Raw genomic sequence first — 115,343 nt, 5'->3', positions numbered from 1 at the left:
ATGCCGAGCATTTTTCCATAGCGTACAGCCCGGCGCAGCAAACGGCGGATCACGTAACCCCGTCCTTCATTAGAAGGCAGCACACCGTCACCAATTGCAAAAGCTACGGTGCGGACATGGTCAGCAATAACCTTAAGAGCCACGTCACTGTCCACATTTTCGTTATATTTGACTCCTGCCATCGCCGCTGTTTTTTGGATGAGTGGCTGGAAGATATCCGTATCAAAGTTGGAATCCACATTTTGCAAAATGGATGCAAAACGCTCTAATCCAGCCCCTGTATCAATATTTTTGTTTGGAAGCGGCGTATAGCTGCCGTCTTTGTTATGGTTGAATTGTGAGAATACGAGGTTCCACACTTCCAGATAACGCTCATTTTCTCCCCCTGGATACATTTCAGGGTCCGTCATGTCGCTGCCGTAGGCTTCGCCACGATCATAAAAGATTTCCGTACAAGGTCCACAAGGGCCTTCACCGATATCCCAGAAGTTATCTTCCAGTTTGATGATACGTTCGGCAGGAAGTCCAACTTTTTCGTTCCACAGCTTGTACGCTTCCTCATCCTCAGGATATACAGTTACAGCCAGACGTTCCGGATCAAAACCAATCCATTTCGGGTCCGTCAGAAACTCCCATGCCCATGTAATGACTTCTTCCTTAAAATAGTCACCAATGGAAAAGTTGCCGAGCATTTCGAAAAAAGTATGATGACGGCGCGTTTTACCGACATTCTCAATGTCGTTCGTCCGGATACATTTTTGCGAATTAGCAATACGTGGATTCTCCGGCTTCACACGTCCGTCAAAATAAGGCTTAAGCGGCGCCATACCCGCATTAATCCACAGCAGGGAAGGATCTTTATGTGGAACAAGCGGTGCGCTTGGTTCAATCACATGTCCCTTGCTTTCAAAAAACTCCAGCCATTTGGAGCGGATTTCACTAGCTTTCATATAAGTAGCCTCCTAATTATGGTGTCACTGGTTCCTGGCACTGGCCATAAAAAACAGAAAAACGCCCCTGAACGGATCAGGGACGATTGTATCGCGGTACCACCCTGGTTAACGCCGTCCCCTCTGTACGAAATGCCCATGCGCAGGCTGCACACCAACATTTGCTTAACGGACGATCGATCGCCTTGTTTTCACTGGTAACGGGAGCATCCCGGCGGGTTCAGCCCGCACTTCGAAATGAGCTTTCCCTACTGGATAAACACATTTAAACATACTCAATTCAGTATATCCGTGTCATTTAGCCGTGTCAACGCGATTTCAGACAAGATACATACGGTGTATGGACAAAATCAGATTGTTTTCCGCTTCACATAGTAAGCAAAAAAATGCTGAAGTCCTACCTTTACAACCGCCATCACGGGAACCGCTAAAATCAAGCCGGTAATTCCCGCAATTTCCCCACCCACTAGCAGAGCGAAAATAATGGCTATCGGATGCAGATGCAACGTTCGTCCCACCACTTGGGGAGAGATGACATTGCTCTCCAACACTTGAATACAGGTGTTAACGACCACGACCAAAAGCACCATTTTTAAGGAGACCGTAGAAGCCATGACTACTGCCGGAGCGGCTCCCAAAAAGGGGCCCAAATACGGAACGATGTTAAAAACCGCAACCACTCCTGCCAGCAACAGCGCATAAGGCATGCCAATGAGCATATAGCCGAGATAAGCCATCACTCCAATAATGACGCATACCAGTAATTGTCCCCTAACATAGTTGCCAAGCGCCTGATCAATTTCCTTAAGTACCGTTACAATCGCCTTGCGACGAGAACGCGGGAGGTAAGACACAATCGTCCGCTCGAACACATCAAAATCCTTCAAAATATAAAAAATGAGGAACGGTACAATGAACACATTGAACAGCATGTTGATCATCCCGCCGATGTTATCCATAAAGGTAGAAATCCCTGTTGCCATCCGATTCTCTAATTGGAAAAACCATTGATTCATACCCGTTCGCACCCCTTGGGGCAAAATGCCGCTATCCATACTCGTCATTAATCCCTGTGCATGCACGGTAAGCTCAGGCAGATGCTCATTCAGCTCATCCAGTTGTTCAATGAACATTGGAATCAGGTTCATCAGAATCACAACAAGACTGGCTAAAAACACAGCATAGATGAGCAGCACAGCTACGCTTCGAGGCACCTTGCGACCGCCCAGCATACTGACAACGGGATTAAGTACATAGGAGATGATCATCGCTACCGCAAACGGAGCAATGATTGTTTTCAGAAATTCATACAAATGCAAAAACAAAGGTCGCAGCAGCCAGATAAAATATAGAATGACAAGTCCCAGCAGCGTCCATATTCCGTACCGGAACAGCCTACTTTTCGTTAATTGCTCCATTTCGTGCCCCCTTACCGGACTAGCCTCCTTTAAGTATATGCCTGTACCTCCACTTTAATCCTTCCCGCAAGTCTGGATTGCCCTATAGATTACTATTGTAAAAAAATGATGAAAACGGATGAAAACAATTAACAAAGTCATTCCATCTGACGATATAAGTACAAAGCACTACTTTAAGCTTTCACATTTCTGAAACATCGGGGGGTCGTTACATGAACTTAAAAATCAAGCTTATTCTCCTTTTTACTTGTATTGTTATCGTTGCAGCTGGGCCATTGTCGATCATTAGCATGACAAGCGTTAAAAATCAGGCCAACCATGATATCCAAGAGCTTATGAACAGCAAAGCCTCCGAAACCGTCAATCAGCTCGACGGATGGATAGGTGGCAACGCCAAAATTATTGAAACATTGGCTGCAGGTCTGGAATCCAGCGATATTTCATCAGATGCCAAAGCCGTATCTCTGAAAGCAGCTTTTCAAAACTATAAAGATCAAAATATTTCCAATATTTACGCAGGCTTTGAAGATGGGTCCTACTGGGATGGATCTGGCTGGTTTGAAGCAGGTTATGATCCTCGCGCTCGACCGTGGTACAAGGATGCCAAAACCAAGGGAGAAATGTATTACTCGTCCCCATACATTGATGCAGGCAGCAAGGACTTCACCATTTCCATTGCTAAGCCTCTCAAGGATTCCAACGATTCTATCACCGGGGTAGTCAGCGAAGACATTATGCTCAACGATATGACAAAAATGATTCAAAGCATAAACCTGAACGGATTGGGCTACGCATTTCTGATGGACCAAAATGGAGCCGTGATCGCGCACCCAGACAACAAGCTGGCTGGCAAAAACCTCAAAGATACCCCCGAGTTGGGTTCATCAACCGCGGACCTGCTGAGCGCAGCTTCGGGAAGAACAGACTATAGCTACAATGGAAGTGACCGTCAGCTTTATTTTAAAAAGATGCCTAGCACAGGCTGGATTGTAGGGTTGTCTATTTCCAAAGAAATTGCTTTTCAGGAGTATTACTCCACTCGTAATACATTGATTATTACGGTTGCTATCATCTTGGTCGTCGCTATGCTGCTGGCAATCTGGGCGGCAAACAACTTTATTAAGCCGATTCGCAGACTCCAAGCGAATGTCAAACGTATAGCTGATGGTGATATGACCGCTCGCGTAGATGTTAAGGGTAAAGATGAAATTGCCAGCCTGGGAACAGATTTTAATATCATGTCTGATAATCTCTCTCACCTGTTGCGCAAGGTATCAGATACGGCGGGCGATGTCAGCTCAGCTTCCCATGATATGCATCAACACGCCAGAGATACTGGAACCATCGCGTCACAAATCTCCAGTGCGGTTCAGGAGCTTGCCCAAGGAGCGAGCGATCAAGCTGAGGCTGTATATTCCGGCTCTGAGAAGCTGACTCACATGACAGGCTCCATCGACCAGATTGGCGAAAGTGTCAAACGGACCCAAACTGCCGTGTTCGAAACAGATTCTGCCGTGCTTGCAGGGTATGAAACAGCAGAACGCCAAGCGAAACTGGCCGCCGAGTCCAGACAAACGACGACTGCGGCAGGAGAAGCCGTAGATTCGCTCGCGCTGAAAACTCAGGATATTGAGCGGCTAGCCGGGGCCATCCATGATATCGCCGCACAAACAAACCTGCTGGCCCTCAATGCATCTATCGAAGCAGCACGGGCCGGGGAACACGGACGAGGTTTTGCCGTCGTCGCGGGAGAAGTGAGAAAGCTGGCTGAGCAAGCGGGCAGTTCCAGTGACAGTATCATGAGTAAGCTGGAAGAAATTAAAATTGCAGGAGTACAAAGCGCGGAGGAAATGAAGAAAGCTCTTGCTGTAACTGTAGAACAGGAGCACGCTGCCATTGCAACGAGACAGGCGTTTGAATCCATTCGTGGCGCTTCTCAGCATATGCTTGCCCAAATTGAGGACGTTACCGCCGCCGCAGATCATCTCCGTGTGAATGCCGGGCATATTTCCGACGTCATTTCCAGCGTTGTCGCTGTTTCTGAACAAAGTGCAGCATCTACAGAGGAAGTGGCTTCTTCTGTACAAGAACAAGGTCATGCCATGAACAATATTGCCGACCTTTCTGCCAAACTCGATTCTCACGCTGATCTTCTATTGGAAGAGGTCAAACGCTTTAAATTGTAAAACTAACCATCTTCATAAATATGATATACAAAAGAGGGTGCCTCGAACGGCCATATGGCCGTTCGGGGCACCCTCTTCGTTGTTTTTTATCAAGCGTTATCCAACCTACTAAGCCGTATGTAGCCACACCTCTTAGTAAGCAGCCTGTCCACTTTCGGTGTCAAGCTTAGGAAGAAGCATGAATTTGCGGCAAGTCCTGTTGTGCCATCTCGTCTCCAAAGAATAGGTCGTCCAGCGAACTGAGCGTTCCATCCTCTTCCACTTGGTAGACAGACATTTTTTCACCATTCACCTGAAGTTCGATAAAGCATCCCCAGCAATAAAATTGATGGGAGCCGATTTTGCCGATATCTTTGGAATTACAATTCGGACATCTCAATAAACTCACCCTATCCATTAACAGAATATATGGCTTTTTCCAGACGCTGCTCGCTTAACGGGGGAACCATAACGGCATTTTCCCCGATGGACATATCTTCGGTGCAGGGCAGCCATTTCCGCCCTTCTATAATATCCGATACAAAACCATCGCTGATTTCCAAGCCTATTATGTTATTGCCCATTTCCTGGTCAAAATAAACATCCGAGATGTGCCCGAGCATAAGCCCTTCCTCTGTTAGCACGGATAGATCCTTCAGTTTACCGGGTCCAAGCAAGTACGTATGTTGTATATCATGGGCCTCCGTTTTACGGACAGCCTGCTGATTGCGAATCATGATCGCATCCTCACCGTAAGCAACGATGTCATCCCAAGCAACCATTTTCACGTGAGAAGAAAAAAGCCCTTTTCCTTCCAACTCGATCCCTGTGATTCGCCAATCAGCTGTCACCATAAAGTCATGTATTTTGCCAATCTGCTTCCCGTCCTCCACATCGAAAACGGCAAGTCCGATCATATCTTGAAGCTTCATATTATAGGGTACCTCCTCATTCTGCAATCCGAACGAAGGTGCGGTCATTTTCCTACATGCCTGTCAGACCTTGCTTCCGTTCATGCAATGAAATGGAAAACCGCCCCTCCCTTCTTATTAAAATGCGGAGAAATCCCTAGTACCTAGTACGTAGCCGCTTCCATATGGTTTCAATTTTCTTGGCCGTGTATTCCATTTCTTCCGTAGTATTACCCAATCCGAAGCTAAACCGAATCGCTGAATGTAAAACATCTTCAGGAAGATCCATCGCCTGCAATACATGCGATAGCTCTAGAGATCCGGAAGTACAGGCTGATCCGCTTGCTGCTGCGATTCCTTCCATGTCAAGGTTCATCAGCATGGTCTCTGTACCAATGGCCGGAAAGCTAACATTGAGGACATTAGGTAAAGAATGTTCAGGGTCACCGTTAATCACAAAATTTTGGCTACCCAGAGTGTCTTCCAACCCTTTAAGCAATGTCTGACGAAGAACTGTATCGTGCGCCTCACGCTCCTCAATGGAAGCATTAGCAAGAGTTGCGGCTTTAGCCAGACCCGCAATACCAGCGATGTTTTCTGTTCCGGCACGGCGTTTCTTCTCCTGAAGACCCCCATGCATTAGCGGCTGAATGCGTGTACCCTGACGGATATATAATGCACCCACCCCTTGTGGTCCGTTAATCTTATGACCCGACACACTCAGTAAGTCAATCGGGAGATTCCGGCAGTCGATGGATATATGACCGAAAGCCTGAACCGCGTCTACATGGAATACAATGCCATGTTCTCTCGCAATCTGCCCTACTTCTGAGATCGGCTGAATGACGCCCACCTCATTGTTGGCATACATCATGCTGATCAAAAAAGTGTCCGGTCGAATGGCAGCCTCGATATCCGCAGGGTTCACGCGTCCAAAACCGTTGACCGGGACATAAGTCACCTCATACCCCGCTTTTTCCAGCTCATCACAAGCATGAAGCACTGCGTGATGTTCAACTGCGGTTGTAATCATATGCCCGGAAGTACGGCCGTCTGCCGTAGCCGTCCCAAACAGGGCCAGATTATCGCTTTCTGTCCCTCCGCTCGTAAATATAATTTCTTCAGGCTTGCAGCCCAAAGAGGCCGCAACGGCATCCCGAGCAGCGCTGACGGTGCGCTTGGCATCGCGACCAAAGGCATGAACGCTCGAAGCGTTGCCAAATTGGCCGGTCATGATGTCCATCATAGTCTGCGCAACCTCAGGATGCATAGGAGTCGATGCGGCATGATCCAGATAAATTCTGTTCATGTTAATCCACCTCAAATATAGAACATATATAAGTCGTTATCTACACAAGCATACAGGAAGCGAGTTGAAGCCGCAAGGGTAAAGGGTTTTTGCGATTTTTGAGCTAGTTACATCTACAAGAAAAAATAACGATCTACAAACCTTTTTGCGGGTAACTTGCGGGTAATGATTAGAAGCCTTATTGGCATATGCCAGTAAGGCTTCTTTACAATTCACCTAATTACATGTCTGATTGTTTTACTAAGCATGTCTCCAAAGAAATTTCCTAAAAACCATTGTCATGCTTTTTATCATTATCATTAGTCTGCAATTTCAAACGATGATTTTTCTAGCTGATCTTGCTAAGTCTGTTCTTCCGTTGAAATTCTTACATATAAGTCTGTAACACTGTATACTTCCATATTTTTGTATAAATATATTCATAACAATCGGCTCGTAATTTATCAGTAGAATCAGATGTAATAAATTCAATATGCATCTATGCATCACCTCGTTACATTTTATTTTTTAGACAGGTTATCTTAATTATCCCCATGTAATTAGACCTAGAAAAATATTCCTACGTTTGATAGACTACTTTTTATGAAGCGACAGAGTTTCAAGAAAGGTAGGAGTACAAAGAATGCGCTGTGATAAATGTGGGAAAGAAATACCCAAAGAAAGCGTCTTCTGCAATTATTGCGGAAAGGAAATAACTATCAATATTGCTCAGCAAGAAGAAACATCCGAAATTAGGAATGATGGTTCGATTCCTAAGAAAATCAGCTATAGGAAGAAAATTATTATTTCAATTGCTCCATTTCTTATTTTATGTCTTATTATCGTAGGCTATTTAATTGCAGCTCCCTATATCAGTTATATTCAGGCCAAGTCATTAATGAATAACGGTGAATTTGACAAAGCATCTCAAGCCTTCACTAATTTGGATGGGTACAAAGATTCCGATGAGTTGATTAATGAAACCAAATATCTAAAGGCACAACACCTGTTAAAAACTAAAGAATACGAAAAGGCTATTGAAATGTTTATCAATTTAGTCAACTACAAAGATAGTGTCAAGCTAAAAACAGAATCAACATACTTACTGGCAAAGCAAAATTTCTCCCAGGATAACTACGCTTCGGCAATTGAATTACTTGAACAAATCCAAGAATATAAAGATTCATCTGATTTGTTGCAGGAAGCAAACTACCAAGAAGGCCTAAAGCAATTCAATGCATACAACTTTCAACAAGCAATAAAGTTATTCACTGCCCATAGTGACTATCAAGACTCAGAGAAGTATCTGGCTCAAGCTTTCTTATTAGACCATTTTCAAGGTATATGGAGAGATGATGATGGATATAGAAAGCTGACCTTTAAAAATGGAGTAGTAACCAAGGTGTTATTTTATGGTTTAAAAGATGAAAGCACCTACACCTGGTCAACAGCCCTCGTAGGGAAAGAAATGCACGACGACAACGGTACAGTATATTATCTCAAAAACGATAAGCTAATCGAAAAGGATAAGGACCCTTACTTTGGTTCCAAATCATATACGAAGATCGGTAACTACGATGATATTCCACCAGAAAAACTTGCTCCCCAAATCGGTATGACCGAACAGGAAGTAATGGATTCTAAATGGGGACTGCCAACACACGTAAACAAAACCACAACTGCATATGGCATAAGTGAACAATGGGTCTATGATAATTACAAATACATCTATTTCGAGAACGGAATCGTAACGACTATTCAAGACTAATTTATTATATGTTAACGACTTGACAAGCCAACGCGAGTTATAAATTTAGCTAACACACTTTCGCCCAGAGGTTTTCACGCATCCTTCATGTGATCTATATATCGGGTAACTACTCAAATATACAGAAAATAAAGGCACATACCATTTAAGTTGGTAAGTACCTTTATTTTGATTCACTAAATTGCTAAAGAAGTTTTGAATTTTTAGAAGTTTCTATATAATCTATTTTATCTACATTAATAATGACTTTCGAATTTTTTTCTTTTTCAAACACTAAGAACTTACTATTGAGAGAGCTATCTAGGTACATTTCCTCCATTAATGTGGGTATACCAGTAATCTTAATATTAAACTTATTCTTTGGCTTGCTGTATATCTGTAAAATTTTTATTGGATATGCTGTATACACGCGTGCAAGAATATATAGAGCAGCATACAAGATAATAATTGCATTAGCCGAATTATGAGATTCGTCGTAAAATTTGGCATGAATTAAAAAAATACTGTTCTCTTTTAAACCATAATATTCAGTAATAAAAATTGAAGATGTTGCGATTAATTGGGCATATAGTAATCCCACCAAAAATATCTGTACAAGCGACAATGTTATTTTGAAATTCTTCTGGCTTTTAAAGATAGGCCTAAAAAGATTAAATAATTTAATTTCGATTTTAGGTATTGAAACATCATATACACAACTAGTGTATATATAAAGAAGTATAACAGCAATGTATTCCCATAATAAGCTATATCTATTTGCATCAAATACCATAGCAATAAACAACGTACTGAAAATAAATATTAAAGCCTCACTAATAATCCATCTTGTAGTCCTTAATCTGCTGACTTCAAAATACTTCTGCAAATCTGTTGACTTAAAAAAATCTACTGCTCTAATTATTATAAAAAAAATAGCGACAATACAAAGAAGAAGTCTTGAATTAGGTACGAATTTTAACAAATCCATCATATTTCACCCTCTTTTATCTTTCGCAAGCTATACCATCACCATCACGATCCAGCTTTCTACTGTAACCTGGTTCTCCTTCATAGATTGGATCGGCGCCAGCAGCACGAACCGCAGAGCAGTTTTTATAGTACACATCGCTTGATGACTCTTTTGGTTCTGAATAATCTTGAACAACTTCTTTTTTAGGAGTAGCAACTTTCGGCTTAGACTCTTTCTCGCTAGAGTCACTTTTTGGTGATTCAGCCTTGGCTGTTACCTCTTGAGCTGCCTTCTGATTGAATCCATCTTCTTGCGCATAGTTTTCAATACTCCAGATTCCTGTTCCACTCTTTTGAGCAGTAGCTTGAATCTCCTTGAATTGATCGACATATTTAACGTTTGGAGGATTTATGTAGGCAACCCGAGCATAACCTTTCTCGATCAACATTTCATTCAACATCTTATCTCCAACCCATACATAACCAAGTAGACGACCATACTTATCTCGTTCTGAAACATCAAGCTCTAGGGAAAGATTACCCTGCTTTAATTGCTTCAGCGTAAAAGCCGAAGCTTCTTTTGCGTACGGTTGGACTGGTGTACCCTGTTTTACGCTTTCTGGCGTATCTACTAGGAGTAGTCGAATCTTTTCCTCCTTCCCTTGAACTGATGCTTTAAATGTATCTCCATCCGTTCCCGCTATTAAAGTTATAGAAATACGTTTTGGTTGTTCAGAATCCGCCTTTTCGTTAGATGCTGAGGTAGAAACAATGTTTGAAGTTTGCTCAGATTTTGGTGTAGTAGGTACCACAGAAGTTTGTTCTACTTTAGCTGGAACATCTGGTGCTTTATTCGCTAATTCCTGCTGCTTAACATTCGTTAGATTCCCTATGAACGCTAAAAAGAAAACCCCGGCAAGTGAAAATAAAACTATTGCTAGTTTACTCTTCCGATTTTCTTTCTTAGCATTCTGATATTTTTTATACCCCCAATAACCAAGTCCCCCTGCGATAATAAGCAATCCTAAATACTTAATAATCGCAACAGCTACAATTACTGCAAAGATAATTCCTATGATCTTTCCCTTTCCATTACTTTTCATGATATCCCCCTAGGTATTTAGTTCTAGGATAAATATACCATGAACATTTTCCAATATATATACTTTTATTACAAAAATCGCACGAACATTTTGTTATTCTCTAGATTTATCTGCTAGATACTTGCTAAAATGATATCCTCCAACTTGATCCAACTAAAATCATCCTCGCCACGAAACAGTTTTACTTCCCTGCGAGCAGTATTTATAGACGTGATTACACCTGTGAGTTCTTCGTCATCGAACGGACTAAAAACCACTATCGATATAGGTTGACGTGTGTTGTAAGAAACTATGAGCACCTGCTCAATTAGCTGCATTTCTTGATCATCAAGTTCAGGCTTACCACGCCGTTGGCGATCTTTCATAAGCTTTAGGTATGCTTCCTTATGTTCAGGGATGATTATCCGACTGCTTTCCCATAATCCATTGCCCTCAAGTTTCTTTCCCATGTATACAGCCTCCTGATGTGTTATGTAGAAATTATATTCCGAACATACGTTCTAGACAAGGCTTTTTGCATGGTGTATCTAAAACTTTTTTGCTAGAAAAATATTCCTAGGTCTGATAGACTAATTTTGACAAAATAATATAGAATAGGGGTTTATGAATGGTCGTAATTGCTTTAATTGCTCTATTGGCGTTTATTGTATTTTTTATTTGGTGGACTATTGCTTTAATAAAACGAAACGGGAAGGCAAAAAAGCCATTTATTCTAGGTGTGATTTCAATCCTGGTATTTATAATCGGAATATCAACGATGGACAATCAAAAACAAATTGAACCTGTTACCCAACAGGTCGTCATTTCACCTGATAAAGAAGGCCCAGCTGCGTCGGCACAAAAAGAGGCGAATGCTAAAAAAGCATTAATTGATACATCGCTTCCTTTTGATAAGTTTACGTCCACTTTCTATGCACTACCAGCATCAAAACAAGGAGAAGTATTTGATAGTGTGAGAAACGAGGTTGTTTCATGGACAGGAGTTGTTATTGAAGCTGGATCAAGTAGTCTCTATGTTTACGGTAACCCATCAGACTACAACGGTGAATCTTGGTCAGAAATCAGTGAAGGAAAGGAAAAACTCGCAGATGTAGTCGTTGTAAAGGTTTCTGATCGTTCAGAACTAAATGGCCTTACTCAAGGGGATATAGTTAACTTTAAAGGTGAACTCGGTTCCCGTGGTGTTAAGGGGCAAGCTAACTGGAAACTTTACAACGGAAAAATAGAAGGACGTACAGTAACTGACTCGCAAAACCCAGGGTTCATTACTAAAGCTAAATATAACAAAATTAAAAATGGAATGACTTATGAGCAAGTAGCAAAGATTATAGGTGGTCCTGGGGAGGCTGTTTCAGAGTCTGGTGAAAAAGGCGATGAGGACTATATTGTAATATATTCATATGAAGGTGGATTTGGAGGTAATGCCAGATTCTTATTCGTAGGTAATAAACTAGATACAAAAGCACAATCTGGTCTTGAATAAAAACATCCCCGAACAATTCGGGGTTTTAATATTTCTATAATCATTATGACTATTGTCAACAGAGGTAATTCCATTGCCTGTATAAAATGAATATGATAACATAAGAATAGAAAAAGGGAACGGCTACCACCGCTTCCCTGTACGACTTACCGCTATAAGAGCGGTCAGCAATTGAGGTTTGATCCAGAAATAGACCGTATCCTCGCCAGGGCGGTCTATTTCCGTTTATGGAAAGAAAGTATCAGAATCACCAACGTTGCGAATTGAATCATCAACATCAGCGTATCTTTAACTTCCATGGCGTCACCTCCCTTCCGGGAGATTAGCCGACCGCCCTTTATAGCCGTTTTGTCGCACAATCCAGATTATACCACAAACAAGCCCTAGATAGGTCCGGAGACTTGCTTCTATTTTTCCATTAACTTATTAAATATCTCTCTATCTTTGGAAGTAAAGTCGGTAATCCGTTTCTTTTGCTCGTACGTGTTGGTACTTGAATCTAATTTAATGAAGCCATTTTCCCCAACCACATATACGATATTTTTTTTTATCTTATATGACACAATATTATCAACAGCTTTTTCCAGTGGATCAGCAAGATGATTATAAAGTATTAAAGGGTCTTGCGGCCCCCCTCTCAAAATTTGAAAAGTCCCGTCACCAAAATATTCTACGGTATCTTTGCCTGATGGGTATTTATACTTCGTATTATCTCCAAAATTCACCAGGAAAATTAGAGTAGTAGTTGTAACTAGTATAGCAATCAAGATAATGATGTATCTACGCTTCATCTGCAATTCATACCTACTTCCAAGCTTTTCTTAAATCAGTTACTGTAACATAAGATGTATACTCATTGAGCGTTCCCCATGATTCCATTAAGTTTGTTAGATTGGCCGCAGCCCAACCAAGTTTGTTATCCCCAGTAAACATTTGTTTAAAATTATATTCGAAATTATATACATCATAATATATTGCAGTAATTTTCCATTGCCCATGAACGTAATCTCCATTTATTTTATAATACATGTTGTGAAAAGCATTATATAAATCTCTATTACTTTCTAGCCCCTCAGATCCATTATATGAAAAACTTTTAACTTTATTAGCGTTAGCTTTTTTGACTGCGGCATTAACTATGGCGATGTGCTCTTTAGATTTTTTAACTTGCTGCGCCTCGTATGACCATTCGTTAAAGTTTAAATTTCCTGGTTTGTAATCAAGTGAATGTTTAAGTAAATTGGCTGTGATGTCCCCGTACTTTTTTCGAGCTATAGGAACAGCTACTAATGTAAATGCTTTACGATCAGGATAATGTATTACAGTGTCTGTCGAATCTTTTACCTTCTCTACGCCTCGTACCCAAGTCTTTTCTAGTTCTACCATAGGATTTTCAAACGGAAAAGTAATATTTCCTGCATACACTAACATATTCTTACTATATGAACCTTCCAGTACTTTTTGCGAGACATCAGACTGATCCTTTTCTCTTGTTTCCTTAGGTTCTAACTGAGGACTGTACTGAATTTTTCCCAATTGATCTTCTTTTTGTTTTAAAACAAGTTCAAACTCAAGAATCTCTTTACTGGTATCAATCTGTTCTTGATACTTAACTACATAAGCGTGTGTAAACGTAATATCTCGGATTGTGTTTTCATTTCTAACGATTTGGATATTACATTTGCGATAGTAATCCTCACTATCAGGTTTATATTCTGTATTTGCCCATGTATACAGCATGTTGGAATTATCCGCATTGTCTATAACTGAAGGAAGTGAATGAAGCGGAATTTTGCTTCGAATATGTAGTGAATGAGCCAAGTTTGTAGACTTAGCTAAAAGGTTCATGGAACTATTATTCATATAAGTAAAGCCAGTGATTTCACCCTTTTCAAACTCGATTGGCTCACCACCGGATTTGCGTTCTATTCTTAATGAAATACTCATTGAAATAATCTCCTCTGTTAATTCAATCTAGTTTCGTAGGAAAAATTTGTGAAAAATATTTTCCAAATATTAATATATACGAAAAATATTAAATAGTAAACATATTTTCAACTTGATAAAGGACGTAAAAAAGCCCTGCTAGCAATTCGCCAACAGGGAAAGTAAATATCTTAGTAGTTGTAAGTGTTACTTAAAACCAGCTTCGAAGATTTTCCATGAACGGTTATGTCTGCTTCTGTTGTTACCCCTACTAAGGCTTTAAGAAAATCCTTCTGACCTAAAGCTACTGGTTGCCATCCATAGTTTACATTTTGATCAAATGTGTTTGGTCCAGGATTTGTTATAGCTATGGCTTTAACATTTTGATCAAATGTTGAGCCATTTCTGTTAACTCCATTTTGCCCCATTCGATATCTTTTAAATCCAATTGAAACCGGAGTAGTATAGTCATTAATTTTCCATCCTCCAGTTACGCGTGTTAGGCTGGCATAGACTCCTTCATCTATATTTTCTTTTAAAATATAGATAGTAGAATAAGTAGTCACTGAGTAACTATCATCTGATTTTGATTCATAATTTGAACTGGTATAGACTGCTGCCGCAGAAACAGCATAAATATTAGCTTCATTACTTTGCTTTGTGTTGAGGGTACTGAACGATCTGTTAACTTCATTACCAACCAACTTAGCAGTTTTGTAAGTCTTAACATTAAAATCTTGTCCATCAATAGTGTAAGTAGATTCTGTAACAGTATCTCCAATATCCAAATCGGTGATTCCTCTTTCAGCACGGGTAATGATTTCATCCACATTTGTAGCTTGGTTAACTTGATATGTAGCTGTTTTTTCTGCACTTGCATCATTTGAATCTGCAAAAGCAAAAGATGGAACTGATAATAGAGCAGTTACAATCGACATGATAATTAGCTTTTTTTTCATTAATTTTCCTCCTAATGTATGATATGATATTATTTATACAGTAAAAATATACAAATAGCAATACATTGGAGGAAAATTAATGAAAATAATGTTTAAAATTGTATGGACTCTTGGTTTTGTGATTTTTGTAAAATTAATTAAAAATTCTGAATATTATTTCCAAGAACAAATGTCCATTACTTTTAAGTACCAACCATATTTAACATATCAATGGATTCTATATTTTCTACTAGGAATATACTTTTCATTAATTTTTGTAAGAGGTCTGAAATTAGCATTTAAAAGTGATATTTTTTTCTTTGCTTTCCTTCCTTCATTTTTGGTTATAATTTATTACTTGGTAGAAAATTATTTATTTTCAGGTCTTAGCCTAATATTTATGTTATCTGGCTCCTTGTTGTTCTATAGCTTGTTTGGAGAAAAAAAATAATATAAAGAAGAACATCATCCGTTATTCTAATGAAGTCTCTCCTCATTGGTCCATAAAATAGTAAAAAGCTCTGCCAACCAATGAAGGTTAGCAGAGCTTTTAATTTATTTAGAGTATTCACTTACTTCAAACGTAAGGATACGATCAAACAGCATATAATCCTTACGGCTGCTGAATGGGCCTTTATTGTTATCGTGCTTGTTAATAGCATATGAAGCAGATCCTGAACCTGCCTGTTTGCCCTCATACCATGAAATGAAGTCATTGACCTCTTTCATGCTCAGGTCGAATTCTTTCTCCAAACCAGTTGTCATGGTGACTACCAGAATGGCACGGTTGCCTGAAGGTTGTTCAGGATCAGGTTGTTCGCCTCCACCTCCTTGTGGAGTGGCAGAAGCCTCATTTGAGTATTCAGAATCGACGCCATTCACTTTAGCACTGACCACAAAATAATATTTTGTTCCGTTGGTCAGGCCGGGGATAACGAAGTTGCCGTATACATCTTTAGTAGCTGTGGCGGTTTCAGTGTATTTGCCTGATTCTGTTCCGTACTTGACTGTATAGCTTTCTGCGTTCTCAATTTTATCCCATTTTAAAGTAACCTGACTGTCTCCAGCTGTTGCTTTGAGATTAGTGGCAGTATTAACATCCAACAATTTTCCATTTTTATCAATATCGATTGCATCCAAATCATAGACACCGGAAAACTGTGGAACAGTAATTGTTACATTATGCCTTCCTTCTGATAGTCCTGTTTTTTCAAATGTTAGATTTTGTCTTGAAAACGGTCCACTTTGAGAAAAAACTTCATTAACATTATCTATTGTAATCTGCACATTATTTGGCCTATCTGGATATCTTGTACCAATTAGTCTCAGTTTTGTTCCATAGAATGAGAACTTAATCTGCGCTCCTGATTGGCTCGTCCATTTTGAAGTGCTGTTGTATTCATCCCCAGAATAATCATCTACCCACGATCCAAGGTACTTAATACTCTTATTCCCATCATCATAACGTTCCCATCCTTCTTCTCGTTCAGCAAGCCTTTGTCCTACTGAAGCTGCGTAAGAACTTGAGTTAAAAAACGTGATCATTACAAACAAAAGAACTCCGAACAAAATACCAAATTTTTTTGTAAAACGAATACTCACAAATATTCCCCCTAAGTAATCTCTATAACAGATACTACGGTAATATATTCCTCGAATCATGTCTAAACATAAACTTGCTAATCTATAAATATGTTCTATATTCTTGCATATTTATTTTTTATTGGATATTAAAAATGACTCATGCCAGCTTCTATACTGGTTGAGTCCTTATCTTTATTTCACTATGAATCTTACCTTAGTTCCGTCTGCATATTTATCTAACTGATGACTTACCCATGATCCTGCTCCCCGGTTATCACTAGGCGTTATGTATCGGATATCAGCACCTGCACCGCCTTCTGCACACATTGCCATCGGCCATTCATCGCGGTCATATCCTTTTTTCGTCGGATAGCCCTTGAGCGACTCCTTCCTATTTTCCTCGGCTCCATCCCTGTCAATCGTGCATACTGCGGAATGTCCGGCTGCAATGGCATCTCTAATATGTCCCCCTGTTTCAGGGTAGCGTGAACTTGGAAACTCCAACGTATACCCAGCTACTGCTTGTTGACTGATTACTGCCGGTTCAGCATAAACACCTTGAGCAGAAAAAATAGCTGCCAACAAAAATACGATTAATCCTTTTGCGATTCCTTTTATCATATGACACCTCCATAGTATTTAATCTTCTCAATACTATATTGGGAGAAATGTCGAAGTATCGCGTATATTGTCACATAATAAAAAGAACTCATACCAGTTTTCGGGCAGAGCTCATTACTCCAGAAATTAAAAACCACATTTAAACTTATTTTTGAATATATAGACATTAATGTTTAGACATCCCTTTTTCAATTTTGTATGATTACTGAGCAAATAAACAAAAAGGGGACTTATACATGAAAAGAAAGCTCAATATAATTTTATGCTTCACTTTACTTATTACTATTTTTCTCCCATTGTCATCAGTGAGTGCCTATACTGGAGGGTATGCCAACGGAAAAAATGTAGTTGCAATGGTACCTAATACTTATTTTATAGGAAGACCGCATGTAAGCAAAGCAAATACAACGCTTATAACAGATAACAATGAAGAAACAAGCTACTTACTTCCTAAAGATAAGATGATTATGATTGATTTAGGTACAGATAGAACTATTGATTCATATAAGCTTAAAAGTGATTATAAAAGTTTAAGAATTAGTTTCTACGACCGAGACACAGGCTATATAGACCAATTAGAAACCAACGTTGGTAATGGAGAACTGACGAAGCTTCCAAATGAAAAATTGTTAGAACGTGTTAGATTTGTCACTTTGTATACGCTTAGTGGCGAAGACATTAATATTAGCGAATTCGACTTCTTTTATAGTAAAGATCCAGGGTCAACTCCAGATCCTACACCTACACCCGACCCCACACCTACTCCGGGCCCAGAACAGCCAACCGGTGAACGCGCAATCTTAGTTGTCACTATGGATACTGGTCTTGAAAAAGAGTTTGACCTGAGTATGAAAGAAGTTAATGATTTTATTGCATGGTATGAGGCTAAACAAGCGGGTTCAGGCACAGCTTCTTATGCAATTAATAAACATAAAAATAACATAGGCCCTTTTAGCAGTCGCAATGATTACGTAATATTCAATAAAATCCTTACATTTGAAGTAAGCGAATACTCAACTAAATAAACAGTACGAAGGACTCCATTCTGGCTACATACCAGTGGAGTCCTTTTTCACATCTACTCTAAATTCAAATTGATTCCGTATATAATACACCCCAGCAATCTTAACCGAATCAGGCGAAAACTTTTCTATAGTGCCACCATAGTCTATAACCGATATAAAATCCTCACCTAACGGCTGTACAACATATACTCTCACCTGGCTTAATGCAGCTCCAAATAGTTCGATATCCGACTTTAATACTTTATATGTATGGTTCATGCTATCACCTCAGTAATTCATTCGGCGCATGGTGGTAAATTCCTGCAAGTAAAAAATTCCCCGCCAAGCAATTAAGGTTAGCGGGGAATTTATTTGCTTACGTTTAAGCCCCTCCTTGTTGATCGAAAAGTACGATATTCTGATGGTGGCTATGAGTCTGAGCAGGTATAGTCACGATAAACAAAAAACTAGCTGCGACAATCAATAGCGCCATTTTTCTTAACATCAGCTATCCACACCCTTTCAATAAATTCTAAATATGCTGCCTTGGTTTCGGATACTGCATAAGCTCGATAACGCTCAAACAACACCATACATTTTATAAAATAAGTCTCATTATTTAGTGTATGATAACTTACCATTGAATACATCAAGTATTTGAAGCCATCGTCGTATGTACCTCGATATAAATGATAATAAGCTAATTCATAACTCAAACGTGCATACTGTTCTGGTATAACTTGTTTCGTATATATGTCATTAGATTGCGGAAATTGCAAAAGTGAATTAACATCCGTTTCAAAACGCTGAAGTATATCACTTACGTCTATCTGGTATCGGTTTGCCGTCATCATAATGTTCAACAGTTGGGCAACTTTATCTTGTTCAGATGTATCTGATGGTGCACCAATGTATTCAACATAATCATATAAGGCGTTTATATCTCCAGATAAAAGCTTATTTGCGACAGCGTTAGCTTGCGCCCAACCTTTGAATAAATTAATCCAATATAGTGTATCCTCGTCCATCTCTCTAACCCACTCTAAATCCGCATAGGCGTATGTATATTGTAGAGCTTGCTGATAATCGCCTTTGGCTTCACAGACACCTGCACACAGCAGGTCAGCATAAGAAATGTACACAAACAGAGGACGCGTTAGCTTGTTAGTAGATTCACATTCCCGACTCTTGTGTTCGTGTTTCAAATTATATTGAATTTCCGCTTTAGCTCTCATTAATTTAGCTATTTCGTCAACCTTGTCCCATTTACGCAAAGACCTGTACACGTTAGCTAAATCCTTCAACGCGTCAAGCTGATCTATTTCATCTAGGCGTTCCACGAAGGGTTCAAATAGTGTGGCAGCCTTAAGATTCCGGCTTTGATCGTCTCCAATCTGAATCGTGAATATGCGATATTGACAGACTGCCAAACGTTCAGAATGTTGATATTTTTCCGCTTCAGCTACCCCCTCATAGAGCAGCAATGCAGCCGCATGTCTTCCCTGCGCCAACAATTCTTCTGCAATTTCAAATAGTTTGGGTGAATACAGTAGATTGTCCATGATGGCTCCCACCACTCGACGGATCGCATCCAACTTGTCCAACTCCGCACAGCGAAACAAAAATGGCTCGATTCGCCTCATATTTGGAGGATGCTCGATGATGTAATTTTCCACGAACAAGCGTAAAAATGGCCTTCTGGCAAACCCATAGCCTCAGTAATTCGATCCAGTTGTTTAATAGACAAAGGCTTATTTCCTGTTACAATAGCACTTACTGCTCCCCTATTCATATCCGCAATATGACCAAATTGTGTTAAACTCAATCCTTCTTGTTGTAGGTATCTGTCTAATTCTGCTCTAATCGTAGGTGTATGCTTCATATCATATCCACCTTCCACACAGAAATTCCAAAACTTTTTATTATTGCATTCTATTGTTGTCCATAATTTAACAGTTGTCAATAAGTTTTGAAATATATGTCATGCAATACTTAAATGAAATATGTATTTTCGAATATTAATGGTTTGTTACCATTTTGTTAATAATAATGTACATTTTATTCCTTTTTCTGTGGTATGATTGGTTATTAGTACAAATTATACCATTCGAGAGGACGGTTTTTGATGAACTTTAAAAACACAGCAATTATCCTTACAAGTGCTTTGGCTCTAATGGCAGTAGCTCCTGTAGCTGCTTCTGCCGCACCAGTTACGGGGGTTACATTCTCGAAGGATCACGGAGGTATAGTTATCCAAAAAACTGGCCAAGAGGTACATGAGGTTCTTGGTGGGACAAGTCCAACGATGGAATTAACTGTTGAGAAAGGTTATGGACATGTAAGGATTAGAGTTCAGAATACAGGAACATCAAATCTCACTTGGAGCTTGCAGGGTAACGGGAAAGAATATGTCTATAAAACTGTTGGTAAACGAGACTCATTAACGTGGACTAGCGTTAATTCATTCCCTAATGGAATGCCTTCAGGGAAATATGTAATTCAATTCAGAGCGAACGGTAACAACGTTGAAGGCGAAGCTTGGGGTACTACTGGTCAGTTCACAGGAGACATTAACTAACCAACCTCAAGCAGGGGAGTATCTGGAGTTATATCCGAGACACTTTATGAATACAATGTTGCCATACTTAGTGTCTAGCAAAAGCCTAGCTAACCTCAGTGGTTTAGCTAGGCTTTTCACTATTTAACGATAAATTCAACTTTTGTTCCGTCAGCGTAGTCGTCTAACTTGTGACCTACCCACGATCCAGCTCCACGATTATCCTTCGGGCTTATGTACTTTATATCCGCGCCCTTTCCACCTTCTGCACACATCGCCATAGGCCATTCATCTCGATCCTTACCCTTCTTGGTGGGTACACCCTTTAGGGACAGTTCGCGGTTATGATCGGCTCCATCACGGTCAATAGTGCATACTGGTGACTTCCCGGATGCTATAGCCTCTTTTATGTGCTGGGCTGTCTCGGGATAGCGCTCTGACGGAAACTCCAGCTTGACCGTATCGGCAGATACCTGCGTTACCGGAACGGCTACAGGGTCGCTCTTAGTGGTCTTTACAACGTCTTGTTGTACGCTGCAGCCAGCTAATAGGATTGTAATTAGTACGGTGAAAATCCATCTAAACATATGTAAACCTCCCTAAACGTAAAAACACCCCACCAGCTTAGCCAGTAGGGTGTCACCGATGTTTTCAGATTGAAGAGCGTTGTTTTCTTACGTGTGAAATTGTTTATAAACGAAAATAAGAGTTATTAGATACAATATTAGTATTTAATTCTAATCGTTACTGTTTCCACTTCACCACCAAATCTATCAACAGTCGATATCTCACCAGCATATGCTCCATCTCCAACAGAAATATTTTCTGGGTCTGGATATATTTTAATAAGCCCTCTTGGGGATACTGTAAAATCATTTGATTTTCCACTCCCCATGTAGTACCAATAACCTGGACCATATCCTAATTGATAAGTCTCATTCGGATGAAGAGTAACTGTATACCTAAGCGGTTTTGCATCAGCAACTGATGTAAAAGAAGAGAAGCTTGATACAGATAAACCAGTTGTTATAAGCACTCCTAAAAATAATGAAATAAACATTTTCTTCATAATAAGTCCCCTTTTCTCAGATATAGGCTTACTATAATTTACCACAGATGAATTTGTCAAGAATTTTCTGGAAAATAAATTTAAGGCTTCATAAATAAAAGACACCCCACCAACTTGAGTCAGTAAAGTGCCCCTATGGGTTTAAATTGCACAATGGTGCTTCCTTATGTGTTGTTATCAGTATAATTCGTATGGTCTATATTGTGAATATATATAGAAAAAATTTCCTAGACCTGATAGACTATATCAAAAACATTGTAATCTATGGATATTAAAAAGGTTGATTATTTGAGAAAGGAACTGCAAATATGAACGGTTTATCACTTACTACAATAGTTGGAATTTTTGGTGCTGTTGTTGGAGGAGCTTTAGGTATTTATTTCAGTTCGTATACTGATGTAGTATGGCTAAGTTACATTATAAGATTGTCACTCGCTGCCCTGTTCGGCTCTCTTTTTTCTTTTCTTGGTTGGTACCTAAACAAAGAGGGTCTTTTAGTTAACATATTTCAACTTATAAATTTATTAGTAGGACTATTATTATTCTATTTATTATTTTGTGTAGTTTCTTTTATTGTGTTGTCTTTTACACCTTTCTCTAAAGAACTTATAAATATTTATGGAACCTATATTCCAATTCCCTTGTCCTTTTTAGCAATAATAATATATATAAAAAAGAAAAAAATTAGCTTCAAAAAATCGTATGATACAACAGAAGACGATATATATAATTAAAAAAGCTACCCTACCAGCAAAAGCGGTAGGGTATTTGCTTTACCTTACTCCGTAGTTACAGGCATTTGAACAGCTTCTAACGGCGCTGAAATAGGTCCAGGTTCAGATTGCACCTGAGCAGGAACAGTATTGGCTACCTCTGCTGTAGCTTGAGCCAAAAAATCATTAAGCTTTGCAGCCAGACCAGATACAGCTTCCTTAGCTGCTACCTGTGCTGCCTCCTCGTTTGGCTGTGCTTCAGTAGCGAGTACCGCTTTTGTTTTGGTCTTATACTCCAGATATGCCTTCTCAATCGCGGCTTGAAGCTCCACAACTGACACTGTAATGCCTTGTTCTGCCAAACGGAATGTAGCATACTGTAAAGCCTCCTGAAGCTTACGTTCTCCTCCAGCTTCTTTAAATGCTGTTTGAGCAAAGGCAAATCCTTCCCCAGCGATCTTATGAATTACTTCCCTCTGTGCTGCCGTTGTACGCGCCTCTAACCATACGTTAACCTTAGTCTTGAGTTTGTTCAGACCTCCTAAAACAAATGCTGTAAGCACACCCGCAGCGGCTGTGACAATGGTATTAACATAAGGCTGTACAGTTTCGATAATTGTTTGCATGATTACTTTTCCCCTTTCGTTTTCAACGATGCGATTTTATTCTTTGAATCCCAAGACACTACCGCCCCATAAGCATCAGCAATTGGTCTGAGCTGCACATATGCTGTACCCTCTACAAGTTGGACAGTTTGCAGCTTGGACCTGTTTAAATAGGCTTCCTTGCGGGCGTTGTCCCAACGATAAGATAGGCCCAAGGCATTTGCCAAAGACCGCAGAGGTACATAGGTTCTGGAGCCATACAGGAGTGCTTTCCCCGCTTCCTTGCCATTTGCAATAAACGTACCGGATGCGACTGTTCCCGCCTTATCTGATGCATCAGCCTGTTTTGTGAACCGCGTTCGCAACTCGTCCGCTGTACCGTTATACTCATTCATATCCACGTTCCCTCTTATTCCAGCTACCTTGCCGCTATCGCTGTACTGCCAAATATCCCACCGTTTCCATGTCACCGTGTCGCTCGGGACGCGAGTATCACTATAACGGGCTATCCATAATGGGTAACTGCCCAATGAGGCGTTAAAATTGGCTGCGAACGCATTGCCTGTATAGATAATGGGCTTGCGTCCTGTAAGTCGCTCCAGCTCCAGCAAGAAGGCCAACGCTACAGCACTAATAAGTGTTTTGGACAAGTTGCCAGGATTGTTTTCATAGTCCATTACCGCAGGAAGATCCAACGTTTTAACGCCTCCAACCTGGTCCAACACATCAGCAAAATGCTTCGCTTCTGCTTTTGCTGCGTCAACGTTGGTTGCATCTAGGAAATGGTATGCTCCCAGCAATACGCCTGCTTCCTTGGCCCCTTTGGCATTTGTTATGAATGTCGGATCAACATAGCGTTGTCCCTGACTTGCTTTAATGAAGGCAAATGAAATACCATCCGCCTTGACTGCCTTCCAATCAATCTTTCCTTGATATCGGGATACGTCGATCCCTCTTGCATTACGGCTGTTTCGTCGTTGCATCTTCCTTCTCTCCTTCCTTACCACTCTTACTTTTCAAAACTTCTACGGCCTGTCGGATCACTGGCGGGATAGGTGCGCCGAGTCTGCCGCCATTCTCCAAAATGGACAAAAGCTCATTTGCCATATAAAAATAGGCGACCGCATCCCGGAATAGGTGCGAATCGCCTAAGACTCCATCAATCAGATGGGATACTGCTACCATTGCAAAAATAAATACCTTGCGAGCGATACCGATAAGACCAATCTTGCTCTTTAAACCGGGTCCAGTGCCCTTCTTACCTTCTGCACCAGCAGCAAATAATCCGGTCACATAATCAATGATGACCAGAGCAAGTAACACCCCCAATACTCCCGACCACCCACCGTAAAAATACGTCACAGCGCTGCTCCCTAAAGCAGTGCTGAACTTAAAAACCTCCCACTTATCCACCTTGCTTCCCCCGTCTCTTTGTTCAGGAAACTTTTCCTGAGCTATCATCGTCTGTTTTCTGATCCTTTTCCTCTTGGGCCTGTATCTCTGCTAATGCATTTCCTACTGCTATATCCAATCCCTCAAGTATTTCTTTACGTTTATGTGGTTGTGAAGCAATTACAGCAGAAATGACCTCAGTCAAATCCTCAACAGGTCTGGTTAGATCCAGTTGTATATCCAATGTAGATTTTATTTTTGCCACGGGTTTCATCACCTCCCTCAGACACAAAAAAAAGACACCTTTAGTTTGCAGATGCCTTTGATTGCTCCTTATTATAAATTTTCAAAAGCCATTCACGACCTAACTGTGTAAATCTACGGTGATATATCACTTTTCCGTTATCAAGAACTTCTTGTTTGATTTCAACATAGCCGCAATCCGCAAATCTGCTATACAACAACCATGTGTCATTCTGCCTGAATTGAATCTTTCGATTGCCTAAATCATGGTTAAGAGCAATTGCTGACTTAAATCCGAGTTCTTTGGCAATCTCTGTGGCAGTATAGGTTTTGTTAACATGCATTAGGATTGCATTTGTTCTTTCCGCCTGTACTCTGGCAGCACGTTCTTCCTTGAGCTTAGTCAACAGTTCAATTCCAAAGTCAGGATTATTGAGGATATTGTCAATCACATTATCCGTAGCATATATTCCATGCTTCCTGATCGACGGCAATATTTCATCAGCTACCTTGGCCTGAAATGCTTCGGCTACTTCGTTTCTTGCCTTCATTGCCAGTCGATAAAAGATGTTTTCAGGAATAAAAGTATCTTTCGACACTTCTGTCGAAAACTTCAAATCCGATATATACTGCCTCACTCTATCCCATTTGACATACTCTGCACTTTTGGATTTGTCTGTAAATCCTAATCCGCGAGCCACATCCTCCAAATTCAATTGCGGCGTGCCGTTTCCATCAATAAATCCTCTTACTCCGTGAATTGTAAGTATATCCATTACGATCTCACCTTTCTTTGTACGCAAAATAAGCCCCTGAGTTATCAGAGGCTTTCATACTTATATCTTAAATTGGTTCTAGTGCTATAACGCTGCGGATTTTAAAGGGAAACATTGTTCAGTGAAAATAAATTTGTAAACAGACCATACGTTTTCAAGATAACAGGAAGTAAAACTCTAATTATGGTAATATAGGGGATAATCTTTTGTTTGAGTTAGGAGCGAGTTACCTATGGATCTACTCATAATTATTTTAGTGATCGGTTTTATAATCATAGTAAGTTATCTCAGGGCAATTCATATTTCTCTTCAGCGAATTATAGAATATAAGCGTAAAGAAAATGAATAGCTATTTTTAGATGTGCCAAAGTGTTGGGTGACATAGTTAAACCAACATAGAGATAATTGTTACATACTTGTTGGCTTAATCAATGACATATGGAGGTTAATAGGCAATGGATAACTGGAATGATAAAAATACTTGGGAACAGAGTGAGATTCATATTGACCAACTGACAGGCGAGATTGATCAGATTCTACACAAGATAATTAACGGGCTAGAGGATCTAGGTATAGCATACGGTATCATTAGGGAATTTAGTTATAATTCTGAAGAGCCACCAACCTGGACTATTAGTATTGAGGAATCTAAAACCGTACTCACCTTGGATATCTTATTCCAATATATGAGCCTGCATAGAAACATCGAGGATGCTTTGACTCATTTTATGCATGATCACTTTCCGTACTTTACTTAATGAGAGTATAACGGTGAAGACTATTCAACTAACGGGACATGATTGTTGAGCAGGCGGCGCTATAAGCCTACTCTTTGGGCATTAGGCGCTAATTTGACTATTTTTAAAATGGAGTTGTTTATCATTTTAAAGCATTATAAGATGGTTTCAGACATCGATGTACTTTAAAAAGAAAGAGAAGAAAATATGAAGGCTGAAATTAAAAAAATACCGTCTTGTAAAATTGCATACATGAGACAGATTGGTCCTTATGGTATTGCAAATTCACAACTAATGGAGAAATTTAAATATTGGGTTAAATCAAATAATTTATTTAATAATACATCTATTATCCTTGGTATTGCCCAAGATAATCCTGCATTTGTGAAGCCGGAAAATTGTCGCTACGATGCATGTGTGGTTCTTCCTGATGATTTCTGTGTTAACACTGATGAAGTAAACTTAAGCAACATTAGTGGAGGAAGATACGCTGTTTTTAAAATAAATCATACAGCAGAAGCTGTTCAAAAGGCTTGGACTGAAATATTCCTGGAGTTGGAAAGTCAAAAGTTCAGCTTAGATGAAACCAGACCTATCTTGGAGCGATATACAGTTGAACTTATTAATAATCATTATTGCGAAATTTGCGTCCCGATTTAATAAACGTATTAAGGCATAGGGGTGCTTCTATTATTGAAGGCAGTCTAATACATTCCCTTATATAAGAGTAAAAGCCCTCTGTTTAAGAGGGCTTTTGTGTATAAAGTATATAGTTTGTTTATTACGTAATTAGTACGGATTTTATTTAAGTGCCGCTATAGCTTTATTTATTTCTTCTAGTTCAGTCTTATATTTAGTTATAGTACTCTCTGTTTTTTGTAATTGTTCCTCTGTCTCTTTAGTCTCAACATCCAATTTATCCATAAAATTTTTATTACCTGAGTACTCCTGTCTAAATTTGTTGTATTTTTCAAGTGATTCTATATAGCCCTGCTTACTCTTTTCATAAACAGGTATAGACTTTTCCAAATCCCCTTTTCTCATCTCCAGTCTCGTAATACTCCAATCCTTAAACTCACCAGACGTCACTACTTTGTCAAAAGAAGAATCCTTATTTTCAACAGATGAAACGTTTGTATTAGACAATTCTGTTGTAGTTGTATCGGATGATTTATCTGTAAGTATTTGAATTGTTTTTCCATCCACTTTCACACCAGCTCCTAATGAGTCGGATACCGCACGCAAAGGTACATGTGCTTTGCCATCAACTACAATAGCATTTTCTGTTAACGAACTACCATTTACCTTAACGGAGTATTCTCCAGCTACCGTATGTCCAACTAAAGATTTTATTTGATCCGCAAAAGCACTGCCAGCCGTAGCAACAACCGCACCAATTATTACACCACTAAGTAAATAAGACCATTTTTTCATGAGTCTTGCCTCCCGTATAGTATATATGTCCTAATATTACCATCGGTAGAAGGTGCAGTAAACACAATGTTTGCGAACTAATAAACCAGCTCAAGATGATTTTAGTTTAAAAGAATGTATGGTAAGCACTATGTTGTTGACTTGCTTGAATTTCCACCAGCAGGAATATTAACGGTTGCAACAGTCCTTGTACGGCTAAACAATTTTAAATTTCTTGACCCAGGATCAAAAGTAGCATTTATAATTACATCATCATACATATCACCTCTTATTAAGGCGGCATCATTCTGTAAATTGCTGATTGATTTTTCTAGACCATCAATATCGCCAAGCTTTAGACTAAGACCACTCACAAATGCCTCAGAGAAATCTACAGGACCTTTTAAATAAGTGGCATCGTCTACAGATCGAATAATAATAGGTCCCATGTTACCTAAACGAAATCCTTCTCTATCTCCGTAGACACTTCCTCTTGGCGAGCCATCATCCATAAACAATAATCCGCCTCCGTCATTGTACTGCCCTAATGAAACAGCTTCTCCACCGCGTGAGTTATAGGCAGTGAGACCAGTAGAATTTATTTCAATACGGCGACCTTCTTTCGCCGTTCGAAACAAGGCTCCTGTAATAATACCGCCCTCGATCTCATTACCGATTAACTTACTACCACGTATCGTACTTGCATTAACTGTACTAGCCCTAATATCTGAAGCATTCATTTCTGAGTTGTCAATTTGGCCCGTAAGCTTGATTGACCTGGCAACAACATTCCCCTGCATATCTACTTTGAACGGTGCAATAGTATAGTCATCGTTTCCGGCACTAATTCCGTCAGTATTTATTTTGGTTACGTTATTACCACTACCAATAACTAAAGAAACGAAGCTACCAAGTTGCCCAATAATCTGTTCTGCCAATACTCCGCGAGCAGTTATAGCAGCGCGGATCGTTTTCCAACCATCTGTTGATATGCCTATCCCCTTTGAGGTCAGACGTACTTGTTCCAATGGATTTGTCTTTTCTTGAGCCAAGATTCCGCCTTCTGGTGGATAAATCAATTCCGTTTTACTGTTGTTGATATCAATGACAGCTTGTTTGGCATATGCTTCAAAAACTTCTGTTCGGATCTTTCCGTTACTAAATGAGTTATTAACAATGTTCTTACTTCTCTCCAAGTCACTGATAATGTCCGCATAGTCTCGTAAATTGACATTGGATATCGTAGGTTCACTATGTTTGTCACGGCTATATGGATACTCTGTAAGCTCTGTTATTCGGGCTTTGAGTTTGTTCATATCCATAGCCGGATCAATACACATTACCGTGTCACCTAAATGCGGTTCTGGTTCTGTATTGTCAATTTTAAATAGGTCAGCCGTTGATACGGTAACTTCTAGTGTTACGTTCTCTTGCTCCCTGAGAGCCTTTCGAGTAACCTTAAGCAACTCTTCAGGTTCTTCAATATCCTGCTCTATGATTTCCCCATCATAAAAAGGAACTGACTCGCTGGCCCAATACTGAGCATAAGGTGAAATTAAATAGTTAACAGCCAGCTTCCCGTTTACGATCGTTCCCGGCACACCGGAAAGCAAACTCCGCTCCTCGTCCGTCAGTTTGGACGCATCCATTCCGATAAAAGTTCGTCCGTCCTTCATCTGAGCGAACATCCTGGTCACCAAGGATTCGCCTTTATCCTTAAAGGAACTAGATATGATATTCTTTTTAAGCCGATACTGTAATCCGTTGTCAGTCCCGATCTTTTTTCTCAGGTTAATTGTGAAGTTGTCTGGCTCGACTTCACATTCATACATCTGAATGATTTTATTAAGCGCTTCAAGACAATTGCCTCGCCCAAAGTCCTTAACATCGTGCAAATCAAATGTGTCGTGAATAACGAACTTAAACCGTCCGCCTGTAGCAGCTGTAATCAGGTCTGTAAGCTGGTTGATATGGATACCATAGGCTTCTGCAATGTAAGACGCATACGGAAACTTGTAATCGTTCAGTTTGAACATAACATGATTGCAATAAATATTTGCAGTCAGCTTTCGGCCTTCCCTTGATCGACTACGAGACTGAATGACATAAAATTGACCACGCTCATCCCGAACGTGGCCCTTGATTGCTATCTTGTCCCTATAGTCTTCACTGGTCATTGGGACCATAAAAGTTAACTCGTAGTCACTGTTAATCCTGCGGCGGCGCTGAATGTCATAAGAGTCCACTAGCGTCCCAACACGCCGCATATTCTTATCAAATACTTGCATAGTTGGAGTAGCCATAAGTCACCTCTCTTAATATAAGAATTTATCTCGGTGTGTAATACGGAACAAAACCGTTCGGCCTGTCTCTGGGTCTGTCCAGGTCAGGTTGTTGTTTCCGAGATTCAGATCGAAGAAATCACCATTGTAAAGATGCGAGACGTTCTGACCATTTCTCATAATTTTGAATTTTCCTGCATCTATAGTAATGACTTCACCAGGACGGAATACGTCCGTAAACTCAATATAATCTGTATGGAATCGGCTGGCCTCGGCAGGCTGCAATCGTCCCTCTCCCGACATAGGTAAAGCTTGTAGAATAATTTCACGAGTATACTGTGCATCTGTTACGCGTCCATCGCCGGACATTGGCATAGCCTCTAGGTCATAAGACCGAACAAAATCAGATTGCGCCCGGCCTTCTCCTGAAAGTTCCACGCCTGCGGTCATATCTAAATTAAAGTCCAATATATATTCCGTGACCGTTTCTATGTCCGTGACATTGAAGGACATTAGGTTAAATGCATTGTCAGCTTCGGCCCCACTATTCTCTTTACGCCGGGAATACATTTGTGCCTGACCGGATAAATGAGCGGATAGATCTATTACATTCCCATCCGTTGAACTGCCCGAATTAAGAGCAAGGCCATTAAATCCACCTGTATTAAACATAGACCTCCCTCCTAAATTAAGTCCTTCTTTGCCCGATACATGTAAGCCTCATCTGTGTGTTATAAACATTGTGTTCTGCCGAATCACTTTGAAAGACTTTGAATGATATTACGTCTCCTGCTGCTAGATATTGTTGATCATCCATCGTTAAAAATGTGACCAGTCCCGTACCTAGCCCAGCTCCTTGGCGGGTAGTTAAGTTGCTCCCATTTTTGTACACCGTTATATCAGCGATTTTAGTATTTGGAAGGCTTTCTATCGTAGCTAGAAAATTGATGTGATACCAGCCACTTTTACTAATAACCACCGTGTTTCCAACGTGCATACTATAGCTGTCTTCCATCACTGTAGTAACGGGTACGTCAGCAGGCGCGGAATTAGCTGGCAAGGTGTATCCCCCGCTACGAAGGTACACAAAAGGCGTATTCCCGAATATTTGACCTGATAATGGCGATTTTTCATCTGTTACACCCTTCGGAACAGTTCCAGCCACGACGATAATAGAACCCAACTGCGACTGTATACCTGTAACATTCCCGGACCCTGTGCAATTTTCGATATAGAACCAAGAACGGGCATCTGCTGCAATGCCGATATTGCGATTCGATATTTTACAGTTTACGATTCGTGCATTAGCGTCATAGCTACTAATACCGTGCTGGCTTGTTGAAGCACCTTCAATAACCACATTTTCAATCAAAGTTCGATTACAGTAGACCAGAGATATACCAACCTTTTCAGTTGTTGTGATTGTCATATTGTAGATGCCTGCACGGTTTGTAAAATTGTCTAATGTGACAGATTTAACCTTGTATAAGCTAGCATCTTCTGTTTCTCCCTTTAGTTCCAGCGTCTGAGCACGCAGCTTGTGCTTCATCTCAACATCTTCATCATACGTTCCTGGTAACAGCACAATGGAGAACCGGGACAGGCTTATAGGCTTCATGACGCTCACAGCTTTGGCAATGGTCTTGAATGCCTCGGCCTTAGTCAGACCATCATTAGAGTCTGAACCGTTAACAGCATCCACGTAATATATAAAGGCATCCGTTAGCTCCATGCCTTGTAATTTATCGTCAATGGCTCCAATGTTTTTTTGTACTGCTCGCAAGTCGGACGCGGTAAAATTACGTGCCACCACAGCCCCGGATGCCCAAGCACGCGCTACACCTTCAAACCCGCGCATACAGCCTTTAAGCGTGTTATCTTCTATGCTTGTATATGTGATCGTTTCCGCTACATCCCCATTACCTACAACCGCTATACCCTCACCTTGAAGCAATACAGCAGCGTTGGTTACCTTGATTTCGGTCTGAGTCGCGTTAATGATTTCAGCCAGTTCAGTCCGTGGTGAATTTGCTACTGGAGCGTACATTTTTTCCATAATTATTCCCTACCCCTCGTCAATCGAAATCTGACCAGACATAAAACGAAGTGTGTCATTAGTTTGGACTGTACGCGGCGTTTTCACGGCTCCGTGATACATTAGATTGCCCCCTGTTGCTGCCGTGCGAATACCAATATGGGTAACCAAGCCCCAATCAGCCGTTGCAATCGGGAAAGATACATCTGCCGAACTGGCTGCAACTGCCCTACGATCCGCAATGACTGGCGCACCAAACGTTACAGCACGCCGTACATAGCCGCCTCCCATCACTTCCTGTCCTGTATCTGCATCCGTTGGATTGCTTGTGTACAGAGCTATATATACAATCTGAGGGGCAGCAAAATTTGTACCCCGTAAAGCAGCGTTTATACAAGCCGTTTTCCACCAGTTTGATTTACTAAGTAATATATCTGCCATAAAAAGACCCCCTACTCAATTTGATATTCATTTGCAATTCGAAAATTGCGTATGTCGTTTTCACCAATGTTGGTCAGGACGATAACAGGGCTGGCCCTTTCGTCTCCAACTGAAGTAACTGAAACAGTCTGCGGCGATTGTGTGATGGTGACCTCTTCAATGTTCTCGTCACTCTCGGGAAACGGATGTTCACCCATTTTGATTGGTATAGTTAACTCTCCGTCCCAAAGTATTTTTTCGATATCCAATGTTCCGGCATAGCGTCCAATATATCGCCTTCCTGGTAAGTCCGAAAACGTGAATACGATATCCCCTTTTTTGGCATTAAAAAGAGCCGCCACTTGGGCGACTCTCCTATGGTAATCAAGGGTTGTATCATCTGCCATAACGACACATTCAAGGTTAATTGTCCTCGCTCCGTAAGTACTGCCAAAGTCTAATTCCCCATCCCTCTCGGCTATTTCAAGAGAATGGTCCTTTGTTGGCGGCAGCACAGGTATATTGTGAGTTTTAAGCCCTAATCCAATGGATTTAAAGGACTTACCATCTGCCGTTGCGTCGATCATTAAGACTTGCCTCCCCTCACTTGCAACCTCCGTACCAAGTTATCTCGTTCGGTCCAAAATACCTTTGCTGCGGATTCGTCTTCAATATAAGTATCGCCTGATTTTATTACGAACTGGTTGCTGATTTGCTGCGGATTTGAACCGCCCGAAGCCATTGGCATGGAGAAGTCTGGCATGGAGAAATTAAGCGCTGGCATTTTGAAATTGATAATCTTCCACAAGTTGCTCTGTTGTCGAGCATTCAAATACATTTCCCCTTCTCGGGCAATGACTGGAACCTCTGCCCCCTTCTGGCCTTGAATGATCCCGCCAGAATGGAATTTTTGAAGTTTCCCTGTGTCCTTCTTAATGCCATACTTATTCCGCAGAGCAGCATTTTCTTCGTGCAGCTTGGCCTTCTCAGAAGTGCCTGCCGAGTACCATTTATCAATATTGGAATTATATCGCGCCAAGTCACTGTCCTTTTCAGAGATTGAGGAACCTGTATCCAGGGAAGCGGACAACGAGGTTGCATTAATCTCCGCCATCTTCATCTGATAGTCAGCAATAAACTGATCTAACTGACGCAAAATCTCCGCGTTCTTCTCAGATTCTTTGCTGATTTGCGTGTTTTTCAAGTCTTCGGCTTTGGATTCAACTCCGTCTGAATACTCATCATATTTCTCAGCAAGCTGATCATAATGCCGCTTAGCTGCTTCAATCTGGTCATTGTAATCCTTTTCCCGCTCAGTCTTCTCGTCTTGAAGCTTCTTCTTCTGATCCTCCAAGCCACGCTTAGCAAGCGTCCGGTTATGTTCCCGTTGCATATCTTCAATATCTTTTTCAGTCTGTTTCCGTTCGGCAATACCTTCGGGACCGACAGCAGATTGTAGCAGGGCAAGGCGCGCTTGTTTCTCCGCCATTGCACGTTCATAATCCTCGTCTTCGTTAGCTGTCTGCATCTTGGCAAGCAAGTCGTCTATGGCCTTAATTTTAGCGTCCTGAGCTTCGATAAAAGCATCACGTTCCGCCTCGATACGCTTTACTTCCTCGTCCCGAGTCTTTTCAAGTGCCTCCTTCTCCTTTTTAGCAGCTTCGGCAGCAACCTTCTTCTGATCTTCAAGAAGCTGTTTTTTAAGGTCGTGAACCTGCACATCAATTTCCATCCGCTGTTCTGATCCTTCTTTGTAAAGAGCCTGCATTTTTGTCCATAAATTGAGCTGATCGGAAACAGATACGGCTTCCATACTCTTTTGGTAATTGATTCGTTTTTGGAAGTCGGACAGGAATTCATCTTCCAGAGCTTTACGTTTCTCATAAATCTTCTGCTGCAACTCAAAACTTTGTTCGGCGGTACGATCCTTTGCCTTACTCATACGCATATAAGCGTCATATTCCATTTTGAGGATAGCAATCTGGCTTTGGCCTGCCATTTCCATTTTGGAAGTCTCTTTATCAATCCATTTTTCACTGTTTTGATATCGAAGCTCATTGTACTTGACGGTTAAATCGTAGATTTGTTTGGCAATCTCTCTACGGTTAGCAGGAAGAAGATAATTTTTATTCTGCTCCTTTTTGTAAAAATCCAGGCTGGTTTTAACAATTTCACTTTCCTGTTTATTGGCCTGTCTCATGCGTTCGCTTCTTCGCTCTAGGTTTTCAACATCTTCCTGATATCTGGAATCGTTCAGTTTCTGAACATCTCGGCTCCATTGCTTCATTGCATCCTTATCTTCCAATAGGTACTGCTTATGTCGCTGAGCCAATCGTTTGTACCCTGCTACCTGTTGGTCTATAGACCATTCATTTCGTTCAGCGATATACTTGAAATTATCCAAGTCGTCAGAGTAAGCATCCTTGCGGGCTTCAGAAGCTTCCTTCGCTGCTTTTTCAGCAGCTTTCTCCGCATCACTTTTACCTTTTTTTCTCCCACTTCCCTTCTCTTTTTTAGAGCTAGAACCCACGCCAAATTTAGGGTCTTTATAAAGTTTGGTTAGAGCATTAATTTTTTGATCATAAGCATGCATCTCCTTTTCGTACTCGTCATATATTTTTATTTTTTCCTTGTCTGTATTAAGTTGATTTTGAAATGGAGTATTTAGAAATGACTTAACCCCTGTCATATTATTTAATTCTTTTTGCACTTTCACTGCTTCAAGAGAACTTCGAACCATCACGCCATTTAGATTGGCCTTTAGTTGTGCCAAGTCTTTAATAGCCTGGGCTTCAATTCCATAAATTTTCAACCTCTCGTCAGAAGCTATTTTCGTGTTAAAAGTCGATGTTTTTTCTGCATTGATATCAGAAAATGCTTTATCAACTTTTGCTTGACGAGCTTTTTCTACCACTTCGGTTTCGAATTTCCATCCATCGGCTGTCTTGTAAATCTTCGCTTCAAGGTCTGGATATTTCAATATTAAATCAGCAACTTCTGACGCATTTAGAGATTGTCCACTCGTCAACTCACTCAAAAGTGTATTCATATCTGAAACAGACTTGGCGTTACCCTCAATCTGTTCTCTTAAATCAGCAAGAGCTTCTTCCTGAGCTCTAACACTCTCGGCTGCTGTTCCAGCTTTCCCCGCGAATTGGTCAGTTTCAACAGCTGTCTGACCTAAAGCCACACCTACTTCCGTTATAGACAAAGTAAGCTTATTGTTTTCTTGTTCTAACGATTTGATTTTTTCTTCAAGACCTGCTGCATCTTCCTTGAATTCTCCTACACCAGCCCAATTCACAAGATCATTATTGATGACTCTCTTCACTCGTTCTAGTTCTTTGGTGGCTTCTGTAATCTCATTTATTTTTTGCTTTTGTTGTTCGATTAATTGCGATTGTTGATCTTTCAATACATTTTTTCGGGCTTCATTTTGCTTCTCTATGAGTTTATTCAAAGCAGCAACTTGCACCTGTACAGCCTCATCCGTATAACCAGCAGCTTCAAGTTGCTTGGCCCCTTCTTTTCCAAGAGTAATGACCAGCGCTTTCGAAATCTCTTCGAGTTGTTTTTTCACTTGTGTTTCCTTTTCTGTCGAACCGCTACTAAGCCTTAATGACTGTTCAAGAGAACGATGTGCATTAGCCAATTTCGGTAACAATTCTATCTGTCGTTGGTACTGGCTAACCATTTGTTGTGATGCTGAGTCTTGATCCTTTAAATTTTGAATCCGATCCCTCGCAGCTTTTTCTTCCTTACCACTATTCATCGCTACGAGCGCTATTGCGCCAACAAGTAAGCTCAATCCTGCTGTAGCGGCTGCTGTTGTCACAGTAGCTGTGGCTTGAGCAACAGACAATGACTTTGTAGCTACTGTAGCTCCCTCGGTTGCTACCGTTAAAGCTCCTTGTGCTACTGTAGCTCCTTCGGTAGCGGCGACTCTCTGAACTGTTGAAAGAGTTGCTCCTTGTGAGGAAACGATATTAACGTTGTTAGCTACCGTATTAGCGCCAATAGCGGCAGTTTCCGCAGCCTTTGCAGTCGTCAATACTTTTACAGCAGCAATTACATTCATGATCGGGCCGCTCAGAGCTTTATATGCAAGCAGTAGCCCGCCAATAGCCGCTGTTCCCTCAAATACACCAGGAGGCACTTTTGTTAGTCCAATAAGTAGTTGGTCAATTGCATCCAATACATCCTTGATTGTTCTTCTCAAGCCATCGTCGCCTGCATTATTAAATATCTCAAGCAAAGAAGCTTTGGTCTGAGCTGCTTTACGCTGTATGGTATCCATCTGGACTTTCAAGTACTCCATTGTTGATCCGGTAGAACCGATAGACGCTGCTGTACCCAGCAAGATATCCCCTGCGTTTAAGGAAGCAGCCAATTTAGCGTACTGGTAAACACCGCGGGAAATATCCGCGTAGGATTTCGTAAGGTCATAGTTTTTGTCGATTACTTTGGTCGATAACTCCAAAAGGATATCTTCTGCCCTTTTCCACTGCTCTGTACCATTTACAACTTCTTTTGTTTGAACTCCTAATCTCTCAATCTCTGCTACGGCTTTATCTGTACGAATTGTACCTAAGACTGTCTTCCACATGTTACCTAGGTTTTCCCCGCTCAGTGCCGTATTACGTACACCGGCTGAGATAAGACCGTTCATAAAGTCGAAGCTTACGCCTGTTTCTGCCGCAATCTTACCTGTACGCTCAAATGCCGCACCCAAGTCCCGTGCCGGTGCCATTGTGTCATGCGCTACTTTACTCCAACTATCCAGCACACGACCACCGAGCACCATTGCATCATTGCTGTCTTTAATCTGCACACCATATTGAGCAAATGTGGACTCCATTGATTTAGTCGCACCTTCAAGAGAAACCAAATCGACAGTTGAAAGCATAGTCGATTTACGCACCATTTCTTGTACTACGCCTGCATCCTTATACATCCGGCCCCACAGACGTGCTGATTCGGTAACATCCATGATTTCTGAACCAAGATCATGAGCCGTCCGGATAAACTTGGTTGTCTCGTCGTGCAACTTCTCAGTGTTCATCACCATTTCCTTAGTACCCTCGTTGTACTCAAGGAAATAATGCTCATTCGTCTGAACGTAGCCTGCCATATTAGATTCAATACCGACTATGCCCTCTCTTAAGGCTTCCTGTACTTTATGCATAGCTGCATATGCCGTGTGGAATACAGCGGCATGAGTAGCCATATCACCTACTCGGCTAATCCAGTTAGGAGTTGTATTGAAAGTCTGCTTCATTTGCGCTTCGGTTTGGCTCAAAGAGCGCCGGATCTTCTGTTCTTCCTGAAGGACTTTCTCACGGACTTGTGCCTCTTTTTGCTCCCTAGCACGTAATGCATTCACCCAAAACTTTTCGTAGTCCTGTGCGTTCTTACGTGCCTGCTGTGCTTCTTTCTCTGCCAGTTGAGATATCTTCATCCGTATGGACTGTTCTTCCATTAAGACACGTTCACGCGTCCTGTCGTCAGCCCCAGCCCCTGAGACCTTTGCCGATCTCTGCCCCGTCAGTGAAGCTTTATTCTGCAAAGTCTCCATACGCTTCAGGTGTTCACGTTCCTGCTGTTCAATTGCATCCTCACGCTTTTTTACAATAGTCTGCTGCGCTCTAAGCTTTTCGTCGGTTATCTTATTGGCCTGATCCAGTTGATTCTTCCGAGCAGTATTTAATTCGGCTTGTACTGTACGTTGCTTTACAAGCGCTTCTGACTCAGCAAGAATTTTCTTTCGTCTGTCTTCAGCGGAAAGAGCAAACTTATCCGCGTTGCTGGCAAGAGATTTGAAATTCTTTTCACTCACACCCAATTCAGCATTCAACACTTTGAACGATTCAGCGTTAGCTCTAGCCCCATTATCTATAATTTTGAAAGCAGGCAAAATCTTGCTTGTATCCAAGCTTATACGCGCACCTACTACATCTTTACTTAAATCTGCCACTTTGTTCACCTCTCATAAGGTTAAGGAAATTTTTCCTGCCCTGAATACAGAAAAAGAGGCATCCTGCATGATTGCGGATGCCTCTTAATTTACTTGGCGAAGAAACCTAGATCAGATAATGACTTGACCTTCTTCGGCTTTTTATTTTCCACCTTACCACCGTGGAGTATGATTTCGAATTCCCGGTTTCTGTTCTTAGCCTTCATGAGCGCTCTAATTTTTGGAATAGTCATATTAGGCCATTCTGAATCAGAAATACCATTACTCACGCATAAAGCCCAAAGTTCTAACCAGTCCGTTTCATGATCATCCTCAGCAGGATTAGACTCCTCCTGCTCATCTTCCTCATCTGACTCTTCATCTGGAGGAAACGACTCAGAATAGAAATCGGTCTAACAAATCATCCAGTACTGCAATACCGTCCTGGTCAATCAGTTCGTACTCTTTTTCCGTTATTTCCTCAACCAGCACGAGATTAAACACCTTTTTGTACATTTCCTCCACTTTAGGCCAGTCAACTGCTTCCCGGTCTTCGGTAGCCTCCCATTTTTTCCGGCCTATCGAAAAGGAAAACTTGTGTGCTACACCGTCCATTTCTTCACGTACCTGTCGAATCAGGGCAATGGTCCCGATCTTCACATGCTTTTTTATGCCCTCTGCCAATCGAATTTCAGTCCCGATGTTAAGCGTTTTATCCAACTGTTTGTCTGTACTCATTAAATTTCCTCCTCAATGTATGTAACCCCCTACCTGAGCGAAAGGGGGTTGAGTTAGTAATTGATTAGATACCAAATATGATTTCTACTGCATATCTGTTTGGATTCTCTGGCGTGATATCCGGTTCCATAATCTCCAGTGCCAATGTGTTAGTGGTTGGCTTTTTGCGTTCTTGGGACACGTCCAAAGTTCCGCCCCCGAGGGCCTTCCAAATAGTGAGCTGGCAAGGGACTTCTTTACCGTTCCGATCATCGGTTAAGGAAAAACGGTGTACCAGCTTAAATGGTTTCGGACGGCGTTTACCGCTTAAGCTACTTCTTGTAGCATTCTCCTTTGACCATTTGAACGTAACAGTGATTAACTTCCCTTCGTTTGCAACATCAGATGTAATTTTACCCTCGGTAATTACATACTGTTCTGCTGTTGGAGCAGATGCTACACGAGTCAGTTCAGTGAGTTCTCCTGAGGCAGTATCTTTTAAATACACACGGTCACTCTTAGCGACAAAAGTTCCGCTATACTTTGAAGGCGCTTTTAGCTGATAACCATCCGTAGCAGTCAAGAATCCTTGCTCCACTTCGTCAAATTGAACCGTACCTTTTTCTGATTCGGCCCCTTGAGACAACTCAGCGAGGATGTCTGAATAACGAGGAACCTCCATAGAGGCTTTATCCCCTAAATCCTTAGCAGTATAGTGGAATGCATATCCACTATCGCCGCCCATTACTTTGTCCCAATCAAACTGTAATTGTAAAGTTACTTTAGTGATTTTGTCGTCTAGAAACTTGAGCCTTCCGCCTTCTTCATAAACCTGCGCTGACCCCACGCCATCAAATACTAAAGGTTGCATATAGTTTCATCCTCCTTATGTGTGAACATAAAAAAACTGGTCAGCTTATTTGACCAGTTCCCATAAACGCTTATCAATTTCTGAAATTCGACTGTACTCTTTGGTTAGCTTGTAACCCTGTTTTGGATTCCAGACACCCATAATACCCAATCCTTTAGCAAGCGTGATTTTTTCAGCAATCAGCGTATCCCACTCGGTAGGTTCTGGTTTAGGAGAATTAGGTTGAGTCCAATTCAATTCGGATTCATAAGTTGTACCAGCAAGAGTAACAACATTAAATTTGTACTTCTTGGTTGCATTTACTTCGCTAAACCATAGAGTTTCTTGATCATCCGGTTCAATCTTACCCCCATCTTTTTCAATGCTAGATACATTGGTCTTAGCCAAAGAAATTCGCTTTTGTGCTGAATCCAGCAACTCATATTCGACATGGTTAACGCCATTGTGATCACCGGATCTTCCCGTTGCTTTCCATACTGCTGCTTCTGCCATTTAAGTTCACCTCAATTCATTCTCAAGTAATCAACATCGAAAATTGCTTTGTACCCCTTGGCCCCTTGTATACCAGTAGCAAAGTCTGCGTCATAGGTTAGAACACACAGATATGAAGCGAAGCCCTGAGCAGTCAGTCGTCTGTCATGCAGAATCTTGAATGAACGTTCAAACAGCAGCTTCGCTTCATAGGCTGTTTTGCCGTAGAAATCAATGCAGAACTTACCCTCGAACACCAGTGGATTAGCCGCATATCGTCCCGGCATAACGTACTGACAGATATGTGGAACTGTATCCTTAGTAACCGTTATCTCAGGTTCCATACCTTTCGTAAATCGTTTCACGACCTCAGCAGATGGTGATGAAGGAGTAAGCTTCAGCATGCTCATAAGTTCCGAATCTGCTTTCAAAGCATTCTGAACAGCATCAATAAGTTGTAGGCTCACTCCCGTACCTCCTTAAAGTATCTGTGATACGGAAACTCAGTTATTACACGGCTAATGCCTTCCAAAATACGTTTCCGGTTGGACTGGATTGCAACACGCAAAAAGTAGGTTGGAGGTGTGGCCCTAAATGAAGGATCAATATCACCGCGCTCCGCAAGCTCCTCCAAGTCTACTCCAGCATACCCACCACCTGATTCCCTCATCGTTCCGTCTATCGCTCGGTACTTACCACGAGAGCGACCTACGATAATTCGATCACCCTTGGCTCTTAGTCGGTTCCACGCTTCACTGTTCATGTAAGTAATCAGGCCGGGGTTCTGGCTGCTGTCCGCCATCTTGGAACCTTTACCAAACTGCTCCAGCCACGCCTGCCAGAAGTCGTCGGCTGTAATGTCGCCGGATATCATTTGGTTTGCGAGAACAAACATATGCATCTCCAGATGATCCTTGACTGCCGGATAGTACCGTATGCCGCTTTTGGCTGTCAGCATGACCAGTTTTGTTAGCCCGGTAATTTCAACAGCGAGCTTATTTTCCAAATCCTTCGCCGCTTTCGCTGAATCATACCCTGTAATCATCGTCGATCCTCTGAAAGCTGGACATGCAGCAGATTAGGATACTTGATCCTATCTACCACATCTACCTGGTATGTCTTCCCGCCCATTACAATCCGGTCAGGCGCGGATAGACTTGAGTCTTGAGGGTCTCTTACATCGACTGTCGTCTGTAACTGCAAGGTAAACACGGTACTCGGCAGCAAGCCCGGCTCCTGTTGTCGCAATTGTGCTGTGACATACTGTGCAAAGCAAACAGCATCAGCAGCGACCGATGTAAATTCAGCATCGCCCACCGGATTATCGTTTGCATCATAAGCTTGCTGGTATCTCTGAACTTCAATTAAAGCGTTCGTTTTAATCAGAGAACAGTACTTGTCCTTCTCAGTTGTTGTACGTAGAGTCTGTACCAAATAAGACGATTCGTTCTGAACTATATCTCCCGGCTTTATAGATGATTTCGAAGAAAACAAACCATTGTACATATACTCTTTTCCGATAACCGTTGTGGCTTTCGTTTCCCTAGACAATATAACGACATCGGGCTCCGCATTGACAGTACAAGGTGAATGCCTATGAGCGAAGTCTTTAAACATCAGTAACGCCGCCTTTCCCTTGCCCGGGTCGGCCCAGCTACACCGAATAACGGAACATCTGTCCCATGCTGTACTGTTGATATAGACTCGATAAACTCATAGGCTTCATCAACAAGCTGAACAGCGTACTTTTTCCAATCAACAACCTGATTTTCAAAAGAGAAGTCAAAGTCCTTTTTAGACTTCTTGATTCTCGCTGTCATGGAAGGGGCCAGTATGGCAGCAACCATACAAACGGCTGCTGCATACACATAAGTTTGATCATCACCAGTTAACTCAGCATAATCAGGAACGGCTTTTACAATCCTCGATTCTCCAATGGGCAAAACAGAAAGAGCGTCTATGTCAGCATCGGATATTACATCCTCACCAACGCCTAGACGCCCTCTAATCTCCTCGTGATATGTTTCTGTAGTGAGTATCTTATTAGTTGCCATCTGCTGCACCGCCTGCAGCACTGATAGCCTGTTTCAATTCTTCAATACTCATTTTGGTGTATCCGGGTATTTTCAATTCCTTAGCTGAGGCTTTCAATTCTTTCAACTCACCATCGGACTGAAGAATATCAATTTGCTCAAGTAATTCTGCTTCTCGCGCTTTGGACTGTTCTAATTCGGCCTGAAGTTGCAACTCCCGTTCTGAAGGAGAACCATCAAGAGCCCCATTACCATCTACAATCTCCGCAAGCAATTGTCCAGTTGCGGCATTACGGATTTCATTCTTTGCGATATCTACAAGACCATCAGGGGCATCTGTTACGATGTCCCCCGCGTTGTATTGCCCAACAGAATCAACTAATACTTTTACAGTTGTCATAAATTCGTTTCCCTCCCTTACGCCACTGTAGCAAAGATATGCCAGTTGACGTATTTCAGTCGCGGCAGAACAGTAGCACCGTTAATCACTTGCCATTGATCAGGATCACCTTGAATTAGCTTGGTGAGAGCAAACTTCCCTGTATGGCCCGTGAAAATGTCTTCATAGTTATTGGGACTTGTAACAAGATCCATAATAGAACCCGTCATACCTTGACCGATTATAATTACGGCATTATCAGGAATGAAAGGATAGAACGTTCCGGTATCGTCAATGTAGCCACCATCGTAAACTTCATACTGAAGCCCGCTCAAATTTTGGCTGACAATTTCAGAAAGTGAGCCATCAGTTACAACATCCTTGCCATATGTGTATCTGATCAATTCGCGAATTTTCTCATTTTGCTTCATGTAGCTGTCTACCTTTTTATTGGCCAGAATCTTAACCCCTCTTGCACCACTTCCCCGGAATAGAAGGAGCCACTCATCCAAGTTTTTCAGCGGGTCAGCGGTTGTCGTATTGCTCCAGAGCACATCTGCCGTTGGCTTGTTAGTGGCAGGGACACCATAATCAATCGTTCTGGCAGGTTTGTTTGCTGTGGCTGGAACGATAAGGTTACCGGTCAGGGACTGCCAACGCATCCACTCAAAACGTGTCTCAAGGCGCATGTTCAAGTTGACCAGTTGATCTACCATGTACTCCTCTGCCCATTGTTGCTGTAAGTTGTTACCTGGCTTTCTCAACGTAGCAATCTTTTCACGATCAATGATGGACTTTTCTCTCCATTCTTGGTTCGTGAAGTTCATATGTTTCACTACGGGTGCTGTATGAATTGGCGAAGGATCATTCAGCCCGGTAGCAGGCGTCATCCCCGTGTCGTCATAAGTAATGTCATATTCGATGGTGAGTCCAAGTTCAGGTTTGAAGTCAACGCCATTGGTCAACAATTGAGCCCCGCGAAAACTGTTAATATCCGTCCGAATGTTCTGGACGACTTCCGTAAGGAAATATGGATCAAGTACGTTTGCCATTTATGTTTGTCCCCCTTATACAAAGTAGCAAAGCTTCAGCGCTGTTTTAGCTGCTGCATCTAAGCCAGTCAATTTGGATGAATCAAAAATACCTGCAATCCACGCAGATGCCCCAATATCAGAAGGTGTTGTGTCATGATCATTATCAAGGATACACAGTGCCACTTCAGAGCCGTTGGTTGCTGCGGAACTATAAGCTACCGCTTTATCCTTATCCGCTCCTGCTGCTGTGATCTTGCCTATAATCGTCCCTTTTTTCAGGATTCCTTGCCCTTGTTTCAGCAAGATCCCTCCCGGTAGTTTAGCCTGAAGGTCTGTAGACGCTAGAACCTCCGTAAACTCTTGAGTAATAACCTGACCGGGACCAGGAGCGCCATTATACTGAGATTGCATCATAATTATTTATCCTCCTTCAGCAGATTACCCCTGCCTGTATTCTTAAGTGCCGCCCGAGCTTCTTCACGAGCTAATGCTTTAAGTTGTTCTGGCGTTTTCTCGCCACCATCATTTTGTGAGTTGGTTGGTGGTGTTCCATTCAGTGCTCCCTCAGGAAGGTTTACATCGTCACCTTGTGTATGGCGACCACCGCCACCCAAAGCAGCTTGTGCCTGTGCCTCATACGTTGCGCCGATCTTTTCAATTTCAGACACCGGCAGATGAGACAATGCTGTTTTCATCGCCTCTACATTAAAGGCTTCTCCAAGAGCACGTACGCCAGCTCCGCATGCTTGTTCGGTGACCTTCACCTTATATGTCACACCATCAGCGGCCTGAGCGCTCAACGATGTAAGTTTGCTCAAGATGTCAATATCGTTTTCCACACTTAGCGCTGTCCGAATTTGTCCAAGTACATTATTAGCCGCTGCCAACGCAGTTGCTTGAGTTTGTGCTGCTGCTAATGCAGCTTTTTGTTCGTCTGTCACAGTGTCATCTCCTTTGGCCTGTGTTTCGGCATCATTGTTTTTGTCTTGCTGTAATACAAATCCATCCAAGCCTGATTTACCGCTAAAAGAATAAAAGACGCGTCCGCCACTTGGTAGTGACTTCGCATCTTCAGATAAAGCTTCACATTTTATAGCTGATTGCAGCTCAGATGTATTGCTCATTCCGACTACTCCGGCACCTGGGTAAGCTCCGTCAAAGACTAGAGAGTTTTCCATCAGGTCGCCGTCATTAATGTCCACAGTGCAGAGTTTGGAATCATACTCCCTTCCGCGAATGTGAGGGCAATTGCCGCCAAAATACTCCTGACCGCAGATGGAACATGTTTGACTGGTTACCGTAAATCCGATTGATGTATCAAATATAGTTCCGGCATCAATACCTTCAGCTATTTGGTCAATCTTGATATCCCCGATCTCTTGACCCAGTTTCATGTAATGATCTGCATAAAGTGCCAGTTCATCGCCATCCATCTGTAATCGGCTGTCAAAAGTTCTACCGAGTGGTATTGTCATGACGCCCATGTTCGCCCATGAGTGATCCATCAGCAAGGATACACCTTCTCTTGCTTGGACAGCCATCTTCCTTAGAAAATTAGGGGTCAAACGATAAAACCGACGAGGTATGATTTGATCCCCTACAAGCTTAGCAGGGAAAACATACGCTTCATCCTCAGTAAGAGGAACACGTGCCAACTGATTAATCTTTGTTAATTGTTCGGGTGTAGGTTTAGCCATATTCTCTATTCACCTCCCTCCGGTGGGGTATTTTCTTCATTCGAATCAGATTCATGCTTCTTTACAAGCAGAGGAAGTAATTCAGCAGGAATTTTGGCATTAATACCAAGAGTCCAACGTATTTCCTCAGCAGCTTCCAACGGTGTGATGTAGAAATTCTTCTCCGCTATGATGTAGTTATCGATCTTTGAACGGCGGTCACGTTCAATCTCATTTTCAGAGCGTAGATCAATGGGGAGATAGTCAGCTTCAACTTTTGTTTGAGTCCCCTTTACTCTTGCGGACAACGAAAAAGCCCGCTGCCAGAAACGTTTGGTTACGCTCCGCGCGGACTCTACATTTTTGATATATATTTGAGTATCAATAGAGCTGTATGTTTCGGTTGAGCCTTGATGCCTTGAAAGAATGGTCAGCAATGTTTTGAGTGAAGTAGCCATTTGGGTATCAATGATATCAATCAGCTTCTTGATATCAATCATCGGCCCCGAATTACCGCCTTTTAGATACTCGACCTTTACACTATCCCAGTGGACAAGGGCATCGTCTGGATTAAGTGAGTTGAAGTGGTTTATCATCTCTTCCATTCGCTCTTTGAGCCATTTCTGTTGACCATCGGGATTACTTTTCAAGTTGTTCGGCATATTCTTCAGCATGATTTCTTCCAGCATGGAGATATCAAGCCGTGGATATCCTTGGTTATGCACGACTGCTTTTAGGTCAGCCAGCACTTGAAGATGAAAGAATACTACTTGCAGTACCGGAAGCATAGGCGTTCGTCCATAAGGATCATCAACCATAGGATCAAACTCTTCATAAATGAATGTTGGTGTGTCGATCTTCTTGTAATTACCGAACCACTCCTCGTTTGGGTTCCTTCTCGGGTTCTTTACGTATTGCCACGGTATAAGTCTATTAGTGTCCGGTTCCCTACGGAACCAAATTAAAGCCGGATCAACCGGAACGATATCAATTACATCGTTACATCGCTCATTTAGTACCACTTCCCCGGCACATGCACCGCGAACCATAATCATCATCCGTTGGATCGTATCCAGTTTATTCAATGACCGTCCATGCTGATATCCTGGCGAAGGTAGCGGTGTGTTTAGCATAGATTTGAGTTTATCTAGCACCCGTTGTCCGCCCTTATCTGCATTCCCGTTTGGCTTCTTAGCTGTAAATGTTAAGTCGGTATCTCCCATACGTAAGTATGTGTACAAGGCATAGGATACATCTGGATGAACGGATATAAGAAGCTCAAGTAATTCTTCCGCTGTATAGCTCTGTAACTTGGTAAGGTCAATATTATGAGCCTGCTGATGTTTTTTAGGCAACCAGTTAAATATCCCCCACGGGTTAGCATTACTAGGTACTGTTGCTCTGCCTATGCCCATCATTTGTCGTTTTACTGCTGCGGGAAGAACAGAGTTTGCAAATGAATGTATGGCTTTATGGTACCACTTCAAATTTTCACCGCCTTTCTTTGCAAACTTCTATGAATACAGAATAACATCTGTTTTATTCGAATTTACTACTGATTTTCAACCCAATAAACTTCTTTTTTAATGCCATAACAAAAAAAGAAGGTAGGAAAAGTTTCCTGACCTTCTTAAGGTTCATATTTCTATGTCTGAATAATATCATTGTTTCATTCGGTGTTACTACGGTTTTTAGCTAACATCCAAGTTTAAAATTAGACTCTTTTTAGTTAAGTGTTTTCTTCCAGAACCATCATCTACACCAGCATCTAGCTGTACTTTTCCGTTATATCCGTTAGTAAACAATGTCTCTTTTAACTCATTCAATCCAATCCAAATAGTACAACTACTGCCTGCTTCAAGTATATGTGGATAACTAACATTAGATTGTGGTCGAGGAAAAACTAGTGTTTTATTATCTGGAAGAATCAGATAAGGTATGTTTATTACAACGTGTTGGTATCCGGGATTGGAGACTGTAACAATTACCGCGGCATCGCTTAACCCATTATAGGTATCAAGAAAACCGTAAGAAAATGCGAGGCTAACTTTTCTCGATTTTTCATTTTTATTCACAATAAATGTAACTGTAGACATAAAGGCGGCATATATTGCAACTACGGCAGTAACTATTTGTGTCCATGGAATACTATTTCCAAGTATATCTACCCTACTTTCTTCTACCGTTACTCGTCCCAGAATTCAAAGCTACTACAGCAATCAAAGCTATGATTGCGAGGACAAACAGCAAGTAAACTCCATAATAAAGAAAGTACAATGAAGCTAAACCTGTTAACAGCCCAACAATTATGATGAATACTCTATATAAATTCGAATATTCTGCTTCATTCGATATGGCGGAAACCAGACCTATAAAACAACCAACAAGAAGCATTAGTCCGGTGATTAAGGATAATGCAGTAGCCCTCAAGTAAGCTGCTGTATCTGTGAAGTAATATTTCCCCAATTCCAATAACGTTTCAGGCTTAGGGAGATTCGATATCATTTCCCACGAAAAATACCCAGCTGTTAAAGCCGTTGCAATAAATAACCAATAAGTCCACCTGATTTCATGTTCAATCGCTTGATAGTATATTGATTTTAATATAAAAATCTCCTCCAACATATAGAATGTATGTTCTTAATACCTTTATATCACTCGTTGTTATATGTTGTCAATTTGTGTAGTTACGTGTTTGAAAATGTTCCTCGAAAACTTAGCACTTTATGAGGACAAAAGAAAAAGCACCCATTAAGGTGCTTTTTCTTACTATTTACTAGCTAATCGTTCTCCGTTGCAGCAAGAATTTCTTTATACATTTTGGCTACTTCTTCTCCACTCAAATACTTTTCCAATAGAGCTACTCTATTCGAAGAAATTGCAGCAATTACTTGAGCCTTAGCTTTTATAAGCTCTTGCGTGAGAACAGTAGCACGTTCAGCCGAACTTGACATAGTCTCTCACCCCCTTGTGAACAAAGAATTCGACATATAGGAAATATAACCCTTTTTGCAGGTCGAAAGTATTAGTTTATAAGGAGGTGACCATATACCAACAACAGGAGAAAACCAGGAAAAGGAAAGAAAATATGTAAAAATCGTGGTCAAACAGTGGCTCTGGTCCTCTCGGTTCAAAACAATCACCTCATAACTTACTATGCTTCTCCAGTGACTTTCTTTACCCTTCAATGATGCACGACGGAATCGAACTGCCCAAAGTCCTGTATGCACCATTAGCCCAGCCTAAATCGGGTAAGGTATTACAGTAGCTCTGCTGCAAGTTGCTTGAGCGCTGGTGGAGTAGGGATGAGTTGACCGTCACTTTGTCCCTTGATAAAGCTTTGTCCTCGTCGACATAGTAGACAACGACTTGGCCCTCTATGATCGGGAAGCCGCTCTCGTCATCGGTCAGCGAAGTTTATACGTACTTGCCGTGCTGCACAGCGTGCTCCTCATCGTGCAGATGCAGAATGCGGTCCTTACTCAAAAACGTGGTTGTGTAGACATGATTGATTTCTCCGAATATGGTTTATTGAAAAATCAAAAAGGGCGGCACATTGGCCGACCTAATTTACCGAGGCTTAAAAGCTGTGGTGTGTTCCTTATTCGATTCTCCATGATACAAATATACCATATCAAAAGTCCAGTACAGGAGCATAAATCGTTCAATTTTCATTCAATTTAATTTTAGCACTGTTAAACATGTAATCCGCCTACTTCAATCCAAACAATTTTATTCTTTTGAGAATTGACCGTAACTTTCATGGAATTGCACACATTTGCCAATATTCGAGTTGCTATATGTTCCTTAAAATCATTTTCAAATAACCAATTGTGGGGAGATAAGAGAATATCTTGAGTAGATTCTTTTAGAAAATCAATTATGGAATCTGAATCGTTATGTTTCATTGTAGAAATCTCAGCAAGATTTACTTTGTACTCTGTAAAATTCTCATCTTGCGAATCGTCGTGTTTACTCCCGTATAAATCACTTACAAGCTCATTTAATGCTCCCTCTTTAAGAAGTTCATCAAAAATCAGCTTGGATTCCTCCTTTAGATTCCTTACCACAAGCGAAGTTTCTTCCCCCCTTCTAACTACTTTTACTTTCTCAAAATGGGGTGCAATTTCATTAAGAGCTATTTTAAAAATTTCTGGCTTTGATACAGGTATGTCACACACGAAGTTAGGATCATATGTTATAAAAGGGGCAATATAAAATTGCATTAGAGGCGTGAGTGTTTCCCCTTTGAATTTTTGTACGTCAACTATCTCAAATATAGGTCTATCGACTTTCGATAAATTTCGATTAATTTTAATTTCGCCTTCTACTGGAGCCGCAGCGAGTACTTCTTCAAATAATCCCATTCTATCACCACCTATTTCATATTTGAATTACAAAAAGAAAGGGAGCGGTATAGTAAAAAAAACTACTCAGCTCCCTAGCTAAAATTACAAATATTAATTTGTTGTAAAAGTAACCTTAACTCCCTCTTGAGGTAGACTGTACGTCCCTAAGTTTGATGTTACATATCCATATAATTTTGCAGTATGACTTCCTTTACTAGAATAGGTTGTCGAATCTTGATCTTGGGCGTACTTGGCTCTCGTCTTATATTGAAATTTAACGGCCTCCCCATTAGACCAATGTAGAGTTATATACACATAGGTAATTATAGCTTTAGAGTCATCTGGTGTAATACTGAAGTTTGCCCAAGCTGTATTTCCTTCAGTATCTACCCAGAAATCCAAAGTTGCAAATATTATTTTTGTTTTTTGGGTGGTAACCGAATCATATACGGAGTTATATACAGAATCACTAACAGTTGGGCTATCAGGAATTTCAAGAGAAACTGGTAGTTTAATATGTTCTAACTTAGATCCTTGTTCGCTTGGGGGATTACCTGATTGAATTTCAATTGGATCTGCAAAAGCCCCTGCAGGCAAACTTAAAGACAGAACTAGCATAAGTATAGAAAGCAACATTTTCCTAAGTCTCGACATCTTGTTTCCTCCTTTTTCATTTTAATCAAATATATTGTAAATAAAAATCCTAATCATTTCCATAAGACTAAAGCACTAAAATAAAAAATTACCTTTTTTTGAAAAAATTATTCACTTCCAAATACTTCTAGCTTTAAAGTAGATGCTAAAATTCCAATTGCTTCAGATTTAATCCTTCGGAAAGTACTATCACTTATTTTCATTTCCCCACAACTGATATAATCAAACTCCAAATAGCTTGGCTGAATTACCTCGCGCCACATACTGGATAGCTTGCTCATCATCATATCGAGTAGTCGATCCTTGGCGGCCAGTTCCACCTCCTTGTCAAACGTTATAAACAGCAATGTTCTCTGTCTGCTTACTGATCGCATTGGTAGATTGATGTTCTCTATATGAATACGAATTTGTAATTATCAACTCTCACCAAACAAGGGCAATCCCTCTATTTATCTTTTCACTGACACACTACCTATGGATGGGAGCATAATGTGTTCTGGTGCTTCAACTAAGAACTCTCCGAAAGTCAAAACAAAAGCGTCAGCTCTGTCTGGTGACTTGAGCCCACGCTTTTTCATATCCTTCTTACTTTCAAGCAGCATTTTACCCTTACTGGTCATGTTCCATTTACGTGCTGTAAGTTGGGTTATAAGAACATCATCATCAGGCAATTGTAGAACGCTCGCATCTCCATTTATGAAATTGCTCATATTCTGTTCCAATTGATCCTTAATAGATGCCCACATTTCAGTAACTAGGTTTCCATAGTGTTCATCTAAAGAAGAAGAACCATTGTTAATTGGAATGATTTCATATGGTAGTCTTTCTTCAGCTACGATTTCATTTAGTCGATCCGTTACTCCTCCGCCTACGCCGCTATCATCGACTCTTATTCTGATTCGGTTCAAATATGGATGAACACCATGCAACTCTTTAGCCAGGTTAATCACCCATCCCGCAGTAACCATTGTATCTTTCTTGAAATGATGGTGTTCTCCTACAACTCTTGGCCCTATTCCAGCAAACATTGAGGTCTCATCATCACCAAATCGTGCAACGTCAACGCCTATGGTTAGCATATCTCCGCTGGGTTCCAGCTTCACTTCTTTAGCTGCAAATTCAGCCACTTCCAGCGAAATAAATGTATCCGATTCTCCACGGGGGAATTCACCTTCAACCCGGACTCTCCATACATCGCTGCCTTCACCATACTTACGCTTGAGCATGGCGATATTATCCTTGCTTGTTCTTGGACTGTCTAGACAGGATACTTTGCGTGTTTTGTAGTCTGCTCTATCCTTATTGTGCGAATCATAAAAAACACCCGACGTTTTTGTCGGGTTGCCGCACATCAATATTTTATTGAACTCACCTGACAACGTACCCAAGATAGCCTCCATGATTGGATCGGCAACACCCGAAGCTTCATCCACAATAAAAAGCATGTAGTCCTCATGGAAGCCCTGCATGTTCTCAGGCTTGGTGGCTGTCCGAGCTGTAGCGAACCAGCGTTCCTCATAGTTCTTCATGTATATTTTGGTCTTTGTCCACTTGAGGATTCGTTTTAACACCGGACTTTTAGATTGCCATTTATTAATCTCAGCCCATAATACGTCGTGTAGCTGCTGTCTTGTAGGAGCTGTACAAATTACCTTTGGATATGGGAAACACGACAAGAACCATAAAGCCGTTGCCGCTTCTAGTCCTGTTTTTCCTACGCCCTGACCTGAACGCACTGAAACGCGCGGATTATTAGCTAAATCCATTAGAGTGCTTGCCTGCCAATCATCAGGGTAAAACTTAAGCATTTCTCGGCAGAACAATATAGGATTCTTACGGTACTCAGGAATCCGTATCTTGAATGCTTGAAACCTCCGTTTCGTCTCCGGCGAGTCCTTCGTTTTCATCACCTACCACCGCCTCTACCCAGTCGTCAATTAGATCATCCTCTGTATTGCCTTCTCCCGTAACCTTGGCCCTTTCGAGTTCAAGTTTCTCACGCTGAATCTTAAGTTTTTCGTCCTCAAGCATCCGTTTATGTTTGTCTGGGAGCAGATCCATGTATTTAGTCAGTACGTCCAAAGCCTTAGTTTTATCGTGTAGTTTAACACTTACACCATCCTTGCCCTGCTTCACCTCTGAAACCAGAGTCCCATCAATTTCATCACTATTTTTGAAAGCTACAAAATTATATCTGTACTTCTTAGTGTCTCCAGTGTCTGGATCAAAGACTGGCTCACCTTCCAGTCCTAGAATATCTTCTTCCTTTTGACCAAACTCTACGTAATCAGTAATGTCTGCAAAAGCGATCTTCATATATTCCATCAGCACACGTTGTGCATTCAACCCCACCTCGTCGATCATGGATTCCTTATGCTGTCGAATAATGTTTTGAATTTCAACTTTCTTCAACAGAGCGAAACCAATTTGATAGGCGGTTTTCTTACTGTATCCCGCCGCAATCGCTGACCTGGTAGCGTTGAAGTCTCGAAGGTATTCATAAGTGAATATCCTTTGCTTAGGCGTTAATCCATCCTCATCGGGAATTTCCGGTTCAGGTTCTTCAACAACCGTTGGAGCACTCTGTACTTTTTTGGAACGTTCCATATTACCGGAGCGTTCCGATACCTTTTTCGGAGCGTTCCGTATTTCTGGAGTAGCAACTTTTAGTTCTTTAGAGAGCGCATCAACTGTAAGCAGAGTAGCATATACTTCTCTCGGTTTATCACCTTTATATGTACCGACGAGTTTGCGTCGCTCCATTTCATCAATCAATCGGGCCGCTCTGCTATAACCTATCCTCATCTTTCGTTGCAATAAAGAAACCGAGGCTTGTTTGGCCTCGGCTACAATTTGGACAGCTTTTAGAAAAAGTTCATCCGAATATGATGTTGGGTCTTCATTTGAAGTTTCGTTATTTTGATCCGTTCCATTTTCATTAGAACGTTCCTTATGTTCCGTTTCGTCAGCAAGCATGCTCTCCCACTTGTCTTTAGCCTTCCATCCTCTTACCGTACCTTCAGATACACTAAGTTGAGAGGCTATATCTGTGAGACGTATGTTACCGGAGCTGGCTTTGTATAAATCGAATGCTTCATCCCGTTTCGGGTCTCTCTTTCGTCCCATATCTTATTATTCACCCCTTTTGATAATGTAGTTGAAGCTAAGGAAAAGTTTCCTGGACAAAAATAAGAAGCCTCTAATGCAGTGGCCTCTTATTTTACGTTATTTTATGGATTCAATATATCATTCTTCTGATTCGTTATTACTGCATTTTGATCTATTTTCTTATATATATTTTTTACCGTTGTCTACTAAAATCCTTAGGTAAAATCATCACAACACAAGAATCAATTAACTTGTCGGGTGTTTCTATCCGGCGATACAACAACTTTTTAAAGTCGATAAATTCTCTGTTTTTTTCACTAACGAGTGTGGCTATCCAGAAAAATCAAGTGTTACAATAAGTCCTTCCGGGCATAAAGATTTTTTATCCTATTAACCGCTTTTTTCGTTAACTTTGGATAAATTTCTTTGAATATGTTCTTTATATATTGACCAAAGGTGATTGCAATTCGTTCCAGTCGCTTTAAAACTATACGACAAATTCATTTCTAAAAAGTTCCTACATAGTACTTTGAGTTTGCTATCATCATTTGCTTTCTCAAAATCAAAATTAAAAGAACTGAGTTCAGCCCAACCAAATGCTTTTTTATAAGATGCCACATTCCATTGGATCTCGTTACCGATAGGTTCCACAATATCAATTATATAATTCTCTGTAAATAAAGACACATGCTCATAAACTCTGGAACCATCGTTGTTTTTTATTTCTGAAACAAATATCTCGATTATCTCTTCATGAAACGAACCAGCACAAATATTATATATTGTTGTTAATCTGTTAAGAATTGGTCCTTCCTTAATACCAACTTCAGCTAAATACTTTTCAAATCTACGCATCTTTACCTCTCCTATCTCTTACTTCAAGTATCATTCCTTCTAAATAGTGAAGAATATGTCCAAGATAATTTACAGTGAATTCCTCACTTTTATAGTCCCATTGCCAAATCCTGCCTTCATCTTTACTTGGTTGGATTCTTTTAATTTCATAATATGAATGAGTTAGCTTTTTTAAAACTTCTTGTAATTGAGTGGTTATCTGAATCTCAAATGAACTTTTGATTTTATAAGTATCCCAGTTCAATGAAGGAATTTCAAACTCAAAAGCTACATCAAGGTGCGCAGCGTAGTATCCTTCATCACGCGCTTCATAAGATATAGTGCATTCATGTCCTAGTTCATTTGCAACAGATTTTATTTTTTCCGCTAAAAGTTTGACCCCATCCAAATATTTAACTACGTATGTTGTTCTTATAATATCTTTGATAGCCGAAAAAGATTCATCTATTTTTAGCCACCCTCCATCAGGAGCTTCTGGAAAGTTACCATTGTTTAAAATGTTTTTCCTAAGTAATTTATCTTCATAAGAAATGAAGGGTTTAATATGCAATTCAGGCCTCTTTAAGTTTAGCATTAATTCAAACTGAGTATCTAAAAGGTATTGTTCATGTAACTTACGTAACTCATCATCAAATTCAATCCAGAAAATTGATGATTCAATTTGTGAGTGCATGTTTCTTGTGACATTTTCATAGTAAGTTTTCTTTGTGTTACCAACTTCTTCCCCAAATTGATTCTTATACCACACTTCAAACTCTCGTACATTGCTTGGCTTTTTCACAGCTGAGTCTCCTCTAAAGATTTAAGAAATCAATTCCAACCTATAAATAATATAATTCATTGTTAGCCAAATGGATATACAAAATCATCCACTTTTCATTTTATTGTAGTCAGTATGAAACACAGCGGAATCGAACTTGCCGTAAACCTATTCGCCATGCTATCCAACTCACAATACTCACTAGATACAGTTATATGTATAAGATCGCGGTAATTTATAACATGCGGCTACCGCTAATCCGCCATGCCCGGAATGGGCCTTCAATGGACATCCTTCTTGCTCCGGGTTTATATTCCCCTCTGAGTCCTGTCTCCGATTTAGTTTTAGTTTTGGAAAAATTACAGAAGTTGACCAGCTAGTGCTTTAAGGCCACTTGGTACAGCAATTTGTTTGCCATTATCTTCATTTCCGTTTACATAAGCTGTGTCTTTGTCTGCATAATAGATTACACCTTCGCCGCCGATAACCGGAAAACCGCTTTCGTCGTAATCCAGATTTGTACCCACATACTTGCCATGCTTAACTGCTTCATCTTCCAATGGATGGAGATGGAGAATTTTTTCCTTGTCCAAGTAAGCGTAACTATGTGCCATGTTTATTGCCTCCTAGAATAGTTTTAATTTGTTCCTGAATAAAGTGTAAATCCTTTCTACTACGCGCCTACTACGGATTTGTCCTACCCTACATAACAAATAAAGACCGCAAAGGCTTTTAAGCCCTTACGGTCTAATTTACTTCTGGCATCCTAAGTCCAATTTCACCTTCCTTGTTTCGTCCCCGTCCATAGTCGATGGTGACAAAATCCAATGTACGGTTTGTTTTTAGGCTATTTGCTATATTAACAATAACCCTACGCCGTTTATCTGCAAATGTAGTCGCTGAGATAGGTGGAATGTCCTTACGATAACCTTTTTCCAAATATTGTTGAGCTTTGAGGTATTTCATTCCATCCAAAAACAACAGCGTTGCTATCAACCCATCGTGCTTATCACGCATATTATTTATTGCAAACTTAATGTTATTCGTAAGGAATTGATAGAATTTATAATTCACATGGCGTTGGTCTTTGAGTAGCACGGCATTTGCTGTCACATCTGCTGTCAATTCTTGTCCCGAAACTCGTTTAGCAACCGATCCCTCTGCCGAAAGCAAATCATATGCAGCCATACCGTTTTCCAACTGCTGGAGAGAATATTCGTAGTTTTTTATTACATCAATTAAGTCAGTATATTTGTTCAATAGCCACTTTGTTTTTCTAATATCATCCTGTTCGATGTCGTCAAAAAAATTCACTTGAATAATTTTTCGTGTATCGGCAGCATCTTCTATTCTTTCAACGAAGATTACTGTTTGATTGTCCATGACCGTTCAGTCCTCCCGTAACTTAATGTGTCCGGTTCTATATGTTTAATAATAATATGTTGGTCAACCTGCACTACACCTACAAATAACAACACCGCCAATAATATAGACCCAAAGGCGCGTGTCATTTGTCTACACCCCATATCTGTATATAACACTTCTCGCAAACCTTAATTTTGATGCCATTTATTCGGTTTTTCATGATGAGTACGGGCTTTCCTACTTCGCACAACGAACAATGTGGTTTATCTGTCATAGCTTGTCTCCTTTATCTTGCAGGAGAGCTCTTAGTCTGGCTATCTCTGCATCCTTTTGTTGTATAAGGGATTCAGCCTGTATATCTGGCTGGTGTGGTGGGTCTGGATCAAACGTATTGCATTCTATTTCTGCCTTTAGGTCACAATATAATTCCCAAGTTTCATATTCAGCCCACTCAAGCAATTTATCTGCGCTTATAAGTCTCTCTGGTTTATCTTTCATTGTTGTTCCTCCCCATCCTCTTCGTCGTCGCCATACTCTTCCCACCAAGCAGATAACGAACCGCAAGAAGGGCATTTTATTTGTATCCACGGACCACCCTGATTCCAACGGTAATGATGCCCTTTTCCACATCCAGTACATCTGATGTATCCCTGCGACCATGGTGCTTTGTGAGCTCCATTGATTACATGTACTGGATAAGGTTTTGCTTTTGGATCGTAATGAGGAGTATACATAACCTCTTCTAATTTGATTTCCGGTTTCTTCATGTATTTATATCCTCCCTTAGTGGGTGTAGGTCCTGACTGGATAATGTCATATAAGCAGCCTCTGCCCTCTCTCTTGGGCTGGAATTAGCTATTTCTGCCGCCGTGCGAAGGCTTACGGCTGTAAAAGCCATCACTGACTTACCATGCTTGTTAAGCAACCAGTTACGGATATATCCTTCTTCGTCCTTGTTTATCGCTACTGCCTGTACCTCCAGAGAGGCGGCAGCATCATTGCAGTAGTTTGGTGTTAATTTATCCGCAGGAAAGCCTGTAAGCTCCGCTAAAGCTACGTTAAGCTGCTGGTCTGTCATATCCAACATATCTATCATCCTTCCACGCCTGAGCGTATTGTATTGGTGGTTACTCCCCTTGGGGCTGTAGCAGCTCCGGGTTATCGTGTATGTTGCCTATTACCACAGCATTTTCGTTTTCAAAGTAGAGCAATGTCGTCCCAAACGGATGGTGACCTATCATTTCAGCGTAAAATCCACCTTTCTTGTAGGTCACCTTGTAATGTCGCTTGACCATTTCGCCAGACATAGGGTTTTTGTAGCTACCGTCCAAAATATAGTCTTCGTAAATGTCCTCGCCTTCCCGATCACGCAAACCCGTGTATTGACCTACTGTTTCGGGGATCACCCTGCATACACCGTTAAAGTTGGTGTACAGATATACTTCCGTAGTACCGTCTGTCATCTCGCAAAAATCTACACCAAACCCCTCTAACCACTGATTATCTCCAACCAGCCTTTCAACACTTATGCCACGGAATTTAATATCTCTCATGCTTATCGCTCCTTATATAGGGGTATAGGGTAAGAGGCTGTTATACCTCCATAATTGCAATTTTTTTCTCGTGATCCTTCCACAGGTCTTCATCAAAGCAATTTTTGTAGTCGGACAGATCATGCCCAAAACGTTCTATAACATCGTTGATTTCAATGCATACGGAAGTTGTGCAAATCTTGGCATCATATCCGCCTTCGCTCAAAAAGTCGTATCCTACCATCTCTACAAAATCCGCAACATCACTGTAGTCTAAATGGACATATGCAAATACTGTTTCGTTCTTTTCAAAGTTTTGCGTATACAGTCCAGTTTCACGCTCTCTCAAAAGTTCGTATAGATCAGGGTTTACTTGTCCTGTTGCCATCTGTATATCTCTCCTTTGGTATAGGGGATGCATTGTGTCTCTCCCCCTTATGGAGGGCTAAGCCTCCTTATTCACAAAGCCCATATTGACTGGAGCAGACTGGTACATCTTCGAAGGCTAGCGCTTTGAATAAATCTAGTTGCTTGCCCCCGTGAACCGTCTTGGACCATTCGACCTTATCCCAAATCTGCTCCCCGTCCGAACTAGCGAAGAATGATGCACCATTTCGCTTGGAAGCCAGCTTTACAATTTCCTCCCATTGGGCGATCCGCTCCACTTCTTCTGGGAAACGGCGGGCTATTTCAAACAGTTCCATTTTGCCTGCGTTGATGCATGGCATGCACCCGACCCGACCCATTCCCAGCTTGTACAACGGGTTTGGCTCAATGTTGTGTTTGGCATGCATTGCAAAAACTTCTTCTACAGTCCAATTAATAAGTGGGCGGTATATCTCGTATCCTTCCGGTGTTTCCTCCCGTTCTGGCATTTGGGATCGAGCAAGACTTTCCTGCGCCCGTATCCCCTGCCAGCTCACAATTCGTTTACCTTCCTCCAGAAGCGGTAGGTACACCTGATCAAAAAACGGCCTTACCTTCAACTCGACTGTGCAAAAACGGGCTTTGGTAGACGGGAAGCGTCCTTTCCAGATACAGAGGTCCAAAAACGGGTTACTAGTCGGATGAAGTACAGACAACGCTTGTTCAATGATCGTTTCGGAAATTCCTTCCTCGCGCCACTTTGTCTGCACCCATTCCCGCTTACGAGCTATTTGCACGCTGAAATCTGCCTTGATACGGCGGATCGGGCCTATCTCTCTTTCCAGGTAATCAATATATTCATAGGTTTGTTGATGCTCATTGCCTGTATCTGCGAAGACTGCAATATGCGGTTCAAGTCTTTGGTAAGCAAGCAGCCATAGCGCCGTGCTGTCTTTGCCTCCTGACAGAGAAATTATGTTAACTGGATCTTCCAATGTGCTGTTCCCTCCTTCTTATCCCCTATGGGGCTATACTGTTTAATCCTCGAAACGTTCTCCATAACCATAAGATGGAGCCGGCTTACTAAAATTGTTCAAGGCATCAGATATCATATTTGTAAAAACAAGCATTTCTTTATCATCCATCGCTTCCAACAAACGCACTTCCCTAGCTTTCAAAGTTCGTCCTGCCGCTGAAGTAATCAGTTCAATGACTGGCTTTATGCTCTCCAAGCGTTCATTTTTATCGAATTCCACACGCTGCCGCGCCGCCAGTTTACGGTTGTGCTCTTCCCAATCCTGTTCATCGAACCAAAAGTAATCGCCGTATTTATCACGGAATGCCGATATCCAAAATTGAAGGAGTTCTTCATTTATTTGTATCCGATCATGGCAAGGCCAGCAGAGTCGTAGTCCGTTCGTCTTTACGCCACGTCCTTTCCTGCCGCGTGGGTAAACGTGATGAGTAGTTGTAGCTTCGGCAGCTTTACAGCATTCGCAGATTCCGTTTGAATCAGCAATCAGTTCCGCTATTACATCCTTCGGGAATTCTCCACGCTCCTTGGTATTAGGCCGTGACTGGTGGTGAGAGAGAATATCTTTCTTCCATTCAGGAACAGGTTTTTTATCCTTTTTCCGTTGTCCAAGGCTGCTGTAAGCCTTCTTTTGCTTTGGCTTTTTCTCCGGCTTCCAAAATGTTTGATGGGACATTCCCCTCGCCACCTTTCCGACAATTTAAATTCGTTTTTCCTTTGCTTATGCTTATATTTTGAGCCTAAACCACTACGGCTCCACTACGGATTTTAGAGGTTCAAGCAAGCCAGCTTCCTCTAAAACGGAATAATATTTATACCTTTCTTTCGTTGTTACGCGCACTTTATTTATGGTATGTGATGCGTAGAAGGCTACAGCCTGCTGTACTTCAATAGGTTCTTCATCAAGCTTGTTCAAGTCGAGCTTTTTCACAAGCTCCCCTCCCTTATGCGGCGATTATATTTCTCTTGAAAATCACCCTTTATTTTAGGCGGTAAGGTATCAATTACCTCATCCCATATGTTCAATAATTCACTGTTAACCGCAGCAAACTTTTGTATATCCACGTAACGTTCCACCAATGCTGTAGTGAACTCATCCATTTCTTGTTCTGTCATACACCATGCCTCCATTACGTTTTTTGGTTCCAGTACAATGTTGCTCTTTTGGGTACAGTGTTGCGTAATTGCATCATTCAGCGTAGGAAAGGTTTCCTTAACTGATCACTTGGCTTGTGCCAACCTCACCGAATGATCCCGGTGAACGCTCTGAGCTTAATGACCTGTTTATACTCGCTCAGACGAGTTTTTAATTCTTTGATCCAAATTGTGAGTAGGATGAAACTCCACTCGAATTCCCAAAACCCATCTTGCCAGAATACCCATTGCTTGTATGTTTTTCTCATGAAAATATACCTCCATTAAATTCGATATCGTATTTAGAATATTTATTGCTTGTCCTAACAATATACGATATCGAATATTAAGTCAATATGCCTTGCTAAAAATTATTCGTTATCGTATAATTCGGCTGAGAGGTGAAGTACATTGCTTAAAGTGAAACCGAATTTGATGCCTTTATTAAAAAAGAAAGGTATCATTCAATTGCAATTGTCTGAAATGACTGGAATTCCACAGGGTTCAATTAGTAGATTTGATAAAAATAGTCGCCATGAAGCCTGGCATTTATTTGCTATCGCTAAGGCACTGGATGTTACGATTGAAGACTTGTTTATTACTGAGGAGCAAGAGGATTAAGAACCCTTATGCTCCTTTTGTTTTCCGCTTAGATCGGATTAAGAAGCCTTTCGAGTCGCATAACCTCTTTCTGGAGGTACTGAATCAAATCAGTTGCCTCCTCCAGCGCCATAAGCCTCCAGTCATAGGACATATCTGATACCTGGTCTATGGTGGTTCCATACTTCTTTAGACCTTTCTCGTTTTGCTTGTCCAGCAATTCTATGATCCGTTGTGTTACTTCTGGACGTTCAATTTCATTTTGAGAGTGCTTCATTTAATCGCCTCCTCCGTCTCCGGTAGAATAAGCATATCTCCGTCATACTTCAACTCCGCCTGATTAGGGTCAATCACTGGTCCCCAATGGTTATTAGCCTGCATGATGCGGACTATATCAGCCGCATATGTTTCGTCGGTGTTTACTACCAGATACGTATTAAGTGGAGGCTTACCGTCCAGAAGCCGCAGTTCCTGAACCTTCCACAAAATACGAGATAGATCACTTTTCTCACGTTCATCAAGGTATTTATTGATATCCTCATTTTTTAATACGGTGAATTTTACTTGCATTCCGGCTAGTCCTGACATTTTTCCTCTCTCCTTCTGCTTGTTTTAAAAGTTTATTGATAGCTCGTTTCCGATCCGCTTTTTCTTTCTTGAACTGCTTGATTGGAATGAATTCTCCTCGTTTTTTAGTGAGTATATCTATAGGTAAAGTCGGATATTTTGCTTGGAATAATTTCAATTTGACACGGAATGTCGATGTCTCTACACCCTTGATATCTATTACTCGCTGAGTATCGTCCAGATTAGTGACCAGAAAATCAGCAATGTAGGTCACTTTTGGTTTCTCCTGTAGTATAAATACAGGGTGGCAAGTAAAGTCTTTGATTTCTCCATACTTGCGCTGCCGAAGGAGTTCTTGGCAATACTCTCCCTCCGCTTCGCTATCAAAGCGGGTGCCTATCACATCTAGTTCGTACCTTTTTACGATCCATTCCTCAAATAACGTTCCATCCTCCGTGACAATGACCTTTTTGGCATTATATTTACTCATCTTATCCAGCCACCCTATAAGGAAGAACAATGTAGAAACTGGACTCGTCACTCCGAAGAGTGAGAGGCTTTAAAGAACCCGTGTACCCGAGTATAATTACATCGTTTTCTAAGACCTTCAATGCATCCAAGACATATTTTGCATTCAACGTCAGGTTGAAATTTTCTCCGTTGAAACTGATTGGTGTTATGCTTTCTGTTGCCTTGCCCGTTTCCTTTCCCTTACCTCGAATGTTAATTTCTTTTTCTGAAACAGAGAATGTGACAGCGTTATTTTTTTCCTCTTTCGCCAGAGTGAAAATAAGCTCCAATGATTCGATCAGTTCTTTTCGGTTAACAGTTATTTCGGTAACTGATTTAATAGCCATAGCATGAGTTGTATCAGGATAAATACCTTCTAGGACACGAGAATAAAATATAAACCTTTCTGTTCGTGCGAACGCATATATCACGTCTCCGCCAGAAGACTTGGAAAAACCGAATTCTACTTCATCGTTGTCATTTACGATCTTCTGTAATTCAATTATTCCTCTGGCTTCAATAACAGCCGTGCCGATATTTCCAATATCAAATTCTCTTTCAGCATGGGCCAATCGGTGTCGGTTCGTTGCCACCATTTGAATTTTCCCAGTCTGAAGGATAACGTTTACCCCTGTAATGATAGGCAATGATTTTCCGTCTATATCTGCCGCAAAAACTGTCTTTTTGATTAGATTTTTTAAGTCTTTTCCCTTAATCTCAACAAACTCATTTTCATTTATCTCTGGAGGAGCAGGATATTCTTCTGGAGGCATTCCAGTAATCTCAATCTCCTTATTCCGTGACTTTATGGTGACTTGATCCCCATTTTTAACTTGCAGTTCTATTTTCCCATTGATCTTCTGGAGAATATCCAATAGAACTTTGGGCAGCGCCGCGGAACCAGTCTCTTTGATGTCTATGTTTTCCTCGACAAATGATTGGATAGTTGCTCGGTCATCGGTACCAGTAACGGTTACCCTGTCCTCCGTTGCTTCGATCAAAAAGCAACTCAATATGGGGATTATTACTTTTGTTGAAATTACCTTGCTGGCATCTTCTAAAGCCTCAGCTAATAGAGAACTGTCCACTACTATATTCATAAGGTTTGATCTCCTTTTTCGCATTAGGATTGCACTCCGGGCAAGGTCCCAGCATTACAATTGAGCCTTTGAACTGATATGCCACCTTACTGCCACTGCAAGTTCTACACATACCCTTAATCCCTCCGTCTATTTCTACCACCCACCGGCAGTATCTTTACAAATGGTTCTATTCGCTCAAAGATCCGGGCCGCTTTTTTGTCATTCTGTTTCTGTTCGCTCGGCTTGCTGTCTTTCACATTCACCAAATGCTGTTTCAGCTCACTCATGGTTAAATTCGATGTGTAGATCGTCGTTAGGCGTTCCATCCGCCGCTGAAGTATTGGTCCCAGAACTTCATCCCTTGTCCAAGTCGTTAATGACTCGGCCCCGATATCATCCAATATCAACACAGGAACTGTTCTCAAAGCATCAAGTTTACTTTCAACAGTCTCTGTCTTTGAGCCAATTGCATCCTTAACCTCCAGTAGGAAATCAGGAACATAGACCATTCAGTACGCTTACGTCACGCTTAGCCAACTCTTGGGCAATGGCTCCAACAATACGACTTTTGCCTACACCCATTTGACCGTAAAAGTACAAACCTTTTGTTGTTTCACCTGGTACAAATTCATCACAAAAATTTATTGCCGCCGCAATTGCAGATATCCGCTGCGGGTCAGGTTCAATGTCTTCAAAGGTGGCATTCAGGATGTGAGCCGGGATGTAGTGGCTCTTGATCCTCTGACCTATCCCTTGTTCCCTTTCGTGAGCAGTTAGCAATGGGCATTTCTGAAGTCGGAAGACCAGCTCGTCAGCTTTGGTCGGGTTAGGCTCTGCAAAGCTTGTATGCCCCTTCTGTTCGTTCTGGCAAGCAACCAACCCTGGACACTCGCTGCATTTATCGCAATAGGATATATGCTGTGACAGATCTCTATATCGTTTTGGTTCGGTCAGATCCTCGGTTCGATCAGGAAATTCACTTTTTAATCGCTTAACCTCAGGATGGTTCGCTAGGCGTTCCAGCACCGCAGCCTGCCTTTTAGCAAAACCAGCGGGTATTAATGCCTTTAGTTCTTTGCCGAAGCTCTCCATGTGGCATCAACCTCCCTGTTTAGCCCTTAGTTTTGCAAGCATGCTTTGAATGTCCGACTCGGTGTATTCGCTTGGTGGCACATCTATTTGTGACTCAGGCTTACAAGGCAAAGCACTTTCGGTACTCTCCCCCTTACCAATATCTTCTCGTAAGGCGTGTAAGGAGAAAATAATAGTCGCACAGTAACTCAAACTCCGTATCCCATCGCGCTTATGCTTAGGTTTAAATTTGTCAAAGGACTGATCAATTCCGTCCAAAGCGGTTTGAAGCGGTACACCAGCGGCTAGCAATTCATCAATGCTCGTTTCGTCAGCTGCTGTAATGTATAATCCCTTCCCCCTGCGCTGTAGGTACTTGTCGGCAACGGCATTGTGATAGTCGATATCAGAAGATGATATTTCATCCTGTCCAGAGTCGGCATCTGTTTCAGGAGTGACAGGAACGGCATCCTGTCGGGTGAACGGTATCCCCTCATCTTCGAATTTGATTTCAGTCTCGGGCGTTAAACAACAACTACTTTCTTTTTCTTTAGTCTTACTTCTTACTTCTAGGGGCGTGACATCACCGGGACTGTCCGGGACATTTCCGGGACTAGGTTCAGCAAGCTGTAACTGTTTTCGTTTAGCCCTTTGTTCAGCTTTTCGTTTTCGCTCGTACTCTCGCACCTTTTGAAGAGATTCTGTATTCTGGTGCTTTTCCCAATTCGGAAGGAAGAAAGCTCCTTGTTCAGATATTTCCAACATTCCAAATCTCTCAAAAATAGATAGAGCCATTTTTATGACAGGTAACGGCCTCTTAATCACTGAAATCAACATATCCTCTGTGTAAGGAATGGATTCTGTCAGCATAATATAACCGCCCATATTTGATCGGCCTGTCATAGTCATTAATTTGAGCCATATAACGATGATCGTGTCAGCTTCGGGCATATCTTCGATGATTTTAATTTTTTCGTCGTCAAACATGCCAGTACTGAGCTTGATCCATTTTATTTCTGCCATGTTTCAACCTCTTCTCAGCTTTTGAATCATAAACCTACCTGTTTGCGCTGGCGTTGTTTCCAAACTCCGCTAGCAGAACCTTTAGGCTGTATTTTAAAGAGTTTATTACCTGGTCATTACTTTCCACAGCATTACTCCAGCGGACCTTATCAGCTTCAGCATCTGCTTCTTGGATGCGAATTTTAATTACCGCTAATTCCGCTCGCTGCTCCCTAAGATTCTCTGCTGCAATATACGCTTCAGCATATACACGCTTTCTTTCAGCATAGATCCGCTTATATTCCCTTACGGCCTCAGCTGCCTTACGCCCCAAGATTACCTGGACTTCCGTAAGCAATTCAATCTTGCGAGCCAGGGTAGCAGGGTAATCATGGCTGCATTGATCCGCAAGACTATAAAGCTCTCCGAGCGTATATTGTTTTTGTAGAGACAATGCAGCCACTCCTTTTTTTATACATGCGCTCCTATATGGAGTAATCGTTCTCTAACCTCAGGCCAAAGGTGTGCTTGTCCACCTTCGCCGTTTTGATCTTTACAAAACCACCGAGAAACTGTTGGCTTACCATACGTGACATAATCTCGCAAGTTTTCTACCCAACCAGACTCTGTACCAGACATCTGTTGAGGCTTAGGATACAAAGGAATAGATTTAGGTGGATCGTATTTCTTCTCTCCCACCCTCATGCCGAGAAAATAAGGATTTCCTTCTGTCTCAACAAGACCGAGCCGCTTCGTTTCCTTGATGAACAACTGGAATTTACGTGATACCCATCCGATTTCATAGAGGTATCCAAGTATAGCGTTAGCGAATTGGATTCTGCCTTCCCTGCCAGCCTGTTTTGCTTTTCGTTTCCAATCTTTCAATTGTCCTTCTGTAGGAACAAACCTTGATTTAGGGTTGTTATGCCCTGATCTCCGAATTAGCTTCCTGATTGCATTTTCAGGAACAGTGTCTAGGTTAAACAGTTCAAAAGCAGCCAAATTAGTGTAATGATCTTTGTTTACAATCACCCACCACATGTTATTGATATTGTGGTAGACAGTTCCACGCATCAACGTGCCTTTTCTGCCTCTGAAATACTTCACTTCACCGTTATTAATCCGTATCCCATCTTTATCGAGAGCGTTATAATCAGGAAGATTTTCTGAACTCCAGTGTCTGCTTGGCGAATTAAGTTCATGGAATACCTTATCGTATGACGTTTTTAGTACTGGTTTAGAGTCACAAGTAAATCCTTCCTCCAGTAAAAATTGTTCCATATATCTGACTTCAACTAGAAACCGCTTTTGGAGTAGATAAGACATCTTTTCAAATTTGTTAAAGTCATATCTACCGCCGTTTGGGTTCTCTACATTAATCTCTTGATAGAATTCAAGTTTTGCACCACAATTATATTTTTCACCAACAAACAGTAGCTCTCCCTTGTTGCCAGCAAAGTGATCCTTAGAAAGGATAGAATAATCACGGTCAATTCGTGGATCAGATCCAATGACAAACCCTCTATTCCTCATCATGTCTAACATACGTAAAAAGGTAGGATGAGATATTTCTTTATCGCCTCTTACAGCTATGCTTGTCTGCCAAATGCTAAAATCCTTGTCTCCTCTCACAAGACAGGCCTCCTATTTTCATTTTCAAAATCTTGTGTTATACTTCCGTTGAATTGTTTATTAAGTGATCGTGTTGGTAGCACGATTGTTTTTCTGGACTTTTCTGTCTTTTCTTTTGCGGTATAACTTACGGCAATAGTAATTACAGAAAAGTCCTTCTTCTTTTGGATTGGGAATTTTTTGTCCTTCAAAGACTTCTTTTTCACAATGCTTGCAGCATCCTATTTTTTTACCAGATATCTTGTATCCTGATGACTTAGGAGCCTCTAGCCCTTCATATTCTTCATTTTTAAATTCCTCAAGTTCACTTAATTCAGTAGTAAGCAAATCTATTTGAGCATGAATTTCGTCAGTCGGTAATCCGAATTTAACAGCGTCAATGCTGTCCTCATATAACTCACGTAATTGCGCTCTAAGCACCCTAGATTGTTTATGCTCGTCCAAGTCCAACTCTCTCAGCTCCATATCTCCGCTTCAAGTTCGGATATTCTAGTTTTTAACCGCCTTTCTTGTTCCTTCAAAGGCTTCATCTTCTTAATACAAACGTGATTAGGCCATGGACTATCTGTAATAGCATATTGAGTTTTATAAATGGCCTGAAGCTTTTGTTCAGTAAGTTCTTTTTCCTTTTGAAGAGAAAGCTTTTCCTTATCCTGCTCTGTTAGCTCTAGCATCTCAATATCTACTGAATGTTGACAATTCAACCAGCGATGCATGAGTAATACAGCGGCTATAAGTGAGTCTGCTGGTTGATCTAATGTAAACTTGATGCCTTCATCATCCACGATTGGAATTGAATAAGTGGTTTGAGTTTGGTAACTCATTTTGCCTTCGCCTCACGCTGGATATTACGAACGATAATGGCGTGCTGCAAAGAATTTTTAGACCACAGCTCAGCCAATTCTTCAAGCGTCATAGCCAACTCCCCTTTAAATGTAGTCTTCTGGACGAAACTCTTTAACGAAGTAAATGGAATCATCAAAATCTATGCGCCGGATGTGACTGTACTTTGCAACTGAGAACAAAACTTTCAGCTTACTCCAAATCATGCGGCGATATTTCCCGACCGTTTCGTTAAATTTTCCATCTGTCTCCTTGTAACGATCTTTTGTGAGAGTAATGGACCTGATTCTTACTGCATCCTGTAACTGATAGCATTCAGCATCTGTAAGCGTCACGCTATCCCGAACCTCTTGAACCATCATCTGAACTTCTTCCACCTTTTCAGTAACATCCAAATGCATTTGCTTAATACCGTCCACAAGACCACGAATCGCCATGCCTTGAGCCTCAGTTAGTTGCATTTGCTTTTCAACTACAGACAAGAAATCTGGCTGTTGATTAGGATTAATTAGCGTCATTTTTCTACCACCTTTCTGCTGTTTACAGCTGGACGAATCTGTTCGATAAAGGCTTCCAACATGTCCAAACTTTCAGACAACCGTTTCTTTTCAGAGCTACTTGCACTGCCTATTGCACCCAACATGAATGAAGTAATTCCAACCTTTTGCAGAAACTGTTTCACATGGATACTCACTTGGATCGTATTACTGTCCGCTTCAAAGCGAAGCTTCTTCATTTGAGCAGCAGCCTTCTGTTCGTTGAAGTCGTCTGGCTGCTGGAGTTTGATAGTCTCAAGTTCTTCTTTAGCTCTTTGGTAGCCACTCTTCAATTGTTCAACTTTTAAACGTTCTTTTTCCAAATCGTCATTGAGTTTGTTTTTCCAATATTCATCGCGTTGCTTGAGCTGCGCTTCTGCCTCTTTTTCCTTTTGACGAATGAAAATGCCCGTTTCTTCCTCATGACGCTCTACAGCAGCAGATACTGCATCTTCAAGTTGATCAGCAGGAATAGCATCTTTGTACTGTCTTTGCAGCTCAAGCTTGTCAAGTTCTGCTTGCTCCGCTCTCTCTTCGGCTTCACGGACAGCGGCCTCCAATCGTTTTTTTGTCTCCACGAACGCTTTATGAGTGCTAATCAATCCTTCATCAAGCTGCTGGATAATCTCCGGTGTGGCATTCTCAGCGATGAACTTCGCCTTATCGTACTGTCTGCCAGAGCCGAACCCTGCTTGATCCGCTACAATGTCTCGTACTTGCCCGGTAGGTTGGTCAGGAAAATTTTCCGTACCTCCAGCCATGCGCTCTTTGGCTTTCAATCGTTCGGCCTCTTCAAGTCGCCGCGCCCATTCTACTCGTTCAGAAAAAGTGAACTCTTTACGATGTTCATTTTCAGAAATCTCAAGCTGAAGCTGATGTTCAAAGTCTTTGATTTCCATAACTCTTACTGTCACTTCTGAGCGTCCAAGGAACTGATGCGCTCTTAAACGCCGCTCTCCAGCAATTAGCTGATAATCCGGTGTTACTACAATAGGGTTAATGAGTCCGTTTTGTTCAATATCCTGTGCCAGTTCTTCTATCCCACCGAAATCCTTACGAATTCGGTCCCTAACTTTGATTTTGTTAATATCAATTTGCAAATTGAATCTCCTTTCTATTTTTTACTTTCGATTAAACCTTGCTCATACTCCAGAAGCCATTCTCTTTTAATTTTCCAATGCCTTCCCTGTTTATAGGCTTTCAACTTTCCCTGCTTAATTCGGTTAATCACTGTGTATTTACTGATCAGTAGGTAGTCAGCTGCGTCTACAACATCCAATGTAGGTCTTAAAAAAGTGACTAGTTGATCACTCACAAGATCGCCTCATTTTTCATCCCCAGCATCTTAGCAATTCTAGGCTTCTGTTTCTCTCCAGCCCGAGTACCTTTTAAAATTTCAGAAACATATGGAACTGAAACACCTAATTCCTTGGCGACATCAACTAATTTGATATTTTTCTGGAGCATAATCTTTCTAGCCTCTGCCCCAAAATTGGTGTAATGTGTCATACTAGACCTCCTATCGACTGAATATATTCAGCAAGTCAATAAAATATTGAATATATTCAGATATTATTGAACATGCTAGATAGGATGTGCGTTTTCAGATGCCTATATTAGATAATATTCAGAAACTTTGTAGAGAAAATGATATTACCGTCGCCAAATTAGAAAAAGAACTTAACTTTAGTAATGGTTCGCTGTATAAGTGGGCTAGCAGCTCCCCCTCAATCGACAAAGTACAGAAAGTCGCTAAATACTTCAAAGTTTCTTTTGATAAGTTATATTACGGGTTTGAGTTAACTGAGTTAAAACGCCTAGTCCATTATGTAAAGAATGGTAGGTCCGATGAGCAGTTTGCAGTAGATACAGGGGTAGACTTTGAAGAACTGTCAAGTATCGCCTTGGGCTTAATAACCGAACCTCCTGCACTTGATACGATTATAAAGATCGCCTCCAGCAATCCTGTAGACCATATCGTTAGTGAGGAAGATTTGGTGAAAGCGGCAGGTTATTCATTAGAAGATCTTGAAAACATAAAATCAGATGACCAAGAATTTCAGGAAATTCAGACTATAGCGGCTCACTTTGACGGAGAAGATTACACAGATGAAGAAATGCAAGAAATCCTTGACTACGTAAAATACATCAAGTCAAAAAGGAAATGATGCCATGTCATATACCCTGCTATCTCAACTTATGAACGAAGCTGCATCATCGGGGGTGGAGGTTCTGGAACGCCCTTTTAAAAACTTAAAACTAAAAGGGCTGTACATTGATAAAGTGATAACCATTAATTCTGCGACCACTCAATCACTCAGTGAGAAATGTTGTACTTTGGCAGAAGAAATTGGGCATTATCATACTTCTGTCGGGAATATTCTCGACCAAGCCGATATTAGAAACCGGAAACAGGAACTCAGAGCGAGACAATGGGCCTATCAACGGCTTATTCCACTTTCAGCGATTATTCAGGCCCACCAGGCAAGAGTTAAAGGAAGGTATGAAATTGCAGAATTTCTTGGGGTAACTGAAGAGTTTTTGCAAGCGTCTATTGATCGTTATCAACAGATATATGAAATTTATACTGTTTGTGACGGATACTTAATCTATTTTGATCCTTTGGGTGTAGTAGAAATATTTTAATTGAACTTTGCGCTTCCCAGCCGCAAGGCTGTTTAAATATACTCTACAAAAGAACGTACGTTCTTATACTTTTGAAAGAAAGGAGTCAAAACTGTGAAAAAGAAAGGAAGCTCCACGAAGAGGAAGCTGCCAACAAATGTAAGGGAACGTGATGGCAAGTATTCTTATCGCTACTACATCCCCACTACCAAATTCGTTGATGGAGAGGAAAAGAAAAGCAGCAAAGAAATGGAATCGCCTAGGTTTGACACGATTCAGGAGGCAATTGATTTTGGGATATTGATCGAGGCGAAAAAGATACAGAAAAAGTTGAAATACACAGACGACCTAACAGTAAGGACTTGGAGTCAGACTTGGCTTAAAGCCTATATCATAGAGCGAGAGCCCGCTGGCAACACGATCAAAAGTCGCGTGTATGGACTAGGTGTTCTGTTGAAGCAATTTGGTGGCTTTGCGCTTGCAGACGTGACCGCGAGTCAATATCAGGATTTCCTTTATAAGCTAAAAGAAGAGGGTAAGAGCCGCAGCACTATTACCACTATACACACAGCAGCTTCTCTTATGTTTGAACACGCTAAACGAAATGGCTTGATCGAGTCCGATCCAACCGCTGATGCAGTTATACCAAAGGAGAAAAAAAAGGCACGGAAAGCAGGAGAAAAAAGACAAGTCCTCCCCAAATTTCTTGAGAAGGACGAGTTAAAAAAATTTCTACAACTAGCCAGGTTTATGCTTACAACCAACATGTGGGCTTTTTTCATTGTATTAGCCTACACAGGCTTACGAATCAGTGAAGCAGCAGGACTTCAGTGGGACGATATTGATTTTGATGCACGAACGATTGATGTAAACAAACAGCTTTACGGTACAAGCGTTCTTAAGTATTCCTTTATTCCTCCAAAGAATGAACAAAGCGAACGCATTGTAAGCTTTGGAGATACTGTAGCCAAGGCTCTCGGATTATTGAAGGAATGGCAAAAGGATGAACGCCTTTCTGCCAAAAAGTTTAACCCGAAGGATAATTTTGTTTTTTGGTGTCCGTCTTATCCTGGATATCCAGTTCAAGTCACAAGGGTGGGGGACTATATGAAGAAGGTTCTTGCGAAAGCTGAATTGCCGACAAATCTTACTCCACACAGTTTACGCCATACCCATGTATCGTTACTCGCTTCTAATCCGCGAGTTGGACTGCCTGAGATTCAGGCACGAATCGGGCACAAGAGCAATTCTAAAGTTACAGAACTGATCTATCTCCACGTCACAAAAAACCGCCAAATCAAGATTGCTGATGATTTTGAATGGGCAATCAACAATTAGAAGTGCGGGTAATTTGCGGGTAACTCGCTCGAATCCATAACCTCGAAAACCCTTGCCACATAAGGCAATTTGGCTATATAACTAGCTCTTGGCTAAATATAGAACATGTAATTGTCCAATTCATCATGTTCTTGGTATGTGATCAAGTCCTTAAGTGTAGTAGAATCCAACACTTCAGCGATGCTGTCACGAATTCGCAGCCACAGTTGACGTTTTGCCGGATCGTCTTCTTCCGTGAAATCTACCGGAGAAATCGGACCTTCCAGTACACGAATGATGTCTCCCGCTGTTACTCCTGCCGGTTCATTCGCCAAAATATAACCGCCGTAAGCACCACGGATACTTTTTACCAAACCTGCATTACGCAAAGGCGCGATGAGCTGTTCCAGATAATGCTCTGACAGCTGATTTTTTTCGGCAATACTTTTCAAAGAAGTTGGACCTTCGCCAAACCTGGCTGCAAGTTCCATCATAATGGTCAGGCCGTAACGGCCCTTCGTTGATATTTTCAATTGTGCCACCTCACTTATAGTAACAATTCCGTTAAACACGCGGAATAACTGGTGTTGTAAACCTCTCTATTCCGATCCTAACCCTCAGCTTATGTTAACATATTAGGGCAGGTAAAGGGAAACATTACAGTAACAATCTTAAAAAAAGTTGCTTTCGGGCGATTTGGAACAGCTTTAGCCCATTTTATATAGCTTTCTTCCATCGTTCGCCGTGTCGTTGGATCGTCCAAACATCGTATCTTATTATCGTTTATGTTACAATAGGTGGGTTCTACAACAATATTGAAAGAATTGGGTGATGACCATGGCTAAAGCCAATCATGAAACCCGTGTCGTCGTCGGGATGTCCGGTGGCGTCGACTCATCCGTTACCGCGCTGCTGCTGAAGGAGCAGGGCTATGACGTAATCGGCATCTTCATGAAAAACTGGGATGACACGGATGAATTTGGCCGTTGTACGGCTGAGGAGGATGCGGAGGATGTGCGCCGCGTCTGTGAACAGATCGACATTCCTTACTATACCGTCAATTTTGAGAAAGAATACTTCGATAAAGTATTCTCCTATTTTCTTGATGAATATAAAGCTGGACGCACACCCAACCCGGATGTCATGTGTAACCGTGAAATTAAGTTCGGCGAGTTTCTAAATAAAGCGCTGGATTTGGGAGCAGATTATGTTGCTACTGGACATTATGCACGGGTTGTGGAAGAAGACGGCCACTTTACTTTGTTGCGAGGTGTGGATAGCAACAAGGATCAGACTTATTTCCTAAATGCATTAAGCCAAACACAGTTATCCCGAGCGATGTTTCCCATCGGTCATCTGCCGAAACCAGAAGTACGTAAAATTGCGGAAGCTGCGGGACTGTATACGGCCAAGAAGAAAGACAGCACAGGCGTATGCTTTATCGGCGAGCGTAATTTCAAGGAGTTTCTGAGTGGATATCTGCCTGCAAAAGGTGGAGACATGGTGGATATCGCTACTGGTGAAGTCAAAGGACGCCACGATGGTCTGATGTACTATACACTGGGTCAACGACAAGGCTTGGGCATTGGCGGCTCAGGTTCAGGTGAACCGTGGTTTGTAGCGGATAAGGATCTGGAGAAGAATATTCTATATGTGGTACAAGGTGATCGTCACCACAGCCTGTATTCTACCAGCCTGATTGCAACAGATGTGAACTGGATTGAAGGCGCAGATACTCGTCCGTCCGGCGAATTCCGTTGCACAGCCAAGTTCCGTTATCGCCAACCTGATCAGCAAGTAACTTTACAATGGCTTGCCGATGGAACCGTGCATGTCATATTCGATGTACATCAAAAGGCCATTACGCCTGGACAAGCTGTTGTATTTTATGATGGGGAACGCTGTCTGGGTGGCGGAACCATTGATAAGGTTGAAAAACTTCAGCCTGAAACAGTTTAAATGAATGACCATTTTTCATTGATATAGTAGGAATTAAAAAAGTCGTCTCTCCAGATTTGGAAGGGGCGACTTTTTTTATGAAAGATGTTTTTATTTAATGACTGAAAAAAAGTTCATAATCTGCTCTTTATGATGTCTGTCATGCTGGACAAACATTTCTTGCAAAAAATTTTCCATGGTGTATACACGTCCCTTTTAATCCATTGGTATACTTCCCATTTTAAATAGGAATCGTCATATTTAAATAAGAGCGCTACAATGGACTTCTAACTTATTCCCTCTGTAATCCTTTTCGAATTAACTTGAAAGACCATTAATACATAAGGAACTTTTGATAACATCCTCATTTGGGTATATGATGTAGACAAGATCATACTTCAATTGAAAAGGAGCGTGCCTTTATGTCTGATTCATTAGGAATGCTGACACCGGGTAAAAAAGTTTCTTTGAAAGAATGGGACCCTAAGGATACGAAGAATATCAAAAATAAAGAAGAAATCCGACAGGAAACAGATCAATTGAAGGAACGCTTCATGGAATTACAGAGCAAATTATTTACAGAGAAAAAACAATCCGTTTTGTTTGTATTTCAGGGTATGGATTGCAGCGGCAAAGATGGCGTCATCAAACAGGTATTTTCCAACCTTAACCCTGCGGGGGTGACTGTCCACAGCTTTAAATCACCTACGGCTGAGGAATTAAGTCATGATTTCTTGTGGCGTGCTCATAGCGTTACCCCAGGACGTGGGTATATTGCAGCATTTAACCGTTCTTATTATGAGGATGTGCTGATTACACGTGTTCACGGACAGATATCCGATAAGCAGGCCAAACGGAATATTAAGCATATCAAACATTTTGAACAGTTGTTGCTGGATAATGGTGTAAAGGTGGTTAAAATCTTTTTACATATTTCAAAGCAATTTCAGTTAGAAAAGCTGATCGATCGAATTGAAAAGCCTCACAAAAACTGGAAGCTTGATCCAAGTGATTTGCAGGAACGAAAATTTTGGAAGCAATATACCCAGTATTATGAGGATGTATTAGAGCTAAGTGCAACCAAACAAGCTCCTTGGTATGTCGTTCCTTCAGACAACCGTTGGTATAGGGATTATACTGTGCTACGGATTGCCGTCCAAACGCTGGAGGAAATGAAGTTGTCTGATCCTGAACCAAGACCTGAACTTGAATCCCTTTTACCTGAATTGTATAAAGAACGAGATAAAAATTAGCTGTATAGGTACAGCACTAAGCTTCCAAAACCGTATCACGGCTGAGAATGCCTTGAGTCGAGATTGGAAGCTTTTTATTGCATTTTTACGTGTTATTTCGAAAATGTATAGAGTTTAACTTACTCTGTATCCGATAGCCGCAGCTACAACTCCTACCACGACGGAGGACAGTACATACATAGCCATGCGTCGGTACTCTTTACGCTCCATCAGTTGAAGAGATTCATAGCCGAATGTGGAAAAGGTGGTGTAGCCGCCACAAAAACCTGTTCCTAGCAGCATCCAGAGTGCAGGAGACAAATGGTTTTGCGTAAACTGACCATAGAGCCAGCCTAGCAGCAATGAACCGCTGACATTAATGATCCACGTCCCCCACGGGAATACGGTACCGAACCTCTTTCCGGCCCACATGCCAAGCCCGTATCTCGCCAGTGTACCCATAATCCCGCCTGCCGCCGCCCACCAGATCATAAGCGTTCCTCCTTGGGAGCAGCCTGCGTCATTTTTGTACCTAGGCGGATACCTGTCCATGTCAAAATCAGCCCTCCGCCTACGCTAAGCAGCAGGTACAACACTGCCGTCAGCATACGATCATGAACCGTGAGGCGTACAGCATCTACTGCAAAAGTGGAAAAGGTGGTAAAGCCCCCTGTAAAGCCTGTTCCGATGGCAAGTCGCAATCGCGGCTTGATCCGCCACGATCGCAAGGTTACCGTAAAGAACCAACCAAGAAACAGGCAGCCGATCCAATTAATTAGCAGCACACCAAGTGGAAAATCCGCACCCGCCGCAGGCAACAGCGATTGCAGGCCATAACGGGTAGAGGTTCCAAGCGCTCCGCCCGCGGCAACGAATAGCACGTCTTTCATCTTCTTATCCCCTTCTTCGCTCTTGCACGATCATGGTGTAACGTGACGATTTCGTACACACTCTGTATATCAAGTCGCACATATATTAAGACTGTGAATCCCGCCAGCGCTGGTTTTGCCTGATTTTGGACTCATTCCCCTGCTCAGTAGCCTGATAGAAGGTTTGGTCTGCTATCGAATCGGGCAAATATTGCTGCTTCACATAATGATTCGGATAATTATGTGGATATTGATAGCCAACATGACCGAGCTTTTCCGAGCCTTTGTAGTGTGCGTCACGCAAATGGAGTGGCACCTCGGCCGATTTGATATCGTCCATAGCCGACATGGCCCGTGAAATTGCCGTATATACGGCATTCGATTTGGGGCTTTCCACAGCAAACAAAATGGCCTGTGCAATGTTCAGTTTGGCCTCGGGCCAGCCGTTATTGCGATAGGCTTCAAACGCACTCACCGCTTGCACCATTGCCTGCGGGTTCGCCAGGCCAATGTCCTCACTGCTCGCCGCGATGAGGCGGCGGATAAAGGTCATCGGGTCCATGCCGAGCTTTTCTACGGCGTACAGGAACCAGAACAGCGCGGCGTCGCTGGAGCCGCGAATGCTTTTGTGAAAGGCCGACAGCACGTCATACTGCGTGGATTCATCTGCTTTGACAATCGGGCGACGGATGGATTCCTCTGCGACTTCCAGTGTCACGTGAATCGTGCCGTCTGCCAGCGGAGGCGTCGTGAGCGCCGCCAGTTCCAGCGCGTTCAAAGCGCGGCGGATATCACCGTTCGCCATGGACGCGATGTGAGCCAGTGCAGCTTCATCTACCTGAAGCTGCATGTAGCCGAGCCCTTTGTCCGCATCGCTCAAGGCACGGCGCATAGCAGCCAGCGAATGCTCCTGCGTTAGCGCTTCAAGCTGGAACAACGTAGAACGGCTCATTAAAGCGCCGTTGACATAGTGAAAGGGATTTTCAGTGGTGGCGCCAATAAACACGATCGTGCCCTTTTCCACCGCAGGCAGCAGTGCATCCTGACGTGAACTGTTAAAACGATGTACCTCGTCGAGAAACAAAATGGTTTTTTTGCCATACATCGATTTATTCGTCTGTGCCCGGTCAATGACTTCTCTTACATCTTTCACAGATGCTTCTACAGCATTCAGACGTACAAAATCGCCTTGCGTGTGTTGCGAGATGATATGTGCCAGTGTTGTTTTGCCGCACCCCGGTGGTCCGTACAACAAAATAGAAGAAACCTGATCTGCCTCTATAGCTCTTCGCAACAGCTTACCAGGACCCACAACATGCTCCTGTCCAATATATTCATCCAGCGAAGTCGGACGCAAGCGATCCGCAAGCAACCGATTGCTTGGCGTTGACTCTTGGGAATATGAAAATAAGTCCATTTCATTCACTTCCTTATGGTTTATGAACGAACACTTTCTCTTTTTCTTTGAAAACATACTATATTATGTTCGCTCATACGGTTGAAATCATGAAAATTCAAGTCATCTATAATCCTGATGCGGTATAAACCGCCTCTTATTCTACCATATCCGTTAACAAGTTGCTGATAGCATGGTCACGGCACGGCTGTAGATCTACAAGTCAGTCGCCCACAAAAAAGAAAGAACAGCCTTAGACGAAAGATGAATTTCGTGGCTGTTCTTCGACTGGCATAACTTCATAATTTCCATCACTAAGATAAACAGCAAACAAAAAGAAATACAACAACTCAGGCGATGCTTTACAACGCTTTTTCTGCTTACTCCGTCTGTGCCTGTACGTAACTAGGAAGTGAGCCATCATGCAATAGCCACAGCTCATGCAGCGCACGGGTACATCCTACATACAGCAGCTTGGCATCCCATGCCCGTTCTCCATAATGCTCATGGTCGGCATCCGCCACAATAACTGCATCGAACTCCAGACCTTTAGATAGATACACAGGCAGTACCGACAAACCGCCTTCATATTGCTTTTTACCACCGTCAATCAAATTCACATCCAACCCCGCGCTTGTGAAAACCTTATGCAGTTCCACAGCCTCTTTTAAGGTACGAGTCAGCACAGAAACAGTACGATACTCCTTGGAGGACAGCTCTTTTAGAGCGGTGAGCAAACTCTGCTCACGCACGGATGAGTCGTAAGACACGGTGCGCACTGGATCACCACTACGAAATACGGGAACTGCTGTAATACCGCCGCGAACTCCCTGCTCCAAAATCGTATTTGCAAATTCTATTATTTCCAAGGTTGATCTGTAGCTCCGCGTAAGTGCAAAATACCCTGTATGTTCCGGCGCAAAAAGAGAACTCATTTCCTCCCACGCATGTACACCACGGTATTCATGAATGCCCTGCGATAAATCGCCCAATATCGTAAAGGAATGCCCTTTCACGAACAAATCCAGCAATGCGATATGAAAAGGTGAAAAATCCTGTGCTTCATCAATGACCACATGGTCAAAACGTTGGGATGATTCTACCTCATGAATCAGCACGTGAAGATACACTAACGCAGTCAGATCTTCTTCACGGATAATCTGTTTTCGCAAATCCGACTGTGTGGCCTTAAAAATAGCAGGCGGCAGAGAAGCCTTCATCTCCGCAGCCGTATCTGCGGGTAACCCTTTAGCTGCCTGAAAAAGCTGCTTGTAGAGCGTCAGTGCGTCATATTGTGGCCATTTTTTAGCATATGCCTTTTCACGTGCCCCTGCCTTTTTCTTGCGTTCCTTGAGCGCTGCCGCCGAAGGCGACTTTTTCAGCTCCATTTCAATCCAGCGGTGCACTCTTGCCAGCACACGCTCCTTCCGCTTCGCGAGCGGATAAGGCTTATATTCCTCATTGAACCAATTCAAAATCTCAGCTTGTGGCAGCACCGCTCCATCCCATGGTGAAAAATCTCCCTCTGGCACGGAAATGGGCTCCAGTCGTTCAACAAAAGCTTGAAGCAACTCCATAAAATGAACCGAACCCTTGAATCTTCCCGGCGCCTCATCCATGGATTCCTTTCTCAGACTGCTACTCTCAAACCAATAAGATAATGTTTCGGCAGGATCAGCCAAAGGTAAATCCAAACCCAACAAATCCAGCGCCCAGTCTGCAAATGTACTTTGCTGAATATTCCCGACCCCCAGCTCTGGAAGTACATCTGAAATATAGTCAAGGAACATATGGTTTGGTGCGAAAATTACCATTTTGTCCGCCGACACTTGATCCTTGTATTGATACAGCAAAAATGCGAGCCGATGCAGCGCTACGGTCGTTTTGCCACTACCCGCTACCCCCTGAATAACGAGGGCTGTATTTTTAGCCGCGCGGATGATCTGATCCTGCTCCGCCTGAATGGTAGATACAATATCCCGTAAACGGTTGTCCTTGTTCTCTCCCAAACGATAAACGAGAAACTCATCGGAAACGGCAGGTTCGTCACTTTCACGGTTGTATGTATCCGCTACCCGTTCCAGAATTCTTTTCCGAATGACAACGTTACGCTTCAGATAGACCAAGCCCTCAATAGTTCCTTCGGGAGCCTCATAGGACGCAGTTTCTTCACCACCTGTAAATGAATAAAACAAGCTGGCAATCGGTGCACGCCAATCAATCACCAGCGGATACGCTGACGTTTCTTCACGCTCCACCCCAATTTTACCGATATAAAGTGGCTTCCGCTGCCCTCTGCCACGTTCGTCAAAATCCATACGACCAAAATAAGGCTCCTGCGAGCTTTTGGCCAAAGCCTGACGTTTTTCCTCCCGTGCCGATTCTAGCACTTGCTCCGTAAAATCATGCCCGGTGTACACCGGCGTATTGCGAAGCCGTTCCAATCTCCGATCAATTTCCTCCATAGCAAGCGACAGCCTATGCTGTTCTTCTTGATAGGCACTTTGAAACTCATTCTCCATTTCAGTTACCTCCTAAGAATATCAAGTCTCGATTTCTGCATCGCATTCACTTGCTCCGACACAAAAAAAGGAAAGTAAGCGTAACACATTTAACCATAAAAATCCAACCTTATTTCCTAATACGCCTATTCCCCTACTCTTTCACAAAAGTATGAAGCTTTGCGGCACACGCGAAGCGGCCTCTAATGCTCCATACTCCTCTCCCCCATCTCCACAAACTGCTTTTGAGCCAGCTCACGGTACACCTGATGGGACTCTAATAACTCAGTATGAGTTCCTGCACCGGTCACCTTGCCCTTGTCCAACACGATAATTTGATCGGAGTGAACCACTGTAGACAAACGATGAGCAATGACAATTGTCGTGCGTCCTTCCATCAAGTTCGCTAGGGCCTTCTGTACCTCATGCTCAGATGAGCTGTCCAAACTAGATGTAGCCTCATCCAGCATGAGAATGTCAGGGCTACGAAGAAGCGCACGCGCAATAGCGATCCGTTGACGCTGCCCTCCGGACAGCTTCATTCCCCGTTCTCCCACCTCAGTATTGTAGCCTTGAGGTAGATCCATAATAAATGTATCCGCATACGCCATCGTGGCTGCTCGTCTCACTTCTTCCAAGTCAGCTTCGCGCCCCAAGCCATATGTAATGTTATCTCTGACCGTTCCGGTCATCATTGAGCTTTCCTGCGATACATAACCAATTTTGGAGCGCCAGGAGGAAAGTGTATATGACGATATCGGTTCGTCTCCATAACGAATTTCACCTGTATCTGGCACATAAAAGCGTTCCAACAATGAAAACAAGGTGGACTTCCCACTTCCACTCGGTCCCACGAATGCTGTCGTCCGGTTAGCCGGAATGACCAAGTTCGCATTATGAAGGACCTCTTCACCTTCGGTATAAGAAAAGGCAACATCACGAAGTATAATATCTCTGCTCTCTTTTGCCGCTTCCTGCTTTAACTCGAGCGGTTCCTCTTCATGATCTAAAATCGTCTGAATCCGTTCAGTAGCCCCAACCACCTTTTGCAGACGTGAATACAGGGTCGTGAATTGTGCCATCGGTGTGATCACCTGAAACAGCAGCAAAATAAAAGCCACCAAATCCCCAGCGGTCAGCACACCCGATGCGACACGAACACCACCAACACCCAATATAATGACCAGCACTGCAGTCAGCAAGAAGGTAGAAATGGGACCTACAAGGGCCAGGATACGTGACTCTTGCAAACCGAAGCGGAACATCCGGTAAATACGATCCTCACCGGCCTGAGCCTCTCTGCTTTCGGTTCCGTAGGCCTTCACCAGTCTGATTTCGCCGATAACCTGACTCAACACTGAGGTCAGATCTGCCATCTCATCCTGCTGTTTTTTGGAGATGCGGTACATTTTTCTGCCTACCGGAAATAAAATCAGGGCTGTTAGCGGAACAATGGCCATAATAATGAGCGTCATCACCCAATCTAGATAAAATAACAATGCAATACCACCAATAATTGCGATCACATTAGAAATCAGATTGACTAGATACTCCGTAATTAAGTTCATAATCAGGCTTGTGTCATTGGTGACGCGACTCATCGTATCTCCTGACCGATTCCGATCAAAGTAAGGGATAGGTAGAGATAAGATTTTATGCCATAAACGTTTGCGCAAATTAGCCACAATCTTATGCCCGGCATAGTTCAACATATAGATAGAAACCGCCGAAGCCACCGCTTGAAGCACAAAAGCGCCAAGCAGACCAACAATGACCATACGGTTTAGTGAAGAAAAGGTCAAGCCATCAATCAACCCTTTGGTCATCATGGGTACGATTAAACCAGCAATGGTCTGAATCAGCGTCAGAATCAGGGCGATGATCAGAATTGCCTTGGGCGGATGCGCACTCGCAATCAATTTGATAAACCGCCCCATGCCAGCCTTATCCGGTCTTTTACCCGGTTTTTCCTTCATCTGGTCCTCCTGCTCATCTTGGTGTGTATGATGTTCTTTTTCCATATGCCATCAACCTCGCTTCCTGTCTGACCATTCTTGTTCAAACAACAACACCCGCGCTCTGCGCGGGTATGAACAGTACAATCTATCTTCGAGTTTACTACACCAGAGAATGAAGCACAAAGTTAGCCACAAACAGTACAGAAATGATATATAATGCAACAGGCACTTCCTTGCCCCGTCCTGCTGCCAGCTTGGCTACGGGGTATGCAATAAAACCAAAGGCCATCCCGTCTACAATACTGTAAGTAAAGGGCATCATCACCATGATCAGAAATGCAGGAAACGCTTCAGTAAAATCACTGAAATCCATCTCTCGCACATTTTGCACCATTAGCCCCCCAATGATGATCAACACGGGCGCAATGGCACTGTCAGGAATATAAGCCAACAGAGGAATAAAGAAAAACGTCGCTCCGAATAAAATAGCAGTTACCAGCGGTGTCATTCCCGAGCGTCCCCCTGCTGCAATGCCAGCCGTCGATTCCGCAGCGGCTACCGCCGGACTGCTACCCAAAATACCGGCAAAGATATTGGTTACAGCCAACACACGCAAGCTGTTTTTAAATAAATCCGGTCTTCCAATCATGTTGGTTTGTGCAGTAATCATACCAATATTCTCGAATAGCACAATGAGTAGGAGCAAAAAGACAGCAATCCAGAAAGCTACCGAGACAATGCCTGAAAAGGAAAGCTCTCCAAACAATTGCCCATACTGTCGCACCGTTTCAGAGGTTCGTACCGTGCTTGTAGGCTCTACAGCTCCTAGTATATAAGCAAGGCCAGTTCCCGCCAAAATGCTAATTAGTAAACCTCCCTGAACGTTACGCACAAACAATACAATAGCGAGCAGCAACGTTACACAAGCCGTAATGACCTTGGGATCATTAAAATGGCCAATAGCCACAAAAGTCGTCTGATGAGCAATCACGATGCCGCTTTTTTGCAATCCGATAAAGGTTAAAAACAACCCAATGCCCACCGTAATTCCGTGCTGCAAATTATGGGGAATCGCTTGGCTAATCAGCTTGTACAATGATGTAAAAGCCACAATGGCGAATAAAATCCCTGTGACGGCAACCACCATCAGCGCTTCCTGCCAGCTCAGCTTCATAGAATGTACGAGCGTATATGTGAAAAAAGCATTAATTCCCATCCCAGGTACAACGACCATTGGAGATTTCCCACCAAAAGCCATAAGCAGGCAGCCGATCATCGATGTCAGCAGCGTCCCGAGCATTGCCCCTTGGAGGGGAATCCCAGCATCTGCCAAAATAGTTGCATTAACCATAACAATGTATACAACGGAAAAATAAGAAATGGCCCCAGCGGCTAATTCCTTTTTCCAATGATGCTCGGGCTTGAAACCGAGACTTCTGGACCATAGTCCATCCTTCATACCAAAACCCTCCAGCAAGTTGTTCAATCTGTTTGCAGTAAGCTGCGCTTTTTCAAAACAAAAAAGAGCTGTAGCAACTGTGACACACAAAGGATGTGATGCACAGAACTACAGGTCTTAAAGTGAATACATACTGCTGTAAATCTACGAATGCACTGCCATGCTATTTTTGCAACTTACACACCAGCGTGTTCTAACAAATCCTTCACGGCTACACTAACCATGATCAGTCCTGCTACCGGAGGTACAAATGCATTGCTTGCAGGCGGCTGCTTCGCCTTCCGAATTTCAGGTGCGTTTGCAGGTACAATTTTTTTTGTAATTTCTTCGCGTGGCTTCATCGGTTCCTCATCGGAGAATACAACTTTGACGCCTTTGGTAATACCTTCCTTGCGCAACTTGGTGCGGATGACACGGGCAATCGGGTCCATTCTCGTCTGGGAAATATCCGCTACTTGAAAACGACTCGGGTCCATTTTATTCGCAGCGCCCATACTGGAGATCATCGGAATCCCCCGTTTCAGGCATTCCTTAATCAAATGAATTTTGTATATAATCGTATCCGAAGCATCCAGCACATAATCCAAGTCGTACTTGAACAGCTCCTCATATGTTTCTTCTGTATAAAACATGTTCAGTGCAATCGCTTCACATTCAGGATTAATCAGCTTCACACGCTCTACCATCAGATCAGCCTTTTTTTGACCTACCGTCGTTGTCAACGCATGAATCTGGCGATTAATATTGGTGATATCTACAACATCTTTATCAATCAAAATGATGCGTCCCACACCCGTGCGCGCCAGTGCTTCCACTGCAATCGAACCGACACCGCCAATACCCAGCACGGCCACCGTGCTATTTTTCATAACCTCTAGACCTTCAGTTCCAATGGCCAGTTCCGTTCGTGAAAATTGATGCAACAATATGGTATATCCTCCCTCACTGATTTAAACTCTATGCCTGAACTCCAGCATACAAACCACGAACCCATTATCCATATGAGGGTAACGGGTTCATGGCATTCTATAAGCTATCTCATGCCAATGGATGGCACTTGCTAAGCCAAATGTTCGTCTTAAGCTTTAGGCGCAACAGGCTTCGGAGCAAGACGAATATGAAGCTGATCCAATTGAGCTTGATCCACTTCGGCTGGTGCATCCATAAGCAGGTCTGTCGCGCTGGCTGTTTTCGGGAATGCAATAGTTTCACGCAGGTTTGTACGACCTGCAAGCAACATCACAAGGCGGTCAAAACCAAAGGCAATACCACCATGTGGAGGCGTACCATATTCAAATGCATCCAGCAGGTAACCGAATTTATCCTTCACTTCTTCAGGCGGCAGATTGAGCGCTTTGAACATTTTTTCCTGAACTTCACGTTTGAAAATCCGCATCGAGCCACCACCCACTTCGTAGCCGTTCAGCACGATATCATAGGCCTGAGCACGAACTTGACCTGGATCTGTGTCCAAGAGGGCCAGGTCTTCTTCCTTCGGACGAGTGAACGGATGGTGCTCCGCTACATAACGTTTTTGTTCTTCGTCATAGCCCAGAAGCGGGAAGTCTACGACCCAGGCAAATTTGAATTTGTTATCGTCGATGAGCCCCAAATGACGGCCAATTTTCAGACGAAGCGCGCCTAATACATCAGCAACTACTTTTTTATTATCCGCAGAGAACAGCAACAGATCGCCTTCTTCGGCTCCTGTGCGCTCCTTCAAGGCTTCGATTTCTTCCGGTGTGAAGAATTTAACGATAGGTCCCTTGAATTCGCCTTCCTTCACTTGAATCCAAGCCAAGCCTTTAGCTCCATAACGCGCTGCAAAAGGACCCAGGTCATCAATGTCCTTACGGCTCCACGTGCCACATCCTTTGGCATTAAGGACTTTAACTTCGCCACCCTTTTCAATTACGGAAGCAAATACTTTCACACCACTGGTTGCCACGATATCATTAACATTTATCAGCTCAAGACCAAAACGCAGGTCAGGCTTGTCAGAGCCGTATTTGTCCATCGCATCGGCATGTGTAATCCGTTGGAACGGTGTTTCCAGTTCTACCCCAACGGTTTCTTTGAACAATTTCACCATAAGACGCTCCATCATTGGCAGCAAGTCATCCTGTTGCATAAAGGAGGTCTCAATATCGACCTGCGTAAATTCAGGCTGGCGGTCAGCACGCAAGTCTTCATCACGGAAACAACGTGCAATTTGGTAGTAGCGCTCCAGGCCACCCACCATCAGCAATTGCTTGTACAGTTGTGGCGATTGCGGCAAGGCGAAAAACTCACCCTCATGCACTCGGCTAGGCACCAGATAGTCACGTGCGCCCTCTGGGGAGCTTTTCGTCAAAATTGGTGTTTCCACCTCGACGAACTCTTCTCCGTCCAGGAAGTCACGGAATATTTTTGCTGCTTTGGAGCGCAGTTTCAAGGTCTGGTACATTTCCGGACGACGCAGGTCCAAATAACGGTATTTTAAACGCAGAGACTCGTCCACTTCTACACCATTTTCAATGAAGAACGGAGGTGTTTTAGACGCATTCAATACTTCGATTTCAGTGACGCGTACCTCAATTTCACCTGTAGGCAGGTTCGGGTTAATCGTTTCTGCATCACGCTTAACAATCGTACCGGTAACCTCAAGCACGTATTCACTACGGACACGATCCGCAATTTGCAGTGCGTCACCGGAATATGCCGGATTAAACACGATTTGTACAATTCCGCTACGGTCACGAAGGTCTATAAAAAGTACGCCCCCCAAATCACGACGAGTTTGTACCCAACCGTTCAATGTAACTGTTTCTCCGATATGCGCATGAGTCAATGCGCCGCATTGATGACTCCTTTTCATAATACACACTCCTGTTTATGTTTAGTAGTTAATGCTATATGACAGCCAGAGGGAAACTTCCCCTGACTGATGTTACATTATTTTGTTTATCCTAATTCTTCCACCAGCTGATCCAGCTTAACGGTACGTTGCTCGCCGGTTTCCATGTTTTTTAGTGCAATTTCACCCTGAACCAGCTCATCCTCACCCAGAATCGCAGTATACCTTGCTTTAAAGCGATCGGCTGATTTCATCTGCGCCTTCATTTTACGCCCCAGATAATCTCGTTCTGCGGAAAATCCGGCTTGACGCAACTTGAATAGTTGTTTGGTTACTTCCGTTTCTGCTGCTTCTCCCAACGCTACCATATAGATATCTAACGGCTTGGCTTCGTTCAGTTTGACACCTTGATGCTCCAAGATCAGCTGAATTCGCTCCAGTCCAATGCCAAAACCAATGCCCGGCTGATCCGGTCCGCCCAGATCTCCAACCAATCCGTTGTAGCGGCCGCCTCCACCGATCGTGTCTATGGCACCAATTCCTTCGGCTTTGAATTCGAACGCTGTCAACGTATAATAATCCAGCCCCCGTACCAAACGCGGGTTAACTGTATATTCCACGCCCATGGCATCCAAATTTTGCTTCACTTTCTCAAAATGCGTGCGGGATTCCTCATCCAAACTATCCAAAATCGAAGGTGCTCCGCCAAATTTGTCCTGATCATCTTTGCTATCTAGCACTCGCAGCGGATTGCGCTCAATGCGTGCTTGGCTCTCCTTGGTCAACGTATCCTTAATTGGCATCAAGAAGTCTACCAGATGCTGACGATAAGCTGCCCGGCTGGCTGCATTACCGACGGAGTTAATCTCCACCTGTACTCCTTTCAAGCCCAGTTCACGGCAGAATTGATACCCGAAAGCAATAACTTCTGCATCCAACGCCGGATCGACCGCACCAAATGCTTCAATTCCAAATTGGTGAAACTGGCGCTGACGCCCAGCCTGTGGACGCTCATACCGGAACATCGGGCCGATATAATACAGCTTAGTTACATCCGGCTCCCCGTATAGTTTGTTCTCCACATAGGAGCGGACAACCCCTGCTGTTCCTTCTGGACGCAAAGTCATGCTGCGCTTCCCTTTATCCTCAAAAGTATACATTTCTTTTTCCACCACATCCGTCGTTTCACCCACACCTCGAACGAACAAATTCGTTTGTTCGAACATGGGCGTACGAATCTCTCGGTAATTAAAGCGGCGGCTAATCTCACGGGCTTTTTCCTCGACAACTTGCCATTTTTCTACACTGCCCGGCAGCAAATCCTGTGTTCCCGTCGGTTTTTGAAAGGCCATTAACGTATCCCCCCATCGTTGTATTTCGTATTGTGCACTTTTTTATTGCTCCACTTTCAAATAAAACAAAAAATCCCTCGTCCTGTTAACATTAACAGGGACGAGGGATTGTCGTTTACAAATCACCCGTGGTACCACCCACATTCCGGAGTTTACCCAGACAACCAGCATAAGAATCACTCATTGCCCGTCAGCATTAAACTGACTCCGCTCATACGTATAACGCCCGTAACGCGCAGTACGGCTATTATGCAGGACCATCCACTGTCGGCACAGTTGCAATGTACTTTCAGTAGGGTTTCCTCAATTGTTCGCCGCCTGTTCTCGGGGAGGTCATTCATCCGCTCATCAAGGGAATTTTTACAGCCTGGAAATTCCTCTCTGCGCTTGTGGGTTCGGAGTACTTGGTCCCGTCATCAAATCATTTTTCATTATTTTATGATTTTAATGAACCGCTTCGACAAAGTCAAGACATTCTCCCTATAATCGGACAAATAAGGCTTATAAAAAGAAAAAACCTGCGGAAACGGTCCGCAGGTTCAAAAAGATATATCAAAAGGGGGTCATGCTGTTATTATAAACAACGAATATTAAGGAATGATGTTTCGAATATTACAATTGTATTACAGTCACTCTTTTGTAGCTGAATTTCTCAAGTATCGACAATCTCTTGTGTTGCGCTCTTTAGCTTTAATCCAACTGCGATACATATCCCCGATTGGAACGTAGCTTATAAATGACCTCATCATAATCGTCATCATTCACCTTTGCTGATAATACATACCGTAATTCATCTTGATTACCGTTAATATACACATCTGTCGCACGGAGCAATCCTCCGTCATGATTCGTTGTTCCACCCCGATCTTCATTCAGATCCCTTTGGGCTGAGCCAGAGTTAATCTGGTCATCCTTCGCATCTGGTAGAATATTCTCGCCATAAGCACCCGCCGCAGGGATTGCCGCACCTGCAGAGCCTCCTGTACTCACAGAACCTGTATTGTTATAGGGGACCAGCGGAATTAAAACTCTCGTCTCCCGACCGAGCGCATCATCCAAGGCACCTACTTCCAAATGTTCAGTTCTATAAGCTTGAAGCGAGGCTCTGGCACCCTCAGCTTCATCTTCTGTGCGAAAATAAGCCTGAATCTGTTTTGCCATATCAAATCCTCCTCGTTTGGGAATTGTACTGGCATTGATCTAAGGAAATATTCACGTTCAAATTACAACGCTTTTAATAACTCACGCACAAAGGCAGGCTCATCCTTAGGGGTCCGAGACGTAATAAAGTTACCGTCCACAACCGCCTCTCGATCCTCAAAATGAGCACCCGCATTAATTAAGTCATCTTTCAACGGAGGATAAGCAGTAATCGTCCGGCCTTGTAACAAATTGGCACTCGCCAAAATTTGTGGCCCGTGACAGATAGCGCCAATCGTTTTTTTGGCCTCGTTAATTTCAGTCACAAATTTCAGAACATGTGCATCCAATCGCAGATTTTCCGGGGAGGATCCGCCAGGAATAACAACTGCATCATAGTCACTTGATTTCACATCTGCAATGGCTTTTTCAATAGTGTAGCTTGCTTCACCTTGCTTGCCGCTCACTTTCTCACCTTGCTTCAGCCCAACAATATCTGCCTCATGTCCAGCCTTTTTCAATTCATCATAAGGTACCTTCATTTCAGAATCTTCAAATTGGTCAGCTAATAAAAATGCAATTTTACTCATTAATGTTCAGATCTCCTTTCCGGTTATCCTCGAAACAAGTTAAAATTAAGTTTGTTTGTCTACCACGATTTGTTATTACCCGCTTGATCTGTTTTTATAACAATCGCAGCAGCAAAAAAGAAAAAGGAGCCTTTCGGCTCCTACACTAATTCAATGCTACATATTTTATTTTTGGCCTCTTTGTGCTACTTTCGGGTAGCACCTCATAACGCTACATTTAACCCGATGTTACCTGCGTGGCAAAGCACCGCGTCCCGGCTTGTCGATGGCTGCTGCAACATGCTGTAATAACGTATCAGCATTACGAGTAAGGCTGATTGCCTCCTGCATGCTACCGGGAAAAAGCAGCACAGTGCTTCGATGCCCGTCCATTTTCGGGGTTTGACGCATAGCTTCGTCTCTCCTGTCACCCTTAGGCTATCCGCCTGGCTAATCACCAATCGGGATGACATTATGGTCCCTCTGAACAGCTATTTTATTCTACTCAGATCACGCCATGAATGTATAGTTACAAACGTTCGGTATCCAAAATCAGTGTCACTGGGCCCCAGTTCGTCAATGAAACATCCATCATAGCCCCAAAGATTCCCGTTTCTACCTCCAGGCCCTTGGCTCGAAGCTGGCTGTTGAAAAAATCATACAGTTTCTCCGCTTCCTCAGGTTTGGCCGCCCCCATAAAGTTAGGCCTTCTTCCTTTACGACAGTCACCATACAACGTAAATTGGGAGACAGACAAAATGGCTCCACCGACATCCAGAACGCTGTCATTCATTTTACCTTCAGCATCCTCAAATATACGTAATCCCGCTGTTTTATCCGCCAAATAAACGGCATCGGCTGCTGTATCTCCCTGACCAATACCAACCAGCAGCATTAATCCGGTTCCAATCTTGCCGACCACCTTTTGATTCACCGTTACCTGAGCGTCTTTACAGCGCTGAATAATGATCTTCATCGCCTATCCGATATCTCCTTTAACCTTCCCTTTTAAAAGGTGCTCACAGCCGTATTATGGCTCTTTTAGCACCCCATGGGTCTTTCTACCCAAGATGTGTTACAAAGGCTATAAACCTATCTGTACGCTTAATAAGGTTATTGCATAATCCGATGCACAGTGTATACATCCTTCACCCGTTTGATCCGTTCGACTACAGAATGCAAATGATCCGTGTTGCGAATGAGAATCGTGATGTGAATCATCGCCATTTTATTTTTATCTGTACGACCTGTAACGGCCGAGAAGCTAGTTTTGTTCTCAGAAATGGCCTGAAGCACTTCATTCAGCAAACCGTTGCGATCATGCCCTGTAATCTCAATATCGACGCTGTAATTGACTTCCGCTGCTTCTTCCCACTCTACTTCAATCACACGTGCCTGGTCTTCGCCCGTACCCGAAGGAATATTCGGGCAATCCGTCCGGTGAACGGATACGCCGCGTCCACGTGTTACATAGCCAATGATGTCATCTCCCGGTACGGGATTACAACATCGTGCAAAACGGACGAGTAAATTATCGACGCCTCTGACGCTGACACCGTTGGTCGGTGTTTTTTTCCGTTCGCCCTGCGGCTTGTACTCCTTGACCTCGGTCGTCAATTCGATCAACCGTGCCTCTTCTTGTTCCTTACGCAGCTTCTCTGTCAAACGTGTACAGACCTGCGCTGCGGTTATACCACCAAAGCCAATCGCAGACAGCATATCTTCGGAATCGTTAAAAGAGAACTTCTGTGCCACTTCCTGAAGCTTGTCGTCGCTCATCCACACCGATGGCTCGATATCACGTTTTCTCAGTTCACGTTCCAGATTTTCGCGGCCTTTTTCAACATTCTCCTCACGTTTTTCTTTCTTGAACCATTGTTTGATTTTACTGCGCGCGTGAGAGGACTGAGCAATTTTGAGCCAGTCCTGACTAGGTCCATAAGAATGCTTGGACGTCATAATTTCGACAATATCACCGGTTTTAAGCCGATAATCCAAAGGTACGATTCTTCCATTTACCTTAGAGCCAATCGTTCGATTGCCAACTTCGGTATGAATACGGAAAGCAAAGTCCAGCGGAACGGATCCGGCCGGCAACTCAATGACCTCTCCCTTAGGAGTAAACACAAACACAAGGTCTGAGAAAAAGTCCATTTTGAGCGATTCCACAAATTCCGACGCATCCTTCGCTTCATTTTGCAGCTCCAGAATTTCTCGAAAAAAGGTGATTTTATCCTCAAAGTTAGTGTTGTTTGCTCCGTTGCCTTCTTTATAGGCCCAATGGGCCGCAATCCCGAATTCAGCGGTACGGTGCATATCCACTGTGCGAATTTGTACCTCGGTAGGCTCCCCGTTGGGACCTACTACTGTCGTATGAAGGGACTGATACATATTGGCCTTAGGCATAGCGATATAATCCTTAAACCGCCCCGGCATCGGCTTCCACAACGTATGGATAATCCCCAGTGTGGCGTAACAGTCTTTAATGTTATCCACAATAATTCGAATCGCCAGCAAATCATATATTTCATTGAATTGCTTGTTCTTCGTCGTCATTTTTTTAAACACACTGTAAATATGTTTAGGGCGTCCGGACAGGTCAGCCTGAATACCCATCTCTTCCAGCTTTTCTCTGATACGCTGTATGACATTATCAATAAACTGCTCCCGCTCTGCCCGCTTTTTATGCATCAAATTAGCGATGCGATAATACTGCTGAGGATTCAGATAGCGTAAAGCAATATCTTCCATTTCCCATTTTATGGCCGAAATACCCAGTCGGTTTGCAACCGGACAGAAAATCTCTAACGTTTCATAAGCAATCCGACGCTGGCTTTCCTCTGACTGATATTTCAAAGTACGCATGTTATGCAGACGATCTGCTAACTTAATGACGATGACACGAATGTCCTGCGCCATAGCAATAAACATTTTTCGATAATTTTCGTTCTGTTGTTCTTCCTTGGAACGGAACTGAATACGCTCCAGCTTCGTCAGACCATCGACAAGCATCGCACATGTATCGCCAAAATGCTCGCGAATCTGCGCCAAAGACACCGTCGTATCCTCCACAACGTCATGTAAAAGAGCGGCGATAATGGAGATGGTATCCATCTGCATATTAACGACGATATCAGCAACCGCAAGCGGATGCAGAATATAAGGTTCACCGGACTTACGAGTCTGGCCGGAATGGGCCTGCTCGGCAAAATCATAGGCGTCCCTGATGCGGATAAGATCTGCTTCTCTGGTATAGGCCCCGGCCTTTTTAAGTAATTGCTCTATCCCCATTCTGCTCTATTCCGTGTCCTTTCTATGCAAAATGGAACCCGCCGATCAATGTCGCGCAAAGGTTCCCTTTTAAAAGTGATTTCCTACAATTATGACGGTTAGCACGTCACACGTCAACTATTACAGGTTTGGCATTGTCGCATTATTCTGTCACACATGGTAAGTAAAATCAGGATTGTTGACGAAATGAAACGAATTATATTGAAAAAATTACGAAAAGTAATTAATGTATATAAGAATAATTGAAAGAACTAAGGAGTGAACTGCGTTGCAACGCGAAATTCAAGTTAATGAAAAGCTTCCGGCAGGACCTGGGTTCCTGCTCAGCGTACAGCATTTGTTTGCCATGTTTGGCAGCACTGTGCTGGTGCCGAATATTTTCGGCGTCGATCCCGGCATGATTTTGCTAATGAACGGTATTGGCACATTGTTGTACATATGGATCTGCCGCGGCAAAATTCCCGCCTATCTCGGCTCCAGCTTCGCTTTTATCGCTCCCGTCAGTCTTGTGCTTAAAAACAATCCCGGCGGCAACGGCTATGCTATGGCCCTCGGTGCTTTCATCGTTACAGGTATTATTTTCTGCCTCGTCGCACTGGTGATCAAATATGCCGGAACCCGTTGGCTGGACGTCGTTTTTCCTCCAGCTGTTATGGGCTCCATCGTAGCCTTAATCGGTCTGGAACTGGTTCCGGTTGCAGCAGGCATGGCAGGCATTATCAATGCCGATCCTACTAAGGCCTGGACTCCAGATCCCAAAACGATTACTCTTTCGCTCGTTACACTCGGGGTCACGGTTCTGGGTGCGGTATTGTTTCGCGGGTTTGCCAAAATCATTCATATTCTGATTGGTATCGTAGTGGGCTATGTACTTGCTTATTTTATGGGCATGGTCAATACACAAGCCATTGCAGACGCTCCTTTTTTTGGACATCCTGCAATTACCACTCCCATTTTTAATACCTCTGCTATGCTGACGATTCTTCCTATTGCTCTGGTCGTCATCGTAGAGCATATTGGTCACTTGCTTGTGACTAGCAACATTGTCGGACGCGAGCTATCCAAAGATCCTGGTCTCCATCGCTCTCTGCTAGGTAACGGTATTTCCACCGTCATTTCCGGTTTTGTTGGTTCTACACCTAACACGACTTATGGTGAAAATATTGGTGTCATGGCATTAACTAAAGTGTACTCTGTATGGGTCATTGGCGGAGCGGCTGTCATTGCCATCCTATTGTCCTTCTCAGGCACGTTCTCAGCGATTGTTTCTAATATTCCAGCTCCAGTTATGGGTGGCGTATCCTTACTATTATTCGGTGTCATCGCTGCCTCCGGTCTAAGAATCTTCGTTGAGCAAAAGGTTGATTTCGCCAAGCCAACCAACATGCTGCTTGCGACCATCGTGCTTGTTGTCGGAATCAGCGGTACTACGCTCACTTGGGGCGCTGTAACCTTGAAAGGTATGGCATTGGCTACAATCATCGGCATCATCCTCAGCTTGTTCTTTAAGCTGATTGACGTGCTCGGCTGGTCCAACGATAAATCGCAGGAACCTTTAACGGAGAAAACACCAGATTGATGTCTTTTTTTCAACTTTAAAACGCCGCTCCATGTTAGTTATGGATCAACACGCTCAGGCTGTATAGACAAGCGTGTAAAGATCCATATTTCATGGAGCGGCGTTTTTTTATGCACGGCCTTTTTTTCTAAAAATATCACACACGAAAGCGAGATACGACCTGATTAAGCGTATCAGAAACACCTGTAAGCGTCTTGACAGAGCTGTCCATACCTTCCAGATCCTTAAGCTGCCGTTCGGATCGTTCCGCGGCTTGCCCTGTACGTTTAGCTGAAGCTTTCGCAATGTCTGCAAGATATCCAATAGAGGCTGCAACTTCCTCTGAACCTGCCGACATTTCTTCTGAGGCAGATGAAACTTCCTGCACTTCTATCGCCACCTGCTGAATATCTTGATTCATCGCAATAAAACGTTCTTCCACCTCAAGTAAAATAGATACTCCTTCATCCATCTCCAGAGCACCCTGCTGCATTCCTTCCAAAGCTAATTTGGTTTCTTCCTGCATGGATCGGATTCGACTCGTAATTTGTTCCGCAGACTCGCTCACGTTTACAGCCAGCTTGCCGATTTCTGAAGCCACCACAGCGAACCCTCGGCCATGCTCCCCTGCACGTGCGGCTTCAATGGAAGCATTCAGTGATAGCAACTTGGTCTGCCCACTAATTTCCTGAATCATTCCAATTATGCTGCCAATTTGGGCGGACCGCTCATTCAATGAGCTTACTACCCTGCCTGCCTCATCCATAGACATTTTCGCTTTATGCATTCCTTGGTTGACCACGGTCAACCGTTCATTTCCTTGTTGTGCCTTATGTTCAATCTCAGTGGTAGCCTCGGATACATGCTGTATAGATTCAGCAATACGCTGTATTCCAACAGCCATCTCCTCCATTGCAGTCGCACTCTCTGCTGCTGCGGCCAACTGAAGCTCGGCCCCTTCCTTCACCTTAGTTAGTTCTCCTGCATTGTGCTGTGCATCTTTAGTCGCCCCAGAAATCTCTTGCGAAATTTTTATAGATACGCCTGAGATAACATCTGACTCTTCGCTTAAACGTGATGCCATTCCTCTGGTTGCCGCAATTACCTTATTGATCCCGTCAGCCATTTGGCCAAATTCATCCTTACGTTGATGTGTTAGTTCAACGCTATAATCTCCAAGAGCCATACGATTGGTTATCTGCATAATTTTTTTAATCTCTTTGATCATACCTGAATTGTTAAGTAATAACGCTCCCATAATTAGCAAGATACCTATAACACTAACAATAAGAAGAAGTTTAAGCATTTCGTTCGCAGAGCGGTTCAAATCGGATTCTGGCAGTAATACGCCGATTTTCCATCCGGTTTGTGGGAGTGTTTCGTACATTATCCGGTAGTCCTCACTATCAATGGGTATGGATAGTTGTCCGGACGTACCACTTTGAATAGATTGTGCTGCTTCCGCATTCATCGTTGTTGTTAACGGCTCGCCTGCTTTTAAGGACGGAAGACCGGATGACAAAATGGCTCCATTCTTATCCATCAAGATCGCACTACCGTTAGCACCAAACTTCATTTTTTCAATAAACGTTTGAATGTTTGTCATGTTCAAGTCGCCAGTAATGACACCTAACAGCTTCCCTTCCCTGTCATAAAATGCTTTCCCAGCAGTAATCATATTGATTTTCAGTCTGCTATCGTAAAAAGGCTCCGTAAAATTTATATCTTTTCCACGTTCAATGGCTTCTGTATACCAAGGTTGCGTTAAATAGTCATATTGTGGATCATCATATTCAGTCGATTGCTTGAATATCTCGCTATCTCTATGCACATATATGGAACGGTATGTCACTCCTGGATCATACGCAGCATTAGCAAAATATATCCCTAACCCATAGGTCATATCATTTAATGCCAGCTCTTGTTCAAAAAAACGTCCATAACCCTCAATGTTCATTCCTGCTCCCAGTTGTTCCGCACTCTTAGTCAGCATCGAAACAAGTAAAGCATGACGATCTACGTTAGCTGCAATATCCGCTTTAACCCTCGACAAGGAATGAGCAGCATTTTGGCTTATTTCCGTATCCAGCTTCTGCTTGGCAAAAAAATAAGACAAAAAGCTGATTAAAATCAGCGTTATAAGTACAAGCGGAATCAAGGTAGAAAATGTCCGTGCTCGTAAACTCCTAAATCGAAATAAACCAATTATGACCACCTCTGCTCCTTTTTAATTGTTTATCGACATTTATTCTATATTTTTTATAACCATTTCCAATAAAAAGAGTGGTAATTTGAACCAATCAAACAAAGTCACACCTAAAACACTGCTTAAACAAAATAGTCCGATGGAGCAACTCTTTAGATAAAGAGATGTTCCATCGGACTATTTAGGTGATCCGTTCATAATTATTTCCCGGGAAACCCGGTTTCGAAATACTTAATACGTAATCAGAGTGAATACATCTACATCAGGCAGTTTCGCCCGACCGTTTAGATCAGACAGCTCGATAAGAAAAGCAGCCCCTGCCACATTGCCACCAAGCTGGCGTACCAAGTTCACGGATGTAGCAATAGTTCCACCTGTAGCAAGCAGGTCATCAGCAATCAGAACATTTTGGCCTGGCTCTATAGCATCCTTATGCATCGCCAGTGTATCTTTACCATACTCCAAACCGTATGCTTCCTCAATGGTTTCCCCAGGGAGCTTGCCACTTTTACGGATGGGAATAAAACCAACACCAAGCGCATAAGCCAAAGGAGCACCAACAACGAACCCACGTGCTTCTGGCCCTGCAATCAAATCAATTTTCAAATCCGATACCAGTTCCTTCATATCGTTGATAGCCTTGCGGTACAGTTCACCATTTTTCATCAGGGTCGTAATGTCCTTAAAACTAATCCCTGGTTGTGGAAAATCGGAAATCACCCGAATATATTCTTTGTAATCCAACTTAGTTCCTCCTACTGTAACTTCAAATTAGTATATACATTTTACAACATAAATTGCGAAATAGTATCTCAAGACGCACCCTTCATAAGCGACATAATCCAGCTCGTCATCTGGGTAGTGTCCGCATCCAGCAAATACTTCTCCATTTCAGCCATATTATACAATTCCTGATAGCGTGGAGAAGCGGTTAAATCCCGCTTAGGCGGATTGGATACAAAACGGAATTGACCATCTGTACGCGTCATAAACTCAAGCTCTTCGAAGATGTCCAATACTTTGGATAACATGCGTACTGAACAGGAACACTGTCGGCTAAGAGCAGGCAGCATTGCTTTTTCATCAATAGGCTGTGTCCCCATTCGAGAAAGCACAACGTAAATGCGCTTGAACAGCTCTCTGTCAGGGCTTACGAGTCGACCGCCACGCTCACTGACCGAATGAAGGAGAAATACGTTCTCTACATTCTCAAAGGTAGACCATAATGCCTGAAACTGAACCGGTGTATCCGGCGGCTCCAGTACGAACAGCGACTTTACAGAGTGCTGTGCATCTCTTTGACCATCACTGGGAATAACGCTACCGTCTTTATCGTATAACCATAAGGATTCAGCGTCCACGGAGCTCGATGGACGAAGCCTGGATGACGGATGAATCAACACCGCAACGTCTTTCTTTCTTTCCTCAATACGTGGATGAAAAATCTTCAGTCCCCGCTCTAATTCGGCAAAAGGGTCCGACACTCCACGATAATCAAAAATTTGTGGCGCCTGCACTCGAATGTCCTGCATCATTAGCTGAAGAGACCGTTTACCGTTCCATTCGTTAATTGACAATTCACCCAGCAGATCTATCTCTGTTTGTTGCTGTAAAAAATCAGCCAATTCGCCACGACGGAAGGCAATCGCGTCCAGCGATAAACCGTTCTGCTCCAGCAGGAGCTTCACATGATTTTTCTCACGTCCCATTTTACGAGCCTCGCGCAATTGCAGACCCTGTAATACGAATCGTGGAGAAGGATTCCCCATACCAAAAGGCTGAAGCAACTCCAGTTCTTCAACCACTTGTAAAGACACCTCGTCCAGACGACAGACCATATCGGCCTCAGCTACAGGAATGAGATCTTCTGGTGTCAGAATGGAACCCGCATAGCGGTTCAGCTGCTCTTCAAACAATTTCAGATTGTCACGGGACAGCGTCATACCCGCAGCCGAAGGATGACCACCAAAATGCTCCATAAGCTCATGGCTGTCCGTAAGAGCACTGTAGATATCCAATGCAGGAATAGACCGGGCAGAACCTTTGCACGTGCCTGTCTCAGCATCTATACCAAGAATAATGGTCGGTCGATAATAGCGATCCAATAGCTTGGATGCCACAATTCCGACAACGCCGACATTCCAGCCTTCACCAGCCAACACAATAACTGACGGTAGCTTGCCTCCATTCAGTTTGGAGGCCAATTGTTGCTCGGCTTGCTCCACAATACGTTCGACCACCTGTTGACGCTCACGATTGAGCAGATCCAGCGCATGCGCAAGTTGGTCTGCTTCTTCCTCTTTTTCTGTCGTCAGCAGAGAAACTGCTCGTCCCGCATGATCCAGGCGCCCGCTGGCATTAATCCGCGGAGCCAATGCAAATGCGATATTGACTGAAGACACTGTAGATATATCCACGCCCGCTACATGGAGCAACGCACGGATACCCGGAAATGCAGAGTTTCTCATGGATTGAATCCCTCTGCGTACCATCGTCCGATTTTCACCATGTAGTGGCATCAGATCGGCTACCGTGCCGATAGCGGCGATTTCAAACCATTCCTCTGGCACCTCACCCAACAGCGCCTGAGCGAGCTTCAGGGCAACACCAACACCTGCAAGACCTTTAAATGGGTATGGGCAACCGGGTAGCTTCGGATTAATCAAAGTATATGCCTCGGGAAGTACAGCAGGCGGCTCATGATGATCCGTCACTATAACATCTATCCCCAAGGAAGTTGCATAAGCAATTTGCTCTACTGCACTAATTCCCGTATCTACCGTAATGACCAGCGTAACTCCCTGCTGATGAGCCCAATCAAGAGCATGGTTATGCAGACCATATCCCTCATTAGAACGATGGGGAATATAAATATCATAAGAAGCCTTGAGAAAACGCATGAGCTGAATCATCAATGATGTACTGGACACGCCGTCCGCATCATAATCGCCATAGATTAATATATGCTCGCCACGTTCCAGAGCCTGGCGAATTCTCGGTACAGCCTCTTTCATACCAAGAAGCAAAAAAGGGTCGTGTACATCGTCCACACTTCCGTACAAAAAGCGGTTTGCTTCCCCGGCGGTAGTGACGCCCCGGTTCACTAAAAGCCGGGACAACAATGGTGAAATCCCCAGCTCTTCTGTCAACAGCTGAGCCGCTTCTAGGTTAGCCTCTGGGGTCTTCCATCTGTACTGCGAATGAAGCAATCCTGTTCACCTTTCTTTCATAGTCATCCTGCTCTATTGAAGCAACGACGACACATCATTATCTGGCAGTTCATGATTGGATTTGTAAGGATACCCGGCTTGATAAGGAATGAACTGCATTTGTACATGGGTCACCTGTGGAAAACGGGCTAACAGTAGATTTTTGGCTCGATCGGCGATTTCCTGCGCTTCCTGTACCGTAATCCGCGGGTTCACACTTATCGTTACATCCACTGTTATGAAATGGCCTGTTTCCTGGGCATGTAAGTGCTCAACCGTTACAATACCATACACCCGTTGAATCGTCTCCATAAAGCGGCGGGAGTCTTCCTCCTGCAAGGGCTGTGCAGGAACCTGGTAAGCGGTATTCATTACCATCAAATATCCTTTGCGAAGCACCAGACAGGCTACCAGCAAAGCTGCGGTTGGATCAAGATATAATAATGCAGGCCATTCCATTGCTTCGCCAGTCATTGCACCGATCATGCCGATCAATGCAATCAACGATGCATACAGCGAGTAACGTTCATGGTTAGCGTACCGATCTGCTTCCGCTTTATGACCATGTTTAATCGAATAGCGATATTGAAACTGAAATAACGCCTCTCTCAACACCAACGCAATAAATACGGTAGTTAATGCATACAGACTGGGAGCCTGCGGTTCCGAACTGCTTAATGAACGAACCGCCGAGATAGCTAGCTGAAGACCACTCATCAGCACTAAAATAGCCAGCACTACAGATATGATCGTCCTAACTTTTTCACCGTTCCGCAACCGGGCCAGCATTCCGTGCCCTGTAGCACCCTTGGAAAACAGAAGCTCCTGCAAACGGGAAGCACTATCCGCAGCCGTGTGCAGTGCATCCCCCAACAACGCCTTGCTGTTTGCCGCATAACCGACGGTTCCCTTTAGAACAGCCAGCGCGAGATTACCTACAATCCCGCTCAACGCCGCAGTTTCCAATGATCGGCTGCGTTCGCTATTCACAACGTTTCCCCCTCAATCCTGAACTAACCTTTTCCCAATAAAGCTCCATTCTAAAATAACCGAATTTCTAAAACCAAAAACCATTCACATTAAGTTTCCACTATTGTGCCTTACTTAAGGTAAATCTCAAAACCTTAGAAAACCGCGCCCAGGCAGACGCGGCTTTCTCTTTAATTTATACTACTGGTATTTACGTAACTTAAGACTTTGCAGTTTTGGCCGCGCCCCCGCCAGCTGTCGGAGATTTTTGTTTTCCTTTCAAAGCTACCCACAGCGGACTGGCAATGAAAATGGAGGAATAAGCACCAAACAACAAACCAATGACCATCGCAAGTGAGAACATACGGATCGATTCGCCGCCAAATATGAACAAACATAAGGAGGCAATAAATACCGTAAACACGGTTGCAAGTGAACGAGTCATTGTCTGGGCAATACTGTGATCAACTACCTGCTCTAAGTCGTCCCTAGACTTCTTCTTCGCAAATCGTAGATTTTCCCGTATACGGTCAAAAATAACGACAGTGTCATTAATGGAGAAACCGACAATCGTCAGAATTGCCGTAATAAAGGTCAAATCCACCTCAAGCCGGAAAATCGAGAAAATACTGATGACGAGGAAGGCATCATGCAACAACGAAACAATTGCTGCAACGGCAAACCGCCATTCAAAACGGATTGAGATATAAATAGCGATAGCCACAGAAGCCAATAAAATCGCCCATAACGCATTTCGTTCTAGTTCTTGCGCCATTTCCGTATCCACTGTATTGACCTCAAAGGAGGCCTTCGGATCCAGCTCTTTATTAAAAGAAGTCTTAAAGTTATTCACTTGCTGATCCGTCAAAACCTGCGAGAAGCGAATACCGAAGCGTTCTTTACCCTGCGTATAATCGACCTCTTTGCCGATCCCCTGCTTGTTCAGCAAAGTCTGGATCTGTTCTTGTGTAACTACTTTAGTCAGATTGACATCCACATTGGAACCGGAACGGAAATCTACCCCGTAATTCAGACCAAATATCGATAAGCTCAGAATACCAAGCAGTGTGATAATAATCGAGAACGTGTAAAACCACTTGCTCATCTTAATATATTTCAAGTTCCAATTAAAGCGCACTGATATCACTCTCCTTCACACCAAAATACTTGGCCTTCTTCACAACATCCGCTTTAACCAGCAGATTGAGTAAGAAGCGGGAGAAGAAGATATTCGTCAAAATACTGGTGACAATATCAACGATGAGCACCAAAGCGAATCCTCGAACGGAGCCTGTTCCCAGACCAAACATAACCGCTGCCGCTATAATTGTCGTAACATTGGCATCCATAACGGTACGGAAAGAAGCCTTACTACCTGCAATGACAGAAGAACGAATCGTTTTGCCTGACTTGATTTCTTCTTTAATCCGTTCATACGTAATGATATTTGCATCTACCGCCATCCCAATCCCGAGCACGAAGGCTGCAATACCCGGAAGCGTAAGCACGAATCCACCCAAATAAAAGATGGCAAGCACCACCCAGGTATGAACGATGAGACAGAAACTAGCGACTAATCCCGGTACACGGAACATCGCAATCATAAATACCAGAATAATGATCGAGCCGATCAACCCAGCACGAATCGTCTGATCTAGTGACAATTGGCCCAGCGTAGCACCTACACTCTGAGAATATTTTTCCGTCAGTTTGAGCGGAAGGGCACCCAGATTAATCGTATCGGCCAGTTTATTCGCTTCATCACGAGTGTAACTACCTGTGATTGACGCGCTACCGTCCGTTAATTCCCCACGTACTGTAGGTGCAGACAGCAATTCCTGATCGAGGAAAATAGCCAATTCTTTATTCAGAAGTCGCTTTGTGATTTCTGCAAATTTAGCTTTATCCTTCACTTTGATACTAATCTCAGGTTGGTTCAGCTGATCATAGCCGACAACAGCGCCATTCTCCACAAAATCATTACCGCGGAGCTCAATTTTGCTGTATTGGCCTGGCTTTTTAGCATCCGCTGCCGTTGCACTGCGGAAGGTCAACTCGGCAGGCTTTTTGAGCATAGAGCGGACTTCTGCTTCATTAGATACACCAGCAAGCCGCACACGAATACGGTTGATACCCTCCGTTGTTACTTCCGGCTCAGTTGTACCAAGCGCGTTTATCCGTCTCTCCAGACTTTGAGCTGTTTGTATAAGAGACTGGCTGGTTACACTCTGCCCGGCTTCCAAAGGCTGGGCTTCATATAAAATTTCAAAGCCTCCCTTTAAATCGAGGCCTAATTTTAAACTGTTCAGTAGGCCCGGGCTTGTCCCGATCATAACACCAGTAGTTATGAGCACGACCACGATGAAACTTAGAATTCTCTTCATTCCGTCCCATGTTCCCCTTTCATTCTCAATATTCCTATTATAGCTACCCCTCAAAAAGCAGTCAATTTGAACGCAAAAAAAAGACCCCCTTCTATTCGAAAGTGGAGCCCCGTAATGCGGACATCGTCAAATAGTTCATAAAGCTCGTCGCTTTAAGGGAAAGTATATCATTAACGAGCTTGTGCAGCGGAGGAATACCCTCCTTTTCATATTTATGGCTGACGCAATTCCACACGTCCTTACTTGTGACATGCTCATAGCCTACGAGAATCAACTCGTCCGCCTTACTTTGACAGAGCATCTCAATTGCGTCATCCCAATCCTGCTCATCCAGCTCTTCCATACCCACGATGGCCGTTCCTCCTCCCAGCGACTACCGGTTCCGCAGATCAGCAATTAGCGGGGTTATTGACTGCTTTGTAGAACATTTCTGTCCTGATCCTGGAAAACCCTTCTTTTCGTTGAAAATAGCCTTAAATCAACAATATATGCATTCATTTCGCTCGTCAATAGCAGAATTCACCACTCCCCCCTCTTGTTGTCTAAATCACTTTGTTTCTGAACGGAAAAGCTTGTCATGAACATGGACAGGTCCAGCATATCTTCTAAAGTAATGCATAGACGCAGAATTACATTTTGGGGAAGAGGGAGTTGCGATTGAAAAAGCAGACTTTCATCCATGGAGCAATCATTTTATTGGCAGCGGGAATTATTAACCGGATACTTGGTTTTATTCCCCGAATCGCACTCCCGCGTATCATCGGCCCCGAAGGAGTTGGCTTGTACCAACAGGGGTATCCCTTTTTTATCGTTCTGGTGACGCTTATTACAGGGGGGATTCCTCTTGCGGTAGCCAAGCTTGTAGCCGAAGCTGAAACGGCTGGACAGCCCGAAATATCGCGGCGTATTTTGCACACCAGCCTGCGCTTCACCATTACACTCAGTCTGATCGCCATGGTGCTCTGTCTTGTGTTCGCGCCTTGGATCACAAGCCATCTCCTGACCGACAGTCGCGTGTATTATACATTTGTGAGCATGAGCCCAATGATTGTCATTGTAGCTGTTTCTTCAGCTTATAGGGGCTATTTTCAGGGAAAGCAAAATATGATCCCTTCCGCCAGCTCCTCCATTGCGGAGACCGTTATACGCATTTTTTGCGTCATTTGGTTTGCTTACTTGTTACTTCCCCATGGGGTAGACTACGCTGCTGCAGGTGCCATGCTCGGTGCTCTGGCGGGCGAATTCATTGGCATGATTGTACTGCTATGGCAATACGTGTGTAACCAGCGAAAAGATCGCATCCTTCAGCCAAAGTCGCCTGTCCCCTCCTCTGAAGTTCATCCCGAGCAATCATCCGTTTTGTCACGTCTTATGTCTATATCCGTTCCCGTTACTGCTGGAAGGCTTGTCGGTTCCTTATCCTATTTGCTCGAATCTATCTTGTGCATGCGCAGCCTTGCCGTAGCTGGCATCGCAACTGGCGTGGCAACCGCACAATATGGAGCCATGCAGGGCATGGTCATTCCTGTGTTATTACTACCTGGGGTTCTAACCAGTTCGCTAGCAGTTTCACTCGTTCCTTCGTTATCCGAAGCAGCAGCTAAGGGGCATATTACAGCCATTCACAAACGTCTACATCAATCGCTTCGGCTCGCTTTGGTTGCAGGAGCCCCATTTGCCGTTATCATGTATGTATTGGCAGAACCTTTGTGTCTGCTACTCTACAATAATGGCGATATTTCAGGCATGCTTAAGCTCATGGCACCTTTTGCTCTTTTTATGTACATTCAGGCCCCGCTTCAGGCAGCACTTCAGGCATTAGACCGTCCTGGAAGTGCCTTATTAAATACCTTTATCGGAGCCGTTATCAAAATTGTACTGATCGTCTGGCTTGCTTCCCAACCTCAGTATGGTATCTATGGAGCTGTCATCGCCATTTGTATTAACAGTGCCATTGTTACTCTCCTTCACGGATTCAGTGTCAGCAGACTGCTTCGCTTCCGCGTACGTTTGCTCGATTTCTGGAAGACCGGGATAGGCATGATCATCATGGCAGCAGCAGTATTATATACCTACAGACATCTAACGATGTTCAACCAAATGTGGCTTCAGTTTATTTTTGCCGCAGGATTGGGAATTATACTGTACCTTTTCCTAATGACCTTGATCAAAATGATTGATTGGGACAACCTTACACGCATTCCAATCCTGAGAAGATGGTTTAAAGCATAATAAACCTAATCTGAAGATTTTCCATAGGCCGGTGGTGTAATGTACACATCACCTCTATGGTTAACCGAGCATAAAAAAACATCCTTAAAATCTTTGTGTCCCTTCGCTTGAATTTGATTCTTAAGCCAAAAACGGTTCATATCCATCCGTTCCAAATTTCTATCCAGCACTTTGCCATCCATGATTAATGGAATAGGCAGTCCCTCATATCTAAACTTTCCACCGATTTGTGGAGAAGGATGGACTTTATTCACCTGTTGCTCTTTATTTGTCAAATCTGTTCCGTTTAATTCCTGCTTCATTTTTTCGTGTTCCACTCCATCATTATCATCCTTACCTATAACCGTTAGCTTACCTGTCGTTTCCAAAATAACATATTCAACTTCGTCCAGACTTTCTATATTTTGTTCGCGAAGTTGTAACAGCAAGTCATCTAAATTATAACGTTGTTTTACCATTTCATCCTTGTTTAATTGTCCATTAGAGTACAATACACTGGGCCTACCATCAAATAGTAAGCGCAGTCGCCGACTTTTCAGACTGAAAAATGAAATACCTATTTGCAAAATTAACAGCACTCCTAAAGGAATCAACCCTTCATAAAGTGGACGTTTTATATCCTCCAAGCTGAATACAGCAATTTCTGCAATCATAATGGATATGACGAGATCGAAAACAGACAATTTGCCGATCTCCCTTTTACCCATCAAGCGCATCACCAGATATACAATAAAATACATGAGCAGCGTCCGAAAAATATGAGCAAAAATATCGTGACTCAATATGTTCGCCTCCTCCCCTGTACTTGCAATAAGACATGAGTCGTTCATTGTACACGTATTCTGACCGTTCCTCACTTGGCTCATACAAAAAACAAAAGGCTAAATTATTGAAATAAAGAGAAAGACTGCTTGCGACTTGGTACTAAGCCGGGAGGCTTGGCCATAGAATGATAATAGTTCAAACCTTGGTACAGGAGGAATTATCAATGGAGCTCATTCGCCGCTGGTGTTCGTTTCGTCTGGCCCATCCCATTTTATCCGGTTTATTTTATGCTTTTGCATGGATGCTGCTTGGCGCATTGATTCTTTCATTACTCTTGTGGCTGACACAGATGCAGGAACAGGACTTATCATTGTATACGTACATCGTCCATGCATTCGCCATGCTATCTGGCGGCTTCGTCGCCGGTAAAAGATCCACAAACAAAGGCTGGTATCAAGGCGGTATTACAGGTATCCTGTATGGGCTAATCGTTCTTCTGGTCGGTTTTCTGGCATTGGATGCGGGCATGAACGGCAAGGACCTGTTACACTTAGGTTTCGCGTTTGTCATAGGCGCAGGTGGTGGGATGTTTGGCATTAATCTCAACAAGTAATCAAATTGTTTGTATCCATGTAATAAAACAACACAAAAAAACCGAGCCTCCTTAAAGGCTCGGTTTTTGCATAACGGTCACCAGCATTTTACGATTTGGAAACAACTTCCTCAGATGCCGTGTCTTTTGCAATCGCGTTGCTGATTGCACTGCGGTCAAAGGTCAGCTTCGTGACATCATTCACACGCAAAACTACTACATCATCCGTAATCTCCATAATTGTACCGTGAAGGCCTCCGATTGTTATTACTTTATCTCCCTTTTTCAAAGCTTGAAGCATCGTTTGACGCTGCTTTTGTTTTTTCTGATTCGGGCGAATCAGCAAGAAATAGAAGATTACAAACATCAGAGCCAGTGGCCAGATCATTTGGAAAAGTCCGCCGGTTCCACCGGGTGCAGTAGCGGCTGTAGCAAAATGAAACATGTTAAATCCCCCTTTCGTATACTCTCCCTAAAACTTAAAAGCCTTTATCATTATCATGAAGACCGTACTGCTCAAAAAATTCATCTCGGAAATCAAGCAGCCTGTCATCCATAATCGCTTGTCTGACACTACGCATCAATTGTATTAAGAAATGCAAGTTATGATACGTTGTCAGTCGGAGCCCGAAGGTTTCATCCGCTTTAATCAAATGTCGCAAGTAAGCACGTGAATAATTGCGACAGGTATAACAATCACAAGCAGGATCGAGCGGGCCAAAATCACTTGCATATTGGGCATTGCGAACGACAAGACGGCCTTGGCTGGTCATCGTTGTCCCGTTGCGAGCAATTCGGGTTGGAAGTACACAATCGAACATATCCACACCACGGATAGAGCCTTCAATCAAAGCATCAGGCGAACCCACGCCCATCAAATAACGTGGCTTGTTGGTGGGAAGCAGCGGAACCGTATAATCGAGCACTTCATACATCAAATGTTTCGGTTCACCTACGCTCAGTCCACCAATAGCATACCCCGGGAAATCCATGGAAGTCAAATCCGCAGCGCTTTGCTTGCGCAGATCTTCATGCATGCCTCCCTGAACAATGGCAAACAGACCTTGATCATGAGGACGCGCGTGTGCCTCTAGACAACGCTCAGCCCAACGGCTGGTTCGTTCCAGTGACTTTTTCACATACTCATATTCAGCCGGAAACGGCGGGCATTCATCGAAGGCCATCATAATATCTGAGCCAAGCGAGTTTTGAATTTCCATCGCCACTTCTGGTGAAAGAAACTTCTTATCTCCATTTAAATGAGAGCGGAAATGAACACCCTCCTCTGAAATTTTACGCATTTCACTTAAAGAAAACACCTGGAATCCGCCGCTGTCTGTTAAAATAGGGCGATCCCAATTCATAAACTTGTGCAGTCCGCCCGCTTCACGAATAATATCGTGGCCGGGACGAAGAAACAAATGGTACGTGTTACTCAAAATAATTTGAGCATCCATCGCTTTCAGTTCCTCAGGACTCATCGTTTTAACAGTCGCTTGAGTTCCCACCGGCATAAAGGTTGGTGTCTCAATAACTCCGTGAGGTGTGTGTACACGCCCGAGACGAGCTCCCGATTGCTTGCAGGTTTTAATATGTTCGTATCTTATTGCTGGTGCCATATTTTCTCTACCATCCTTAATTAATAAATGAACATTGCGTCCCCGAAGCTGAAGAACCGATATTGTCGGTCAATCGCCTCCTGGTAAGCATGCATAATATTCTCCCTGCCTGCCAGTGCGCTGACCAGCATAACCAAGGTGGATTTAGGCAAATGGAAATTCGTAATCATCGCATCCACCACACGGAATTCGTAGCCTGGATAAATAAAAATCTGTGTCCAGCCACTGCTGGCCTGCAGCACTCCATCTGCGAATGTATTGCCCACCGTCTCCAGCGTTCGACAACTGGTTGTTCCCACTGCCACGATTCTCCCACCGCGCACCTTGGTTGCATTAAGTACATCTGCCGTTTCCTGTGATAATGAATAATACTCTTCGTGCATGACATGCTCTTCAATCGTATCCACAGACATCGGTCTGAACGTCCCTAAGCCAACATGAAGTGTGATAAAGGCAACGGTAACGCCCTTCTTTTTAATCTGGTCCAGCAATTCTTCTGTAAAATGCAGCCCTGCCGTTGGAGCCGCAGCCGAACCTTCATGTCGAGCATAAACGGTCTGATAACGCTCGCGGTCATCCAGTTGTTCCTTGATATACGGCGGAAGCGGCATCTGCCCCAGACGGTCCAAGATCTCCTGAAAAATACCGTCATATGAAAATGAAAGCACCCTTCCGCCCATATCTCCTTCTTCCTCAATTACTGCTTTCAGCTCATCACCGAAAACAATAACAGCACCCTTTTTTAGCTTTTTACCGGGTTTCACCAATGCTTCCCATCGGTCCCCTTGCAGTTGCTTAAGCAACAAAACCTCAGCCTTAGCTCCCGTGTCTTCCTTGATGCCAAACAAGCGTGCAGGAATCACTCTCGTATCGTTTAATACCAGCGTATCCCCTGGTTGGAGATACTGCACAATATCCGAAAACGTATGATGACCCACTTCACCGTTATTTTTGTTTAACGTCAGTAATCTGGAAGCGCTCCGATCAAGCAAAGGTGTCTGTGCAATTAATGTTTCAGGCAGTTCAAAATCGTAGTCGTTTACATTCATATATTGGTCAGTCCTTAACTATATCCACATTTTTGTAATAGTGTTGCAAAATTTTCTTGTAATCATACCCCTGCTCGGCCAAACCGTTGGCACCCCATTGGGATAAGCCCAAACCATGACCATTTCCTTTACCTGTAAAAATAAAGCTTTGTGTTTTGTCAATGACTCGTGCATGACGATCTTCATTCATGACGATCACCCCGTTACCACTTGAAGTACTGCTGCCAGATGCGGACAGGATTTGAGTGCCTTGTGTACCACTTACATGAGAAGTAGCCCCATCAGCGCCTAATACAGTATAACTTCCGGTACTCGCAATATCAAACAGTGTGCTCGGGAGTCCGCCCATTGCTGAGCGAAACATATCCGGATATTTCACTTTCAAAGGGGTTCCGTTCGCTTCAACCTCCAACACTCGCCCTGATGGACCACGTTTGGTGACATCGAGGTGATTAATAGAGGAAGGCACTGTGCCCGTTACTTTCCCTTGCAGGGATTTAGCAAGCTGAGCTGACGTAAAGGGCCCACGCACCCATGCATAGTCTCCGGACTGAGGCACCTTTTCTAATACAATGATCTCTTCGCCCGGCTGCGCCTTAGCTATTGGTGTAACCGTCGGTTGAATTTGGGGAATAGGACGCACATTTGTATTTTCCGCAGTGACGGTGATTTTGTCTAACCCCGCTTCTGTGACACCCTCCAGTTCCTTAGCATTATCCTCACGAATATACCCTGTCTTGCCACTGGAGAGAAGTACATGATACCACTCCTGTGCTCCTTTTTGCGCCGAAGTATCTCCCGAGCTGTCTACGCTGGCAAAGGCTTCGCCACCACTGTTCCACACCTCGGAAGCATCTGCTGTCACACCGCCCGCATTAGATGAAAATACAGCTTCGACCACTTTGCCGCCACTTTTAATGACTTCACCAGCTGTTGCATCTACAGCCTCATTGACATTGGCATGTTCCGAGCTCTTACCGTTGTAAGCCTGGCTTAACGTGCCATCTACTACATTGCCGATCTGAAACCGATTGCCTTGGGCAAGCGCGTAGCTACGAGCCGCTACCGCTTGAGCCTTGAGCGCTTCATCTGGCCATGAGGAATAGACCTCTGCTCCTACCACGGAATACAAATACTGCTCCAAAGGAACTTCATTCACAAGCGCCAGCTGGCCTGACGTCATGCCAATCTCCATCTCGCCGCGATATGTACGCTGTGATCTTTCCATCACTTGTATTCCATCATTACCGCCGTTGACAATTACCTTGCTATGATCAGAACCACTTAGCATGTAATGAGACATCACCTGCGAGCCAGTCGTGACTCCTGCTTCCTGTCTTATAATGAGGCCGGTTTGAGTAGCATTAACTTTAGACAGCGTGAGTCTCGGCTGCTTGCTCTCCAGCTCTGTTTTCAAAGCCGACAGCTTGCTGTCATTACTTTCTTCTCCAACCCATACAGCATACTGGCCTCTTGATTGAATTACAGTAAAAGCATCAAAGCCTGCCGCAGCAATTGTCGTTCGAACGAGATTAGCTTCCTGCTCGCTTCCGTAGCTTCCTGTGGACCAATGCTTGCTTCCCTTAACCTCGGCCTGCGCTCCGGTTGCGGAGGAAATCCGCTGTACAGCAGCCTGCGCAGACTGCTCACTAGCATATATTCCCGCGTACACTTGATACACTGAGCTACCATTTTTTGAACCGATAAAAACCGTAGGTTTATCATTAGTCTTTTGTAGGGCTTGGGCCGCTTTTATCGCCGCTGCTTCATTTCCTTCAAGTACCTTAACCCGATAGCTGTCTACACTAAAACGAGCCGTACTGTCTGGCAGTCCCATCCAACTTTGAAAACTGCCCCCACTGTTCTGTCCAACACTCAGACCTCCTGATGATTTCAAGGTTACAGCGGGGACTGTCGCTTTATATTTGCTACCTAGATCCGCAAAAATCACTACACGAATTTCCTCTTGGGCGGCAGCAGCGTGAACGCCCGAAGACCAAGGTATGCACACTGTAGCTAATACCATAATCGCTGCTGCTCGTTTGGCCCGGCCCATCCATGCACCGAAAATACTTTTTCGGTTAAATGCTTCTCCACTCATTTCTGGCTCCCCCAATCTAGCTGTCTAGCACTTATATTGCGTAATTTATCGAGATCTCGACCCTTGTCTATCCCTTTAAATACATCGGCGGAATAAACCGAAATATGAATCCGCTCGAATCTTACTTACACTCTCACTTCCCTCAATCATCCGTCAGCCGATATCGTATTCTCCATACTTGCGTGTAACCATGCAATGATTTTTTGAAAAGTGCATCATGTTTCCTACTCACCGTGGATCCGTTGGCATTGGGATTCCAAGGTGGCCATATGCCGCCGGAGTCACTGTTCGTCCCCGAGGTGTTCTTTGTAAAAGCCCAATTTGTAACAAATAGGGCTCGTACACATCCTCAATTGTCTGACTCTCCTCACCAATGGTTGCAGCAATGGTGTCCAATCCTACAGGCCCGCCCCGGAATGAATGAATCATGGCCTTAAGCATTTTATGATCAATTTCATCCAGCCCGAGTGGATCTATTTGAAGTCTCTTTAGCGCCTCTGCAGCCAACTCAGAATGAATAATACCGTCTCCCGCAACCTGGGCAAAATCACGCACCCTTTTTAACAGTCGGTTAGCAATACGCGGGGTCCCCCGTGAACGCAATGCGATTTCCTCCGCCGCATCCCCAACAATCTCAATCTCCATAATATCCGCATTCCTGGACACGATGTAAGCCAGCTCGTCTGTCGTATAAAACTCTAATCGACTAATAACACCAAACCGGTCACGCAATGGCGCAGAGAGCAGCCCAGCGCGCGTAGTAGCCCCTATAAGGGTAAAGGGTGGCAAATCCAGACGGACCGAACGTGCACTCGGGCCTTTGCCAATCATAATGTCCAGCGCAAAATCCTCCATCGCCGGATACATAACTTCTTCCACCGTACGATGAAGGCGATGAATCTCATCAATGAACAAAACATCACCCTCTTGAAGATTGGTCAGCAATGCTGCCAAATCTCCCGGTCTTTCAATTGCAGGACCTGAAGTCGTACGCAAATTAACCCCCAACTCATTGGCGATAATGTTAGCAAGAGTTGTTTTACCCAACCCAGGCGGTCCGTACAACAGTACATGGTCCAACGCTTCTTTACGCATTTTGGCCGCTTCAATATATACTTTCAGATTTTCCTTAACCTGATTTTGCCCGATATATTCATTTAGATAACGGGGGCGAAGGCTTAGCTCCGCCGTCTGGTCTTCCATCATCAAATTGGCGGAAATAATCCGGTCATCCATGTTCCATCGCTCCTCTTTTCACCAGACATTTGTTAGCAGACATCATCGTCCTATCCGGCAAACAACAGTTGCAAAGCCCGCTTCATCAAAATATCGGCAGATTCATCAGGTTTCGCATCTTTCTTCATTCTGCTCCATACCTTATCCAACTCAGCATCAGTGTAACCGAGCGCCTTGAGCGCCTCACGGGCCTCGCCCCAATATGAACCTTCGCCTTCTTCTACGACAGGCTCAGCAAACAATCCGGTTGCCATCCCCAACGAGCCAATACCGTCCAGCTTGTCTTTCAAATCCAGAATCATACGTTGTGCCGTCTTTTTACCGATCCCCGGTAACTTGGTGAGTAATGTGATATTCTCCTGATAAATCGCCGTTACCACATGAGCAGGCGTACCGCCTCCTAAAATACCAAGCGCAACACGCGGTCCAATACCAGATACATCAATCAGTTTACGGAAAAGCTGCTGCTCCTCACGGGTCGCAAAACCGAACAGTAAAATAGCATCTTCCCTTACATGATGGTGAATGTAAATAACCACTGGACCTTCAGTTTTGGCGAACGCGTAAGGATTCGGACAAAATACCCTATACCCTACACCCTGCACATCTAAAACAACATATTCATTTTCCAACTGGGCCACAGAACCACGCAAAAAATCTATCATTTTCGCAATACCTCATTTAATTTTGAATTTAGTCCATAGGAGTGCGCATGACAAATAGCCACCGCCAAAGCATCCGCTACATCGTCCGGTTTGGGCACAACTTGAAGCTTTAGGAACATTCTAACCATTTCTTGTACCTGTTTCTTCTCAGCTTTACCATACCCTACAATAGCCTGCTTTACCTGCATCGGCGTGTATTCACCTATAGGCAAATTACGTTGTTTTGCAGCTAGTACCAGCACCCCACGTGCCTGACTTACAGACATAGCGGTTGTAACGTTGCGATTAAAAAAGAGCTTTTCCAGTGCTACCGCATCAGGCTTATATTTATCTATTAATTGCAACATGCCTTCATACACATGAAGCAGCCTTTCTTCTTCCGGTGTATGAGCCTCAGTCTGGATACAGCCATACTGCACAGGAACTACCTTGCTGCCAATCTTGTCTACAAATCCGAAGCCCACAATGGCAATACCCGGATCAATTCCTAAAAAACGCAAAAAAATCTCTCCCCTATCGCTCAAACATGGCGTACCTAACCAAAGCCAGCGTTATCCTGAATATAATCATGGCCAAATACCAAATAAAGCGAACATATGTGTCGTTCTTTTCATTATAACAAAACTTTGTATCTAATAGAGGAAAAAATTTAAACATGAGTAAAAACATAAAAAGAGACGCTTCAAGCCTCACCACATGGGCAATGCCTAACGTCTCATAGTTGTAATCAATAGTGCTGCTTTAATACCCTTTGTGTTCGCTCCAGGGCAAAGTCACTAAAAGTGGAGATTACACTGTTATACTCATTTATATCCTGTACACGTATTCCCTGCTGAAGTTGTTTATATACCCCTTCTGGCAAGGCCGTCTCCATGGAACCCACATCCAATTGAAAAAAAGTGCGGATAACTTTTTCCTTTTTAGGTAGCCCTTCATACAATGTAAGCTGCCCGTCAGTGCTCAACCCCATGTATCCATGCTCTTTGCATGACTCTGACAAGTCTTCCACCCTGCGCTCCAGCCACACCTCTCCTTTGGTATTAAGTCGTCCCTTCCAATCGGGATGTTGCTTCAGTAAGGTCTCTAGCTGCTGTGAACTTAGCGTTCCCAAGGAAAGTGTTTCCGTACCACACACGTAGGTGGTTAGCAGACGGGTCTTCCTGCTTATACCGGAAGCACGAATACTTTGCAATAATTGCATCTGTGAGGAGTGATCTTCAGTTGGACTCAGATGTGAAGCTTCCTCCATGCTCTCCTCTGCCATGACGGTAGTAGCGAGTGGCTGTGACAACATAGCCTGCAAATAATTCGAAAACAGAATACCCAACCCTGCCAGCAAACAAGCCGCACCAAAAATGCTACATGCCCACACTGTTCTTCTCCACTGTTTCCAGCGCCGTTTCATCTGTTTTTTCCAACTTAATCGCTTCACAGTAATCCCTTCCGTCCCACTTTTTGTGTTAGTGTGACCTGAGGATTACTGATTTATACAAAAAGATATGAATATAAAAAAAGCCGCTGCTTCCAGCGACTTTCCTTTTGAATCGGGATGACACGATTTGAACATGCGACCCCCTGGTCCCAAACCAGGTGCTCTACCAAGCTGAGCTACATCCCGAAATACATGCCGGTGAGAGGACTCGAACCTCCACGGTTTCCCTCACGATTTTGAGTCGCGCGCGTCTGCCAATTCCGCCACACCGGCTTATGAAATTAATGGCGCGCCCTGAGAGATTCGAACTCCCGGCCTTTTGATTCGTAGTCAAACGCTCTATCCAGCTGAGCTAAGGGCG

General features: G+C 43.0%; 128 protein-coding genes, 2 tRNA genes and 1 pseudogene (1 of these 131 running past the window's edge). 18 read left to right on the top strand and 113 right to left on the bottom strand.

The window, feature by feature from the left end:
- Both alaS and NLX74_RS10620 read right to left on the bottom strand, forming a co-directional pair.
- Positions 1–950: the start of an alanine--tRNA ligase gene (alaS, locus tag NLX74_RS10625; RefSeq protein WP_254328689.1), read on the bottom strand. It extends 1,684 nt beyond the left edge of the window; only the first 950 of its 2,634 coding nucleotides appear in the window; its start codon is at positions 948–950; its stop codon lies beyond the left edge, outside the window.
- Positions 951–1,300: 350 nt separating this feature from the next.
- Entirely contained in the window at positions 1,301–2,368 is a 1,068-nt protein-coding gene (locus tag NLX74_RS10620) for an AI-2E family transporter (RefSeq protein WP_254328688.1), read from the bottom strand.
- A 212-nt stretch (positions 2,369–2,580) separates the two neighbouring features.
- Between NLX74_RS10620 and NLX74_RS10615 the strand changes: the two genes are divergently transcribed.
- A complete protein-coding gene (locus NLX74_RS10615) occupies positions 2,581–4,554 on the top strand; it encodes a methyl-accepting chemotaxis protein (RefSeq protein ID WP_254328687.1) in 1,974 nt (657 codons plus the stop codon).
- Between the two features lie 166 nt (positions 4,555–4,720).
- Here NLX74_RS10615 and NLX74_RS10610 read toward each other — a convergent pair whose 3' ends face one another.
- The 3 genes from NLX74_RS10610 to NLX74_RS10600 all read right to left on the bottom strand — a co-directional run bounded on the left by NLX74_RS10610 (position 4,721) and on the right by NLX74_RS10600 (position 6,753).
- Positions 4,721–4,933 (bottom strand): hypothetical protein, encoded by a 213-nt coding sequence (locus NLX74_RS10610; RefSeq protein WP_013311529.1) that lies wholly within the window; start codon positions 4,931–4,933, stop codon positions 4,721–4,723.
- 10 nt (positions 4,934–4,943) lie between these two features.
- Positions 4,944–5,465, bottom strand: a complete 522-nt coding sequence (locus NLX74_RS10605) for a PRC-barrel domain-containing protein (protein WP_013311530.1) — start codon at positions 5,463–5,465, stop codon at positions 4,944–4,946.
- A 136-nt stretch (positions 5,466–5,601) separates the two neighbouring features.
- Complete coding sequence (locus tag NLX74_RS10600; RefSeq protein WP_254328686.1) at positions 5,602–6,753, bottom strand: cysteine desulfurase family protein; 1,152 nt, start codon at positions 6,751–6,753, stop codon at positions 5,602–5,604.
- A gap of 622 nt (positions 6,754–7,375) precedes the next feature.
- Here NLX74_RS10600 and NLX74_RS10595 point away from each other — a divergent pair.
- Positions 7,376–8,500, top strand: coding sequence for a zinc ribbon domain-containing protein (locus NLX74_RS10595; protein WP_254328685.1), 1,125 nt, complete (start codon positions 7,376–7,378; stop codon positions 8,498–8,500).
- Between the two features lie 184 nt (positions 8,501–8,684).
- On the opposite strand, the gene NLX74_RS10590 is transcribed toward NLX74_RS10595, so the two are convergent.
- The 3 genes from NLX74_RS10590 to NLX74_RS10580 all read right to left on the bottom strand — a co-directional run bounded on the left by NLX74_RS10590 (position 8,685) and on the right by NLX74_RS10580 (position 11,000).
- Complete coding sequence (locus NLX74_RS10590; protein ID WP_254328684.1) at positions 8,685–9,470, bottom strand: hypothetical protein; 786 nt, start codon at positions 9,468–9,470, stop codon at positions 8,685–8,687.
- Between the two features lie 13 nt (positions 9,471–9,483).
- Positions 9,484–10,551, bottom strand: a complete 1,068-nt coding sequence (locus NLX74_RS10585) for a thermonuclease family protein (RefSeq protein ID WP_254328683.1) — start codon at positions 10,549–10,551, stop codon at positions 9,484–9,486.
- Positions 10,552–10,664: 113 nt separating this feature from the next.
- Positions 10,665–11,000, bottom strand: a complete 336-nt coding sequence (locus NLX74_RS10580; protein WP_254328682.1) for a YolD-like family protein — start codon at positions 10,998–11,000, stop codon at positions 10,665–10,667.
- A gap of 158 nt (positions 11,001–11,158) precedes the next feature.
- On the opposite strand from NLX74_RS10580, the gene NLX74_RS10575 reads away from it, so the two are divergent.
- Positions 11,159–12,034, top strand: a complete 876-nt coding sequence (locus NLX74_RS10575; protein ID WP_254328681.1) for a hypothetical protein — start codon at positions 11,159–11,161, stop codon at positions 12,032–12,034.
- Positions 12,035–12,249: 215 nt separating this feature from the next.
- Here the strand turns inward: NLX74_RS10575 and NLX74_RS25830 are convergent, their stop codons facing one another.
- The 4 genes from NLX74_RS25830 to NLX74_RS10560 all read right to left on the bottom strand — a co-directional run bounded on the left by NLX74_RS25830 (position 12,250) and on the right by NLX74_RS10560 (position 14,919).
- Positions 12,250–12,333 carry a putative holin-like toxin gene (locus NLX74_RS25830; RefSeq protein WP_223822117.1) on the bottom strand — a complete coding sequence of 28 codons (84 nt, stop codon included), beginning with the start codon at positions 12,331–12,333 and terminating at the stop codon, positions 12,250–12,252.
- 108 nt (positions 12,334–12,441) lie between these two features.
- Complete coding sequence (locus NLX74_RS10570; protein ID WP_254328680.1) at positions 12,442–12,825, bottom strand: hypothetical protein; 384 nt, start codon at positions 12,823–12,825, stop codon at positions 12,442–12,444.
- A 13-nt stretch (positions 12,826–12,838) separates the two neighbouring features.
- Positions 12,839–13,981 (bottom strand): hypothetical protein, encoded by a 1,143-nt coding sequence (locus tag NLX74_RS10565; RefSeq protein WP_254328679.1) that lies wholly within the window; start codon positions 13,979–13,981, stop codon positions 12,839–12,841.
- 170 nt (positions 13,982–14,151) lie between these two features.
- Entirely contained in the window at positions 14,152–14,919 is a 768-nt protein-coding gene (locus NLX74_RS10560) for a hypothetical protein (protein ID WP_254328678.1), read from the bottom strand.
- A 79-nt stretch (positions 14,920–14,998) separates the two neighbouring features.
- Between NLX74_RS10560 and NLX74_RS10555 the strand changes: the two genes are divergently transcribed.
- Entirely contained in the window at positions 14,999–15,349 is a 351-nt protein-coding gene (locus NLX74_RS10555; protein ID WP_254328677.1) for a hypothetical protein, read from the top strand.
- A gap of 104 nt (positions 15,350–15,453) precedes the next feature.
- Here the strand turns inward: NLX74_RS10555 and NLX74_RS10550 are convergent, their stop codons facing one another.
- Positions 15,454–16,500, bottom strand: coding sequence for a fibronectin type III domain-containing protein (locus tag NLX74_RS10550; RefSeq protein WP_069289693.1), 1,047 nt, complete (start codon positions 16,498–16,500; stop codon positions 15,454–15,456).
- Positions 16,501–16,674: 174 nt separating this feature from the next.
- A complete protein-coding gene (locus tag NLX74_RS10545; protein WP_302058556.1) occupies positions 16,675–17,103 on the bottom strand; it encodes a NucA/NucB deoxyribonuclease domain-containing protein in 429 nt (142 codons plus the stop codon).
- 236 nt (positions 17,104–17,339) lie between these two features.
- Between NLX74_RS10545 and NLX74_RS10540 the strand changes: the two genes are divergently transcribed.
- Complete coding sequence (locus tag NLX74_RS10540; protein WP_254328676.1) at positions 17,340–18,128, top strand: hypothetical protein; 789 nt, start codon at positions 17,340–17,342, stop codon at positions 18,126–18,128.
- A 24-nt stretch (positions 18,129–18,152) separates the two neighbouring features.
- Here the strand turns inward: NLX74_RS10540 and NLX74_RS10535 are convergent, their stop codons facing one another.
- Together NLX74_RS10535 and NLX74_RS10530 are read right to left on the bottom strand one after the other, a co-directional pair.
- Positions 18,153–18,386: a hypothetical protein gene (locus tag NLX74_RS10535; RefSeq protein ID WP_254328675.1), complete on the bottom strand. Its 234-nt coding sequence runs from the start codon at positions 18,384–18,386 to the stop codon at positions 18,153–18,155.
- A gap of 188 nt (positions 18,387–18,574) precedes the next feature.
- Positions 18,575–19,989 (bottom strand): annotated as a pseudogene (locus NLX74_RS10530) (transcriptional regulator).
- Positions 19,990–20,232: 243 nt separating this feature from the next.
- Here NLX74_RS10530 and NLX74_RS10525 point away from each other — a divergent pair.
- On the top strand, positions 20,233–20,685 hold the full coding sequence (locus tag NLX74_RS10525; protein ID WP_254328674.1) for a hypothetical protein: 453 nt from the start codon (positions 20,233–20,235) through the stop codon (positions 20,683–20,685).
- Positions 20,686–20,804: 119 nt separating this feature from the next.
- Here the strand turns inward: NLX74_RS10525 and NLX74_RS10520 are convergent, their stop codons facing one another.
- Both NLX74_RS10520 and NLX74_RS10515 read right to left on the bottom strand, forming a co-directional pair.
- Positions 20,805–21,251, bottom strand: coding sequence for a NucA/NucB deoxyribonuclease domain-containing protein (locus NLX74_RS10520; RefSeq protein WP_254328673.1), 447 nt, complete (start codon positions 21,249–21,251; stop codon positions 20,805–20,807).
- 137 nt (positions 21,252–21,388) lie between these two features.
- Positions 21,389–21,733, bottom strand: a complete 345-nt coding sequence (locus NLX74_RS10515) for a hypothetical protein (RefSeq protein ID WP_019687473.1) — start codon at positions 21,731–21,733, stop codon at positions 21,389–21,391.
- A 308-nt stretch (positions 21,734–22,041) separates the two neighbouring features.
- On the opposite strand from NLX74_RS10515, the gene NLX74_RS10510 reads away from it, so the two are divergent.
- Positions 22,042–22,467, top strand: a complete 426-nt coding sequence (locus tag NLX74_RS10510) for a hypothetical protein (protein WP_254328672.1) — start codon at positions 22,042–22,044, stop codon at positions 22,465–22,467.
- Between the two features lie 44 nt (positions 22,468–22,511).
- Here NLX74_RS10510 and NLX74_RS10505 read toward each other — a convergent pair whose 3' ends face one another.
- Genes NLX74_RS10505 through NLX74_RS10485 form a run of 5 tightly spaced genes read right to left on the bottom strand, consistent with a single transcriptional unit; the run spans position 22,512 to position 25,462 of the window.
- Entirely contained in the window at positions 22,512–23,072 is a 561-nt protein-coding gene (locus NLX74_RS10505) for a phage holin, LLH family (RefSeq protein ID WP_254328671.1), read from the bottom strand.
- A gap of 2 nt (positions 23,073–23,074) precedes the next feature.
- Complete coding sequence (locus NLX74_RS10500) at positions 23,075–24,034, bottom strand: GH25 family lysozyme (protein ID WP_254328670.1); 960 nt, start codon at positions 24,032–24,034, stop codon at positions 23,075–23,077.
- Positions 24,012–24,512 (bottom strand): phage holin family protein, encoded by a 501-nt coding sequence (locus NLX74_RS10495; RefSeq protein ID WP_254328669.1) that lies wholly within the window; start codon positions 24,510–24,512, stop codon positions 24,012–24,014. Before NLX74_RS10495 ends, NLX74_RS10500 begins: the two co-directional genes overlap by 23 nt.
- Positions 24,487–24,717, bottom strand: a complete 231-nt coding sequence (locus tag NLX74_RS10490; RefSeq protein WP_254328668.1) for a hypothetical protein — start codon at positions 24,715–24,717, stop codon at positions 24,487–24,489. The genes NLX74_RS10495 and NLX74_RS10490 overlap by 26 nt, the downstream gene beginning before the upstream one ends.
- A gap of 31 nt (positions 24,718–24,748) precedes the next feature.
- Entirely contained in the window at positions 24,749–25,462 is a 714-nt protein-coding gene (locus tag NLX74_RS10485; RefSeq protein WP_081330665.1) for a BRO family protein, read from the bottom strand.
- Positions 25,463–25,917: 455 nt separating this feature from the next.
- Here NLX74_RS10485 and NLX74_RS10480 point away from each other — a divergent pair, with 455 nt between their 5' ends.
- Together NLX74_RS10480 and NLX74_RS10475 are read left to right on the top strand one after the other, a co-directional pair.
- Complete coding sequence (locus tag NLX74_RS10480; protein WP_254328667.1) at positions 25,918–26,220, top strand: hypothetical protein; 303 nt, start codon at positions 25,918–25,920, stop codon at positions 26,218–26,220.
- Between the two features lie 186 nt (positions 26,221–26,406).
- A complete protein-coding gene (locus NLX74_RS10475; RefSeq protein ID WP_254328666.1) occupies positions 26,407–26,859 on the top strand; it encodes an AraC family transcriptional regulator in 453 nt (150 codons plus the stop codon).
- Positions 26,860–27,000: 141 nt separating this feature from the next.
- Here the strand turns inward: NLX74_RS10475 and NLX74_RS10470 are convergent, their stop codons facing one another.
- The 42 genes from NLX74_RS10470 to NLX74_RS10250 form a co-directional block, all read right to left on the bottom strand.
- A complete protein-coding gene (locus NLX74_RS10470) occupies positions 27,001–27,633 on the bottom strand; it encodes a copper amine oxidase N-terminal domain-containing protein (RefSeq protein WP_254328665.1) in 633 nt (210 codons plus the stop codon).
- Positions 27,634–27,761: 128 nt separating this feature from the next.
- A complete protein-coding gene (locus NLX74_RS10465) occupies positions 27,762–29,915 on the bottom strand; it encodes a phage tail protein (protein ID WP_254328664.1) in 2,154 nt (717 codons plus the stop codon).
- Positions 29,916–29,927: 12 nt separating this feature from the next.
- Complete coding sequence (locus NLX74_RS10460; RefSeq protein WP_254328663.1) at positions 29,928–30,566, bottom strand: phage tail family protein; 639 nt, start codon at positions 30,564–30,566, stop codon at positions 29,928–29,930.
- 16 nt (positions 30,567–30,582) lie between these two features.
- Positions 30,583–31,950 (bottom strand): right-handed parallel beta-helix repeat-containing protein, encoded by a 1,368-nt coding sequence (locus NLX74_RS10455; protein ID WP_254328662.1) that lies wholly within the window; start codon positions 31,948–31,950, stop codon positions 30,583–30,585.
- A 9-nt stretch (positions 31,951–31,959) separates the two neighbouring features.
- Complete coding sequence (locus NLX74_RS10450) at positions 31,960–32,370, bottom strand: phage tail fiber protein (protein ID WP_069289710.1); 411 nt, start codon at positions 32,368–32,370, stop codon at positions 31,960–31,962.
- An 11-nt stretch (positions 32,371–32,381) separates the two neighbouring features.
- A complete protein-coding gene (locus tag NLX74_RS10445) occupies positions 32,382–32,936 on the bottom strand; it encodes a phage tail domain-containing protein (RefSeq protein ID WP_069289711.1) in 555 nt (184 codons plus the stop codon).
- Positions 32,936–38,323 (bottom strand): phage tail tape measure protein, encoded by a 5,388-nt coding sequence (locus NLX74_RS10440; RefSeq protein WP_254328661.1) that lies wholly within the window; start codon positions 38,321–38,323, stop codon positions 32,936–32,938. The genes NLX74_RS10445 and NLX74_RS10440 overlap by 1 nt, the downstream gene beginning before the upstream one ends.
- 89 nt (positions 38,324–38,412) lie before the next feature.
- Positions 38,413–38,556, bottom strand: coding sequence for a hypothetical protein (locus tag NLX74_RS10435; protein WP_179085966.1), 144 nt, complete (start codon positions 38,554–38,556; stop codon positions 38,413–38,415).
- 142 nt (positions 38,557–38,698) lie between these two features.
- A complete protein-coding gene (locus NLX74_RS10430; protein WP_254328660.1) occupies positions 38,699–39,040 on the bottom strand; it encodes a hypothetical protein in 342 nt (113 codons plus the stop codon).
- 64 nt (positions 39,041–39,104) lie between these two features.
- On the bottom strand, positions 39,105–39,890 hold the full coding sequence (locus NLX74_RS10425) for a hypothetical protein (RefSeq protein WP_254328659.1): 786 nt from the start codon (positions 39,888–39,890) through the stop codon (positions 39,105–39,107).
- Positions 39,891–39,935: 45 nt separating this feature from the next.
- A complete protein-coding gene (locus NLX74_RS10420) occupies positions 39,936–40,382 on the bottom strand; it encodes a hypothetical protein (protein WP_254328658.1) in 447 nt (148 codons plus the stop codon).
- An 11-nt stretch (positions 40,383–40,393) separates the two neighbouring features.
- Positions 40,394–40,828, bottom strand: coding sequence for a hypothetical protein (locus tag NLX74_RS10415; RefSeq protein ID WP_250268617.1), 435 nt, complete (start codon positions 40,826–40,828; stop codon positions 40,394–40,396).
- Positions 40,825–41,406: a hypothetical protein gene (locus tag NLX74_RS10410; RefSeq protein WP_254328657.1), complete on the bottom strand. Its 582-nt coding sequence runs from the start codon at positions 41,404–41,406 to the stop codon at positions 40,825–40,827. The genes NLX74_RS10415 and NLX74_RS10410 overlap by 4 nt, the downstream gene beginning before the upstream one ends.
- A complete protein-coding gene (locus NLX74_RS10405) occupies positions 41,403–41,978 on the bottom strand; it encodes a hypothetical protein (protein ID WP_254328656.1) in 576 nt (191 codons plus the stop codon). The genes NLX74_RS10410 and NLX74_RS10405 overlap by 4 nt, the downstream gene beginning before the upstream one ends.
- Positions 41,978–42,415, bottom strand: coding sequence for a hypothetical protein (locus NLX74_RS10400; RefSeq protein WP_254328655.1), 438 nt, complete (start codon positions 42,413–42,415; stop codon positions 41,978–41,980). Before NLX74_RS10400 ends, NLX74_RS10405 begins: the two co-directional genes overlap by 1 nt.
- Positions 42,405–42,794, bottom strand: coding sequence for a hypothetical protein (locus NLX74_RS10395; RefSeq protein WP_254328654.1), 390 nt, complete (start codon positions 42,792–42,794; stop codon positions 42,405–42,407). The genes NLX74_RS10400 and NLX74_RS10395 overlap by 11 nt, the downstream gene beginning before the upstream one ends.
- A gap of 17 nt (positions 42,795–42,811) precedes the next feature.
- Positions 42,812–43,825, bottom strand: coding sequence for a major capsid protein (locus tag NLX74_RS10390; protein ID WP_075154322.1), 1,014 nt, complete (start codon positions 43,823–43,825; stop codon positions 42,812–42,814).
- Positions 43,826–43,840: 15 nt separating this feature from the next.
- A complete protein-coding gene (locus tag NLX74_RS10385; RefSeq protein WP_068939495.1) occupies positions 43,841–44,221 on the bottom strand; it encodes a head decoration protein in 381 nt (126 codons plus the stop codon).
- 2 nt (positions 44,222–44,223) lie between these two features.
- Positions 44,224–45,504, bottom strand: a complete 1,281-nt coding sequence (locus tag NLX74_RS10380) for an HK97 family phage prohead protease (RefSeq protein WP_254328653.1) — start codon at positions 45,502–45,504, stop codon at positions 44,224–44,226.
- Positions 45,505–45,509: 5 nt separating this feature from the next.
- Positions 45,510–46,970 (bottom strand): hypothetical protein, encoded by a 1,461-nt coding sequence (locus NLX74_RS10375; protein WP_254328652.1) that lies wholly within the window; start codon positions 46,968–46,970, stop codon positions 45,510–45,512.
- 204 nt (positions 46,971–47,174) lie between these two features.
- The gene (locus tag NLX74_RS10370) at positions 47,175–47,579 is read right to left on the bottom strand and encodes a hypothetical protein (protein WP_254328651.1); all 405 of its coding nucleotides are present in this window, start codon (positions 47,577–47,579) and stop codon (positions 47,175–47,177) included.
- A 73-nt stretch (positions 47,580–47,652) separates the two neighbouring features.
- Positions 47,653–48,108 (bottom strand): hypothetical protein, encoded by a 456-nt coding sequence (locus NLX74_RS10365; protein WP_254328650.1) that lies wholly within the window; start codon positions 48,106–48,108, stop codon positions 47,653–47,655.
- Positions 48,109–48,263: 155 nt separating this feature from the next.
- Positions 48,264–48,437 (bottom strand): hypothetical protein, encoded by a 174-nt coding sequence (locus tag NLX74_RS10360; RefSeq protein WP_254328649.1) that lies wholly within the window; start codon positions 48,435–48,437, stop codon positions 48,264–48,266.
- Positions 48,438–49,178: 741 nt separating this feature from the next.
- A complete protein-coding gene (locus tag NLX74_RS10350) occupies positions 49,179–49,850 on the bottom strand; it encodes a hypothetical protein (RefSeq protein WP_254328648.1) in 672 nt (223 codons plus the stop codon).
- 93 nt (positions 49,851–49,943) lie between these two features.
- On the bottom strand, positions 49,944–50,486 hold the full coding sequence (locus NLX74_RS10345) for a hypothetical protein (protein ID WP_254328647.1): 543 nt from the start codon (positions 50,484–50,486) through the stop codon (positions 49,944–49,946).
- Positions 50,487–50,593: 107 nt separating this feature from the next.
- Complete coding sequence (locus tag NLX74_RS10340) at positions 50,594–50,833, bottom strand: ArpU family phage packaging/lysis transcriptional regulator (RefSeq protein ID WP_254328646.1); 240 nt, start codon at positions 50,831–50,833, stop codon at positions 50,594–50,596.
- A 102-nt stretch (positions 50,834–50,935) separates the two neighbouring features.
- Positions 50,936–52,393, bottom strand: a complete 1,458-nt coding sequence (locus NLX74_RS10335) for a DEAD/DEAH box helicase family protein (protein WP_254328645.1) — start codon at positions 52,391–52,393, stop codon at positions 50,936–50,938.
- Positions 52,329–53,612 carry a terminase small subunit gene (locus NLX74_RS25640; RefSeq protein ID WP_302058555.1) on the bottom strand — a complete coding sequence of 428 codons (1,284 nt, stop codon included), beginning with the start codon at positions 53,610–53,612 and terminating at the stop codon, positions 52,329–52,331. Before NLX74_RS25640 ends, NLX74_RS10335 begins: the two co-directional genes overlap by 65 nt.
- A 372-nt stretch (positions 53,613–53,984) precedes the next feature.
- Complete coding sequence (locus tag NLX74_RS10315; RefSeq protein ID WP_254328644.1) at positions 53,985–54,449, bottom strand: hypothetical protein; 465 nt, start codon at positions 54,447–54,449, stop codon at positions 53,985–53,987.
- Complete coding sequence (locus tag NLX74_RS10310) at positions 54,442–55,230, bottom strand: hypothetical protein (RefSeq protein ID WP_254328643.1); 789 nt, start codon at positions 55,228–55,230, stop codon at positions 54,442–54,444. The genes NLX74_RS10315 and NLX74_RS10310 overlap by 8 nt, the downstream gene beginning before the upstream one ends.
- A 338-nt stretch (positions 55,231–55,568) precedes the next feature.
- Positions 55,569–55,823 (bottom strand): hypothetical protein, encoded by a 255-nt coding sequence (locus tag NLX74_RS10305; RefSeq protein ID WP_103048139.1) that lies wholly within the window; start codon positions 55,821–55,823, stop codon positions 55,569–55,571.
- A 133-nt stretch (positions 55,824–55,956) separates the two neighbouring features.
- Positions 55,957–56,592: a hypothetical protein gene (locus NLX74_RS10300; protein WP_254328642.1), complete on the bottom strand. Its 636-nt coding sequence runs from the start codon at positions 56,590–56,592 to the stop codon at positions 55,957–55,959.
- A 252-nt stretch (positions 56,593–56,844) separates the two neighbouring features.
- Entirely contained in the window at positions 56,845–57,072 is a 228-nt protein-coding gene (locus NLX74_RS10295; RefSeq protein ID WP_254328641.1) for a hypothetical protein, read from the bottom strand.
- Positions 57,069–57,341 carry a hypothetical protein gene (locus tag NLX74_RS10290; protein ID WP_254328640.1) on the bottom strand — a complete coding sequence of 91 codons (273 nt, stop codon included), beginning with the start codon at positions 57,339–57,341 and terminating at the stop codon, positions 57,069–57,071. The genes NLX74_RS10295 and NLX74_RS10290 overlap by 4 nt, the downstream gene beginning before the upstream one ends.
- Complete coding sequence (locus NLX74_RS10285; RefSeq protein WP_254328639.1) at positions 57,338–57,661, bottom strand: hypothetical protein; 324 nt, start codon at positions 57,659–57,661, stop codon at positions 57,338–57,340. The genes NLX74_RS10290 and NLX74_RS10285 overlap by 4 nt, the downstream gene beginning before the upstream one ends.
- Positions 57,662–57,701: 40 nt before the next feature.
- On the bottom strand, positions 57,702–58,127 hold the full coding sequence (locus NLX74_RS10280; RefSeq protein ID WP_254328638.1) for a YopX family protein: 426 nt from the start codon (positions 58,125–58,127) through the stop codon (positions 57,702–57,704).
- A gap of 40 nt (positions 58,128–58,167) precedes the next feature.
- A complete protein-coding gene (locus NLX74_RS10275) occupies positions 58,168–58,494 on the bottom strand; it encodes a hypothetical protein (RefSeq protein WP_254328637.1) in 327 nt (108 codons plus the stop codon).
- Positions 58,495–58,561: 67 nt separating this feature from the next.
- Positions 58,562–59,467, bottom strand: coding sequence for a phosphoadenosine phosphosulfate reductase domain-containing protein (locus tag NLX74_RS10270; RefSeq protein WP_254328636.1), 906 nt, complete (start codon positions 59,465–59,467; stop codon positions 58,562–58,564).
- 42 nt (positions 59,468–59,509) lie between these two features.
- Positions 59,510–60,181, bottom strand: a complete 672-nt coding sequence (locus tag NLX74_RS10265; protein ID WP_069289735.1) for an HNH endonuclease — start codon at positions 60,179–60,181, stop codon at positions 59,510–59,512.
- Between the two features lie 72 nt (positions 60,182–60,253).
- Positions 60,254–60,436 (bottom strand): hypothetical protein, encoded by a 183-nt coding sequence (locus NLX74_RS10260; RefSeq protein ID WP_254328635.1) that lies wholly within the window; start codon positions 60,434–60,436, stop codon positions 60,254–60,256.
- The gene (locus NLX74_RS10255) at positions 60,433–60,621 is read right to left on the bottom strand and encodes a hypothetical protein (protein ID WP_254328634.1); all 189 of its coding nucleotides are present in this window, start codon (positions 60,619–60,621) and stop codon (positions 60,433–60,435) included. The genes NLX74_RS10260 and NLX74_RS10255 overlap by 4 nt, the downstream gene beginning before the upstream one ends.
- A gap of 125 nt (positions 60,622–60,746) precedes the next feature.
- Complete coding sequence (locus tag NLX74_RS10250; protein ID WP_016822074.1) at positions 60,747–60,908, bottom strand: hypothetical protein; 162 nt, start codon at positions 60,906–60,908, stop codon at positions 60,747–60,749.
- A gap of 166 nt (positions 60,909–61,074) precedes the next feature.
- Here NLX74_RS10250 and NLX74_RS10245 point away from each other — a divergent pair, with 166 nt between their 5' ends.
- The gene (locus tag NLX74_RS10245) at positions 61,075–61,260 is read left to right on the top strand and encodes a helix-turn-helix domain-containing protein (RefSeq protein WP_254328870.1); all 186 of its coding nucleotides are present in this window, start codon (positions 61,075–61,077) and stop codon (positions 61,258–61,260) included.
- A 28-nt stretch (positions 61,261–61,288) separates the two neighbouring features.
- Here the strand turns inward: NLX74_RS10245 and NLX74_RS10240 are convergent, their stop codons facing one another.
- The 15 genes from NLX74_RS10240 to NLX74_RS10170 form a co-directional block, all read right to left on the bottom strand.
- Positions 61,289–61,516 (bottom strand): hypothetical protein, encoded by a 228-nt coding sequence (locus NLX74_RS10240; RefSeq protein WP_061829348.1) that lies wholly within the window; start codon positions 61,514–61,516, stop codon positions 61,289–61,291.
- On the bottom strand, positions 61,513–61,827 hold the full coding sequence (locus NLX74_RS10235; RefSeq protein ID WP_254328633.1) for a hypothetical protein: 315 nt from the start codon (positions 61,825–61,827) through the stop codon (positions 61,513–61,515). The genes NLX74_RS10240 and NLX74_RS10235 overlap by 4 nt, the downstream gene beginning before the upstream one ends.
- Positions 61,778–62,296 (bottom strand): DUF1064 domain-containing protein, encoded by a 519-nt coding sequence (locus tag NLX74_RS10230; protein ID WP_254328632.1) that lies wholly within the window; start codon positions 62,294–62,296, stop codon positions 61,778–61,780. The genes NLX74_RS10235 and NLX74_RS10230 overlap by 50 nt, the downstream gene beginning before the upstream one ends.
- Before the next feature lies 1 nt (position 62,297).
- On the bottom strand, positions 62,298–63,416 hold the full coding sequence (dnaN, locus tag NLX74_RS10225; protein WP_254328631.1) for a DNA polymerase III subunit beta: 1,119 nt from the start codon (positions 63,414–63,416) through the stop codon (positions 62,298–62,300).
- Between the two features lie 116 nt (positions 63,417–63,532).
- Positions 63,533–63,808: a hypothetical protein gene (locus NLX74_RS10220; protein ID WP_254328630.1), complete on the bottom strand. Its 276-nt coding sequence runs from the start codon at positions 63,806–63,808 to the stop codon at positions 63,533–63,535.
- Positions 63,809–63,890: 82 nt separating this feature from the next.
- Positions 63,891–64,490: a hypothetical protein gene (locus tag NLX74_RS10215; RefSeq protein ID WP_254328629.1), complete on the bottom strand. Its 600-nt coding sequence runs from the start codon at positions 64,488–64,490 to the stop codon at positions 63,891–63,893.
- A gap of 6 nt (positions 64,491–64,496) precedes the next feature.
- Positions 64,497–65,492, bottom strand: coding sequence for a phage replisome organizer N-terminal domain-containing protein (locus NLX74_RS10210; RefSeq protein ID WP_250260610.1), 996 nt, complete (start codon positions 65,490–65,492; stop codon positions 64,497–64,499).
- Between the two features lie 34 nt (positions 65,493–65,526).
- Positions 65,527–65,934 carry a hypothetical protein gene (locus NLX74_RS10205; protein ID WP_250268642.1) on the bottom strand — a complete coding sequence of 136 codons (408 nt, stop codon included), beginning with the start codon at positions 65,932–65,934 and terminating at the stop codon, positions 65,527–65,529.
- Positions 65,935–65,942: 8 nt separating this feature from the next.
- On the bottom strand, positions 65,943–67,103 hold the full coding sequence (locus tag NLX74_RS10200) for a hypothetical protein (RefSeq protein WP_250268643.1): 1,161 nt from the start codon (positions 67,101–67,103) through the stop codon (positions 65,943–65,945).
- A gap of 60 nt (positions 67,104–67,163) precedes the next feature.
- Positions 67,164–67,553 (bottom strand): hypothetical protein, encoded by a 390-nt coding sequence (locus tag NLX74_RS10195; RefSeq protein ID WP_254328628.1) that lies wholly within the window; start codon positions 67,551–67,553, stop codon positions 67,164–67,166.
- 5 nt (positions 67,554–67,558) lie between these two features.
- Positions 67,559–67,927 (bottom strand): hypothetical protein, encoded by a 369-nt coding sequence (locus tag NLX74_RS10190; RefSeq protein WP_250268645.1) that lies wholly within the window; start codon positions 67,925–67,927, stop codon positions 67,559–67,561.
- A gap of 105 nt (positions 67,928–68,032) precedes the next feature.
- Complete coding sequence (locus NLX74_RS10185; RefSeq protein ID WP_076264689.1) at positions 68,033–68,464, bottom strand: ORF6C domain-containing protein; 432 nt, start codon at positions 68,462–68,464, stop codon at positions 68,033–68,035.
- Positions 68,461–69,582, bottom strand: coding sequence for a ParB N-terminal domain-containing protein (locus NLX74_RS10180; RefSeq protein WP_254328627.1), 1,122 nt, complete (start codon positions 69,580–69,582; stop codon positions 68,461–68,463). Before NLX74_RS10180 ends, NLX74_RS10185 begins: the two co-directional genes overlap by 4 nt.
- A gap of 14 nt (positions 69,583–69,596) precedes the next feature.
- Entirely contained in the window at positions 69,597–69,797 is a 201-nt protein-coding gene (locus tag NLX74_RS10175; protein ID WP_254328626.1) for a helix-turn-helix domain-containing protein, read from the bottom strand.
- Positions 69,794–69,991 carry a helix-turn-helix domain-containing protein gene (locus NLX74_RS10170; protein WP_064964023.1) on the bottom strand — a complete coding sequence of 66 codons (198 nt, stop codon included), beginning with the start codon at positions 69,989–69,991 and terminating at the stop codon, positions 69,794–69,796. Before NLX74_RS10170 ends, NLX74_RS10175 begins: the two co-directional genes overlap by 4 nt.
- A gap of 98 nt (positions 69,992–70,089) precedes the next feature.
- On the opposite strand from NLX74_RS10170, the gene NLX74_RS10165 reads away from it, so the two are divergent.
- From NLX74_RS10165 to NLX74_RS25825, 3 genes are all read left to right on the top strand, one after another.
- Positions 70,090–70,650: a helix-turn-helix domain-containing protein gene (locus NLX74_RS10165; RefSeq protein ID WP_254328625.1), complete on the top strand. Its 561-nt coding sequence runs from the start codon at positions 70,090–70,092 to the stop codon at positions 70,648–70,650.
- A gap of 4 nt (positions 70,651–70,654) precedes the next feature.
- Positions 70,655–71,128 carry an ImmA/IrrE family metallo-endopeptidase gene (locus NLX74_RS10160; protein WP_064964021.1) on the top strand — a complete coding sequence of 158 codons (474 nt, stop codon included), beginning with the start codon at positions 70,655–70,657 and terminating at the stop codon, positions 71,126–71,128.
- Positions 71,129–71,221: 93 nt separating this feature from the next.
- Positions 71,222–72,445 (top strand): tyrosine-type recombinase/integrase, encoded by a 1,224-nt coding sequence (locus NLX74_RS25825; protein ID WP_254328624.1) that lies wholly within the window; start codon positions 71,222–71,224, stop codon positions 72,443–72,445.
- A 92-nt stretch (positions 72,446–72,537) separates the two neighbouring features.
- Here the strand turns inward: NLX74_RS25825 and cymR are convergent, their stop codons facing one another.
- Positions 72,538–72,957 carry a cysteine metabolism transcriptional regulator CymR gene (gene cymR, locus NLX74_RS10150; RefSeq protein ID WP_013311532.1) on the bottom strand — a complete coding sequence of 140 codons (420 nt, stop codon included), beginning with the start codon at positions 72,955–72,957 and terminating at the stop codon, positions 72,538–72,540.
- A 304-nt stretch (positions 72,958–73,261) separates the two neighbouring features.
- Here cymR and mnmA point away from each other — a divergent pair, with 304 nt between their 5' ends.
- Both mnmA and NLX74_RS10140 read left to right on the top strand, forming a co-directional pair.
- Positions 73,262–74,383: a tRNA 2-thiouridine(34) synthase MnmA gene (gene mnmA, locus NLX74_RS10145; protein ID WP_165178721.1), complete on the top strand. Its 1,122-nt coding sequence runs from the start codon at positions 73,262–73,264 to the stop codon at positions 74,381–74,383.
- A 401-nt stretch (positions 74,384–74,784) separates the two neighbouring features.
- Positions 74,785–75,615, top strand: a complete 831-nt coding sequence (locus NLX74_RS10140; RefSeq protein ID WP_235308657.1) for a PPK2 family polyphosphate kinase — start codon at positions 74,785–74,787, stop codon at positions 75,613–75,615.
- A gap of 114 nt (positions 75,616–75,729) precedes the next feature.
- On the opposite strand, the gene crcB (NLX74_RS10135) is transcribed toward NLX74_RS10140, so the two are convergent.
- The 14 genes from crcB (NLX74_RS10135) to NLX74_RS10070 all read right to left on the bottom strand — a co-directional run bounded on the left by crcB (NLX74_RS10135) (position 75,730) and on the right by NLX74_RS10070 (position 92,965).
- Positions 75,730–76,086 (bottom strand): fluoride efflux transporter CrcB, encoded by a 357-nt coding sequence (gene crcB, locus NLX74_RS10135; RefSeq protein ID WP_235308656.1) that lies wholly within the window; start codon positions 76,084–76,086, stop codon positions 75,730–75,732.
- A complete protein-coding gene (gene crcB, locus NLX74_RS10130) occupies positions 76,083–76,484 on the bottom strand; it encodes a fluoride efflux transporter CrcB (RefSeq protein ID WP_254328623.1) in 402 nt (133 codons plus the stop codon). Before crcB (NLX74_RS10130) ends, crcB (NLX74_RS10135) begins: the two co-directional genes overlap by 4 nt.
- A gap of 85 nt (positions 76,485–76,569) precedes the next feature.
- Complete coding sequence (locus NLX74_RS10125; protein WP_254328622.1) at positions 76,570–77,880, bottom strand: replication-associated recombination protein A; 1,311 nt, start codon at positions 77,878–77,880, stop codon at positions 76,570–76,572.
- A 359-nt stretch (positions 77,881–78,239) separates the two neighbouring features.
- Complete coding sequence (locus NLX74_RS10120; RefSeq protein WP_235308652.1) at positions 78,240–80,381, bottom strand: HelD family protein; 2,142 nt, start codon at positions 80,379–80,381, stop codon at positions 78,240–78,242.
- 182 nt (positions 80,382–80,563) lie between these two features.
- The gene (locus NLX74_RS10115; protein ID WP_250260598.1) at positions 80,564–82,381 is read right to left on the bottom strand and encodes an ABC transporter ATP-binding protein; all 1,818 of its coding nucleotides are present in this window, start codon (positions 82,379–82,381) and stop codon (positions 80,564–80,566) included.
- 97 nt (positions 82,382–82,478) lie between these two features.
- Complete coding sequence (locus tag NLX74_RS10110) at positions 82,479–83,777, bottom strand: NCS2 family permease (RefSeq protein ID WP_061829368.1); 1,299 nt, start codon at positions 83,775–83,777, stop codon at positions 82,479–82,481.
- Positions 83,778–83,953: 176 nt separating this feature from the next.
- Positions 83,954–84,703 (bottom strand): tRNA threonylcarbamoyladenosine dehydratase, encoded by a 750-nt coding sequence (locus NLX74_RS10105; RefSeq protein WP_025720213.1) that lies wholly within the window; start codon positions 84,701–84,703, stop codon positions 83,954–83,956.
- 152 nt (positions 84,704–84,855) lie between these two features.
- Entirely contained in the window at positions 84,856–86,634 is a 1,779-nt protein-coding gene (aspS, locus tag NLX74_RS10100) for an aspartate--tRNA ligase (RefSeq protein WP_254328621.1), read from the bottom strand.
- Between the two features lie 86 nt (positions 86,635–86,720).
- Positions 86,721–87,965, bottom strand: a complete 1,245-nt coding sequence (gene hisS, locus NLX74_RS10095) for a histidine--tRNA ligase (RefSeq protein WP_023989920.1) — start codon at positions 87,963–87,965, stop codon at positions 86,721–86,723.
- A 690-nt stretch (positions 87,966–88,655) separates the two neighbouring features.
- Positions 88,656–89,126 (bottom strand): hypothetical protein, encoded by a 471-nt coding sequence (locus NLX74_RS10090; RefSeq protein ID WP_235308648.1) that lies wholly within the window; start codon positions 89,124–89,126, stop codon positions 88,656–88,658.
- A gap of 62 nt (positions 89,127–89,188) precedes the next feature.
- On the bottom strand, positions 89,189–89,695 hold the full coding sequence (locus tag NLX74_RS10085; protein WP_235308647.1) for a type 1 glutamine amidotransferase domain-containing protein: 507 nt from the start codon (positions 89,693–89,695) through the stop codon (positions 89,189–89,191).
- 228 nt (positions 89,696–89,923) lie between these two features.
- Positions 89,924–90,085: a hypothetical protein gene (locus NLX74_RS10080; RefSeq protein ID WP_235308645.1), complete on the bottom strand. Its 162-nt coding sequence runs from the start codon at positions 90,083–90,085 to the stop codon at positions 89,924–89,926.
- Between the two features lie 118 nt (positions 90,086–90,203).
- Complete coding sequence (gene dtd, locus NLX74_RS10075) at positions 90,204–90,650, bottom strand: D-aminoacyl-tRNA deacylase (RefSeq protein WP_235308643.1); 447 nt, start codon at positions 90,648–90,650, stop codon at positions 90,204–90,206.
- A gap of 137 nt (positions 90,651–90,787) precedes the next feature.
- On the bottom strand, positions 90,788–92,965 hold the full coding sequence (locus tag NLX74_RS10070; protein ID WP_025720225.1) for a RelA/SpoT family protein: 2,178 nt from the start codon (positions 92,963–92,965) through the stop codon (positions 90,788–90,790).
- 268 nt (positions 92,966–93,233) lie between these two features.
- Here NLX74_RS10070 and uraA point away from each other — a divergent pair, with 268 nt between their 5' ends.
- On the top strand, positions 93,234–94,544 hold the full coding sequence (gene uraA, locus NLX74_RS10065) for a uracil permease (RefSeq protein ID WP_254328620.1): 1,311 nt from the start codon (positions 93,234–93,236) through the stop codon (positions 94,542–94,544).
- Between the two features lie 136 nt (positions 94,545–94,680).
- Here uraA and NLX74_RS10060 read toward each other — a convergent pair whose 3' ends face one another.
- The 7 genes from NLX74_RS10060 to NLX74_RS10030 form a co-directional block, all read right to left on the bottom strand.
- Entirely contained in the window at positions 94,681–96,738 is a 2,058-nt protein-coding gene (locus tag NLX74_RS10060; RefSeq protein ID WP_254328619.1) for a methyl-accepting chemotaxis protein, read from the bottom strand.
- Between the two features lie 222 nt (positions 96,739–96,960).
- Positions 96,961–97,473, bottom strand: a complete 513-nt coding sequence (locus tag NLX74_RS10055; protein WP_023989926.1) for an adenine phosphoribosyltransferase — start codon at positions 97,471–97,473, stop codon at positions 96,961–96,963.
- A 68-nt stretch (positions 97,474–97,541) separates the two neighbouring features.
- Positions 97,542–99,938, bottom strand: a complete 2,397-nt coding sequence (gene recJ, locus NLX74_RS10050) for a single-stranded-DNA-specific exonuclease RecJ (protein ID WP_254328618.1) — start codon at positions 99,936–99,938, stop codon at positions 97,542–97,544.
- Positions 99,939–99,971: 33 nt separating this feature from the next.
- Positions 99,972–100,928, bottom strand: coding sequence for a cation diffusion facilitator family transporter (locus NLX74_RS10045; protein ID WP_235308636.1), 957 nt, complete (start codon positions 100,926–100,928; stop codon positions 99,972–99,974).
- Positions 100,929–101,127: 199 nt separating this feature from the next.
- The gene (gene secF, locus NLX74_RS10040; protein WP_254328617.1) at positions 101,128–102,045 is read right to left on the bottom strand and encodes a protein translocase subunit SecF; all 918 of its coding nucleotides are present in this window, start codon (positions 102,043–102,045) and stop codon (positions 101,128–101,130) included.
- Positions 102,035–103,291: a protein translocase subunit SecD gene (secD, locus tag NLX74_RS10035; protein WP_254328616.1), complete on the bottom strand. Its 1,257-nt coding sequence runs from the start codon at positions 103,289–103,291 to the stop codon at positions 102,035–102,037. The genes secF and secD overlap by 11 nt, the downstream gene beginning before the upstream one ends.
- A gap of 91 nt (positions 103,292–103,382) precedes the next feature.
- Positions 103,383–103,640 (bottom strand): post-transcriptional regulator, encoded by a 258-nt coding sequence (locus tag NLX74_RS10030; protein WP_013311570.1) that lies wholly within the window; start codon positions 103,638–103,640, stop codon positions 103,383–103,385.
- Positions 103,641–103,948: 308 nt separating this feature from the next.
- On the opposite strand from NLX74_RS10030, the gene spoVB reads away from it, so the two are divergent.
- Positions 103,949–105,523 (top strand): stage V sporulation protein B, encoded by a 1,575-nt coding sequence (spoVB, locus tag NLX74_RS10025; protein ID WP_254328615.1) that lies wholly within the window; start codon positions 103,949–103,951, stop codon positions 105,521–105,523.
- A gap of 5 nt (positions 105,524–105,528) precedes the next feature.
- Here the strand turns inward: spoVB and NLX74_RS10020 are convergent, their stop codons facing one another.
- Positions 105,529–106,305, bottom strand: coding sequence for a YetF domain-containing protein (locus tag NLX74_RS10020; protein WP_069290200.1), 777 nt, complete (start codon positions 106,303–106,305; stop codon positions 105,529–105,531).
- Positions 106,306–106,511: 206 nt separating this feature from the next.
- Between NLX74_RS10020 and NLX74_RS10015 the strand changes: the two genes are divergently transcribed.
- Positions 106,512–106,901, top strand: a complete 390-nt coding sequence (locus NLX74_RS10015) for a TIGR04086 family membrane protein (protein WP_061829378.1) — start codon at positions 106,512–106,514, stop codon at positions 106,899–106,901.
- Positions 106,902–106,989: 88 nt separating this feature from the next.
- Here NLX74_RS10015 and yajC read toward each other — a convergent pair whose 3' ends face one another.
- The 10 genes from yajC to NLX74_RS09965 all read right to left on the bottom strand — a co-directional run bounded on the left by yajC (position 106,990) and on the right by NLX74_RS09965 (position 115,255).
- Entirely contained in the window at positions 106,990–107,325 is a 336-nt protein-coding gene (yajC, locus tag NLX74_RS10010; protein WP_069290201.1) for a preprotein translocase subunit YajC, read from the bottom strand.
- Between the two features lie 34 nt (positions 107,326–107,359).
- Positions 107,360–108,499 (bottom strand): tRNA guanosine(34) transglycosylase Tgt, encoded by a 1,140-nt coding sequence (tgt, locus tag NLX74_RS10005; RefSeq protein WP_254328614.1) that lies wholly within the window; start codon positions 108,497–108,499, stop codon positions 107,360–107,362.
- A gap of 20 nt (positions 108,500–108,519) precedes the next feature.
- A complete protein-coding gene (queA, locus tag NLX74_RS10000) occupies positions 108,520–109,548 on the bottom strand; it encodes a tRNA preQ1(34) S-adenosylmethionine ribosyltransferase-isomerase QueA (RefSeq protein WP_250266500.1) in 1,029 nt (342 codons plus the stop codon).
- Between the two features lie 7 nt (positions 109,549–109,555).
- Complete coding sequence (locus NLX74_RS09995) at positions 109,556–111,649, bottom strand: SpoIID/LytB domain-containing protein (protein ID WP_254328613.1); 2,094 nt, start codon at positions 111,647–111,649, stop codon at positions 109,556–109,558.
- 228 nt (positions 111,650–111,877) lie between these two features.
- A complete protein-coding gene (gene ruvB / locus NLX74_RS09990; RefSeq protein ID WP_023989937.1) occupies positions 111,878–112,885 on the bottom strand; it encodes a Holliday junction branch migration DNA helicase RuvB in 1,008 nt (335 codons plus the stop codon).
- 50 nt (positions 112,886–112,935) lie between these two features.
- Entirely contained in the window at positions 112,936–113,550 is a 615-nt protein-coding gene (ruvA, locus tag NLX74_RS09985; RefSeq protein WP_254328612.1) for a Holliday junction branch migration protein RuvA, read from the bottom strand.
- The gene (gene ruvC, locus NLX74_RS09980) at positions 113,547–114,050 is read right to left on the bottom strand and encodes a crossover junction endodeoxyribonuclease RuvC (protein WP_013311580.1); all 504 of its coding nucleotides are present in this window, start codon (positions 114,048–114,050) and stop codon (positions 113,547–113,549) included. The genes ruvA and ruvC overlap by 4 nt, the downstream gene beginning before the upstream one ends.
- Positions 114,051–114,277: 227 nt before the next feature.
- Positions 114,278–114,982 carry a BofC C-terminal domain-containing protein gene (locus NLX74_RS09975; RefSeq protein WP_254328611.1) on the bottom strand — a complete coding sequence of 235 codons (705 nt, stop codon included), beginning with the start codon at positions 114,980–114,982 and terminating at the stop codon, positions 114,278–114,280.
- A gap of 112 nt (positions 114,983–115,094) precedes the next feature.
- Positions 115,095–115,168: transfer RNA gene (locus NLX74_RS09970), tRNA-Pro, on the bottom strand.
- A 7-nt stretch (positions 115,169–115,175) separates the two neighbouring features.
- Positions 115,176–115,255: transfer RNA gene (locus NLX74_RS09965), tRNA-Leu, on the bottom strand.
- Positions 115,256–115,343: the final 88 nt, after the last annotated feature.

Source organism: Paenibacillus sp. MZ03-122A (genome assembly GCF_024213325.1).
GTDB classification, from domain to species: Bacteria; Bacillota; Bacilli; order Paenibacillales; family Paenibacillaceae; genus Paenibacillus; species Paenibacillus polymyxa_B.
This window is presented reverse-complemented; position numbering and strand designations above follow the sequence as displayed.

What these genes read in the sequence shown, in the direction of transcription:
- NLX74_RS10490 (WP_254328668.1), bottom strand. Translation starts at nt 24,717, where the DNA reads ATGAAACCCGTGGCAAAAATAAAATCTACATTGGATATACAACTGGAT.
- NLX74_RS10125 (WP_254328622.1), bottom strand. Translation starts at nt 77,880, where the DNA reads ATGGACTTATTTTCATATTCCCAAGAGTCAACGCCAAGCAATCGGTTG.
- NLX74_RS10085 (WP_235308647.1), bottom strand. Translation starts at nt 89,695, where the DNA reads ATGAGTAAAATTGCATTTTTATTAGCTGACCAATTTGAAGATTCTGAA.
- NLX74_RS25640 (WP_302058555.1), bottom strand. Translation starts at nt 53,612, where the DNA reads ATGGGACGAAAGAGAGACCCGAAACGGGATGAAGCATTCGATTTATAC.
- NLX74_RS10515 (WP_019687473.1), bottom strand. Translation starts at nt 21,733, where the DNA reads ATGAAGAAAATGTTTATTTCATTATTTTTAGGAGTGCTTATAACAACT.
- NLX74_RS10070 (WP_025720225.1), bottom strand. Translation starts at nt 92,965, where the DNA reads ATGGGGATAGAGCAATTACTTAAAAAGGCCGGGGCCTATACCAGAGAA.
- NLX74_RS10510 (WP_254328672.1), top strand. Translation starts at nt 22,042, where the DNA reads ATGAACGGTTTATCACTTACTACAATAGTTGGAATTTTTGGTGCTGTT.
- NLX74_RS10455 (WP_254328662.1), bottom strand. Translation starts at nt 31,950, where the DNA reads ATGGAAAAAATGTACGCTCCAGTAGCAAATTCACCACGGACTGAACTG.
- NLX74_RS10400 (WP_254328655.1), bottom strand. Translation starts at nt 42,415, where the DNA reads ATGGCAACTAATAAGATACTCACTACAGAAACATATCACGAGGAGATT.
- NLX74_RS10420 (WP_254328658.1), bottom strand. Translation starts at nt 40,382, where the DNA reads ATGGCAGAAGCAGCAGTATGGAAAGCAACGGGAAGATCCGGTGATCAC.
- NLX74_RS10165 (WP_254328625.1), top strand. Translation starts at nt 70,090, where the DNA reads ATGCCTATATTAGATAATATTCAGAAACTTTGTAGAGAAAATGATATT.
- NLX74_RS10600 (WP_254328686.1), bottom strand. Translation starts at nt 6,753, where the DNA reads ATGAACAGAATTTATCTGGATCATGCCGCATCGACTCCTATGCATCCT.
- NLX74_RS10540 (WP_254328676.1), top strand. Translation starts at nt 17,340, where the DNA reads ATGAAAAGAAAGCTCAATATAATTTTATGCTTCACTTTACTTATTACT.
- NLX74_RS10350 (WP_254328648.1), bottom strand. Translation starts at nt 49,850, where the DNA reads ATGGGATTATTTGAAGAAGTACTCGCTGCGGCTCCAGTAGAAGGCGAA.
- NLX74_RS10295 (WP_254328641.1), bottom strand. Translation starts at nt 57,072, where the DNA reads ATGAAAGATAAACCAGAGAGACTTATAAGCGCAGATAAATTGCTTGAG.
- NLX74_RS10410 (WP_254328657.1), bottom strand. Translation starts at nt 41,406, where the DNA reads ATGATTACAGGGTATGATTCAGCGAAAGCGGCGAAGGATTTGGAAAAT.
- NLX74_RS10090 (WP_235308648.1), bottom strand. Translation starts at nt 89,126, where the DNA reads ATGGCAAAACAGATTCAGGCTTATTTTCGCACAGAAGATGAAGCTGAG.
- NLX74_RS10495 (WP_254328669.1), bottom strand. Translation starts at nt 24,512, where the DNA reads ATGATAGCTCAGGAAAAGTTTCCTGAACAAAGAGACGGGGGAAGCAAG.
- NLX74_RS10240 (WP_061829348.1), bottom strand. Translation starts at nt 61,516, where the DNA reads ATGAAGCACTCTCAAAATGAAATTGAACGTCCAGAAGTAACACAACGG.
- NLX74_RS10110 (WP_061829368.1), bottom strand. Translation starts at nt 83,777, where the DNA reads ATGAAGGATGGACTATGGTCCAGAAGTCTCGGTTTCAAGCCCGAGCAT.
- NLX74_RS10480 (WP_254328667.1), top strand. Translation starts at nt 25,918, where the DNA reads ATGGATAACTGGAATGATAAAAATACTTGGGAACAGAGTGAGATTCAT.
- NLX74_RS10620 (WP_254328688.1), bottom strand. Translation starts at nt 2,368, where the DNA reads ATGGAGCAATTAACGAAAAGTAGGCTGTTCCGGTACGGAATATGGACG.
- NLX74_RS10430 (WP_254328660.1), bottom strand. Translation starts at nt 39,040, where the DNA reads ATGAGTACAGACAAACAGTTGGATAAAACGCTTAACATCGGGACTGAA.
- NLX74_RS10215 (WP_254328629.1), bottom strand. Translation starts at nt 64,490, where the DNA reads ATGGAGAGCTTCGGCAAAGAACTAAAGGCATTAATACCCGCTGGTTTT.
- NLX74_RS10335 (WP_254328645.1), bottom strand. Translation starts at nt 52,393, where the DNA reads ATGAAAACGAAGGACTCGCCGGAGACGAAACGGAGGTTTCAAGCATTC.
- NLX74_RS10230 (WP_254328632.1), bottom strand. Translation starts at nt 62,296, where the DNA reads ATGAGTAAATATAATGCCAAAAAGGTCATTGTCACGGAGGATGGAACG.
- NLX74_RS10585 (WP_254328683.1), bottom strand. Translation starts at nt 10,551, where the DNA reads ATGAAAAGTAATGGAAAGGGAAAGATCATAGGAATTATCTTTGCAGTA.
- NLX74_RS10565 (WP_254328679.1), bottom strand. Translation starts at nt 13,981, where the DNA reads ATGAGTATTTCATTAAGAATAGAACGCAAATCCGGTGGTGAGCCAATC.
- NLX74_RS10615 (WP_254328687.1), top strand. Translation starts at nt 2,581, where the DNA reads ATGAACTTAAAAATCAAGCTTATTCTCCTTTTTACTTGTATTGTTATC.
- NLX74_RS10360 (WP_254328649.1), bottom strand. Translation starts at nt 48,437, where the DNA reads ATGTCAAGTTCGGCTGAACGTGCTACTGTTCTCACGCAAGAGCTTATA.
- NLX74_RS10485 (WP_081330665.1), bottom strand. Translation starts at nt 25,462, where the DNA reads ATGGATATACTTACAATTCACGGAGTAAGAGGATTTATTGATGGAAAC.
- NLX74_RS09995 (WP_254328613.1), bottom strand. Translation starts at nt 111,649, where the DNA reads ATGAGTGGAGAAGCATTTAACCGAAAAAGTATTTTCGGTGCATGGATG.
- NLX74_RS10305 (WP_103048139.1), bottom strand. Translation starts at nt 55,823, where the DNA reads ATGGCACATAGTTACGCTTACTTGGACAAGGAAAAAATTCTCCATCTC.
- NLX74_RS10545 (WP_302058556.1), bottom strand. Translation starts at nt 17,103, where the DNA reads ATGATAAAAGGAATCGCAAAAGGATTAATCGTATTTTTGTTGGCAGCT.
- NLX74_RS10300 (WP_254328642.1), bottom strand. Translation starts at nt 56,592, where the DNA reads ATGGACAATCAAACAGTAATCTTCGTTGAAAGAATAGAAGATGCTGCC.
- NLX74_RS10080 (WP_235308645.1), bottom strand. Translation starts at nt 90,085, where the DNA reads ATGCGTCAAACCCCGAAAATGGACGGGCATCGAAGCACTGTGCTGCTT.
- NLX74_RS10245 (WP_254328870.1), top strand. Translation starts at nt 61,075, where the DNA reads ATGCCTTTATTAAAAAAGAAAGGTATCATTCAATTGCAATTGTCTGAA.
- NLX74_RS10405 (WP_254328656.1), bottom strand. Translation starts at nt 41,978, where the DNA reads ATGTTTAAAGACTTCGCTCATAGGCATTCACCTTGTACTGTCAATGCG.
- NLX74_RS10190 (WP_250268645.1), bottom strand. Translation starts at nt 67,927, where the DNA reads ATGAGTTACCAAACTCAAACCACTTATTCAATTCCAATCGTGGATGAT.
- ruvB (WP_023989937.1), bottom strand. Translation starts at nt 112,885, where the DNA reads ATGGATGACCGGATTATTTCCGCCAATTTGATGATGGAAGACCAGACG.
- NLX74_RS10015 (WP_061829378.1), top strand. Translation starts at nt 106,512, where the DNA reads ATGGAGCTCATTCGCCGCTGGTGTTCGTTTCGTCTGGCCCATCCCATT.
- NLX74_RS10280 (WP_254328638.1), bottom strand. Translation starts at nt 58,127, where the DNA reads ATGAGAGATATTAAATTCCGTGGCATAAGTGTTGAAAGGCTGGTTGGA.
- NLX74_RS10120 (WP_235308652.1), bottom strand. Translation starts at nt 80,381, where the DNA reads ATGGAGAATGAGTTTCAAAGTGCCTATCAAGAAGAACAGCATAGGCTG.
- NLX74_RS10470 (WP_254328665.1), bottom strand. Translation starts at nt 27,633, where the DNA reads ATGAAAAAATGGTCTTATTTACTTAGTGGTGTAATAATTGGTGCGGTT.
- NLX74_RS10570 (WP_254328680.1), bottom strand. Translation starts at nt 12,825, where the DNA reads ATGAAGCGTAGATACATCATTATCTTGATTGCTATACTAGTTACAACT.
- yajC (WP_069290201.1), bottom strand. Translation starts at nt 107,325, where the DNA reads ATGTTTCATTTTGCTACAGCCGCTACTGCACCCGGTGGAACCGGCGGA.
- dnaN (WP_254328631.1), bottom strand. Translation starts at nt 63,416, where the DNA reads ATGAATATAGTAGTGGACAGTTCTCTATTAGCTGAGGCTTTAGAAGAT.
- NLX74_RS10290 (WP_254328640.1), bottom strand. Translation starts at nt 57,341, where the DNA reads ATGAAGAAACCGGAAATCAAATTAGAAGAGGTTATGTATACTCCTCAT.
- NLX74_RS10370 (WP_254328651.1), bottom strand. Translation starts at nt 47,579, where the DNA reads ATGTCTACAGTTACATTTATTGTGAATAAAAATGAAAAATCGAGAAAA.
- NLX74_RS10315 (WP_254328644.1), bottom strand. Translation starts at nt 54,449, where the DNA reads ATGCGTAGATTTGAAAAGTATTTAGCTGAAGTTGGTATTAAGGAAGGA.
- NLX74_RS10520 (WP_254328673.1), bottom strand. Translation starts at nt 21,251, where the DNA reads ATGTTTAGATGGATTTTCACCGTACTAATTACAATCCTATTAGCTGGC.
- NLX74_RS25830 (WP_223822117.1), bottom strand. Translation starts at nt 12,333, where the DNA reads ATGGAAGTTAAAGATACGCTGATGTTGATGATTCAATTCGCAACGTTG.
- NLX74_RS10555 (WP_254328677.1), top strand. Translation starts at nt 14,999, where the DNA reads ATGAAAATAATGTTTAAAATTGTATGGACTCTTGGTTTTGTGATTTTT.
- NLX74_RS10275 (WP_254328637.1), bottom strand. Translation starts at nt 58,494, where the DNA reads ATGGCAACAGGACAAGTAAACCCTGATCTATACGAACTTTTGAGAGAG.
- NLX74_RS10460 (WP_254328663.1), bottom strand. Translation starts at nt 30,566, where the DNA reads ATGTTTAATACAGGTGGATTTAATGGCCTTGCTCTTAATTCGGGCAGT.
- NLX74_RS10590 (WP_254328684.1), bottom strand. Translation starts at nt 9,470, where the DNA reads ATGATGGATTTGTTAAAATTCGTACCTAATTCAAGACTTCTTCTTTGT.
- NLX74_RS10445 (WP_069289711.1), bottom strand. Translation starts at nt 32,936, where the DNA reads ATGATCGACGCAACGGCAGATGGTAAGTCCTTTAAATCCATTGGATTA.
- NLX74_RS10580 (WP_254328682.1), bottom strand. Translation starts at nt 11,000, where the DNA reads ATGGGAAAGAAACTTGAGGGCAATGGATTATGGGAAAGCAGTCGGATA.
- NLX74_RS10250 (WP_016822074.1), bottom strand. Translation starts at nt 60,908, where the DNA reads ATGAGAAAAACATACAAGCAATGGGTATTCTGGCAAGATGGGTTTTGG.
- NLX74_RS10210 (WP_250260610.1), bottom strand. Translation starts at nt 65,492, where the DNA reads ATGGCAGAAATAAAATGGATCAAGCTCAGTACTGGCATGTTTGACGAC.
- NLX74_RS10535 (WP_254328675.1), bottom strand. Translation starts at nt 18,386, where the DNA reads ATGAACCATACATATAAAGTATTAAAGTCGGATATCGAACTATTTGGA.
- crcB (WP_254328623.1), bottom strand. Translation starts at nt 76,484, where the DNA reads ATGAAAGACGTGCTATTCGTTGCCGCGGGCGGAGCGCTTGGAACCTCT.
- NLX74_RS10365 (WP_254328650.1), bottom strand. Translation starts at nt 48,108, where the DNA reads ATGTTGGAGGAGATTTTTATATTAAAATCAATATACTATCAAGCGATT.
- mnmA (WP_165178721.1), top strand. Translation starts at nt 73,262, where the DNA reads ATGGCTAAAGCCAATCATGAAACCCGTGTCGTCGTCGGGATGTCCGGT.
- NLX74_RS10475 (WP_254328666.1), top strand. Translation starts at nt 26,407, where the DNA reads ATGAAGGCTGAAATTAAAAAAATACCGTCTTGTAAAATTGCATACATG.
- NLX74_RS10525 (WP_254328674.1), top strand. Translation starts at nt 20,233, where the DNA reads ATGAACTTTAAAAACACAGCAATTATCCTTACAAGTGCTTTGGCTCTA.
- NLX74_RS10115 (WP_250260598.1), bottom strand. Translation starts at nt 82,381, where the DNA reads ATGGAAAAAGAACATCATACACACCAAGATGAGCAGGAGGACCAGATG.
- NLX74_RS10140 (WP_235308657.1), top strand. Translation starts at nt 74,785, where the DNA reads ATGTCTGATTCATTAGGAATGCTGACACCGGGTAAAAAAGTTTCTTTG.
- NLX74_RS10395 (WP_254328654.1), bottom strand. Translation starts at nt 42,794, where the DNA reads ATGACAACTGTAAAAGTATTAGTTGATTCTGTTGGGCAATACAACGCG.
- NLX74_RS10160 (WP_064964021.1), top strand. Translation starts at nt 70,655, where the DNA reads ATGTCATATACCCTGCTATCTCAACTTATGAACGAAGCTGCATCATCG.
- NLX74_RS10465 (WP_254328664.1), bottom strand. Translation starts at nt 29,915, where the DNA reads ATGGCTACTCCAACTATGCAAGTATTTGATAAGAATATGCGGCGTGTT.
- NLX74_RS10385 (WP_068939495.1), bottom strand. Translation starts at nt 44,221, where the DNA reads ATGATGCAATCTCAGTATAATGGCGCTCCTGGTCCCGGTCAGGTTATT.
- NLX74_RS10605 (WP_013311530.1), bottom strand. Translation starts at nt 5,465, where the DNA reads ATGAAGCTTCAAGATATGATCGGACTTGCCGTTTTCGATGTGGAGGAC.
- NLX74_RS10500 (WP_254328670.1), bottom strand. Translation starts at nt 24,034, where the DNA reads ATGCAACGACGAAACAGCCGTAATGCAAGAGGGATCGACGTATCCCGA.
- NLX74_RS10575 (WP_254328681.1), top strand. Translation starts at nt 11,159, where the DNA reads ATGGTCGTAATTGCTTTAATTGCTCTATTGGCGTTTATTGTATTTTTT.
- hisS (WP_023989920.1), bottom strand. Translation starts at nt 87,965, where the DNA reads ATGGCCTTTCAAAAACCGACGGGAACACAGGATTTGCTGCCGGGCAGT.
- NLX74_RS10265 (WP_069289735.1), bottom strand. Translation starts at nt 60,181, where the DNA reads ATGTCCCATCAAACATTTTGGAAGCCGGAGAAAAAGCCAAAGCAAAAG.
- NLX74_RS10450 (WP_069289710.1), bottom strand. Translation starts at nt 32,370, where the DNA reads ATGGCAGATATATTACTTAGTAAATCAAACTGGTGGAAAACGGCTTGT.
- NLX74_RS10390 (WP_075154322.1), bottom strand. Translation starts at nt 43,825, where the DNA reads ATGGCAAACGTACTTGATCCATATTTCCTTACGGAAGTCGTCCAGAAC.
- NLX74_RS10235 (WP_254328633.1), bottom strand. Translation starts at nt 61,827, where the DNA reads ATGTCAGGACTAGCCGGAATGCAAGTAAAATTCACCGTATTAAAAAAT.
- crcB (WP_235308656.1), bottom strand. Translation starts at nt 76,086, where the DNA reads ATGATCTGGTGGGCGGCGGCAGGCGGGATTATGGGTACACTGGCGAGA.
- NLX74_RS10170 (WP_064964023.1), bottom strand. Translation starts at nt 69,991, where the DNA reads ATGACACATTACACCAATTTTGGGGCAGAGGCTAGAAAGATTATGCTC.
- NLX74_RS10595 (WP_254328685.1), top strand. Translation starts at nt 7,376, where the DNA reads ATGCGCTGTGATAAATGTGGGAAAGAAATACCCAAAGAAAGCGTCTTC.
- NLX74_RS10255 (WP_254328634.1), bottom strand. Translation starts at nt 60,621, where the DNA reads ATGACAGAACAAGAAATGGATGAGTTCACTACAGCATTGGTGGAACGT.
- secD (WP_254328616.1), bottom strand. Translation starts at nt 103,291, where the DNA reads ATGAAGAGAATTCTAAGTTTCATCGTGGTCGTGCTCATAACTACTGGT.
- tgt (WP_254328614.1), bottom strand. Translation starts at nt 108,499, where the DNA reads ATGGCACCAGCAATAAGATACGAACATATTAAAACCTGCAAGCAATCG.
- NLX74_RS10345 (WP_254328647.1), bottom strand. Translation starts at nt 50,486, where the DNA reads ATGTCGAGACTTAGGAAAATGTTGCTTTCTATACTTATGCTAGTTCTG.
- queA (WP_250266500.1), bottom strand. Translation starts at nt 109,548, where the DNA reads ATGAATGTAAACGACTACGATTTTGAACTGCCTGAAACATTAATTGCA.
- NLX74_RS10425 (WP_254328659.1), bottom strand. Translation starts at nt 39,890, where the DNA reads ATGCAACCTTTAGTATTTGATGGCGTGGGGTCAGCGCAGGTTTATGAA.
- NLX74_RS10505 (WP_254328671.1), bottom strand. Translation starts at nt 23,072, where the DNA reads ATGCAAACAATTATCGAAACTGTACAGCCTTATGTTAATACCATTGTC.
- NLX74_RS10435 (WP_179085966.1), bottom strand. Translation starts at nt 38,556, where the DNA reads ATGACTATTCCAAAAATTAGAGCGCTCATGAAGGCTAAGAACAGAAAC.
- NLX74_RS10185 (WP_076264689.1), bottom strand. Translation starts at nt 68,464, where the DNA reads ATGACGCTAATTAATCCTAATCAACAGCCAGATTTCTTGTCTGTAGTT.
- NLX74_RS10560 (WP_254328678.1), bottom strand. Translation starts at nt 14,919, where the DNA reads ATGAAAAAAAAGCTAATTATCATGTCGATTGTAACTGCTCTATTATCA.
- ruvA (WP_254328612.1), bottom strand. Translation starts at nt 113,550, where the DNA reads ATGATAGATTTTTTGCGTGGTTCTGTGGCCCAGTTGGAAAATGAATAT.
- dtd (WP_235308643.1), bottom strand. Translation starts at nt 90,650, where the DNA reads ATGAAGATCATTATTCAGCGCTGTAAAGACGCTCAGGTAACGGTGAAT.
- NLX74_RS10285 (WP_254328639.1), bottom strand. Translation starts at nt 57,661, where the DNA reads ATGTTGGATATGACAGACCAGCAGCTTAACGTAGCTTTAGCGGAGCTT.
- aspS (WP_254328621.1), bottom strand. Translation starts at nt 86,634, where the DNA reads ATGAAAAGGAGTCATCAATGCGGCGCATTGACTCATGCGCATATCGGA.
- NLX74_RS10380 (WP_254328653.1), bottom strand. Translation starts at nt 45,504, where the DNA reads ATGGCTAAACCTACACCCGAACAATTAACAAAGATTAATCAGTTGGCA.